General features: G+C 43.0%; 75 protein-coding genes and 1 tRNA gene (2 of these 76 running past the window's edge). 27 read left to right on the top strand and 49 right to left on the bottom strand.

From position 1 onward, the window contains the following. The 5 genes from tsf to DBR43_RS26270 all read right to left on the bottom strand — a co-directional run. A protein-coding gene (tsf, locus tag DBR43_RS26290; protein WP_124586281.1) for a translation elongation factor Ts crosses the window boundary here: on the bottom strand, window positions 1-766 show its 5' portion. Its footprint begins 74 nt before the window's first position; only the first 766 of its 840 coding nucleotides appear in the window; it begins with the start codon at window positions 764-766; its stop codon lies off the left edge, out of view. 100 nt (window positions 767-866) lie between these two features. Next, window positions 867-1691 (bottom strand): 30S ribosomal protein S2, encoded by an 825-nt coding sequence (gene rpsB, locus DBR43_RS26285; RefSeq protein ID WP_069378173.1) that lies wholly within the window; start codon window positions 1689-1691, stop codon window positions 867-869. Window positions 1692-1710: 19 nt separating this feature from the next. Then, window positions 1711-2097 (bottom strand): 30S ribosomal protein S9, encoded by a 387-nt coding sequence (rpsI, locus tag DBR43_RS26280; protein WP_069378174.1) that lies wholly within the window; start codon window positions 2095-2097, stop codon window positions 1711-1713. Between the two features lie 16 nt (window positions 2098-2113). Next, the gene (gene rplM / locus DBR43_RS26275) at window positions 2114-2557 is read right to left on the bottom strand and encodes a 50S ribosomal protein L13 (RefSeq protein ID WP_073237599.1); all 444 of its coding nucleotides are present in this window, start codon (window positions 2555-2557) and stop codon (window positions 2114-2116) included. Between the two features lie 579 nt (window positions 2558-3136). Beyond that, window positions 3137-3496: a hypothetical protein gene (locus tag DBR43_RS26270; RefSeq protein WP_124586280.1), complete on the bottom strand. Its 360-nt coding sequence runs from the start codon at window positions 3494-3496 to the stop codon at window positions 3137-3139. Between the two features lie 155 nt (window positions 3497-3651). Here DBR43_RS26270 and DBR43_RS26265 point away from each other — a divergent pair, with 155 nt between their 5' ends. The 3 genes from DBR43_RS26265 to DBR43_RS26255 are packed head-to-tail and all read left to right on the top strand — an operon-like array spanning window position 3652 to window position 5976. Beyond that, window positions 3652-3858 (top strand): YtxH domain-containing protein, encoded by a 207-nt coding sequence (locus DBR43_RS26265; protein ID WP_074611525.1) that lies wholly within the window; start codon window positions 3652-3654, stop codon window positions 3856-3858. Window positions 3859-3866: 8 nt separating this feature from the next. After that, complete coding sequence (locus DBR43_RS26260) at window positions 3867-5264, top strand: MBL fold metallo-hydrolase RNA specificity domain-containing protein (protein ID WP_124586279.1); 1398 nt, start codon at window positions 3867-3869, stop codon at window positions 5262-5264. A 28-nt stretch (window positions 5265-5292) separates the two neighbouring features. Then, a complete protein-coding gene (locus DBR43_RS26255; RefSeq protein WP_124586278.1) occupies window positions 5293-5976 on the top strand; it encodes a class I SAM-dependent methyltransferase in 684 nt (227 codons plus the stop codon). Window positions 5977-6030: 54 nt separating this feature from the next. Here DBR43_RS26255 and pepT read toward each other — a convergent pair whose 3' ends face one another. Beyond that, the gene (gene pepT / locus DBR43_RS26250) at window positions 6031-7284 is read right to left on the bottom strand and encodes a peptidase T (protein WP_124586277.1); all 1254 of its coding nucleotides are present in this window, start codon (window positions 7282-7284) and stop codon (window positions 6031-6033) included. A gap of 28 nt (window positions 7285-7312) precedes the next feature. Between pepT and DBR43_RS26245 the strand changes: the two genes are divergently transcribed. The 3 genes from DBR43_RS26245 to DBR43_RS26235 all read left to right on the top strand — a co-directional run bounded on the left by DBR43_RS26245 (window position 7313) and on the right by DBR43_RS26235 (window position 10420). Beyond that, window positions 7313-8044 (top strand): outer membrane beta-barrel protein, encoded by a 732-nt coding sequence (locus tag DBR43_RS26245; protein ID WP_124586276.1) that lies wholly within the window; start codon window positions 7313-7315, stop codon window positions 8042-8044. 67 nt (window positions 8045-8111) lie between these two features. Then, window positions 8112-9803: a M14 family metallopeptidase gene (locus tag DBR43_RS26240; RefSeq protein WP_233603222.1), complete on the top strand. Its 1692-nt coding sequence runs from the start codon at window positions 8112-8114 to the stop codon at window positions 9801-9803. 2 nt (window positions 9804-9805) lie between these two features. Further along, entirely contained in the window at window positions 9806-10420 is a 615-nt protein-coding gene (locus tag DBR43_RS26235; RefSeq protein WP_124586274.1) for a rhomboid family intramembrane serine protease, read from the top strand. On the opposite strand, the gene DBR43_RS26230 is transcribed toward DBR43_RS26235, so the two are convergent. Next, complete coding sequence (locus tag DBR43_RS26230) at window positions 10403-11371, bottom strand: hypothetical protein (RefSeq protein ID WP_124586273.1); 969 nt, start codon at window positions 11369-11371, stop codon at window positions 10403-10405. The two genes, DBR43_RS26235 and DBR43_RS26230, sit on opposite strands and share 18 nt — an antisense overlap. Window positions 11372-11455: 84 nt before the next feature. Between DBR43_RS26230 and DBR43_RS26225 the strand changes: the two genes are divergently transcribed. After that, window positions 11456-12493: a dipeptide epimerase gene (locus tag DBR43_RS26225; protein WP_124586272.1), complete on the top strand. Its 1038-nt coding sequence runs from the start codon at window positions 11456-11458 to the stop codon at window positions 12491-12493. On the opposite strand, the gene DBR43_RS26220 is transcribed toward DBR43_RS26225, so the two are convergent. Next, window positions 12465-12668, bottom strand: coding sequence for a DUF6358 family protein (locus tag DBR43_RS26220; protein WP_073237567.1), 204 nt, complete (start codon window positions 12666-12668; stop codon window positions 12465-12467). The genes DBR43_RS26225 and DBR43_RS26220 overlap by 29 nt on opposite strands. A 3-nt stretch (window positions 12669-12671) precedes the next feature. Beyond that, window positions 12672-12989, bottom strand: coding sequence for a rhodanese-like domain-containing protein (locus DBR43_RS26215; protein WP_074611548.1), 318 nt, complete (start codon window positions 12987-12989; stop codon window positions 12672-12674). 169 nt (window positions 12990-13158) lie between these two features. On the opposite strand from DBR43_RS26215, the gene DBR43_RS26210 reads away from it, so the two are divergent. The 3 genes from DBR43_RS26210 to DBR43_RS26200 all read left to right on the top strand — a co-directional run bounded on the left by DBR43_RS26210 (window position 13159) and on the right by DBR43_RS26200 (window position 19178). After that, window positions 13159-14259, top strand: coding sequence for a DUF4407 domain-containing protein (locus DBR43_RS26210; RefSeq protein ID WP_124586271.1), 1101 nt, complete (start codon window positions 13159-13161; stop codon window positions 14257-14259). A 277-nt stretch (window positions 14260-14536) separates the two neighbouring features. Continuing rightward, window positions 14537-15844 carry a M20/M25/M40 family metallo-hydrolase gene (locus DBR43_RS26205; protein ID WP_124586270.1) on the top strand — a complete coding sequence of 436 codons (1308 nt, stop codon included), beginning with the start codon at window positions 14537-14539 and terminating at the stop codon, window positions 15842-15844. A 19-nt stretch (window positions 15845-15863) separates the two neighbouring features. Beyond that, window positions 15864-19178, top strand: a complete 3315-nt coding sequence (locus tag DBR43_RS26200) for a S41 family peptidase (RefSeq protein ID WP_124586269.1) — start codon at window positions 15864-15866, stop codon at window positions 19176-19178. 3 nt (window positions 19179-19181) lie between these two features. Here DBR43_RS26200 and DBR43_RS26195 read toward each other — a convergent pair whose 3' ends face one another. Beyond that, window positions 19182-19676 (bottom strand): GNAT family N-acetyltransferase, encoded by a 495-nt coding sequence (locus DBR43_RS26195; RefSeq protein ID WP_124586268.1) that lies wholly within the window; start codon window positions 19674-19676, stop codon window positions 19182-19184. Then, window positions 19673-20236: a thiamine pyrophosphokinase gene (locus DBR43_RS26190; protein ID WP_124586267.1), complete on the bottom strand. Its 564-nt coding sequence runs from the start codon at window positions 20234-20236 to the stop codon at window positions 19673-19675. The genes DBR43_RS26195 and DBR43_RS26190 overlap by 4 nt, the downstream gene beginning before the upstream one ends. A 77-nt stretch (window positions 20237-20313) precedes the next feature. On the opposite strand from DBR43_RS26190, the gene DBR43_RS26185 reads away from it, so the two are divergent. Continuing rightward, complete coding sequence (locus tag DBR43_RS26185; RefSeq protein WP_124586266.1) at window positions 20314-20895, top strand: RNA polymerase sigma factor; 582 nt, start codon at window positions 20314-20316, stop codon at window positions 20893-20895. Here DBR43_RS26185 and DBR43_RS26180 read toward each other — a convergent pair whose 3' ends face one another. The 13 genes from DBR43_RS26180 to DBR43_RS26120 all read right to left on the bottom strand — a co-directional run bounded on the left by DBR43_RS26180 (window position 20896) and on the right by DBR43_RS26120 (window position 39310). Continuing rightward, complete coding sequence (locus DBR43_RS26180; RefSeq protein WP_124586265.1) at window positions 20896-22092, bottom strand: DUF5009 domain-containing protein; 1197 nt, start codon at window positions 22090-22092, stop codon at window positions 20896-20898. It lies immediately after the preceding gene. 2 nt (window positions 22093-22094) lie between these two features. Next, window positions 22095-23438, bottom strand: a complete 1344-nt coding sequence (locus DBR43_RS26175) for a glycosyl hydrolase family 18 protein (RefSeq protein ID WP_158622599.1) — start codon at window positions 23436-23438, stop codon at window positions 22095-22097. A gap of 46 nt (window positions 23439-23484) precedes the next feature. Next, entirely contained in the window at window positions 23485-24480 is a 996-nt protein-coding gene (locus tag DBR43_RS26170) for a glycosyl hydrolase family 18 protein (RefSeq protein ID WP_124586263.1), read from the bottom strand. Between the two features lie 17 nt (window positions 24481-24497). Continuing rightward, window positions 24498-26093 (bottom strand): SusD/RagB family nutrient-binding outer membrane lipoprotein, encoded by a 1596-nt coding sequence (locus DBR43_RS26165; protein WP_158622598.1) that lies wholly within the window; start codon window positions 26091-26093, stop codon window positions 24498-24500. Window positions 26094-26119: 26 nt separating this feature from the next. Next, on the bottom strand, window positions 26120-29620 hold the full coding sequence (locus tag DBR43_RS26160) for a SusC/RagA family TonB-linked outer membrane protein (protein WP_124586261.1): 3501 nt from the start codon (window positions 29618-29620) through the stop codon (window positions 26120-26122). A gap of 30 nt (window positions 29621-29650) precedes the next feature. Beyond that, entirely contained in the window at window positions 29651-30703 is a 1053-nt protein-coding gene (locus DBR43_RS26155; RefSeq protein ID WP_124586260.1) for a FecR family protein, read from the bottom strand. 82 nt (window positions 30704-30785) lie between these two features. After that, window positions 30786-32081 carry a sensor histidine kinase gene (locus DBR43_RS26150; protein WP_124586259.1) on the bottom strand — a complete coding sequence of 432 codons (1296 nt, stop codon included), beginning with the start codon at window positions 32079-32081 and terminating at the stop codon, window positions 30786-30788. Beyond that, window positions 32065-33438, bottom strand: coding sequence for a sigma-54-dependent transcriptional regulator (locus DBR43_RS26145; protein WP_124586258.1), 1374 nt, complete (start codon window positions 33436-33438; stop codon window positions 32065-32067). Before DBR43_RS26145 ends, DBR43_RS26150 begins: the two co-directional genes overlap by 17 nt. A gap of 36 nt (window positions 33439-33474) precedes the next feature. After that, window positions 33475-34650: an ABC transporter permease gene (locus DBR43_RS26140; RefSeq protein WP_124586257.1), complete on the bottom strand. Its 1176-nt coding sequence runs from the start codon at window positions 34648-34650 to the stop codon at window positions 33475-33477. A gap of 13 nt (window positions 34651-34663) precedes the next feature. Continuing rightward, the gene (locus DBR43_RS26135; RefSeq protein ID WP_124586256.1) at window positions 34664-35905 is read right to left on the bottom strand and encodes an ABC transporter permease; all 1242 of its coding nucleotides are present in this window, start codon (window positions 35903-35905) and stop codon (window positions 34664-34666) included. Window positions 35906-35916: 11 nt separating this feature from the next. Further along, window positions 35917-36582 carry an ABC transporter ATP-binding protein gene (locus tag DBR43_RS26130; RefSeq protein ID WP_124586255.1) on the bottom strand — a complete coding sequence of 222 codons (666 nt, stop codon included), beginning with the start codon at window positions 36580-36582 and terminating at the stop codon, window positions 35917-35919. A 12-nt stretch (window positions 36583-36594) separates the two neighbouring features. Next, on the bottom strand, window positions 36595-38055 hold the full coding sequence (locus DBR43_RS26125; RefSeq protein WP_124586254.1) for a TolC family protein: 1461 nt from the start codon (window positions 38053-38055) through the stop codon (window positions 36595-36597). A 7-nt stretch (window positions 38056-38062) separates the two neighbouring features. Further along, the gene (locus DBR43_RS26120) at window positions 38063-39310 is read right to left on the bottom strand and encodes an efflux RND transporter periplasmic adaptor subunit (RefSeq protein WP_124586253.1); all 1248 of its coding nucleotides are present in this window, start codon (window positions 39308-39310) and stop codon (window positions 38063-38065) included. Between the two features lie 205 nt (window positions 39311-39515). On the opposite strand from DBR43_RS26120, the gene DBR43_RS26115 reads away from it, so the two are divergent. From DBR43_RS26115 to DBR43_RS26105, 3 genes are all read left to right on the top strand, one after another. Further along, on the top strand, window positions 39516-40067 hold the full coding sequence (locus DBR43_RS26115) for an RNA polymerase sigma-70 factor (protein ID WP_158622597.1): 552 nt from the start codon (window positions 39516-39518) through the stop codon (window positions 40065-40067). A 64-nt stretch (window positions 40068-40131) separates the two neighbouring features. After that, window positions 40132-40791, top strand: a complete 660-nt coding sequence (locus tag DBR43_RS26110; protein ID WP_124586251.1) for a hypothetical protein — start codon at window positions 40132-40134, stop codon at window positions 40789-40791. Window positions 40792-40981: 190 nt separating this feature from the next. Beyond that, on the top strand, window positions 40982-41311 hold the full coding sequence (locus tag DBR43_RS26105; protein WP_124586250.1) for a transcriptional repressor: 330 nt from the start codon (window positions 40982-40984) through the stop codon (window positions 41309-41311). A 14-nt stretch (window positions 41312-41325) separates the two neighbouring features. Here DBR43_RS26105 and DBR43_RS26100 read toward each other — a convergent pair whose 3' ends face one another. From DBR43_RS26100 to DBR43_RS26080, 5 genes are all read right to left on the bottom strand, one after another. Continuing rightward, entirely contained in the window at window positions 41326-43761 is a 2436-nt protein-coding gene (locus DBR43_RS26100; protein WP_124586249.1) for a TonB-dependent receptor, read from the bottom strand. 660 nt (window positions 43762-44421) lie between these two features. Beyond that, window positions 44422-45885, bottom strand: coding sequence for a gluconokinase (locus tag DBR43_RS26095; protein ID WP_124586248.1), 1464 nt, complete (start codon window positions 45883-45885; stop codon window positions 44422-44424). A gap of 182 nt (window positions 45886-46067) precedes the next feature. Further along, window positions 46068-46556: a hypothetical protein gene (locus DBR43_RS26090; RefSeq protein ID WP_124586247.1), complete on the bottom strand. Its 489-nt coding sequence runs from the start codon at window positions 46554-46556 to the stop codon at window positions 46068-46070. Window positions 46557-46563: 7 nt separating this feature from the next. Then, on the bottom strand, window positions 46564-48030 hold the full coding sequence (locus tag DBR43_RS26085; protein ID WP_124586246.1) for a SusD/RagB family nutrient-binding outer membrane lipoprotein: 1467 nt from the start codon (window positions 48028-48030) through the stop codon (window positions 46564-46566). A gap of 11 nt (window positions 48031-48041) precedes the next feature. Continuing rightward, the gene (locus tag DBR43_RS26080; RefSeq protein ID WP_124586245.1) at window positions 48042-51140 is read right to left on the bottom strand and encodes a SusC/RagA family TonB-linked outer membrane protein; all 3099 of its coding nucleotides are present in this window, start codon (window positions 51138-51140) and stop codon (window positions 48042-48044) included. A 53-nt stretch (window positions 51141-51193) separates the two neighbouring features. Here DBR43_RS26080 and DBR43_RS33055 point away from each other — a divergent pair, with 53 nt between their 5' ends. Then, entirely contained in the window at window positions 51194-51352 is a 159-nt protein-coding gene (locus tag DBR43_RS33055) for a hypothetical protein (RefSeq protein ID WP_158622596.1), read from the top strand. A 450-nt stretch (window positions 51353-51802) separates the two neighbouring features. Here the strand turns inward: DBR43_RS33055 and DBR43_RS26075 are convergent. After that, a tRNA-Arg gene (locus tag DBR43_RS26075) sits at window positions 51803-51874 on the bottom strand. Window positions 51875-51879: 5 nt separating this feature from the next. Then, on the bottom strand, window positions 51880-54030 hold the full coding sequence (gene metG, locus DBR43_RS26070; RefSeq protein WP_124586244.1) for a methionine--tRNA ligase: 2151 nt from the start codon (window positions 54028-54030) through the stop codon (window positions 51880-51882). On the opposite strand from metG, the gene DBR43_RS26065 reads away from it, so the two are divergent. Further along, window positions 54029-54928, top strand: coding sequence for an LD-carboxypeptidase (locus tag DBR43_RS26065; RefSeq protein WP_124586243.1), 900 nt, complete (start codon window positions 54029-54031; stop codon window positions 54926-54928). The genes metG and DBR43_RS26065 overlap by 2 nt on opposite strands. Window positions 54929-55123: 195 nt before the next feature. Here DBR43_RS26065 and DBR43_RS26060 read toward each other — a convergent pair whose 3' ends face one another. The 7 genes from DBR43_RS26060 to DBR43_RS26030 form a co-directional block, all read right to left on the bottom strand. After that, window positions 55124-56590 carry a RagB/SusD family nutrient uptake outer membrane protein gene (locus DBR43_RS26060; RefSeq protein WP_233603220.1) on the bottom strand — a complete coding sequence of 489 codons (1467 nt, stop codon included), beginning with the start codon at window positions 56588-56590 and terminating at the stop codon, window positions 55124-55126. Window positions 56591-56638: 48 nt separating this feature from the next. After that, window positions 56639-59812, bottom strand: a complete 3174-nt coding sequence (locus DBR43_RS26055; RefSeq protein WP_124586241.1) for a SusC/RagA family TonB-linked outer membrane protein — start codon at window positions 59810-59812, stop codon at window positions 56639-56641. Window positions 59813-60074: 262 nt separating this feature from the next. After that, entirely contained in the window at window positions 60075-61613 is a 1539-nt protein-coding gene (locus DBR43_RS26050; protein ID WP_124586240.1) for a SusD/RagB family nutrient-binding outer membrane lipoprotein, read from the bottom strand. A 23-nt stretch (window positions 61614-61636) separates the two neighbouring features. Next, window positions 61637-64795, bottom strand: coding sequence for a SusC/RagA family TonB-linked outer membrane protein (locus DBR43_RS26045; protein ID WP_124586239.1), 3159 nt, complete (start codon window positions 64793-64795; stop codon window positions 61637-61639). Between the two features lie 871 nt (window positions 64796-65666). After that, window positions 65667-67109, bottom strand: a complete 1443-nt coding sequence (locus DBR43_RS26040; RefSeq protein ID WP_124586238.1) for a SusD/RagB family nutrient-binding outer membrane lipoprotein — start codon at window positions 67107-67109, stop codon at window positions 65667-65669. A gap of 21 nt (window positions 67110-67130) precedes the next feature. Next, the gene (locus DBR43_RS26035) at window positions 67131-70244 is read right to left on the bottom strand and encodes a SusC/RagA family TonB-linked outer membrane protein (RefSeq protein WP_124586237.1); all 3114 of its coding nucleotides are present in this window, start codon (window positions 70242-70244) and stop codon (window positions 67131-67133) included. A 194-nt stretch (window positions 70245-70438) separates the two neighbouring features. Further along, window positions 70439-72925 (bottom strand): M14 metallopeptidase family protein, encoded by a 2487-nt coding sequence (locus DBR43_RS26030; protein ID WP_124586236.1) that lies wholly within the window; start codon window positions 72923-72925, stop codon window positions 70439-70441. Window positions 72926-73014: 89 nt separating this feature from the next. On the opposite strand from DBR43_RS26030, the gene DBR43_RS26025 reads away from it, so the two are divergent. Beyond that, a complete protein-coding gene (locus DBR43_RS26025) occupies window positions 73015-74316 on the top strand; it encodes a UDP-N-acetylmuramoyl-tripeptide--D-alanyl-D-alanine ligase (RefSeq protein ID WP_124586235.1) in 1302 nt (433 codons plus the stop codon). Window positions 74317-74457: 141 nt separating this feature from the next. On the opposite strand, the gene DBR43_RS26020 is transcribed toward DBR43_RS26025, so the two are convergent. Genes DBR43_RS26020 through DBR43_RS26010 form a run of 3 tightly spaced genes read right to left on the bottom strand, consistent with a single transcriptional unit; the run spans window position 74458 to window position 77520 of the window. Next, a complete protein-coding gene (locus DBR43_RS26020; RefSeq protein ID WP_124586234.1) occupies window positions 74458-74937 on the bottom strand; it encodes a gliding motility lipoprotein GldH in 480 nt (159 codons plus the stop codon). Then, the gene (locus DBR43_RS26015; protein ID WP_124586233.1) at window positions 74930-76369 is read right to left on the bottom strand and encodes a stage 0 sporulation family protein; all 1440 of its coding nucleotides are present in this window, start codon (window positions 76367-76369) and stop codon (window positions 74930-74932) included. The genes DBR43_RS26020 and DBR43_RS26015 overlap by 8 nt, the downstream gene beginning before the upstream one ends. A gap of 2 nt (window positions 76370-76371) precedes the next feature. Then, a complete protein-coding gene (locus DBR43_RS26010; protein WP_124586232.1) occupies window positions 76372-77520 on the bottom strand; it encodes an ATP-binding protein in 1149 nt (382 codons plus the stop codon). Window positions 77521-77570: 50 nt separating this feature from the next. On the opposite strand from DBR43_RS26010, the gene ruvX reads away from it, so the two are divergent. From ruvX to DBR43_RS25965, 9 genes are all read left to right on the top strand, one after another. Next, window positions 77571-77987 (top strand): Holliday junction resolvase RuvX, encoded by a 417-nt coding sequence (gene ruvX, locus DBR43_RS26005; RefSeq protein ID WP_069378247.1) that lies wholly within the window; start codon window positions 77571-77573, stop codon window positions 77985-77987. Window positions 77988-78017: 30 nt separating this feature from the next. Then, on the top strand, window positions 78018-78653 hold the full coding sequence (locus DBR43_RS26000; protein ID WP_124586231.1) for an O-methyltransferase: 636 nt from the start codon (window positions 78018-78020) through the stop codon (window positions 78651-78653). Between the two features lie 3 nt (window positions 78654-78656). Continuing rightward, the gene (locus tag DBR43_RS25995; protein WP_124586230.1) at window positions 78657-79343 is read left to right on the top strand and encodes a glucosaminidase domain-containing protein; all 687 of its coding nucleotides are present in this window, start codon (window positions 78657-78659) and stop codon (window positions 79341-79343) included. Next, on the top strand, window positions 79343-80242 hold the full coding sequence (locus DBR43_RS25990) for a glucosaminidase domain-containing protein (protein ID WP_124586229.1): 900 nt from the start codon (window positions 79343-79345) through the stop codon (window positions 80240-80242). The genes DBR43_RS25995 and DBR43_RS25990 overlap by 1 nt, the downstream gene beginning before the upstream one ends. A gap of 49 nt (window positions 80243-80291) precedes the next feature. Next, complete coding sequence (locus tag DBR43_RS25985; protein WP_124586228.1) at window positions 80292-81044, top strand: hypothetical protein; 753 nt, start codon at window positions 80292-80294, stop codon at window positions 81042-81044. Beyond that, on the top strand, window positions 81041-81376 hold the full coding sequence (locus DBR43_RS25980) for a hypothetical protein (RefSeq protein ID WP_199757132.1): 336 nt from the start codon (window positions 81041-81043) through the stop codon (window positions 81374-81376). Before DBR43_RS25985 ends, DBR43_RS25980 begins: the two co-directional genes overlap by 4 nt. Window positions 81377-81447: 71 nt before the next feature. Continuing rightward, on the top strand, window positions 81448-82443 hold the full coding sequence (locus tag DBR43_RS25975) for a DUF3078 domain-containing protein (RefSeq protein ID WP_124586227.1): 996 nt from the start codon (window positions 81448-81450) through the stop codon (window positions 82441-82443). 84 nt (window positions 82444-82527) lie between these two features. Next, complete coding sequence (gene ffh, locus DBR43_RS25970) at window positions 82528-83868, top strand: signal recognition particle protein (protein WP_124586226.1); 1341 nt, start codon at window positions 82528-82530, stop codon at window positions 83866-83868. A 113-nt stretch (window positions 83869-83981) separates the two neighbouring features. Next, on the top strand, window positions 83982-85520 hold the full coding sequence (locus DBR43_RS25965) for a YifB family Mg chelatase-like AAA ATPase (RefSeq protein WP_124586225.1): 1539 nt from the start codon (window positions 83982-83984) through the stop codon (window positions 85518-85520). A gap of 3 nt (window positions 85521-85523) precedes the next feature. Here DBR43_RS25965 and DBR43_RS25960 read toward each other — a convergent pair whose 3' ends face one another. The 5 genes from DBR43_RS25960 to DBR43_RS25940 form a co-directional block, all read right to left on the bottom strand. Next, the gene (locus DBR43_RS25960) at window positions 85524-85790 is read right to left on the bottom strand and encodes a hypothetical protein (RefSeq protein ID WP_199757131.1); all 267 of its coding nucleotides are present in this window, start codon (window positions 85788-85790) and stop codon (window positions 85524-85526) included. 38 nt (window positions 85791-85828) lie between these two features. After that, entirely contained in the window at window positions 85829-87178 is a 1350-nt protein-coding gene (locus DBR43_RS25955; RefSeq protein ID WP_233603219.1) for a COG3014 family protein, read from the bottom strand. A 112-nt stretch (window positions 87179-87290) separates the two neighbouring features. Next, window positions 87291-87887 carry a penicillin-binding protein activator LpoB gene (locus DBR43_RS25950; RefSeq protein ID WP_074611477.1) on the bottom strand — a complete coding sequence of 199 codons (597 nt, stop codon included), beginning with the start codon at window positions 87885-87887 and terminating at the stop codon, window positions 87291-87293. A gap of 31 nt (window positions 87888-87918) precedes the next feature. Beyond that, the gene (locus DBR43_RS25945) at window positions 87919-88317 is read right to left on the bottom strand and encodes a hypothetical protein (protein WP_124586222.1); all 399 of its coding nucleotides are present in this window, start codon (window positions 88315-88317) and stop codon (window positions 87919-87921) included. 179 nt (window positions 88318-88496) lie between these two features. Next, on the bottom strand, window positions 88497-89081 hold the full coding sequence (locus DBR43_RS25940; protein ID WP_124586221.1) for a TlpA family protein disulfide reductase: 585 nt from the start codon (window positions 89079-89081) through the stop codon (window positions 88497-88499). Between the two features lie 87 nt (window positions 89082-89168). On the opposite strand from DBR43_RS25940, the gene DBR43_RS25935 reads away from it, so the two are divergent. Next, complete coding sequence (locus DBR43_RS25935) at window positions 89169-91319, top strand: S9 family peptidase (RefSeq protein WP_124586220.1); 2151 nt, start codon at window positions 89169-89171, stop codon at window positions 91317-91319. A gap of 54 nt (window positions 91320-91373) precedes the next feature. Here the strand turns inward: DBR43_RS25935 and DBR43_RS25930 are convergent, their stop codons facing one another. The 3 genes in view from DBR43_RS25930 to DBR43_RS25920 are tightly spaced (at most 11 nt apart) and all read right to left on the bottom strand, a layout consistent with a single transcriptional unit that may run on beyond the window. Continuing rightward, complete coding sequence (locus DBR43_RS25930; protein WP_124586219.1) at window positions 91374-92321, bottom strand: tail fiber domain-containing protein; 948 nt, start codon at window positions 92319-92321, stop codon at window positions 91374-91376. Between the two features lie 11 nt (window positions 92322-92332). Then, window positions 92333-93742: a hypothetical protein gene (locus tag DBR43_RS25925; RefSeq protein WP_124586218.1), complete on the bottom strand. Its 1410-nt coding sequence runs from the start codon at window positions 93740-93742 to the stop codon at window positions 92333-92335. 4 nt (window positions 93743-93746) lie between these two features. Next, window positions 93747-115343 carry the 3' portion of a putative Ig domain-containing protein gene (locus tag DBR43_RS25920; RefSeq protein ID WP_124586217.1) on the bottom strand. 2043 nt of this gene lie beyond the right edge of the window, so the window shows 21597 of its 23640 coding nt (coding positions 2044-23640); the start codon falls outside the window, past its right edge — the gene reads right to left on this strand; it ends in the stop codon at window positions 93747-93749.

The following is a 115343-nucleotide window of genomic DNA, read 5'->3' as shown; positions in this document are numbered from 1 at the left end:
CGTCTTTAGAAGAATCTTTAACGAATTCCTGGTTTAATAAAGTACTGTCTTTGTAGAATTTATTCAATTTACCAGCAGCAATTTTTTCTACCATTTCTTCAGGTTTACCTTCAGCGCGGATTTGTTCTTTAGCGATTTCAGTTTCACGCTCGATAGTAGTTGAATCAACGTCAGCTTTATCTAAAGCTACCGGGTTCATTGCAGCGATTTGCATAGCTACATCTTTACCAGCTTCATCAACACCTGCAACATCCTGGTTTAAAGCAACCAATACACCTAAACGGTAGTTACCGTGGATGTAAGGAACAACTTTTTCACCTGAAACAGTTTCGAATTTAGAGATACCGATTTTTTCACCGATTTTACCAGTGTTTTCGATGATGATATCAGAAACTTTCTGACCATCAATTTCTAAAGATAAAAGCTCTTCTAATGAAGCAGGGTTTTTATCGATAGCAAGATCAGTGAATTTGTTAGCTAAAGCTACGAAATCAGCATTTTTAGCAACGAAGTCAGTTTCGCAGTTTAATTCAACAACAACACCACGTTTACCGTCTGCTGTAGCTTTAGCGATAACAACACCTTCGTTAGAATCACGGTCCTGACGTGAAGCTGCTACTTTAGCACCTTTTTTACGTAAGTAATCAACCGCTGCTTCAAAATCACCGTTAGTTTCGATTAGTGCTTTTTTGCAATCCATCATACCTGAACCGGTTTGCTGGCGTAATTTGTTTACATCTGCTGCAGAAATTTGTACTGTAGACATCTTATTTCTTTTTTAAGTTTTTATTAAAAAATTATGGGTTGTATAGTGTTTGTTGTTAGGAAAACCTGCAACGCACAACATACAACCCACATTAAATTATTTAAGCTTCTTCGCTAGTACCTTCTTCAGTATCAGCATTTACTTTTTTTCTTCTTGCACCAGGAGCAGCAGCTTCAGGAGCATCAGCAGCAGCTTTAGCAGCTACAGCTTCTTTTTCAGTTTCTTCGTCTTTCTCACGTTTGCGCTCATCTAAACCTTCTTCGATCGCTTTGATGATAACATCAGTGATTAAAGAGATAGATTTAGTAGCATCATCATTCGCAGGAATTGGGAAATCGATGTTAGAAGGATCAGAGTTAGTATCAACCATTGCAAATGTTGGAATGTTTAATTTCAACGCTTCGCTAACAGCGATGTGCTCTTTTTTAACGTCAATTAAAAAGATAGCAGCTGGTAAACGGTTTAGATCCGCGATACCACCTAGTAAGCTTTCCAATTTAATACGCTCACGTTGGATCATTAAACGCTCTTTCTTAGAAAGGATCGAATAAGTACCATCTTTAGTCATCTTATCGATGTTAGACATCTTTTTGATCGACTTGCGAACAGTAGCAAAGTTTGTTAACATACCACCTAACCAACGCTCAGTTACGAAAGGCATGTTTACTTTTTTTGCTTGATCAGCAACGATTTCTTTAGCTTGTTTCTTAGTCGCTACGAAAAGAATCTTACGACCGGATTTAACGATCTGTTTGATTGCTGAAGCAGCTTCTTCAGTTTTAGTTAAAGTTTTATTTAAATCTATAATGTGGATTCCATTGCGCTCCATGAAAATGTAAGGCGCCATTTTTGGGTTCCATTTACGGGTAAGGTGACCGAAGTGTACACCTGCATCCAATAAGTCTTGATATGTAGTTCTTGCCATTGTGTTTGTCTCCTTAAGATTAACGTTTACTGAATTGGAATTTCTTACGTGCTTTCTTACGTCCTGGTTTCTTACGTTCAACCATACGCATATCACGGGTCATTAACCCTTTAGCGCGTAATGCTGGTTTTTTCTCAGCATCCAATTCCACAATAGCTTTAGCGATAGCTAAACGAACTGCTTCTGCCTGACCTTTGATACCACCACCAGCTACATTTACGTTTACATCATACTGACCTGTCAATTCAGAAACTTCGAATGACTGGTTTACAATGTATTGTAAAGGCAATGTTGGGAAATATACTTTATGGTCTTTACCGTTTACGGTAATTGTGCCGTTGCCTTCTTTTAAATAGATGCGTGCAACAGCAGTTTTTCTTCTTCCTGAAGTGTTAGTAACTGACATTTCTTTCTTCCTTTAATTAAAGTGTAATGGTTGTTGGTGATTGTGCTGCATGAGGATGTTCTGTACCTGCATAAACATATAAGTTGGTGTATAATTTTGCACCAAGTTTAGTTTTAGGTAACATACCACGCACCGCTTTCTCGATAACACGCTTAGGATGTTTCGCCATTAACTCTTTAGGAGAAATGAAACGCTGACCACCTGGGTAACCAGTGTAAGAAATATAGCGTTTATCGCTGAATTTATTTCCTGTCAATTTAACCTTGTCTGCATTAATAACGATAACGTTATCACCGCAGTCTACGTGTGGGGTATACTCAGGCTTGTTTTTACCACGGATGATCATAGCGATCTTCGATGACAAGCGCCCCAAAATCTCGCCTTGTGCATCAACAACAACCCACTGTTTGTTAACAGTTTTTGCATTGGCAGAGACAGTTTTGTAACTTAACGTATTCACTTGCTTGTATTTAATTTGTTAAACAATTATTTATTCACCCTTAAATTTAGGGACTGCAAAGATAGACAGAAATATTTAAATCTCAAACAGTTGACGTGATATTATTTGTTTATTTAACATAAGCATAAAATACAAGCCGAATTCAGGCCACAGAGAATCCCCCCTTTATCGCAGGTTAAATCCAGAGCAAACGACATCCGCCAATGGGCAAATGATACAGAAACCTCCTCTTTCTCTATTTTTTTCATCCTGCCCGGTCCGAAAAAACCATGCTATAAATCAAGACTGGAGCAAAGCCGGAACTGCTTCGGATAAATCCCGGATAGAACAGGGACAAATTCCGGGTTTGGTTCCTGTTCTATTCCTCCCTCATACCGCCTTTATCGGACCTTGTTCCGAGCCTGTTCCGAGCCCATCTCCAGCCTAAATGAAAAATTCACAGTACTCATCAGCACAGCAATTCCGGGAATCGTTTTAAGATCGGAGAATCAGGCATTCCGGATCCGCATACAGAACGACCCTAACTGACACCCGGTTCAAACTACCATGCAGATCAGCTCATGGAAAATGACAAAAAAGTTATGCTCTCTTCCGATAAAGACACAGGAACACAAAGTGAATGATGATACTGAGTATAAATGCGATTGTCAGCAGGATATAGGTCAGCGTATTGGAGAAGTAATGATAAGCTATGGAAGAACGGACAATATGAATCAGTCCGACCAAAAGAAATGCGGCAAAACCCAGACAGCCCAGACCCAGCGCATAATGGATCAGTCCCGGCTTTTCCCGGCCCTCCTGTATATTTTTAACCACAAGAACGTTGAAAATCACGACGACCAAAAGCCCAAAGATCACCACATTGCTTCCATTTAAAAGAAACATCAGCAGGTAAGCGATGGCCAGTAAAATATTGGCATAAGAAAGGATCCTGAACATTTTACCTAAATTACAACATCTCCCTGCAATTTACGGAGAACCACAAACTATTCGGCATCGTCTTTGTTAACTAATTGATAAAAAAAAAGAATTATATGAAAAGATCGGGAGTATATTGTTCCTGATCTATCATTCAACCCAAAAAACACATCAATATGAAAAAGGAAACCAAAATCATTGCAGGTTTATTGGCAGGAGCTGCCCTGGGAGCTGCCATCGCATTAATTTTAGCATCTGATAAAGATGGAGAAATGAAAGATAAAGTATCAGACTGGTTTTGCGATTTATTAGATTCTTCCAAAGAAAAGCTGGTAGATGCTGCAGGTCATGTTAAAGATACCATTGCTAAAGTTAGAGCCTAAGAGAATTAATGAAGATCGCATTTCATGGGGCGGCACGGGCCGTTACAGGTAGTAAACACCTGATCACGTTAAAAAATAATACTCAAGTCTTATTAGACTGCGGACTATTTCAGGGAATGGGCGACCTGACTGATGACCTCAACGAATCGTTTGGATTCGATCCTTCCCTGGTCAGTTACCTCGTCCTGTCCCATGCACACATCGATCATTGTGGCTTACTACCCAGATTGGTAGCTGAAGGTTTTAAAGGAAACATCTATTGCACACCGGCTACCATGGATCTGGCAAGAATCCTGATGATGGATTCTGCGAAGATTCAAACTCAGGATGCAGAATATGCGAATAGAAAAAAGCGACAGGATGAAAGCCCGGAATTCCCTCTCTATACCGAAAAGGATGTGATCCAAACACTCAGTCAGTTTAAAGTAGTCAATTATAACGAGGACTTTCAGATAGATGCCAATGTGACCTTAAACCTGACTGACGCAGGCCATATCGTCGGCAGTGCGGCTGTTCATTTAAAGATCAGCGAAGAAGGAAAAACCACCAACCTGACCTTTAGCGGAGATGTGGGAAGGTATGGAGACTTATTGTTAAAAAGTCCTCAGTCCTTTCCCCAGGCAGATTATGTCGTTATGGAATCCACCTATGGAGATTCCCTTCATCAGGACCTGGAGCCCATTGAAAAGACCCTGAATGAGATCATTCATCAAACCTGCATCCTGAAAAAAGGAAAAGTCATCATCCCTGCTTTTAGCGTGGGCCGTACGCAGGAATTGCTTTATGCACTGAACGCGATGGAACTGAAAAACATACTGCCTGATGTACAGTATTATGTAGACAGCCCGCTATCGCTCCAGGCAACAGAGGTGTTAAGGAATCATCCTGAAGTCTATAATAACGGCGTAAAAGAGGTGATGAAAGTGGATAAGGACATCTTTGGTTTTAAAGGTCTAAAGTTTATTGAAAGCGTAGAAGAATCTAAAGCTTTAAATAGCGACCCCCGCCCATGTGTCATCATTTCCTCTTCAGGAATGGCAGAAGGAGGCAGGGTAAAACACCACATCCGCAACAACATCAGCGATCAGAAAAATACCATTTTAATGGTTGGTTATGCAGAGCCCAGGTCTTTGGCCGGCAGGTTACTTGCAGGACAGCCTAAAGTATGGCTTTTTGGACAGGAATATGAAGTTGTTGCCGATGTCCGTTCGATCAGGTCAATGAGTGCACATGGTGATTATGAAGATCTACTCCAGTTTCTTTCCGGACAAGATCCAAACCAGGTAAAGCGCATTTTCCTTGTGCATGGAGAATACAAGGTACAGCAGATATTTGCAGGACATCTTGCCGAAAAAGGCTTCCATAAAGTAGCTATTCCGGAATATCATCAGGAATTTGAACTCTAACCATTAAAGGTTTTTTTATCTTTGCCCGATGGACGTTTTTGGTGAAGCATTAAAAGATCAATATACTAAACCACCCGCAGAAACCCTGTGGGTGCATAATTCTTACGATGACCCGGAGGAAATGCCGGTCGACATTTATTTCAGAAATGAATCCGAAATGCCGGAACTGGAGCTGAAAGCGCTGGATCTTTGCAAAGGCAAAGTACTGGATGTAGGTGCCGGTGTAGGTAGTCATGCACTCATACTTCAGCAGCGGGGCTTTAACGTTACAGGAATGGACATCTCTGCTCCTGCAGTTCAGATCATGAAACAACGTGGACTGAAACAGGCGATTGAAGGAGATATCCTTAAATATAAGGACCAAAAATATGACACCCTGCTTTTTATGATGAACGGAATCGGCCTGACAGGCTCCATCCCGGGCTTAAAAGCTTTCCTTAAACATGTAAAAAGCATGCTCAATCCAGGCGGACAACTGGTGTTCGACAGCTCAGACCTTTCTTATCTATACCAGGAAATCCCTTTTCCTTCCAACGGATATTTTGGAGAAGTGAGCTTCAGGTATGAATACAAAAGCATTAAAGGAAACTGGTTCAAATGGATTTATGTAGATCAGAAAACTTTGGCCGATCTCGCAAAAGAAAGCGGATGGACAACCGAGATCATTTTCGAAGATGACCAGGACCAGTACCTCGCAAGGTTAACCTTTTAAAATATAAAAAGGCCTGGTTTTCTACCAGGCCTTTTTCATTTAGTTGTTGATAAATTATGCTTTCTCTTCCCAGATGGCAGAGATATTAATAATCGTTTCGACCGCTTTTTCCATATCCTGAACGGAAGCCCATTCCTGTTTACCATGGAAAGCATGTTCCCCGGCAAAGATATTAGGACAAGGCAAGCCCATAAAGGAAAGGCGTGAACCATCTGTCCCTCCGCGGATGCTTTGTCTCTTTGGCGTAATTCCAGCTCTCTTTATCGCTTCAACACCATACTCAATCACCTGTGGATATTCGTCAAGCACCTTTTTCATGTTGCGGTACTGTTCTGTAATCTTCAATTCGTAAGTAGAGTTCGGAAAATCTTCAATGATGTTTCTCACCGTAGCATCCAGCAGCTCGCCATTGGCTTCCAACTGTTCATCGTCAAAAGCACGCAGGATAAAACGGGCCTGCGCCTGTTCCACACTTCCAGAAATGGTTACCGGATGAATGAAACCTTCCTTCAACTCTGTTGATTCAGGAGAAAGGCAATCTGAAGGTAAAGCACTGATCACATCAGACAAGATCTTAATTGCACTTTCCATTTTTCCTTTTGCAAATCCAGGATGGGTACTCACACCGTTTATGGTCAGTACTGCGCCATCTGCCGAAAAAGTTTCGTCTTCAATAGAGCCTAAAGTTTCCCCATCAATCGTATAAGCAAAATCAGCACCCAGCTTTTTAAGGTCTGCTTTATCTACTCCTCTGCCGATTTCTTCGTCCGGGGTAAATAATATTTTAATTGTTCCGTGTTTGAAACCCGGGTTTTGCATCAAAAATGCAGCAGCTTCCATAATCTCTGCCAATCCGGCTTTATTATCTGCGCCAAGAAGTGTGGTTCCACTCGCGGTGATGATGTCGTTTCCAATCTGATCCTTTAAATCAGGATGTTCAGACATTTTTAAAACGATACTGTTATCATCAGGAAGCACCAGGTCCTCGCCCTGATAATTGGCATGAATGATCGGTTTTACGTTTGTTCCACTACAATCCGGAGAAGTGTCCATGTGCGAGCAAAAGCAAATCACAGGAACATTTTTTTCTGTATTGGAAGGAATAGTGGCATACACATATCCAAATTCGTCAAGATGGGCATCTGAAACGCCCATTTCTAATAATTCCGCGACAAGAACTTTTCCCAGGTTCTTTTGCTTCTCTGTAGAAGGGGTTGTTTCAGAGCTTGGATCTGACTGTGTATCAATCTGCACATACTTTGCAAATCTGTTTTGAAGGGAATTGTTTTTATTTTGATAATTTAGCATAGTCTTAAAAAAAACAAAGCTAAATAATTTGAAAACAATTTTCACCGCCTGCCTGTCACTTCTATTCTTTATTAATGCCGCTGCTCAATCTAACTTCTATAAAATAAGCATTGGAGGCGGTTTTGGACTCACCCAATCTTTCGCCGACTTGAGAAAACATTCCTTTGGAATGGCAGGCTATGGTCTTGCAGATTATTATTTTACGCCCTTTATCAGCGCGGGAATAGAAGGGCAAATGGGTCAGATTAATGGAGGAGATAAGAAAAACGATCCCTACCACCGTGAGTTTATCAATTCCTACAAAGCTTTTACATTCAACGGTAAACTCGCGCTGGGCGCATTAATCGACTATCGGAAAGGGGAATTTACCGATGCCATAAAAGGACTCTATGTTGGAACAGGCTTTGGTGTGATTATGAACGATGTGAACAGGGTCCGGGAAGAACCCATTGATCCTGATCTTCCGGTAACAGACCCTCCGGCGCCAAAAAAAATATGGCCGGGAAAAGAAAAATCCACAAATTTACTCTTCCCGCTGAATGTGGGCATTAACTTTTATTTTCCCGATCGCTCGGGGTATACCCGCTATATTTTAAATTTCAATTACCAAAGTAACCTGACTATTGGAGAAGGTCTGGATGGTTATGATGAATCTTCGAGGACTTTTAAAAACAGCAAGCCTGACGTTTATAATTATTTCTCTGTCGGACTGAGGTATCAATTTGGCAGCGTCGGACTTTTCCACAAAACTATTTTCTAACCTTATCACCAGGAAATCAATGGGCCGTTTAATTTTTATCTTATTTTTTTTAACCGCGACCGGGACTTTGGCACAACAAACACCATTCGAGCGCAGCAATAAAAAAGAAACGGCCACTTATACAGAAGTGATTCATTACTATCGGTCATTGGCAAAAACTTATCCCCAGGCCAAATTGATTACCTATGGCCCTACAGATTTTGGGCCTTCCCTGCAGCTGCTGGTATTGTCCAAAGACAAAATGTTCGATCCGGTGGCCATCAGAAAAAGCAATAAAAGAATTTTGCTGATTAATAACGGGATTCATCCGGGAGAGCCGGAAGGAATTGATGCGAGCATGATGCTTGCACGCGATCTGCTCAAAGAAAATAAATTGCCGAAAAATGTGGTGATCTGCATTATTCCTGTATATAATATAGATGGCAGCTTTAACCGCAGCAGTACCTCAAGGGCAAATCAGAACGGCCCGATCGCTTATGGATTCAGGGGGAATAGTAAAAATTACGACCTCAACAGGGACTTCATTAAAACGGATTCTAAAAATTCTCAGTCCTTCCAGGAAATTTTTAACACCTGGCAACCGGAAATATTTGTAGATACACATACCAGTAATGGTGCAGATTATCAATATACCATGACCTTGATTCCTACGCATAAAGATAAACTTCAGCCACTTCTTTCCACTTACCTCACAGAAACCTTAGTTCCTTCCCTTTATCAGGAAATGGAAAAAAAAGGATATGAAATGATTCCTTATGTGAACTCCATTGGAGAAACCCCCGATCAGGGAATCACGGGCTTTCTGGAATCCCCACGCTATTCTACGGGATATGCCACATTACACAATACCATCGGTTTTATGCCGGAAACCCATATGCTCAAAGCTTTTGATAAAAGAGTAGATGCCACTTATAAGCTCCTGCAAACCTATATAGATGTGGTGGCAAGAGATGCAAAGCTGATTGGAGAGAACAGGAAAAAAGCAGATGAAGCAGTCGCAATGCAGCAGAATTTTGCCATAGACTGGAAGCTCAACAAAGATGAATACAGCAACCTGATGTTTAAAGGTTATGCTGCCAAACAAAAACCAAGTGAGGTAAGCGGTCTCGACAGGCTATATTACGACAGAAATGAACCCTATACCAGGGAAATTAAATATTGGAATACTTTTGAACCTTCGTTAACCATCGGCAAGCCCATCGCCTATCTCATTCCCCAGGCCTGGACCAAAGTAGTAGAACTTTTAAAACTCAATCGGGTGAAAGTACAACAACTGGGCAGAGATGCCGTTATTCCGGTAGAAATGTATTACATCAATAATTATAAAACCGCAACACGTCCTTTTGAAGGTCATTACCTCCATACTGCGGTAAAAGTAAATCCAACGGTTCAGGAGCTTCCCTTTTATGCCGGCGATTATATTGTTTATGTAAATCAGCCTGCAAACCGTTATATTGTGGAGACGCTGGAACCACAGGCCATCGACTCTTTCTTTAACTGGAACTTCTTTGATGCCATACTGGGAATGAAAGAACATTTCTCGGCCTATGTATTTGAAGATACAGCGGCAGAACTCCTGAAAAAAGATCCGGCCTTAAGGGAAAAACTGGAAAAAGAAAAAGCAGCAAAGCCGGAAATGGCAAAAGATGCGGAAGCGCAGCTGGACTTCATTTATAAAAATTCCGGCTACTACGAAAAAACACATACCCGTTACCCTATTGGAAGATTGCTAAAAGACCAACACTTAACCTTAAAATAACAATGGATTACCTTAATAATACCCCTGTAGCCTCCCTGATTTTTGTTTTTACGATTATTACCAGCATTTACGCTTTCAACGACCATGGGTTATTTGGAAAATTCATGCTGCATCCTTATAGTGTATCCAGAAAGCATAAAGTATATACATTAATCACCAGTGGTCTGATTCATGCGGATTGGATGCATCTCATATTTAACATGATGACTTTCTTCTTCTTCGCCTTCAGGCTGGAAGCATTGATCGGTTCATGGCAATTTGGGCTTCTTTACTTCCTGGGTTTGATTCTAAGTGATATCCCTTCGGTCATCAAGCATAAAGACGACATGTGGTACAACAGCCTTGGTGCTTCAGGTGCGATCAGTGCCGTGTTGTTCAGCTTTATTCTGTTCGACCCGATGTCTAAGATGATCATCTTTCCTCTGCCAATTCCGATCTGGGCCTGGTTGTTTGGATTGCTATACCTGGCCTATTGCTGGCAAATGTCGAAAAGATCTCAGGATAACATCAACCATGACGCCCATTTTTTTGGTGCATTAACCGGAATGATCATCACCGTCATCCTTGTTCCCAATATTATTCCAAACTTTATTACAAGGTTATTGGGTAACGGGTAAAGACGCCGGTACAAAATAACTGATCGGATTGGTCGGATCTTTAATGATCTCAAATAACGTATGCCCCCATGGTTTCCAGAAATCCTGTAATACCTGGGCATATGTTTTATGTTGCCAGTGGTCAAACAGCGCTTTGTTCAATGTTCCCCTCAGCGGCATCGCATCTATATATATAGAGCCCTCAACCGGCATAATTGCATATTCAGGCAGCCTGTTGAACAAATATGCAGAATAGTAGAATCTGGCACAAATTTCTTCGAATTGCTGAGGAGAAAGGGCTGTTTTCCCGATCTGATCCAGGATTTCCTGATGAAATTTTTTGTTCGTACCATTGTCCTGAAGACAGGCGATGATGCCAAAATTCTTCAGTTTCAAAGAAAATGTCAGGGTATTGATCTCATCACGGAAGCTAAAAGCAGTATCCTGTTCTTCCAAAGGAACCACAACAATAGACCATGGTTTAAAATCTTCATATACCACATCCAGGTAAATGCTCTGGATCATGGTGTTCAGGTTACCGAATTTATGCATCAGCCCCTGCGACATATTTACGCCATCTGAACTGATTTGCTGCAAACGTACCGCAGCATTCATCTCTACATAAATCAGGCTATACATGAATTTACCGATCCATTTAAACAGGTCTTCTTCTTCCAGTTGAGAAACGGCACCATAACCTTTAGAAAAAGCATCGGCAATCTTCTCTTCCAGGGGCTGGATAAAATGAGTAAAGACCTCCGTATTACATGGGACTTTTAAGGTATTGTACGACCGCACACTTTCATCCAGCAATTTAATCTGTTCCTCACCGCTAAAGTTGGCCACTTCCAAAAGCCAGGCAGGTAAGATATTGATTTCCTCCACCGGAGATTTAAAGGTATCCCCGCTCAGGAAGCAATTTTTATATTTGAAATCGAAGTTTTTAAAAGGCTGGTATATTGTGCTATTCATACAGGGCACAATATTAAGTATATTATTTTTACATTCGCTGAAGCACCGATTTTTTAACTTTGATATTACTATTTGTACATTCATATGCAGGCAACCTACACCTCTTATAATCTGGAATTAAAACACCCTTTTGCGATCGCTAAGTTTTCAAGAACCAGCACACCGATCATGTTGCTGAAACTGAGTTACGAGGGTAAGGATGGATATGGTGAGGCCTCTATGGTTCCCTATATGGGGGAGAGTCTGGCCAGCGCCCAGTCCTTTTTAAAGAAGGTGGATTGGAAAAGGTTTGTGTACCCCTTTAATTTCGAAGAGATCATTGCCTATCTGGATGACATTGAAAAAGGACAACCCGCCATAAAAGCAGCGATAGATATTGCATTAAACGACCTGAACGGAAAGATATTGGAAAAGCCCTGCTACGAAATCTATGGCGCAAATCCTTTAAAGATGCCGGTTACCTCTTACACCATCGGGATCGATAGCCTGGAGGTGATTAAAGAAAAGGTAGCCGATGCCAAAGACTTTAAAGTACTGAAGGTAAAGCTGGGAAGAGATAATGATAAAGAACTGATCAATACCATCCGGACCATCAGCAATGTGCCGCTATATGTAGATGCCAATCAGGGCTGGACAGACAGGAAGCAGGCCATAGACATGATTTACTGGTTGCATGATCAGGGAGTAGTGTTGATTGAACAACCCATGGATAAAGCCAATCTGGAAGGAAATGCATGGCTTACAGGTCGCAGTCCGATTCCAATCCTTGCAGATGAAGCCGTACAGCGGCTGAGTGATATGGATGCCCTTAAAGGGGCTTACCATGGTGTAAATATTAAACTGATGAAGAGTACAGGCATGTATGAAGGACATCAGATGATCAAAAAAGCACGCTCTTTCGGGATGAAAGTACTGATTGGATGCATGAGTGAAACTTCCTGTGCCACACAGGCCGGAATGGCCCTCGCCCCGCTTTGCGACTGGGCGGATCTGGATGGTCCCTGGCTTACCAAAAACAATCCTTTTGATGCCCCGCAAATCATTGCGGGGAAATATCAATTGAAGGACCTGCCTGGTCTGGGCCTCGAAGGGATTAACCCAAATCTTTTTGCTTCTTCTTAAGCGCGTTGCGCATCTCTTTGATGAGTTGCAGCTTCAGGTAAAGAAAAAATGCAGCTGTAGCCACAAAAAGAACGATTACCAGATACTTTGTATTGTTAAAAGCCCATACTGCTCCGAAAATGGATACAATCAGCCCAAGGTTATAAAAAACGTTTAATGCAATTTTCTTTCCCATGTCTTAGTAAACAGGCATATTAGGATCAAACGCTTCCTGCCATGCAAGGATTCCGCCTTTAAGGTTATACAAGTTGGTAAATCCAAGCATTTGCTCCAGCTGCATGATTGCTGCTGCACTTCTTTTGCCACTTCTGCATTGTACAATCACAGGTTTATCCTGAGAAATCTGATCTGCTTCAATCAGGATTCCACCTAAAGGGATGTTCAGACCATCAAGATTCGATGTTTCATATTCGAAAGTTTCTCTCACATCAATCAGTTGGAAATCTTCCTTATTATCGATTTTTGCTTTTAATTCCTGAACGGTTATTTCCTTTATCATATGTTTTGCTTTTTTCAAAGATAAGCAATGCCGAAATTATTAAAGGTAAAAAAACCACAAAATCACATTAAGATGAAGATAATAGAATCATTTCAAGTAGATTACTGTAACAACTGGCAGGGTCGGGCGTTTAATAGTATTCTATATTTAAATTGATTTCTGCATCATGAACACGATATCCCGCTTCTTTTGGTTTTGCTCCGGGGCACATATTTCTACACTTGAAAAACACCCGACTGAGCACAATAAGTATATTGGAATCGGTGCTACCATTTTCTTTACCGGATTATTTGCAGCACTGTCAGGTGGTTACGCCATGTATTTCGTTTTCAAAGGAGATACGGCAGCCGTTCTTTTTGCCGTATTCTTTGGCCTGATCTGGGGGCTCGCGATCTTTAATATGGACCGCTATATCGTATCCAGCATCAACAAAAGCTCCAGTACCAACAAGCAAATCCTCCAGGCTACGCCCAGAATTTTACTCGCCATTATGATCGGGATCGTCATATCCCGTCCATTGGAATTGAAAATCTTTGACAAAGAGATCAAAGAGCGTCTTAAAGTGAGCTACCTGAATAACCAACGGTCAAAAATTGATACCCTGAATGCCGCTTTCGGGAATAAATACAAGATCGAGATGGACAAGCTCAATGGGGTAAAAGCAGAAAGAGACTCCCTGGCAAGTGCCATAAAGGCCGATCGCCAGAAGCTAAACTTCGAGATCTTCGGGAATAAAACCACCGAAACATCCGGTGTAATGGGCTATGGTCCTTATGCGAAACGAAAGGAAGCAGAACTGAAACAAAGAGAACAGAATCTGGATACTTTAACCGCAGATGTCAGAGCTCTTGAGAAATTTGTAGACGGAAGAAAACAGTTTGACGGACTCATGACGGAAAAACTGTATACCGGAAAACAACTCGACAGCCTGACCAGCATTGCCGGCTTTGCCGACCGCAACTGGGCCCTCGGACAACTGAGCTTCAATACCGACGGAACAAGAGATCTGAATACCTCTCTGGCAGTTACCTTTATTGGCCTCCTGTTCATCTTCTTTGAATGCCTTCCCGTTTTTGTAAAACTGATGAGCAGCAGTGGTCCTTATGACCATTCCGTTCAAAATCAGGAAAGCAGCCAGGTTCATGAGTCGGACAAGGATAAAGACTATGAAATTGCAGTCGTCGATGGAGTTCATGATACCCGTGTCGCAACAGAAATCACGAAAAGAAAGAGGCAACTGACCCATCCTCCTTCGGAAGAAGAATAACTAAAATACCGCACAGACCTGCGATAAGTTAAAAAAGAGACTCGGAACTTAGCCTCATGATGGTTACCTTTATAGCTAATTTACTGCCCTTTAAAATAAAATAACCAATCTTTAAACGCAATAAGGCTCTATAGATGAAATCATCAGGATCTTACAAATCACACCACGAAATGTATATCAAGATCCTGATCACTTCATAACTGCTAAACCGAGTTTACAAGTTCTGGAGAACCATTGAAAATCAATAAAAAGATCGAAAAACAACAAATATATTCTGATGAAAAAAACAATTTACACCCTACTCGCATTGTTCCTTGCCCAGCAGACATGGGCACAGGATATTGATAAAATCATTACCAAACCCTATGTAGACCGCCTGATCAAAACGCTGAGCAGTGACGAAATGCAAGGCCGGGCAACCTTCTCTCCCGGAATCGACAAAGCCGCCAGTTTCATCGAGGCAGAGTTTAAAAGCATTGGCTTAAAACCACTGGAGGGAAAAACTTTCAGACAATCGTTCTTTCAGCAAAAACTAAAACCAATCAGCACTAAGGTAACGATTGATGGAAAAGAAATTGCGGCCTCAAATGTACTCGTTTACGGGAATACAGTGGAGAGCCTCGTTTTTGATAAGGCCAGCAGTGCCGAATGGGCAAAACTGGATCCTGAGAAACCTTTTATGGGTCAGATCAGAACCCTAAGTAAAGAGAACAAAAACCAATTGGTATTGGTAGACCCCAAATTTGCCGAGGCCTTTAAAAGGGTCAGGGATTACCTGGCTGGTGGCACAGACCTGGATGAAAAGAAAATAAACGAACCTTCCGCAGCATTGGTATTGGTTCTGGGAGAAGCAACGGTTGCCAACGACTTTAAAGTTGAAGTAAAGAGCAAACTGGAAAAGCTTTCCCTATTTAACGTTGCAGGTGTTATTCCCGGGAAATCAAAAGCCAAAGAGCTTGTTGTATTTTCAGGTCATTATGACCATTTAGGAATCATCAAAGGCGATGGTCAGGACAGTATCGCCAATGGCGCCGATGACGATGCATCCGGAACAACCGCAATGATCGCACTGGCAAAATATTACAAAAAGTTAAACAATAACGAGCGCACTTTAATTTTTGTGGCCTTTACCGCAGAAGAAATCGGCGGCTTCGGTGCGAAACATTTTTCACAAAAGCTGAACCCTGATGAAGTGGTTGCGATGTTCAATATTGAAATGATTGGCAAAGACAGCAAGTTTGGAAAGAATACCGCTTTTATCACTGGATTTGATAAATCTGACTTCGGTAAGATTCTTCAGAAAAATCTGGAAGGCACGGAATTCACTTTCCATCCGGATCCCTATCCACAGCAAAACCTTTTCTATAGAAGCGACAATGCAACTTTAGCTGCACTAGGCGTTCCTGCACATACGATCAGCACTGATCAGATCGATAGCGATAAATTTTATCATACGGTAAAAGACGAATACGAAACCCTCGATTCGGACAATATCCTCTCTACCATCAAAGGAATCGCCAAGAGTGCCATCAGCATTATAAAAGGAATTGATACCCCTACCAGAATCCCAAAATTGAGTAATTAATTATCATATACCCCCCTTTATGACTTTTATTAAACCTAACAAACTAACCTTTCTTGCAGCCACCGCCCTATCGGTCTGCATGACCATGGGTGTCGCTTTTACCGCCGCGGCACAACAGGAAACATTATTGATCCGCAGTCCTGCTGTAAGTGCCAATAACCTGGCCTTTGTATACGGTGGTGATATCTGGATCTCCGGAAAAGATGGAAGCAATCCAAGAAGACTTACTGTAAATCCCGCAATAGAGCAAAACCCTCTTTTTTCTCCTGATGGGAAACAAATCGCCTTCACTGGAAATTACGACGGAAATACGGATGTCTATGTGATTTCAATTGAAGGTGGAGCGCCTAAAAGGGTGACCTATCATCCAAATGCGGATTTATTGAGAGGATGGATCGGCAATGATCAGTTGTACTTCACCTCTACACGCGATTTTCGTTTCGCCTTAAGTCCGAGAATGCACAAGATTAAAATCGATGGCACCGGCGAACAGGCTTTACCAATGCCGGAAGCCGTTCAGGGAACTCCTTCGGCAGATCAGCGCTATTGGGCATACATCAAGAATACAGATCCTACAGAACGTTCAAACGTGGCATTTAAACGCTATCGCGGTGGTGGAATGCCTCAAATCTGGATTTTTGATACCAAAACAAACGACATACAGATTATTCCTGGTCCAGGCTCTAACAATGTGAAACCACAATGGGTAGGCAATAAAATCTATTTCCTGTCGGACAGGGACCTGACGATGAACCTTTTCAGTTATGACGTAAGCAGTAAAAAAACAGAGAAGCTGACCAACTTTAAGGATTATGACATCAAGACCTTAAGTGCCGGTCAGGGCACCCTGGCTTTTGAACAGGCTGGAAAAGCCCATCTATTGGAAACTGCCGGCAATACGGTAAAAACAATTTCCATCAATATACAGGCAGATGCGCCTTATAAGCGTCCTCATTATATTGATATGGCCTCATCGATTCGCAATGTAGAAATTTCGCCAAAAGGTGTAAGGGCACTTTTCGAGAGCCGTGGGGAGATCTTTTCTGTACCTAAAGAGAAAGGTGACGCAAGAAATATCTCCAATTCTCCGGGGAGTTTCGAAAAAGCCCCTTCCTGGTCTCCTGATGGGAAATACATCTCCTACCTATCTGATAAAAATGGCAGTTACCAACTGGTCCTGCAAAATCAGGTAACAAAAGAAGCACCGATCTATATCTCTTTGGGAAATACGCCTTTTTACTATCAACCGATCTGGTCTCCTGACAGCAAGAAAATTGCTTTCGGTGATACGCACCTGAATCTTTTTTACATAGACATCAATGCAAAAAAACCAGTGTTGGTTAAGGCCGATAAACTGGGCTTAAGTCCTAACAGGAGCTTTAGCGCATTGCAACCTGCCTGGTCTCCGGATTCTAAGTGGCTTTCTTATGTGGCTACCCTGCAGAATGGCGTAAGTGCGGCATTCCTGTATAATTTAGGAACAGAGAACCATACACAGATTACTGATGGAATGAGTGACGTGAACTCACCAACCTTTAGCCGCGACGGCAAATACCTCTTCTTTACAGCGAGTACAGATGTAGGACTTACCAATAGCGGATTGCACATGTCGGCTTATCAGCGTCCGGTAAACTATAGTGCCTATGCCTTGATCCTTTCCAAAAAGACGCCTTCTTTATACAAAACAGAGAGTGACGAAGAAAGCGTAACACCTGAAGAACAGACAGAGAAAAAGAAAGAAGAACCTAAAAAAGATAAAAAAGGAAAAGACGAAAAAACCAAAGCAGCTCCTGCAGCTCCGGTAAATAAATCAATTGAGATAGATCTTGCTGATTTAAGCAACCGGATCATCGCTTTACCAATTCCTACCGGTGGTATTCAAGGTTTGGAAGGTAGTGTAGAAGGCCAGCTTCTTTATTTCAGAAATGGCGACCTGGGTTCTCTTGACCTGAAAAAGATGGAAGTTTCGACCTTAGTCAACGGTGTTAACCAACTAAGTGTTAGTGCTGATGGAAAATCTATGATATATAGTTCAAGAGGTAACTATTACATTGTAGATGCGGGTAAAAAACCTGCTACTTCAGAAAGTGGTAAGATAAAACTGGATGACATTAAAGTACTGGTTGATCCTGCAGCTGAGTGGAAGCAGATGTTTGACGAAGTCTGGAAAATGGAAAAGGACTTCTTCTATGCAGAAAACATGCACGGTGCAGACTGGCCGGCAATGAAGGTAAAATATGAGAAATTCCTTCCTTACGTAAATCACCGTTCGGACCTTTCCTACATCTTCAATGAAATGATGGGTGAAATGGTGGTAGGGCACAATTATATCTCTCCGGGAGATGAGCCTGGTGCTCCTGCCGTTGGCGTGGGAATGTTAGGTGCAGATTATGAGGTCGAGAATGGCTTTTATAAGATCGGTAAAATCTTTACACGTCTGGACTGGAACCCAACATTTAAAGCACCACTTGCGGAGCCGGGATTAAACATTAAGGAGGGTGATTATATTGTTGCGATCGAAGGCGTTCCTTTAACCGCAAAAACATCAATCTACAGCCTTTTTGATTTTAAAGCAGGTAAGCAGGTTGCCATAAAGATCAACAGCAAACCAAGCCTTGAAGGTGCAAGAGAAGTGGTGGTTGTACCAGTCAATGTAGCTCAGGAGATGGAATTGAGAAAAATGGATTGGGTGGAGAACAACCGCAAAAGAGTGGATAAGCTGAGTAACGGCCAAATTGCCTATGTATACATGCCCAATACAGGTCCAGACGGTTATACCTATTTTAACCGCTATTACTTCTCTCAGATGGATAAAAAAGCCTTGCTAATGGATGAGAGAAACAACGGAGGTGGTTGGGTTGCTGATTATGTGATCGACCTGTTGAGCCGCGAGTTAATCAGTTACTGGGCCATCAGAGACGGAAAGAGCTTTACCACTCCGGGTAATGGAATTTTCGGTCCAAAAGCAATGCTGATCAATGAGAATGCGGGTTCAGGAGGTGATATGATGCCTTATATGTTTAAAAACAAAGGACTAGGTAAACTTGTTGGCCGAACTACGATGGGTATTCTCGTGGGCATCAGCGGTTATCCGAGTCTGATCGATGGAGGAAGCATCACTTCTCCAAACTTTGGAATTTATGATACCAATGGAAAATGGATCATAGAGAACGAAGGTGTTGCTCCGGATATCTTTATAGAACAAACACCAAAGGACCTGCTGGAAGGAAAAGATCCTCAGTTGGAGCGTACTGTTCAACAGCTACAGGAGGAAATGAAAACTTATAAATATCCAAATGTGGCTAAACCAAAAGATCCGATCAGAGGGCATTAAACCTTAGATGATCTTTTGCATTACATAATCATTCATAAAGAAACCGTTGCCGATATCAAGGTTAACGGTTTCTTTTATGATAAAGCCGGCGCTTTCATAAAAGTCTTTAGCTTTATTTTCCCGGTTCACATTCAGCTCCAGTCGTAAGCCACCTTCTGCTTTTACTTTATCCAGAACTTCGTTGATCAGGAATTTCCCCACGCCCTTACCATGGCATTCGGGCAAAACATAAAGTTTGTGTAGTTTATAGATTTTATTGATGGTATCTGTGACAGAGTAAGATGCAAAACCGACGTCTTTGGTATTGATTTCTGCGATCAGGAATACATAGCCTTCTAAAAGCTGCTCCAGTAAAACCCCTTTATTATACATCTTTTCCAACATGTAATTGATCTGCTCCTGGCTGATAATTGCACCATAAGCAGGCCCCCAGGTTAAACGGGCAATCTCCTGAATGACCGGAAGGTCTTTCTCTTTTCCCTTTCTAAGCAGGATCATAGCTTTTCACTGATAAACAAATAAGGTGTTGTAAAGTTAAACGTCACAAAGCCATCATTAATTACACTAAAATCACCATTTTCATCTTGTTTCAGGTTACCCGTTTCAAAATAAGACACCACTTCAATATGAAAGATACTGCCTTTTGGTTTCCAGATGCTAAATCCGGACTTAATGGCATAGGCTTTTTCTGTTTCAGTAAATACAACGATATTAATTTCCGAGATATAACTTCCCAGTTCTCTCAGGTTACTCTTTTCATCAATGACATTAACAGCAGGATATTTCTCTGCAATCAGGTAGTCAAGGACTGCATCGAGTTCATTTGTTGAAGCCTGAATTACTTTGGTATTCTCCTGAAAGAAATCCTGACCACTGGCATTGACCACAATGTCTACTTTTAGACCAAGACTGATCAATTTCTCATAAAGAGAGGAATTGACAATTAAGGTCGGGCTCCATTCCAGCAGCTGTCCCAGATATTCTTCATTGAAAGCGCCCAAATGATGGATATACAGCGCTGGCTCCTGTTTTTCTCTAACGATATGATGTGATGACATAAGGCAAATATATCTTATTTTTTTTCTTATTTTCGTCTAATTCAAACCAGCCTTTCCAGATAAAGCATTACTCATGTATGGATGATCATCGCCGTAGTATCATAAAGAACTGGAAGCTGTTAGTGGAAGGGGAAAAGCAGGGACTGTATACTTGCTTCAACCTTTTTTACGATGATTTATACCGCTTTGGCCTGTCCTTGTACCGGGATCCGGAATTGATTAAAGAAAGCATTCAAAATCTGTTTATAGAACTTTGGGCCATCCGGGATAAGCTGGCCAATGTAGGGAACATCCAGCAGTATGTTTTTACGATCTATAAGCGGATCATTTATAAGACTCATCAAAAATCATTCAGCAACGATCCTGACCGTAAATTACCTCTGGAAGAAGTCGAAGAAGAGATGCTCAGCGTGAAATCATATGAATCCATCCTGATCGCCAGTCAGGAGGATGAGTACCTTAAAAAGAGGTTAAAGTATGCGCTTGCGAAGTTAACCCCAAGACAAAAGGAGATTATTCTGATGCGTTATTTTGAATGCCTGTCCTTTAAAGATATTGCACACAAAACGCTGTTGACGGAAAGAACGGTTTACAATACCCTCCATAGTGCCATCAGCGCTTTGCGTGAAAATCTTCTTTTTATCTGGCCTTTCTTTTAATTAAATTTTTAGCCTGATCTTTCTCTTTTCCAATAGTCCGGTAATCATCACAATAATTAACGCATACAGCAGCGACTTGACCAGACCAACTCCTCCTGTCCGGAAGAAAACCGGCAGCTGAGGAATGCTGAGTAGCGTTAATACTGCATAGTGAATGTAAGGCAAAAGATAACAGGTCAATGTGCTTGTTCCCGCAGCCTTAATTGGCAAATACCAATTCCTTTGGTTTAAGATCTCAGTCAGGTAAACGATCAGTGCAAAAGTAAGTGCCGTGATTCCGGCACAGATACTCGTCCATGATGGGGTAGCCCTTATTTTTGAGATTCCCCAGACCGGGTTGGTCAGATAGCCAAACAGGAGCAACAACGCACTAAATGAGATAATACTGATCCAGAACCTGGAGCTTTTACTTCCAAATTGCCGATAAAGTAATGCCGTGATAATTCCCGCAAGCGGCAGTGCAGGCATGGATCCATCTCCGGCAATCCAAATGTATCGCCGTATTCCGGAGAGCAATTCCAGCCAGCCCAAATTATTGGCAGCACTAAAAAGCAGGAAAAACACAAATGCCGCAACCTGCAGGATCAGCTTTCCGCCGGAAAAGAGAAACACACAGCTGGAAATAAAATAGGCCCAGCCAATCAGGCCCAGGATCCCCCACCATTGGACTTTCATCGCCATGATTCCGGAAGATTCATTGCTTTTAAACAAAATGGCCATCCCAATTAACAAGAGGACACCTATTGCTTTTAAAACTTTGCTCAAACCCGGTTTATAGGAAGTATAATCCAGCCAGACGAGGAAGAAGCCGATAGTTACCAAAATCTGCCAGACAGGTTTGCTCAGACTTGCGGTCTCACTATAGCTGTCCATGTTTACATGGAAGAACCCCATAACCAGCAAAGCAAGCGTTCGGGAAGAGATGTGAAAAAACAGCTGCAGGTTACTGTCTCCTTTTTTTCGCCGGCTTTGAATTGCATAAGGTACAGACAAGCCAACGATGAATAGAAACGCAGGAAATACCACATCGGCAAGCCCCATATAATTTGCATCTCCCGGTGCATGCTCCAGCCAGGAGGGAATCCCCGTTAATGTCCAGAGGTCGTTGACAAAGATCATGAGTAGCATTACTCCCGCTCTCAGGGCATCAATCGCAACCAGCCGTGGTCCTGAATCTTTTAATGGTATGGTGGTCATCCTTAATTTAGTGTTTTATAAATAGCCCCCATTAAGGAATTTGCGCCCTTTACATCATAATCGCCGGCATAGAGGTAGGCACCTTTAAAACCATTCGCTTTAATGTAAGCCGTTTTTTTATCCACCAGTGGAATGCCATTGTAATATACACCAAATTTAATATCTGCTTTTTCTTTGCTGTAAGCATTGGGATCTGCTGCCAGAATATCTTTATAAGGCATATAATCATAAGAGCCCCAACCCAGGTTATTTCCTGTTGCATTGATCTCATTGAAGCGCAGTCCAAATGCCGGAATCCCGATGACTATTTTTTCTTTAGGCATTTTATTTTTCCAGATATCTGCTCCTGCAACCATAAAATCAAAACCAGAAGGCTGGCCCAGCGGTGCATTCGGACCAACATGGACTCCATCTTCATAGGCATGCACATTTACCCAGTTTGCTTTGCTGAAATCTGCTACCGGATAATCCCAATGCAAATAGTTGGTCGTCACAGAAACCGTTAATATCTGCGTAGGCAGGGCTGCGCGAAGCAGTGTTAAAAAAGGACCTATAGACTGCATGCTTTTTGTGGTCACTGCCCCATCGTCATTTCCCAGATCTGTCATGAGGATATCTACGCCATCTATTTTATGGTCCGTTACATATTGAGCTACCGTTGTTGCCAGTGCGGCTCTTTTCGCCGGATCACTGATCACAGAACCAAAATCGGCATTGTTATAAAGCGACCAGCCATCTACGCCCGACAGGGTTCCGGTTACCCCTAATAATAACGGCACCTTATTAATGTGCGCCCGGGCCACCTGCTCGTCCAGATTCTGAGCCTGGTTCCCTTTCGAAAAATCAACAGCTCCGGTAGGCGTTACCCTTGCCCCTGTATAGACGATATGCGTTACCGTTGCGTAGTCTACACTTGCAGCCGTCGCATTTTCTGTCAGGTAAGCCACTGCTACATTTGTAAAAGTTTTTGGGGTATAGGTTGAGGGACTAACCAACACCTTTGAAATCCGCGTGGAGGTCTGGCCGTTGTAGGTTGCCTCGACTTTAATTTCATACTCCCCTCCCGCTTCAGGAGTAAAAGTAAAGGCCGTATCCGTAGATACTTCCTTATTGTTCAGCTTCCAGGAAATTTTGGTTTTCTCGATTGGTTTTGGAGAAAAGGCCAAACCTGAATATATCGCCGATTGCCCCTGGAATATGATTCTGTTTGGGCTGGTAAAAACCCCGCTGTTGTCTATAATCCTGGGATGAAAATTATCATCATAATCGGCTTCCTTTCCTTTTTTACACCCCGCTATGCAGGCCAGTAAAAAGAGGGACAGCACTAAGTATTTTATATTTCCCATGTGGTATATCTTTAATGATGAGTTCATCATATGTATTTAAATCTTATTAATTTTTAATGTCCCCATGAATTGCCTTAAGCAAAGAGTAGTCTCCGCCGGCATCTCCTAAAAGCTGCCAGATCATCACGCCTCCGGCTTTCTTCTGTAAGGCATAGGAAAGTTTTTTCTTTATTGTGGGCCAGCCGTTATAGTAAAATGTTCCTTTACCAGGCAATTCCCAAAGGTCAACCTTTTCAGCTCCCGGATACCGCTGTACGATATCTCCATAAGTCAGGCTTTCGGGAATATCAGGTCCAAAGCCATAGGCGTAAAAAGGAAGTCCCAGAACGAGTCTTTCTGCGGGAATACCTCTTAACACGTTCCAGTGATTAAAATCCGCTTCTGCAGCCTCATAAGTGGAATGAGGACCAGGTTTATCTTTTCTCCATGGGCCGGTCTGGTCGTAAGACATGATATTGATCAGGTCTAATAAAGCCAGTGCTTTATCAGAGTAGGCGGCAGAGTTCCAGGTCGCCACCGCAGCGGTCATCAGTTTACCATCCTTTTTAAGTGCAGCAGACAAATCGGTCACAAAAGCTTCGTAATTTTCATTTACAAAATCACCTTCCAGGTCTACATCTATTCCGTCCAGATTATAGGTTCGTATTAATTGCATTAACCCATCCACCAGTATTTTTCTTTTGCCCGGTTTTAACAGGTCTTTAAGGTGCTGAGGAGGGTCACCACCGGCCACAGCAGCAGTCACCTTCACCTGCTGCAGGTGTGCTTTCTTTACCAATTCTGCCAATCCTGTTACAGGGGCAAAAACACCCGAGGCATCCGGATTAATAAATGCGATGTTTAAATGCGTAATTTTACTCAGGTCGATTTTTGCCGACTCCGCCAGCAGATCACCTCCGGCGAACATATAACCCACCACTTTAAAGCGACCAGGTTCTTCTTTTTTAGATTCCGGTTCAGCAGCCTTTACCGGAGTCTTAGCACAACCGGTAAACATCAGCGAAAGGCAGATCAGCTGACAAAACAATTTTATATGCTTCATAATTCTCTTTTTATAGGTTATTCCTTGTCCCACCAAACTCTTTTGGTCCAGCTATCTACCCCGCCTAATGCCGGTAAGACTTTCTCAAAGTTTGCTTTATTTTGTTCTTCTTCCGTGAAAGGATATTCAAATCTCCTTGGAATGGTCAGGCTCTCCCCGGTTTCAGAGTCCCCTACTGCAGGGATTAAAGTGGGAAAACCAGATCTTCTCCAGTTGGCATAGGCCTCAGGTCCGTTTAAGAACAGGGTAATCCAAAGTTGTTTATTGATCGTCTCTATCTCTCTGCCCGGAACCAATTGATTTCCCTGAATAAAAGTATTGATTTCGTTCGCCGGTACCGTTGGCCCTCCCGGGAAAAAGCTCAATTGCTGAAAAGCAGCAGTCACTCCTTTTTCATAATGGCTGGCAGCGGTTCCTCCAAATGATGGCCCGAACCGAACAGTCGCTTCTGCAAGCAACAACTCTACCTCCGAATAGGTGAGGTGTAAAAAGGGCGCATTGAAGCGAAGCAGGAAGTTTGCAGGTTGGGCTTTCTGATCATTATTCACTGCCGTATAAGGCCCCTTTCCGGGAATATCAACAATAACATTCGATAAAAATCCATCCCAGATATAACGTCCGGGAATCACGCCAACATATCCTACTTTTTCGACCAGAGGTTCTGTCAGGTCAATCCGGCTTAATGGATTTCCACCTGGAATATCCACATAGTACTTCACCATGTATTTCATTCTGGGATCGTTGGTTACCCGCAGCTGATCAAGAAAGGGGGTCGTGAAACGCCCGGGAACACCTCCACCATTAAAGAAGGAAGCCGAAACAGCATTTCCACGGATATTACCTTTCCCATCCTCATAAGGATTTTGAATGTCTTCATGGTCTAACTTACAAACATCTCCATTGCTGGTAAATACCCCTTCATTATAGGCTTGCTGAGCTTCCGCCTGTGCTTTTGCAGGATCGCGCTTCACCAGACGCATGGCCAGACGTAAATGCAGAGAGCTGGCAAATTTCTTCCAGGCATTGATGTCTCCGCCATAAAACAAATCACCTTTCACAATATCTTTCGACCCATCAAGTTGTGCCCTTGCTGCTTTCAGCTCCTGGAAAAAATTAGTATATATTTCCTCCTGGGTATCAAATTTCGCTTTGGTTCCGAGCCCCGCTTCACTGTAAGGAAGATCGCCATATAGATCTGTCATCCTGGCAAAGTTGTATACCTTCATGATCCGGCAAACAGCATTCAGGTTTGTTTTATCCGGAACATTCGTGGTTCTTTTTACAGCGTCTACTACATTCACAAGATCCGTTCCGTAGGAATCCTCCCAAAGCACGCCCATGATATTGGGGTCCCGGAAATAAATCCCGCCCCAGCGGTTGCTATATGGTCCTGCAATGTGCTGAACCAATGGCATGGTCATCATAAAAGTCGTTCTCTCGTTCACGTTCAGATCACCGGAAAACCGGAGCTGAATTAAAGAGAGTTGTACCGAAGGGTCCAGGTTAGAGGACCTTGTCGGATCAATATTTGTATCCCCAAATTTTTTACAGCCGCTAAATGCCACTGCAATGGTTAATAAACTGAGGAGGTATGTCTTTAAAATCTTTTTCATTGTCATCTTATTTAAATACTTACCTGTTAAAATCTAAAATTTAAATTAAGGCCAAAGCTTCGTCTACCCGGCAGAGATCCATATTCGATACCCTGTCCATTTCCATTATTGTAGTTGGAATCGGGGTCAACATTGGGCACATTCTTGTAAAGAATAAACGGGTTTCTGCTCACCAATCCCACCTGAACATCTTTCACTCCCCATCTGGAGGTCAGCGTTGAAGGAAGGCGGTAATTCAAAGTGATCTCCCTGATTTTGACATAAGAAGCATCATAAATAAAAGGTCTGGCTACTGAATTGGAAACATCGAGAATTCTGCCCCAATAAACTGAAGGGTCTATTGCCTTGGTATTTTGGCTGTATACAGGACTTCCATCGGCATTGGTTCCCGTTTGCACGACACCAACCGGCACAAGCCCCCTTACCATCCCTGATGCGGTCCATTCCTGGATGGTTTTTCCTGCCGCCTGACGGTCCTCTTCAGATTTGATCCATTCGGCTCTTCCTCCCAGGGTTGTTTTCAAACTTCCTGCCCCTGCGGCAGAATAATTGGTCAGAGAGAGCAAATCAGCCCCAAACTTCAAGTCGAAAATTGTTCCCAGACTGAAGTTCTTGTACCTGAATGTACTGCTCAACCCTCCCGTCCAGTCAAAGATCCCTTTTCCTACGATCTGTCTGGTAGGACTTAACACCGGCTGAAGATCGATTGGGTTAAGGATAATATTGCCCTGAGGATCCTTTTGATAGTCAAAGGCCAGAATTGCACCATAGGAAGCGCCCGGCTGTGCGACCACAGATACACCCATCCAACGTGCATCAGACAGACTCAGGAAAGGTGTGCCCGGTGCCAAAGACTCAACTTTATTGACATTTCTGGCAAAGCTGAAATTTAAGTCCCAGGTAAAGTCTTTGGTGCTGACAGGGGTGCCGCTCAAGGCAATTTCTATTCCTTCATTTGAAATCACCCCTGCATTTTTGATCTCATTTCTATATCCCGAAGAAGGAGGAACAGGCACGATATTCAGCTGATCTTTTGATTTAGAATTGTAATAGGTAAGGTCAAGTCCCAAACGCTGACCAAAGAATTTAAGCTCTGTTCCGAACTCGTAAGAACGTGTTGTAGTCGGCTTCAGGTCTTTATTTGGTTTTATATTCGTAGAAATCCCTCCGATGGTCTGGCCTTTAAAAGGCAAAGGGCTTGTTGCATAATAAGCATCCGTCAGGTAAGGATCTGTATCTGATGCCACCTGTGCAATGGATGCCCTGATTTTACCGAATGATAAAATCCTTTTATCCATTTTGAGCGCTTCCGTGAAGACGAAACTTCCGCTTAGTGAAGGATAGAGTTTACTGTTTTTCCCTAAAGCAAGGGTAGAATAAGCGTCCTGCCGAAGTGTTGCATCCACATACAGATAGCCTTTATAACCAGCAGCGATGATTCCGTATACGGAATTAAAAGATTTTCTATAGGCTGTAGGTTGTACCGACTGAGAAGTATAACTGGTAGGACTAACAACATCCAATACCGTTTGGTTGGTGAACTGAAGGATACTTCCATCTGCCCTGCTTCTGGTGATGCTGCTCCCCAGACGTGCAGATAAGTTTAAGGAAGGGGTAACCTGTCTTTCAGCAGAAAGCAATAAGTCGGCCTCTATGGTTTTCAGCTTTCTTTTGGTTTGATCCAATGTTCCAGTAAGTGCGCCTGGTGTAGATCTTGGGCTAAACTTTTCAAAGTCAAGGTCCGTCTGATCTGCTGATGCCCTTCCCTGAAGATTTAACCAGCTTAAAATACTATAGTTGAGCTGCAATGTTCCCATTAAACGATCTTTGGTCGTTTTATTTTTCATTTCATTGATCACCCAGTAAGGGTTCAGGCGGTATTGGTTTCCATTATTCCAATCTAAATAACTTCCATCGGCGTTTCTATATTCATTTTTAAACCTCGCCTGGTCAACAGTGTTAGCCAGGGAGAGAAAGCTATTTCCAATATTTGCGGGATCATCGGCCAGCGAAGGTCTGTTGTCGACCTTTTCATTCATATAAAAAGCTCTTGCTTCCATGGTAATCTTAGACCCGAATTTGGAGCTGCCATTGAAGGTAAAGGAGTTTCTGTGCATTCCACTGGCAGGAATGATGTCCTTATTCGTCAGATTGGATGCAGAGAAACGGAAGGAAGAAACGTCAGAAGCATTTGTAAACGAAAGCGTATTGGTAAACGTTGAACCTGTTCTGAAAAATCCATCGATATTATTCTTCACGTAAGCATAAGGCTTGCGTTCTCCGGTTCCGGTAATTACCATTAAGTCCGGGTCAATTCTGGCACCAAAATTCTTCGTTAAAGTATTATAATCCTGTATGGCAAGTGTATTTAACTGTTGTTTGGTTCCCTGACCATACAGCGACTGATAGCCGTCGTAGCTGGTCAGCTGACTTTCAACAGAGGAGGTATTGTTAAATTCTATTCCCAGGTCTTTTGATCCGACTCCTTTTTTAGTGGTGATCAGAATCACCCCGTTAGCCGCTCTGGCACCGTATAGCGCCGAAGCTGAAGCTCCTTTAAGGACACTGATTTTATCCACATCATCCGGATTGATGGCAGATATGGCATCCCCCAAATCCAGACCCGCAGCATATTGCCCCGAGCCGGTCCCTCCGTAATTGGAATTGTCTATCGGAACCCCGTCTACTACATACAATGGCTGATTGTTTCCCGTCACAGTGGTGCTTCCACGAATAATGACCCGGGAAGAACCCGCTGGTCCTCCTGCAGTTCCGGTAATGATCAATCCCGGGACTTTCCCTGCCAAAGAGTTGATCACATTGATCTCTCTTGCCTTTTTAAGGCCCTTTCCGTCTACTTCAGATACCGCATATCCTAAAGATTTTTGTTCTCTTTTGATTCCTAAGGCAGTGACCACGGCCTCTTGCAGTTCTGTAGTGGCTTCTTTTAGCACAACCGTTACGTTTTTCTGCTGTTCGTTCGCTACAATTGCTGTTTCCTGAAAGCCCAGCATCCTGAAACGAATCACATCCCCCTGATCTGCAGGGATAGAAAACACCCCCTCAGCATTGGTTGCCACCGTTTTGTTGTTCTTCGTATTGACAACAACAACGCCGGGAATACTGACTTTTTTTTCATCAGTCACTCTCCCCGTTAAGGTAAAAACAGCACTGGGCCCTGGAACCGGCTGGTAAGACTGGATCATAATGGTCTGCCCGTTGATCTGATATTTTATGCTTACTTTTTTAGAGATGGCATTCAGAATTTCATCAATCTTTTGTTTTTCAACCTTAAGATCAATGCGTGTATTGACATTTAAATCCAAAGGATTGTAAGAAAAGTGAACCCCTGCTTCGCCTTCAATTTGCTTAAAAGCACTGAGAACCGTTGTATTCTTCCAATTAAAGGAATATCGTTTATCCTTTGACTGCGCATATCCTGATAAGGAAATAATCAGGATAAAGGACAAACAGGCTTTCAACAGAAGCCCATAAAAAAAATAATAGGGGGGTAAGTTTTTTTTCATACTGGTTTGGTTGGTTAGTTTGGTTGGTTGTTACTTTTTGTCGAAATCGAGCGTTACGATATCATCTTTTATGGTGTAAGTGAAATGGTTAGAAAATCCTATGGCTTTAAGCACTTCGCTAAGCCCTTCATTGACAAACGTTCCGGTAAAAGCAATTGGTTTCTTAGGTTGGTTTCTACTACGCACTTCAATACCGTAGATCTCTTTTAAAACTGATTTGATCTCTTTTAGAGAAGCCATTGAGAATACCAGTTTACGGTTTTTCCAATTGTCGATTTCTTCCAGGTCAAAGGTTGATTTGGCAAATTTGTCAGAAGTAACCTCAACCTGTTCGCCGGGAATAAGTTGCAGATGGTCTACGACTTTCTCATTAACCAGGGAGCCAACACTCACTTTTCCTGAATTGAGCATAATTAACGTATGTGCCCGGTTGTTATAATTATTGATTTTGAAGGATGTTCCTAAAGCGGTTGTTGCTGTTGTACCGGAAATGACAATAAAAGGCTTTTCTTTATTTTTAGCAACCTCAAAATAAGCTTCCCCATTTAACCACAGAACTCTCTTTTCCTGATTATAATGGCCATCCAGTTTAAGTTCTGTTGATCCATTGATTGTTACTTTAGTTCCATCACTGAGGGTTAGGGTCTTCCTTTCATTATAAGCCGTTTTTAGGAGCATACTTTTACCCCCGGCAACGTATGGCTGGATTTGATTTCCATATTCCTTTTTATTGAATAAGGCATAGACCCCGATGCATAGCAGAATTGCAGCAGCAACAGATATCCAGGAACTACGACTCATCAGGCGCCTTACCGGCACTTCGTCCATGAGCCCTACCTGCTGTTCCTCAGCTTCTATGACCAGCTTAAGTTTCTGTAGTTCCGCCTGTTTTTCCCGGGGATCAATCTTTACAGCGAGTAAAAAGAAAAGCGTTTTGGCTTTGTGAATTCTTTCTTCCAGCTCAGGTTGTTCCTTCAGGACACTTTTCCAGAACAAAACATCTTCCTGAGGAGCTCCCAGGCAATAATTAACAAAGCTCTCTTCAGTTAAGAAGTCTTCAACGGCATAAGCATCGTATTTCATTCCAGCGGTTATATAGTTTTATTACTACAAGTGCAGGAAGAATTGATTTTTTACCAAAGAATTTTAAAATATATTTTTTATGTTAAACAACAATGGAAAATTCAGTCTCTCCTTTCTGATTTGCACTGAGCGCAAATGAGAATCCATGCTTGATCAGGATATCTTTAATCAATGTCAATCCAATTCCCTGACCATCAGCCTTGGTACTAAAAAAGGGACTGAACAACTGCGCTTCTGCCTCCGCAGAGATTCCCTTCCCATTGTCTCTCACGATCAGCTTTTGTGGCAGGTTTTCCGTCACAAAGGTGATGATTCCCTGTTTTCCCACATCAATGGCCTCAATGGCATTTTTCACGACGTTAATCAGCACCTGCTCCATCTGTAACTGATCGGCAAAAATGACCAGAGGGATTTTATGGAATGCAAACTCAAAACTCGTATTCTTTTCCCTTGCCATCTCCGACAGTAAGGTAGTGACTGCATAAATTAAATCGTGCAGATCAACATATTGCTTGCTGGGCTCAGGTAGCCGAACAACATCTGCCAGATTCCTCATAAATATATTGAGGTTATTATTTCTGTCTATAGCCACCTGTAGTGCATCTGCCAGACGACTGTTTGGCGAGCGCTCCGACTCAATAACCATCGCGGAGTCCATAATAGAATTCACTGGTCCGATCGTGTTGTTTACCTCATGTGCCATCATCCTGATCACCTTACCATAGGCTTGCTTCTCTGCTTCCAGCAGTTCAGTCGTCAGCTCCTGAATGATGACAAAATTCCGGGGAAAGCCCTGGTCCAAAAATTCAGAAACCTGAACCTTATAAGTCTCCGCACCACTGTTAAGGGTAACCGCCTTAGACTTCTCCTTCATCAGCAAACGAACCTCATCGATGATCGGATGATCAATATCTTTTAATAACCAGCCTTCAAAGGGAATGGTATGCAAAATTTTCTTCGCTGCAGGGTTCACCTGCTGAACGCGCTGGTCATGGTCAAGGATGACAATTCCTACCGGAGAACTGAAAATCAACTTATCCAGAAAAAAATGCTGCTCTTGCTGTAATGTCCTTTCCTTTCTCAATTCTTCAATCATCTGATTATAGACACCAACCAGTTCGTCCATTTCAAAAGTGCCGCTTTCAACAAATTTAACGGTAAAGTCTCTGTCCCTGATCGCTTCTGCCCCTTGCACCAAAAGCCTCAATGGACGGATCATCTGATTGTACAATTGCCAGGAAATCAAAATCGAGCCCAGAATAAAGACCTCCGACAAAAGAAAAAAAAGTTTGTTCTTTTCAAAAACAAGGAAGCTCAAAAACAGAGCAATGGCATGTAAGATACATACGAATAAAAGGTATTTAGTCCGAAGTTTCATCGTAAGGAATGTTATATTTATCTAACCGCCTGTATAAGGCACTCCTCGTGATTCCCAAAGCCAACGCTGCTTTGGAAATCCGGTTATGATGGAACTGAAGTGCCCGTTTAATCATTAAAATTTCTGTTTCTTCCAACGTCATGGAGCCCACATCAGGTAATTTTGGGTGGCTAATGACAGTAGGTTGTTTTTCTATATGGGTAGTAAAATCGGCAACATCCAGTAAATCGTTCCTGCTGACCAATACTGATCGTTCCACCATATTTTTCAACTGACGTATATTTCCAGGCAATGGCAACTGTTTCAGCCATTTCATTGCCTCCTGTGTCACCTGCAATTTTGGACGGTTATACAGCTGCCTGAGGTTGCTGATCATAAAATCTATCAGCAAAGGAATGTCCTTATTCCGCTCTCTTAAAGCCGGCAGTTTAAGCGTAATCAAATTGACCCGATACAGCAAATCCTCCCTAAATGTTCCTTTAGCTACCATTTCCGCAAGGTTTTTATTCGTCGCGCAAATCACCCTTACATCGACTGTTTTTGTCCGGCTATTTCCCAATACCTCATAACTTCGGTCTTGCAGCACCCGCAGCAGCTTGACCTGGCTGCCGGCATCAAGATCGCCAATCTCATCTAGAAAGATCGTGCCCTTATTGGCCATCTCAAAACGCCCCGTACGATCTGTCCTTGCATCCGTAAAAGCACCTCTCACATGTCCAAACATCTCACTTTCAAACAAAGAAGTAGAAATTCCTCCCAGGTTTACTTTGATGAAAGGACGGTTTCTACGCAGACTATTCTGATGAATGGCCTCTGCAATGAGCTCCTTTCCCGTTCCACTTTCCCCGGTAATCAATACGGAAGCATCTGTTTTAGATACCCGCCCCGCGATCTCCAGTAACCCGAGCATATCCTTATCCTCAGTAATGATCGATTGAAAATCATACTCCTTATCCAATTGCCTCCTGCCGGTCTGACCAGGCTTCTGATCTTTTAAGGTAATCAGCGTCTTCACCGATTGCAGCAGGTGCTCATTTCCCCAGGGTTTATTGATAAAATCATTTGCTCCCAGCTTCATCCCTTGTACCGCAAGGTCTATACTCGCCCAACCGGTAATCAGGATCACCGGTACCTGTGCGTCCATTTCCCTGATCTGCCGCAATAGCTGCATTCCTTCCTTCCCGGAAGTATCAATTGAAAAATTAAGATCAAGGATGATCAAGGCAACATTCTCTTTCCTCAGTAAATCAAGGCCTTCCGCAGCACTGGCCACCGCAGAAACATCATAGTTTTTCTGCTCCAGTAAAAGCATCAGTGAAGTGCGAACGGCTATATCATCATCAATTATAAGGATCATCGGCTATGGCTTTTAAAAGGCTTTTCAAAAGTATCTTTATTCTTCATGCAATGCAACAGCAGGATAGATCGCAGCAGCTTGTTTCCCCGGATACAAGGCACACAAAATCACCAGCAAATAGATGAATACTATCGCCAGGAATTGTGCCGTCAGATAAACAGATGCCGGTAGATCAAAAACATTCAACAACGGAAACTGAATGGCAAAAAAGGATCCGATGATCAGAGAAAAAGTTGCCAGAACTACGGCTTCACCAACCAATTGTCCCGATACCGATGAGGCTGTTGCTCCAATTGCCCTTCTGAGCCCAATCTCTCCCCTTCTTTTATTGATATTATACCACAATACCCCAAATATTCCGAGCGCAACGTTAAAAATCAGAAAGCCCGCGACAATGAAAAAGATAATCATGGGAATCGTGGTCTCCTTGTTCTTACTGCTCCGGAGATCCGATAAATGTTTAATTTCCAAATTCGAACTTTTCATCGTAGAAGCGATCAGTTTATACACTTTACCTTCAAATGTCGCATCTGCTCCTGCCGTAACACGGATTAAAATATTGGCAATATTTTTTATATTACCGGTATCAATCCGGGTAAAGATAGCCGGCTCAGGCGCTTTAAAATCACTCTTATCCTTAAAGCTTTCCACCACACCGATCACTTTTTGCTCTTCTCCGTCGAGGGAAATCATTTTTCCTATGGCCTCTCCTGATCCAAATAGCTGCTCCTTACCACATTTGTCAATAATTAATGATTTTTTTGCCGAAGCATTGTCCTCCGCAGAAAACCATCTTCCTGAAACCAGCTGCATTTGAAGTACCTCCTTATACGACATTTCTGTACGGTAGATATCCGTATTCAGTTCTTTTCCTTTATAGCTAACCCTTGTCCGGTACATGCTGCTTGAAAACGGCACATTGGACGAAGTAAAGCTCAACTCTTTGATCTGAGGAAGGCTTTTTAATGCGTTTCTTAGATTCTCGTGCATCAGTCCCACAGAATCTTTATCCTTGCTTTCCCCCAAGTCTCCCAAACTCACAGACCACACCTGCTCATAGTCAAACCCTCTCGGCAGTTTGTAATTCCGGTAATTGTGAACCAACAGTGTAAATACGGCGAAGATGACCATAAAGGAAATCAGGACCTCTGAAATCAACAGGAAATTCTCCTTCTTTTTATTCCAGATCAATTTGAATAAATGCTTAAGCATATCTTTTAGATTTTTAATTATTGGCTTTTAATGCCGTAACGACATTTAGTTTAGACATTCTCCAGGCTGGATAAACCCCGGACATCAGACCGAATACCAGACAAGCCAGCAGGCTATAACCCAATACCGTCAGGTTGATAGTTAAATTCATATGACTAATCAGGTTACTGGAATTCAGCACGAAAATGACAAGAAGAGATAAAAGAACACCCAAAATTCCACCCAGTATCGTCAGGATCATATTTTCTACGATAAATTGTCCAACCAGGGTACTGCTTGAAGCACCAAATGCTTTTCTAACGCCGATTTCCGAAGACCTTTCCATGATTCTGCTGACATTAATGTTTACCAGATTGATCGTCGGCAACAACATAAAGAGAAAGACAAAAATACCAATCATCAGAAAAAAGCGGTCCTTACCAGAACCCTCCCCTTTACCGAAGATCTCTCTGGTAAAGCTTTCCAGGTAGCTGTCCGGATAACTCAAAAGAATCTCCTGATTTTTCTCGGGGTGCGGTACCTTTTTCAGTAACTGGCTATATTCCTCTTTGATTAAAGGCAGGTCTGCCGTTGACCTCGCAAGCAGGGTGACCATATATTCTCCCATCAATGATGTTCCTTTAAGTCCTGACTTCGCCAATGTATAAGGAAGATAAATGTCCGAATTAGCGTAGATCATAGTCGCAGGTGCACTTTTAACCACGCCAATTACCCTGTATTTAATATTATTTGCTTCCACATATTTTCCGAGAGCAAGCGCCCCTTCACCAAAATATTTGCTTCGGGTATCTGCAGAAATTACCGCCACCTGAGCCGCATTTTCTAAATCCTGGGCATTAAAGGCTTTTCCTTCTACAAATTCAAATTGGTAAACTTCCCAGAAAGAAACATTGGTATGCATGAGCTCTACCTCCATTTTTTTATTATTCTGATAGGCATTGGTTGTATTCCGTCCGGTATGAATGGCAATTTTTTCCGGAGTCTTCATCTTAGACACAAAATTGTTCACGAAATAAAAGCTGGCCGGGCTTTGAGAAGTGTAGTTTTCCTTATTAGACTTCAATACAATTCTGTTAATGAACAGTTCCTTTGAGCGGTTCACATCGGGATAGGCAGGGCTCGTCAAAACGTCCAGAAAAGCAGTTAGCACAATCAGGATAGTCAGTGTTAGGCTGATCCCAAATAAGCTGATGAAGGTGAAGAACTTTCTTCTCTTCAACACGGCTATAGCGATTTTAAAATAATTTTTTAACATATCTATTCTCCCTATTGAACTTGTGATCCATCAAATAGACGCAGTAGGCGATGCGTACGTTGAGCCATATTGGGGTCGTGGGTAACCATGACTATTGTAGTGCCATCTATCCTGTTTAATTCCAGCAGAATGTTCATGATTTCATTTCCCATCGCACTGTCCAGATTTCCTGTAGGCTCATCCGCAAGAATAATCTCCGGTTTGCCTACGATGGCACGGGCAATTGCCACTCTTTGTTTCTGTCCACCAGAAAGTTGTGTTGGAAAATGTTTAACCCTATTGCTTAATCCCACCTTTTCCAGGGCCTCCAGCGCCAGCGTCCTTCGCTCTTTCGCACTTGAATTCCGGTATAGCAGGGGCAGTTCTACATTATCCACCACCTGAAGGTCATTGATCAGGTGATAACTCTGAAAAATAAAACCGATCTTGCTATTTCTGAAATGGGCAAGCTTCCGGTCATTCAACTGAAGCGTCTGCTGACTATCAATGATCACATCTCCTTTGGAAGGCGCATCTAACAATCCCATCAGATTTAGCAACGTACTTTTTCCACAACCTGAAGGTCCCATGATAGAAAGAAACTCTCCCTTCTCTACCTGAAGACTAATGTTATTTAATGCCTGCGTTTCTACCGTATCTGTACGGTAAACCTTCTCAATGTTTTTTAATTGTATCATATCTTGTGTATGTTATATTTTTATTCTCTCATTTTTTTCGAAGTCAAACAGGGATAAATAGCGGAGCTGATAGTAGGCACCCCAAAAATCACGTAAAGAATTGATATAATCCCGTTTTGCCTGATCGTTTTCCTGGAAGGCAATGCTCAGATCTGTGATGCTCAAATTTCCAAGCACATATCGCTCCTTTGCAATCTGGTACTTCTCCGAGGCGATCTGCTCTGCTTTAGCGTTCAAGGCAATCTGATCTTTCATCATCTCAAATAGATTTACCTCGGTGATGATCTTTTGCGTAAAGTTCTGCTTGTCCTGCTCAACAGAATACTGGGTAAACTGCTGATTAGCCAGCGCTGTTTTCTTTCTTGATTGCTGACGTCCCCAATCCAGAATTGGAATTTCCAGCGTCAGCTCCAGCAATTGCTGGTCTTTTGGGCTCTGGTAAACACTGCTGATGCTCCTTCCGCTTTTTGAAAAGCCCAGTTTAGCGTTTAGAGTCGCATTCAGCCCATTATCTCCTTTGGCCTTTGCCACATCCCTTCTTGCTTCTTCCAAACGCCTGCCAAAGGCTATGGCATCTGAGCGGTTTTGAAAAGCTTCTTTTAGTGCCTGCTCTACCACAACCTTCATCGCTACAGTTGCCTGAGGTAAAGAAAGCTTAATCTTATCCGTACTTTGCAAACCGGTATAAGTTTTAAGGTTATAGGTAGCCACCTCCATATCGCGCTTTGCAATTCCCACAGCCTTCTCTGCCTTCAATGCTTCCAGCTGTAATTGAAGGATCTCATTTTTAGAGACCTTCCCCATCTCAAATTTCGTATTTGCTATTTGCTGAATAGAACCGGTATTCCGCCTATTGGTTTCTGCAATCTGCAGATCTACCTGCGCCAACAACAATTCAAAGAAATAATTGCTGGCATTTATTGAGATCTGTTCCATGGATTCAATGTAAGCCTGTTGACTTTCATGGTACTTTAATGGCTCTATTCTGCGGTCCCATTTTAAGGTATTAAACTGAAACAACGGCTGTGTATAACCAATACCATAAGGAACTCCGTTGTAAATGGTACTATTCCGGTCAAAATCATCAAATCGTTGCAGGGAGGTTGTTCCAAAAATTGTTCCTCCTGTCTGTGCAATGCGCTGACTAAAAGAAAGGTCCAGTGAAGAGTTATTATTCCTCACTTGCCGGAAGTCGATCGTACCGTCTGGCTGTTGAACGGCAATAGAAGACTTGCTATAGCCTGGCAAGGTTCCTTTTAATGATAGCTGAGGCTGATAGTTAGATTTATATGTCATCCATTCCCAATAGCGCGTTTCTTTTAAGGTAGCAGCTTGTTTTGAGGCAATGGATTTCTCTTTTGCCATTGCAACTACTTCTGTCAGATTAAGCCTGAGTGTATCTGTAGATTGTGCTGAGACTTGCTTAAACAGCGCAATGAAAGGGCTCAAAAAGAAAATATAGCGTGTTTTCATCCTTCTCTTATTTTTTAATATTAATCTGACTGCTATTCTTAAATTCTTTCAGATCTGAGGTAATGATCACATCCCCCTCTTTCAACTGGTCTTTCAACTCCACATAATCAAAATTACTTAAGCCGATCTGCACCAATTTCCGACTGGCGACTCCATCCTTCAAAACATAAATATACTGTGACGGTGTTCCTTGAAAAGCAGGGCCATTGTTAACCCTTAATACCTGTTGATGCTGATCAGTTACTAAAAACACGTCTGCTTTCAGGTTTGGACGGAACAACTTGTTATTGCTGCTATCCGGTTTAATATCGAATGATACTGTTGCATTCTGAACCGATGGATAGATGTTCACCACTTTTCCCCTGACCTGAGTTTCTCCGATTCGAATAATTGCAGTCATACCACTCTTCAACAAATCAATATTATTATCGGAAATTGTTCCTTTTACTTTAAAACCTGAAAGGTCCGCAATCCTGGCCAACACTTCCCCCGGCTGAACTGCAGCTCCAATATTTTTATTCACCCAGGTCACCACCCCATTCCGGCTGGCCTGAATATTTGCCTGCTTTAGTTTTCGACTGAGCACGTCCAGGTCATTTTGCTGGATACTCGCCGCCAATTCTACCTCTTTCATCTGCAGGCGCATGCTTTGCTGCTTACTGCTGATCTCATTTTCCAATTGTTGTTTTTCCAACTGCGCAACCTTAAGATTTAACTCAGCCTGCTCTACATCTTCACGTGTACCACCCCCGGCCTTTAACAATCTCTTCGCATTTTCTACTGATGCTTTCAGACTATTGATTCGCAATTGCTTGATGTTATTATTCGATTTGATGTCGTAGAAACTCTTATCCAGGTCCAGTTTTATTTTGCGGATGTCATTTTGTTTCGATTCCAGCTGGAACTTCAATTTCTCATACTCCATTTGAGCAGCAGATTTATCCAGCATGAGGATGGACTGGCCTGCTGCTATCCTGCTCCCGGCATCTAACAAGACTTTTTGAACAGATGCAGCGATAGGACTGCTGATTACTTCTTCAAATTCCGGCAGGACTTCCCCGGAAGCATTGATGGTATTTTCAATATCACCCCGGCTAACAATTGCTGTCGTAATTTCCGACTGACGGAGGGTAGATCCCAAACTATAGCGTATAACAAAAATAACAGCGCCCAGCAGCATCGCTCCCAAAAGTAGATAGCGCATTGTTTTCCTCTTCTTGCCTGATAACACCTGCTGTTCGATATTTTTGTCCATTGCTTATATTTTAGCAAAGGGTATCCAAAGGATGTGCCACACACAAAAACCTAATAATCAAAATGTTATAGATTTAATGAAAATAAAAAACGGTCGATATCGAACAAAATGATCGATATCAGAGCGGCATTACCTTCAATTCTTTTCTGTCTAATTTTTAATCATTCTAAATTATGTTAACTTTGCCGCTTAATCAACTTAAATCGTGTCAGGACAACCTACATCTCCTTCAAAAGGACAGATCAAAATTGATGAAACCTCATTCTTTCATCTTTACCAAACCTATTGGAAGAAATTATATCAATTGGCCTATAAATACATAGGGGATGTTTACCGTGCTGAAGGACTTGTTCAGGAAGTTTTCACCTCTATCTGGCAGCGAAAAGATAAGATTCTATTGGAAGAGGAAACGGTAGAAAACTACCTCGTCCGCGCGGTTCGTTTCCGGATTGCAAGAAGCTATAGTGATGAAATCCGAAAGACTAAGAAAATGGATGAATTACTAAGCAGACAGAACAATTCCGACTCCCATACAGAAGAACAAATATTATATACTTTTTTGAGAGCCGAAATTGACAAGCTGGTTAACCTGCTTCCTCAGCGCTGCAAAGCCGTTTATGAACTCAGCCGTAATGAAGGACTCAACAATCGGGAAATTGCATTAAATCTCTTGATTTCTGAGAAAACAGTGGAAAATCAACTGACTAAAGCCTTAAAATTTATACGAAAGGGACTTGAACAATATCCTATCAGTTAAATGATCTAAATACATAGGGGACAAGCCCTTGTCGTGATAATACTATAATAACAATCCCATAATTATGAACCCGGAAACACTAAAAAAATGCTTATCAGGCGACGCTTCGAAAGAAGAGTGGATAGCTTATCAGCAGTGGCTTGAGGGTGCGGACGAAGATGATGACCTTCCCGAAATTGGTATTGAAGAGGGTTCTGACTCCCGCATTTGGTTACAAATCCAGGGCGAAAATCAAAAACAGGATCGTTTCCGAAAATACAAAATATACACGCTATGGGGTTCTGTTGCGGCGAGCTTAATCCTGATCAGCGCGCTCCTTGTTTTCTCCCAAAAGCAAACGCTTCAATCCAGTCAGCAAATGGTCTTTCAATCCGACAGTTCCCAACCTTTCTTAGAAAAAGAATTCGAGGGCCTGTTGATGAAACTCGGATCAAACAGCAAAGTAAGAATGCAAAGTCAAATAGATAACGACATCAATATCCAGCTTTCAGGTAACATGATGCTCAGCAACACTTCTGCTCAGGATAAATATACCGAAGTACAATATACCACATCCGACGGGCAGCAAATCAGCAAAAAGATCTGCCTGAAAAAAGGACAGAAATACCTTCTTGCCTATTATCCCCTCAAAAAGGACAAACTTCTGGTCATAGAAAACCATGTACTTATGGACATGCCTCCGGCCCTGGTCATGAACCTCAAAAACGATTTCGACCTGCTTTAAGCAACTTATTAAACCTAAGCATATTATTTCCTGAAACGATCTGACAAGAGTGCCATTCTGCCTGCTCATGATACACAACGGTATACATTTGAGCATTCGTTTTCATTATGGTCAATTATTTAAATTTATTCTAAATAACATAGGGGAAAAACACCGCTCATGATAATAGTATATAAGAGCTGGATTGAATATGAAGAATGAACAATTAAATTTACCGGAAGAAGAGATAACTGTTGATCAGAATGACTGCAATACCGATAAATTAGCAGAGGTACTTTTAAGAGCGGAAAATGCGAAAGGATCCTATCTGACTCCATTTGATCGCTTATTACTTGAGTTTCTGTATACTGAACAGGTGGTTATCAATACCGAAGAACTTTGGATGACCCTTAAAAGAGAGGGTGTAAAAATCAGTATCGCTACAGTACAACTTTGTTTGAACAGATTTCATCGTTGTGGCCTCCTGGAGAAGCAAAGACTGGAGGGCGAGAAGAAACACTGTTACTCTTTCATCAACTAGCCCCCCCTGCCATTTTATTTTATTCTGTTCTTAAGTTCCTGGCTTCCCGTACTGCGTGCTTTGCCGGCAGCAGGACCTGATCCAAAACGATAAGAGAAGGAAAGAATTACCGATCGGCTATCGGGACGTTCATAGCTGTAAGTCTTAATTCCTCCGTAATTGGCAGATTGCTTATATTGAGCGCTCTTAAAAATATCATTAACCATTAGATTGAGACTTGCCTTCCCCTGCATCAATTCCTTTTTCGCCCCTGCAGAAACCATATAATAACCCCTGGTACTGAAAACACCGGATAGCTCTTTAGAACGATACAAACCATTAAGTTCGGCTTTCCAACCCTGCCCTATTTTAAAAGAGTTTTGTGAATCAAAGGTGAGCGTGTTTCCTTTCAAAGCCGTTTCTGACCCCTTATCATTTACTGTAAATTCATTGCGAAACAGATTGGCAAACTGCGTTCCTGTCCACCAGGCGGTAAAATCGGTTGAACCGGTAATGCTCAATCCATAGTTAACAAAAGTGGCCAGATTTTCGGGTTTCAAAAAGGTCATATTCTGTGCTCCCGAACCACCTACAATATTACTGATCACATCATTACTCCGACTATAAGTCAGGTTTGCATGGTATTTCGACTTAAAGCTATATCCCAGCTCAAAGGAGTTCACAATCGCCGGCTGCAGATAAGGATTTCCTTCCTGATAGCTGAAAGGGTCAACATATATCCGGAAAGGATTCAGGTCCCAATAACTTGGACGTTCAATCCTCTTACTGTAACCGATTTGTAATTTATGGTTTTCACCAAGTTCCTGATTCAGGAAGACGCTGGGAAACATTTTAAAATATTCCCGCGTGACTAAAGAATCCGTGGTCATCTGATGTCCACGGGTGAAAGTATACTCACCTCTCAGGCCTACCTGAAAGCTGAATTTTCCAAAAGCATATTTCAGGTTAACATAGCCTGCCTGGATTTGCTCTTTGTACTTAAAATGGTTGCTGGTACCCGCATCCGGCAGATAAATTTCATTCTTCAAGGTATCATATTTCAGGTTATTCTCCGTGTGCACGGAACTAGCTTTCCAGCCACTTTCCAGCTTTCCCGAGCTTCCCAGTGGCAAAGTGTAATCCAGTTTAGCTACATAAATGTCATTGTTGGAAGGAAGATCTCCACGACGGGAACCTGGTGTCCGTAGTGTTACTCCTGACGGATCCATGTACCGTGTATCCAATTGCTGATCCATTTTAGAGAAATGGCTCACGTAATCCATATCCAGCGTAAGTTCGTGTCCCTTATCATCAAAACGATGCAGATAATTCACATTGTAAAGCATGTCTTCCCATCTTTCTTTTCCTTCGGTCAGTGTCCTGGTATCCCATAACTGTTCATTCCCGATCCCATTGTATAAAATGTTTTTTGTCTTTTGAAGAGAAGGATATTTTCCTACCCCACCATTGATCAGAAAGCCCAGGGTATTTTTCTCATTGAGAAACACATCCAGGCCAGCGCGAAAATTCTGGGACCGTAATTTTGCCGTTTCGATCGTTTCCTGCCGGGAAATTCGCGAAGGCGTCTGTATGGCAGACTGCTCCGCAAAAAACGTGCGGTCGGTATTGGTATTTCCTTTTAAATTCTGGAAAAAGTAATTGTAATTACCAAAGATATTGATTTTCTCTGTTCGGTAATTGAGATCTGTCCCTCCACCAAGGCGGGCCCCTCTTCCGGCTCCGCCGTTAACCGAAACATTTCCATTCAATCCTGTTTTTACATTTTTCTTAAGCAGGATATTAATAATTCCTCCCTTACCTGCTGCATCATAGCGCGCTGAAGGATTTGCCATAATTTCTATTCTGGACACGGTATTGGATGCTGTTCCACGAAGCAGATTTGCCAACTGGCTGCCTGATAAATAAGTCAGCTTTCCATTGATCATAACCGTAGTTCCCGCTCTGCCCTTCAAACTAATTTCCCCATTGTCATCAATCGTTACACCAGGTGCCTTTGATAACAATTCCAAAGCCGTACTTCCCTGGCTAAGGACACTGTTTTCGACGTTCATCACCATTCTGTCCAGTCGCTGCTCGAGCAATGGCCTGGAAGCAGCAATTTCTACCGTATGAAGCAGACGACTGTCTTCCAGCAACTTAATATTCCCTAAGGAAAGAACCTGATGCGGTCCGCTTAGGTCTAATACATGGCTGGTATAACTCAAATATCCAATGTAATTGATCTTAACTTTATAGCTTCCTTTGGGAACTCCGTTCAGGTGAAAATAGCCCATGGAATCAGTCATTGCCGTGGTCACCTTTAGTGAATCCGGAGATTTAAAAAGATAAATGCCGGCATAGCCAACAGGCTTCTCTTTTTCATCTACCAGCCGGCCGGTAATACGGTGAGGCTGAGCATGAACATACAGCGCACAAATAAACAAACATAAAAAGGACAGTACTGCTTTCATATATTGAGGATCATTTAAAATTAGGGTTGCGATATTATTTTTACTTTTCTTTTTGCGGTGTTACCCTTCGGGCTTTCCGGCAGCAAGAGACAAAAACCCAATACGCTGTGCAAATCGCAATTGAGAAGCTTCAGGCATACAGTTATCTTTTTAAACGACATGGACGAAATATATAGGCACAGAGGATTCCAGTAACAAAAAGTGATTTAATTTTCATTGCTTTTAAGTGATAATCTATTTAGAAATAAACCTCATTTAGTTGAGGTAAACCTGACAGATACAAACTGCCAGGTTCTATTTTATAGTATTAAGGGGGGAGTATAATTATACCATTTGCTTTTATTCCTTTCTCTTAGTTTAAGCCATTTAATGTGCTCTTACTCTATAGAATTATCATAACTCAGGATTTCCCCCTATTCCTATTTAGAACTATTTTAAATAAAACAACATCTAATGCGATTTTACCATTCTGAATAGCTTGGTATCATAATGAAACGGATTTCGTAAATCTTGACTATTTCCAGCCACATACCGTAGTACGATGATGCCTGCCTCTGTAAGGGGATCAAAAAGCCTATAGAAGCGCAACCAGAATTGGCCTCGCAAAACTAATAAGTGGTTCTTGTCGTCAGGAAAAAAAGTATATAGAAAAATGAATTTTTAATCACCAATATTCAGGCCATCGAGTTCATGCATGCTGCCTTTAAGATTTGGATACAATTGCTGATAGATCATGAATATCTTTTTATACAGCGCATGATTCTCTGGGTTTGGGGTAATTCTTTGTTTCTCTCTTACAGAGAATGGGTACACTTGAGATAATCCAATTGCCCTTATGGCCAGGTATGCAGCGCCAAGAGCGGAGGCGTCTTCTGTTTGCAACAGTACAATTTCTTTTCCTGTGATATCTGCCAATATTTCCATCCAGATCCTGGAATGAACAAATCCACCACTCACATTGATTTGTTTAATCTCTTCTGAATATTGCTCTACTGCCAGGAGAACTTCATTAAGGGCATAACAAATCCCCTCCAAAACAGCCCTTGAAAATTGCTCCTGCCGATGATGAAGCCGAAGACCAAAAAAGGTCCCACAACTTTCGGAATCCCATATTGGGGCACGCTCTCCGGTCAGATAAGGCAGAAAGATCAGGCCCTTACTCCCTGCTGTTGCAGCCTTTACTTTTTCAAAAAACAAAGTATAGTCGGCAGTAGATAATTCGTCCTTACCCAACGTACTTTTAAGGAACCATTGAAGCGCTATTCCGCCATTGTTCACCGGGCCTCCGCAAATATAGGTATCTTCATCTAAGAGATAGCTGAAGGTCATAGCCCTCTCGTTAAAGATTGGTTTTGTGCTCGCGATCCGAACCGCACCACTCGTTCCTATTGTAAGTGCTGAAACACCTGGTTCTATCGCCTCAGTTCCAAGGTTTGCCAAACACCCGTCACTTGCACCGATAACAAATATTACTCCCGAGGCATCCTTCATATTATAGCTCGTACTGACCGGCGCAGACAAACGATCCGTCGTAATCTTTGCCATCAGCAAGGCATCTTCGTTCCAGCTTAAATATTCCACATCGAATAAACCGGTACAGGAGGCAATCGAATGGTCAATTTTAAATTCTTTAAATAAGCGATACCAGATGTACTCCTTAATGGAAATAAATTTGTAAGTCCGATCAAACAGTTCCCGCTGATGTTCATACAGCCAGATGATCTTGCAGAGTGGCGACATGGCATGGATTGGCGTTCCCGTTTTCTTATAAATGATCATTCCTTGTTCAGAGGTTCTGATCCTGGTCGCTATTTCGGAGCTCCGCGAGTCCGCCCAGGTCATCATCGGTGCGAGAGCAATGCCATCTTCATCTACACTGATTAAACTGTGCATTGCACTGCTCAATCCGATTGCAACCGGTATTCCTCCGCATCTATTGGTCATCTCTGTAATGCAGGCTTTAAAAGCAGTCCAAATGTCTTCTGGATCCTGTTCACTATACCCTGGGAGGGACGAATAAGTCGAATAATACTCCTGGAAAGAATCTAAAGGTTCATAATTCAGATTAAGTACAACTGCCTTCGTACTGCCTGTCCCAATATCTATTCCCAGGATATATTCCATGACTTCGTTTTATTTGCAAGTTAGACTTTTAACCATCACTCAACAATAGTGCAATCAAAAGACCATTAAGGTTAAAAAAACGGTATCCGGCTTAAAGCAAAACACCAAACTATCGATCAAAAAAAATGGGATTTGAGTTAAAACTCAAATCCCATTGATCTTATCTAAAGCGCTAAAGAAACCTAGTAGGTTACTCTTGCCCTCACCTGTACCGGAATAATGGTTTCGCCATTATCTAAGGTTACTAAAAATATAAAAGCAATCTCCGGAGTTTTCGTGTTAATCAAGGCAGCGTTAGCTGCTGAAGAAGCCTTGAAAGCAGTTAGCGTTGTTTGAAAAACTGCAGTCTTTCCATTACCAGCAATAGGCGCTGCAATGTAAGTAGCTGTAGTAACCGAACCCGGCTGAATAGCTGTACCTCCTGCTAATACTTTTGTAATTTCTTTTATAGTTCTTGGTGAACTATCTGGAATTGCTAAAGTAAATTTAATTGGTGCATTCAAATCGGCAGCGGTTATAGAAATATAAGGATTAAACCCAAAGGTAGTCGTTCCTGGAAAGGTGACAGGTGTTTCAGGTAAATTGTCCTTATAAAACTCTCCGTATTTTTTTTTGCAGCTTGTCACTCCAATAGTCAGCAACAAAGCCAGTATTATATATATATTTTTCATATGTTAATTAGTTTACATCCCACCAAACTTTCACGTTTGGTAAAATACCTGTTTTGAAATTAGGATTACGTTGTATTTCCTGAGTGATATATTGCAATCTCACCGGACGGGTTCCGTCGATACCAACCGCATTCTGGTGTGCCGGTAGGTCAGGATAACCAGTTCTTCTCCAGTCAGTCCATTGTTCAAAACCATTTCCAACTAAAGATATATACTTTTGATCTATAATCTGTTTGATTTTCGCTTCATTAGTCCCGCTTAAAGTCGCAATGGTAGGATTTGCAGTCAAGAAAGCTGTAATATCCGTGCCACTTACTCCTGCTGATTGCATTGATGCAGTGATACCTTCAGTATACAATGCCTGAGCATCACCAGCAGTACCTAATCTCAATACTGCTTCTGCAAGAATAAATGCCCTTTGCCAGTTAGAAACTAATCTTACAGGACCTTCGCCATTTATTCCGGTTACATAATTACCGAACTGCGAACGGGTATCAAATCCAGGAACAGTTCCAGCGAAACCATTATCAACAGTTACATAATTGGCTCCCGGTTTAGTAATGAAAGCAGTTAGCCTTGGATCATTTGTCGATTGTAATTTAGTTAAGAAACGTGTACTGATCAATTGATCTGTTCTAAATGAACTGATTCTTGTATACTCATACACTGGACTTCTGCTTCCAACTGAGGCACCAAATTTAACTTCTAAATTTTCGCTATTACTCTTGATGTAAGAATCAGCAGAAGCTAAAACTTCATCGATAATCGCTTTTGCTTTTGCCGGTTCCACTAAACTGATCTGAAGAGCCAGTTTAAGTAAGAGGGTATTTCCCGCCTTTTTCCACTTCACAATATCTCCTCCATAAACCACATCGTCAGTTTTAGGGATAAGCAATCCTTTCTTATCCAAATCTTTCATTCCATCTTTTACCAGATCAAATAAACTCTGAATACCTGCCGCACCCAAATAAATGTCTTTTTGAGTATCCAGCTTTGGCTGAGTAGCTCCATTTCCTTTCAATGCATCAGAATATGGAATATCTCCCCAACAATCGGTAGTCATACCAAAAGTATAAGCCATCATTATTTTCGAGATCCCTGAATAAACCGGAGACTGGTATTTGCCTTCGCTTTCGATGATTTTTTTATAGTTAACCAATGCACCATCATAAATCTCAAAGCGCCATTGATTTCCAAAATCATCTCCATCAGTATTATATCTATCCCATCTTAAAGGGCTACCAGCTGCGCCTGAAGTCACATCGATCAGTACAGAACCAAATCTGTTCAATTCATTGTTATTCGCAAATGCGGAACCAACGATCGCTCCCGGCAAAGCCACATTAGGAGGAATAGCCAGAGGGTTATTTGGGGTGTCATTAACATCCAGAAACTTTTTGCAGGATGATGTGCTCAAAGCTAAAGCTGCAATGGCACAAAATGATAAAATTTTATTAACTCTTATATATTTCATAATCGTTTTTTCTAGAAGGTTACTTTAAGATTAAATCCGTAATTTTTGGTTGAAGGCATACCATTAAAGTCCACACCTTGGATATTACCTGCACCAGAGCTATTAGTCTCAGGATCCTGAGGGAATCCAGGAGCAAATAACCAAAGATTTCTTGCGCTAAATCCTAAGCTTACCTGACCAAAAGGAGTTTTGGTTAACAATTTAGCCGGTAAAGAATAAGCAAGACCAACTTCTCTCAATCTGTATGAAGTTGCATCAAATACCGCTCCTTCGGAAGCCAAACCGCCTAATCCTGCCCAGTAAGTCTGAGCTGATACCTGGATATTATTTTTTCTGTAGGTACCATCTCCATTTGCAATTACACCTGGAAGAATTCTTGGTTGATCTCTGTCTTTAGCAGTCATTTCTATCTGACCTCCTCCACGCATATCTGTTTGACCAAATGAATAGATCTGACCTCCTTTATTGATGTCAAATAAAGCAGACAATGTTAATCCTTTATAAGTAAACCTGTTGCTGATTCCAAGTGTATAATCTTTCTGAGGACTCATAACCACGCTATTTGGAACTCCTGGAGCAAAAGCACCAGTTAATCCGTTAACCAACAGCTCTCCATTTGGAGTTCTGGCGTTTGCAGTAGAAATAATCACACCATAAGGATATCCAACTTTTATTGAAGGGTTGATACCAACGAATGCATTACCTGCAATCGGGGCATTATCTACACCTTCATCAATAGATAAAACTTTATTTCTGATTCTTGTGAAGTTCATGCTCACATCCCAGCTAAAATCAGATGATCTTACAGGGGTTGCATTTAATTGCAACTCAATTCCCCTATTTCTCATTTCTCCGATATTAGTTGTTCTGGTATCATATCCTGATGAGTTAGACACTGCAACGTTAAAGATCTGATTTGTACTACGTGTATCAAAATAAGTAAAATCAACACTTACTCTGCTTTTCAATAATCCAATATTAAATCCACCTTCATATGAAGTAACGAACTCAGGTCCTAAATCAGGAGAACCGATTCTGGTGCTCGCACCAAATCCAGGAATACTGTTTCCGCCGATTGACATAGGGAAGTTAATTGATGCGGTGTTGTTACCATAACTAGATTTAACATACACAGAATTCAATAAATAAGGATCAGCATCCCTACCTACCCTTGCCACGTTACCTCTGATTTTCAAGTAAGAAAGCACATCTGATTTGATGTTGAATACTTCAGTAGGCACAAAACTTACGGCAACTGATGGATAGAAGTAAGTATTTTTATTTGTTGGCAATGTAGAAGACATATCTGCTCTTCCTGAAAGCTCCATGAACAAATAAGATTTATAGTCCAAAGACAACTGTGCATAATGCCCAACTAATCTTCTCATTTCTCTTGTAGCACTTGAATTTGTGAATACGGTACCGTTACTCACGTTATCAAAACCAGGGATAACCAAGCCTTCAGCAACTACTTCAGAAGCTCTTAGTGTTCTTTGGTTGATGTTCTGTCCTAACAAGAGGCTTGCATTTAATCCGTCAGTGAATACGTTGTTCTTTTTCATATTGATCAACAAATCACCATTATATTCACCTCTTAGTATACCTGATTCGCCTAGAAGTCCACCTGGATTTCTTGCTGCACCCAGTCTGTTGATTGCATTTTTATCATCCTGGTATACATCCGCTGTAATTCTATAGCCAACGTTAATCCAATCAGCAATGTCATAACTGATCGAAGTATTACCGAATACACGGTCAATTCTGTTATCCAGGTATTCGTTTTCAAGCGACCATTTCGGGTGATTTTGTCCTGGTAAGAAATAGATACTATTTCCAAGGTCATTTTTGTACGGAGCTCCGCTTAAATCATAACTACGAGGAATTCTGCTGATCTGACCAAAGGCACTTCCACCGTTACCTGCAATTGTGTTCTTTGTAAAACTTTTTACATAAGTAATTGTTCCACCCAATTTGATACCGTTTCTTAGTTTGGTATTTCCACCAACCTGAACGTTATGTCTTTGGTATTTAGAATGGTCAATAATTCCACTCTGTAAGGTACTACCCAAATTCACAACAAAATTTTTATCCTTATCACCACCGGCGATATTCAAACTGTTCTGTAAGATCGAACCTTGTTTATAAAAATCTTTTATATTGTTAGGATATGCCTGGTAAGGTACTACTCCTGCATAACTGGTCGTAACCGTTGGCATAGTACCGAATTTTGGTCCCCATGAATTGGTGCTGTTTTCCACAAAATTATTCTGCGTTCCCTGACCGTACTCATTTTGAAATTTAGGAAGGTAACTTGCATTTTGTAAATTTAGTGAAGAGCTGAATGTTACTTCAGTTTTACCTTTCATTCCTGAACCGTCTTTAGTTGTAATTACAATTACACCAGCAGAAGCTCTTGAACCATATAAAACAGATGCAGCAGGACCTTTCAACACGTTGATGGTAGCAATACTTTCCGGATCAACATCAGAAAGACGACCAGAAGGCTGAGAACCAAACAATGTATTTTGTGTATTATCTACACCATTGTTAAAGATAATTCCATCCACAACAATTAGGGGCTGGTTATTTCCGTTGAACGAAGTTACCCCTCTAATGTTAATGTTGGTAGACGATCCTGGCGCGCCAGAAGAACTTGTAATGTTCACACCAGTCACTTTTCCTTGTAAAGTATTCAAAAGGTTGGGATCTGATTTTTGAGCAACCTCGTCACCTTTAACAATTTGAGTTGCGTAACCAAGTGAGCTCGCCTGTCTTTTAATACCAAGGGCTGTTACAACAACTTCGGTTAAGACTTTTGAATCCGGGGATAAAACAACATCTACTGTTGAGCCACCAATTGCTTTACTTAGTCTCTCGAAACCTAGATAGGTGAATTCCAGTTCTGTTGCGCCTGCAGGAACCTGAACAGAGTATTTTCCGTTCGATCCTGTTACAGTACCACTTTTTGTACCTTTTACCTTTACACTTACTCCCGGGATTGGTAATTTATCCTCTTTTGAAGTAACCGTACCTGTAATTGTCCGCTCTTGGGCCATTGCTGAGGTAGCAACGAACAACAAGATGAACAAACTTTGTAGAAGTTTTTTCATAATTTAAAAATAGGTTAGTTAAATTTTCACCAATAATACTGCAACTTAATAACATGGCCAAATTTATTTTGCTATTCTTTGCAAAAAAATCAACTTTATGGAATATTTTTATTATTAAACGTCATATTCCGGAATGGAAATACAAAGATATGTTTGCCCCATTTACCATCACAAAAAAGAAAAAAGATAACACAAGAGGATATCAGCGTTAATTTCAAAAAAATTAACTGCTAAATTCAGTGGACAATAGAAGCATATAGCAATTGCCGCAAAAAAAGCCTTTAAAATCTTTTGATAATTTTTTTTGTTAGTGCGTACAATAGGTCAGGCAATTTTCATTGGGATGTTAAGACCCACTCTGGCAGTTAAGCTACATAATCTTAACCAATAGGAAATTTACAGTTCAAATGAAAAAAAAACAAGAGCTGAGTCTCCTGATTATCAGATAGCGTATTTTAATTCGTCAGATATAAAATGAGGAGAAAGCAAAAATTACAAAACAATTACATTACTGGGAATCAATCCAGATGATGTTGCGACCAGCATCTTTAAAACATGGCATTTAAGGCAACAGGGAGATTTAAAAGATGTCTCTACATAAATCACAAAAAACAAAAATGGCCTTCCTTATAAAGGAAAGCCATCTCAAGTCATTTAAAAAGTGGTCCCGACGAGAATCGAACTCATATCTAAAGTTTAGGAAACTTCTATTCTATCCGTTGAACTACGGGACCAGTACCTATTTTATTACGCTGCCATTACTATGGTTTTGTATAGGAGCCACAAAAGTAAGTTTTCCTTCTGAATTTTCAGACATTAATATCATTCCTTGTGATAAAATTCCCTTAATTTCCCTGGGAGCCAGGTTCACAACCACGCTTACCTGTTGACCTACAATATCTTCCGGTTTAAAATATTCGGCAATACCAGATACAACAGTCCGTTCATCTATTCCCGTATCCAGGGTTAATTTCAACAATTTCTTTGTCTTTTCTACCTTTTCAGCAGCAATAATGGTAGCCACACGAATATCGATCGCACCAAATTGTTCAAATTGAATGTTTTCCTTGGCAGGAGCAACAACAGCATTATTTACTGTATTATCTGCCTTACTTTGGTTCAACTTATCAATTTGCGCCTGCACTTCTTCATCCTCGATCTTTTCGAACAGCAATTGTGGCTCATTCAGCTGATGGCCGCGGTGAAGTAAATCTACTCTGCCTGCATCAGCCCATTGATGACCGCCATAATTCAGCATTTTCATTAGCTTATCGGCTGTAAAAGGCAAAAACGGCTCAATCAGTATTTCTATGTTTGCTGCAATTTGCAGGCTGATATTTAAAATCGTACGAACCCTGTCTTCATCCGTTTTAATCACTTTCCAGGGCTCCGTTTCCGCCAGGTATTTATTTCCCAGACGGGCAACGTTCATCACCTCAGATAAAGCTTCTCTGAAACGGTAATTTTCTATTGACGCACTGATTCTGGCCGGGAAAGCAGCAAGTTCATCAATCACCTCCTGATCAACCGGAGTAACCTCCATGCGCATTGGCACTTTACCGCCAAAATATTTATGCGTTAATACCGTCACCCTGTTGATGAAATTACCTAAGATGGCAACCAGTTCATTGTTGTTTCTCGCCTGAAAATCTTTCCAGGTAAAATCATTATCCTTAGTTTCAGGGGCAGTAGCAGTTAGCACATAACGTAATACATCTTGTTTACCCTTGAATTCCAGCAAATACTCATTTAACCAGACTGCCCAGTTTTTAGAAGTCGATATTTTCTGACCTTCCAGATTCAGGAACTCATTTGCAGGCACATTATCCGCTAAGGTATAATCACCATGAGCCATTAACATTGCCGGAAAAATCACACAATGGAAAACGATATTGTCTTTGCCGATGAAATGAACCAATTTTGTTTCTTCATCTTTCCAATAATCTTCCCAGTTTCCCTTTATTAATCCTGTTTTATTGATATAATATTCTTCAGCCTTAGGATTCCAGACATCCAGACGGGCATACTCAAACAATTCTTTTGTTGCGGAAATATAACCGATCGGCGCATCGAACCAAACATATAACACTTTACCTTCAGCATCTTTAACGGGAACTTTTACTCCCCAATCCAGATCCCTGGTCATTGCACGGGGCTGCAATCCTGCATTTAACCATGACTGACATTGTCCATAAACATTCGGACGCCATTCTTTATGGCTTTCTATATATGCTCTAAGCTGGCCTTCATATTTATCCAGCGGTAAAAACCAATTTTTAGTTTCTTTCCTTACCGGCTTTTCTCCTGAAAGAGTAGACTTAGGATTGATCAGATCGGTCGCATTTAAGGTACTTCCGCAATTCTCACATTGATCGCCATAAGCATTTTCATTTCCACACTTCGGACAGGTTCCGGTAATGTACCTGTCGGCAAGGAATGTTTGTGCTTTTTCATCGTAGTATTGTTCTGTCACTTCTTCCGTAAACACCCCTTTATCATAAAGGTTTTCAAAGAAGTCTGAAGCCGTCTGATGGTGCATTAAAGAGGAAGTCCGGTGATAAATATCAAAGGAAACGCCGAATTCCTTAAAAGAATCACCGATGATTTTATGGTATTTATCAACAATAACCTGAGGAGTTACCCCCTCCCTTTTAGCTTTAAGGGTAATGGGCACACCATTTTCATCAGATCCGCAGATAAATTTCACATCTCTTTTATTCGAACGCAGATACCTTACATAAGTATCCGCAGGTAGATAAACACCTGCTAAGTGTCCAATATGCACTGGTCCGTTGGTATAAGGCAAAGCGGCCGTAACCGTATATCTCTTTATTTTACTATTATCCAAAACTATTTTTATTATTTTGTCAAATATAAGTGTTTTACCCATGATTAAACAGCCAGCTCATTTAAAAAAAGGAGACAAAATTGCAATCGTTTCCCCAGCAAAGAAATTACCAGGAGACATTAATAGTGCCATCGCGATTTTGGAGCAGTGGGGACTGGAAGTTGTTCCCGGAGAAAACATTTATGCCGGATACCATCAGTTTGCCGGAACTGACGCACAGCGCACAAGAGACCTTCAAAGCTTTTTGGACGATCCTGACATCCGCGCCATTATTGCTTCCAGAGGAGGGTACGGAACCATTAGAATCATTGACGAACTTGATTTTACCGGTTTTAAAGAAGATCCCAAATGGCTCATCGGTTTCAGCGACCTCACGATTTTGCTTTCTCATCTTTTAGCTGTACTGAATACGCAAAGCATCCATGGACAAATGCCTAAAACTTTTGAGGATGCTTCTCCTGAATCACTGGAGTCCTTAAGGAAAGTACTATTCGGAGAACCGCTTTCCTACGAATATAACAGCGGGTTTAAAAATTTGGAAGGGATTGCAGAAGGCATTGTCATAGGAGGAAACCTAACCCTGTTGGTGGCAACCGAAGGCTCCGCTTCAGCAGTAGATTACACAGATAAGATTTTGTTCCTGGAAGATGTTGGCGAACAGGAATATGCCATAGACCGAATGATGTGGATGCTAAAGCGCAGTGGCAAATTATCCCGGTTAAAGGGCCTGATTGTAGGTGCTTTTACTGGCATTAAACCTGAAGACATTCCATTCGGATCAAGTCCCGAACAGTTGATTCTGGATCTGGTAAAGGAATATGGATACCCTGTATGTTTCAATTTTCCGGTTGGTCATATCGATGACAACAGGGCCTTAATTGTCGGAAAAAAGGCAAGACTCTCTGTCGAACAGAAAAAGGTATCATTAAAGTATTTATAAAAAACCCGCAAAGAACATCAGCAACTAAGCTTTTGCAAAAAAAGACAGATCAGTTTTTAGATAAAGCCTGATTAGCAAGGGAGAAAACCCGTTAATTACGACAAGCATATTTAAGGATATACGCTGGATAAGCAAGCAACAAAAAAGGCCGGTTTTTATAAAAACCGGCCTTTTTTGTTAAAAATCATTTAATCCCTACATGTTATTTACTTCAGGATTTGTATTTGTTTCCTGAAGCGGAATCGGGAATGTATAACGTGGATCTGTTACCGGAATAGAAACCGAACCAGCACCAAATGATGGGATGGGCGCTACTCTTCTCGCCAGGTCATTATAGCGCATACCTTCCGTCAGGAACTCGATTCTTCTTTCTTTCAGGATTGCAGCCAGCAGATCTGCAGAAGTAGCCAGCACACCAAAATCGTAAGTTGGATCTGAACGTTTACGAACTGCATCCAATAACGCTCTGGAACGAACCAGGTTTCCACCAGGATTCAGCGCTTCTGCTTCGGCAAGATTCAATAATACCTCTGCATACCTGATCACCGGAGCCGAATCCAGGAAAGGATTGATCCCCTTAAATTTAGTCGGATAAGTATAAGTTCTGCCTGCAAAAGAAGAAGTGGCAGTCAACCCTGTTTTTCTGGCATCAGTGGCCCTCCAGGAAGGATCAGCATAAATTCCCGCTCCCGTAATATTCAAAGAATACTCCAGGTTACCATTCCCTACATTGAAATAATACCCAAGTTGATTTTGAGTATTTGGAACGTTTGTCTCTGCAAAAGGAAAGGAAAGGATAGATTCAGAAGTGGTGTAAGGTGCCGCAAAAACGTTTACAACATTTGCCTGTAGAGCATGACCTACCCTTGCCGCATCAACCGTAATAAAAGGAGCCGTTTGTGAGACCAGTTTATTTCCTTCTTCAATAACCTTATCATATTTACCCATAGCTAAATAAACCCTGGTTTTCAAGGCAATAGCCGTATTTTTATGTGCTCTTGTGGTATTTCCAAGGGCATCTCCCTGCGTATTCGGCAAGCCTGTTTCCGCCTCATTCAGGTCTTTTAAGACCTGGGCATAGATGGCTGCCACAGAACTGCTTTTTAAACGGTTATTCTGCAGGTTTGTTTCCGGAAGCAAGCGTAAAGGCATGCCTCTGGACGCACCATTGTCCAGCAAATATGGCTTGGCAAAGATTTGTATTAAAGAGAAGTAAGACAATGCTCTTAAAAACTTCGCCTCTGCCACATAGTTATCACTGACAGCCTGAGTCAATACCCCCGGATGGTCAGTCATCCCTTTAAGAAACAAGTTTACCCGGTTAATGGTAATGTACCCCTGCGACCATAATCTTGCGATATACGTATCGGAAGCAACATTTGTACCTTGATAAACGGTCAGTCCTGTTACCCCGTTACTGGTCCGGTTACTGAATTCTTCGGCCCTGATGTCATTATAAATGAGGTATCGTCCTCCTAAAAATGCACCTGATTTGATCGAAAAATAGAGTCCGTTTACCTGCGCCAGAATCCTGGTCGGATTAGCAAAAGCTTCCGCTTCAGGCAAAGTCAGCTCAGGCTCTGCCGTCAAAAAATCCTTTTTGCAGGAAGAAATACTCCCAATTAAAGGAATTGCAAGAATAGCCACTGTGGCGATCTTCAATTTATATGTTTTTATATGAAAAATTTTCATGAATATTCTCTTTAAATATTATAATCCAATACTAAGACCAAAAGTAAATGCCCTTCCCTGAGGGATGGTATTACGCTCCACACCACTTGAAAGTGTAGAATTACCATTGGTAGAGATCTCAGGATCTACCCCCGAATAATTGGTAATTAAAAAAGCATTATTTACAGAAGCGTAAAGTCTAAGGCTATTGATCCCTGCACGGCTTATCAATGTTTTTGGAAGTCTGTATCCTATTGTTGCAGTCTGCAAACGTAAGAAATCACCCTTTTCCACATTATCGCTGATTGCAAAAGAAGATCCGTTGGAAACGTTATCTGAATACACTGTTCTCGGGATATTGGTGTTCTGTCCCGGAGCGGTCCATGCTTTCAGAATCTCGGTGGAATTGTTCCAGAAACGTTGATCCAATAGTCCTGCACGTGATCCATTATAGATATAGTTACCTCCGGAGAAAGTAAACATCAGGTTCAGGTCAAAATTCCCGTAAGTAAAGGTATTGTTAAACCCTCCGTACCACTTTGGTAAGGTCCCGCCAATCACCTGTGCATCTCCTGCCGCACTTGGTGCTACAGTCCCGTCAAGATAAGTCCAGGCATTAACACCTCCCTGATGAAGGTATTGTACCTCGCGACCGGCGGCGTTGATGAATATTCTTCTTCCGTTTTCAGGGTTTACACCTTTGGTTCTTACGGCATAAATACTACCAATTGGCTCCCCAACTTTAGTAATACTTGCAGACTCCAATCCACCGGTAGTTCCGATCAATTGTTTCACTGTAGGGTCAAGTTCGGTAACTTTATTTTTAAGGAAGGTAACGTTCAGGTTTACTTTCCAGCTGAATTTATCCGTTTTAACCGGAAGACCCCCGATTCCAAGCTCAAAGCCCTTGTTATACATCGAACCAACGTTCGCCAAAATACTTCCTCCTGCAATCAAATCTTCAGGGATTCCTTTAGACGGAGCCTGAGGAACATCAAGGATCAGGTTGTTGATATTTTTATAGAAATAATCGGCTTCAAGTGTCAGTCTGTCGTTCCATAAGCCGAGGTTGATCCCAATGTCGGTCTGAGTACTGGTTTCCCAGGTCAGGTCTTTATTTCCTGCTTTATTATAGTACCAGGCGAAAGGTGTGCCCCCATATATTGCCGGACTATAGGTCGTATATTCATTGTAAGCCCCAACATTTCCGTTTCCAACTTTACCAAAGCTTGCACGCAGACGGAGGTTGTTTACGGTATTGGCCAGGCCTGAGTTCTTAAAGAAATCCTCCTGCGAAATAGACCAGCCAACGGATCCACCTCCAAAGTTACCCCATTTCCTTCCTGCAGCCAGTCCCGAATTTCCATCTCTTCTAAAGTTACCACTGATAAAGTACTTTCCATTGTAGTTATAGCTTACACTCGCAAGATAGGCTTCAAAAGAAATCTGATCGATCGAATTTCCGGAAGGGACATTGGTTACATAAGTTCCCTGAAACTGATCAAAAAAGGTTGGGTCGCCCAATTTATCACGTGTAGAGCCCCAGTTTTCAGTTCTTGTCTTTTGAACGTCGGAACCTACAGTCACGTTCAGGTTATGAACGCCATCAAAAGATTTATTGTATTGCAGGGTATTGATCCAGTTCCAGTTATTTCTTCTGGTGTTCTGATTGGTCGCGCGACCTCCCGGTGTAACACCGTCTCCCTGAAAAGGATTCAGGAACCTTATATTCTCCACATTACTTCTGTCCCAGGAATAATTAGTTCTGAAATTTAGGCCTTCAGCAAGTTTAAAATCAGCACCCAGGTTCGCTAAGAAGCGGTTTGTTTCAGAGCTGTTTTTATCCTTTTCGATTAAAACAGTTGGATGTGCCCAGTTGCTTGGAACTAAATTGGCACCATTTCCTACCGAGTTAACGGTCATGTTATAAGATCCATCCGGATTTCTTGGCGCAACATTCGGTGCAATGGCAACCACAATACGGCCTAAACCGGAAGAGTTAAACGCAGCACCCGGAGAAGATCCGCTGTTAGGCGACTCATTTAAGCTGTTGTTATAATTCATGTTCAAATTCAACTTCAACCAGTCCGTAGCCTGATGCGTTAAATTCACCCTTCCTGAATACCTTTTAAAGGTGTTTTTCTTCAAAAAGCCATTCTGATCAGAAAGCCCGCCAGACATGTAATACGTTGTTTTGTCTGTACCCCCGCTAACGGTTACACTATGGTTCTGAGAATATGCGGTTCTATATACCTCATCATACCATCTTGTATCTACTAAGGATCCGTCTGCGTTATACGAAGGAAGAAAGCCATTTCCATTTGCATCTCTTTGAGAGACTGGAACCACGTTTGGATTTAATGCAACCGCATTTTTAAGTGCTGCATTCTTAACGTCCATGTACTGCTGCGCATTCAGGAGCTCTGGTAAGCGAACAGCATTGTTCACTCCAAACCAGCCATCATAGCCTACACGGGCATCTCCTTTTTTTCCCTTTTTTGTCGTAATCACCAATACCCCTGCTGCTGCTCTCGAACCATACAAGGCTGTTGAGGCCGCATCTTTAAGGATATCGATAGATTCAATATCATTTGGGTTAATATCACCCAATGGATTATTGGTGGTGGAGTTTGCAGATGCATCTGTAGTAGGGAAAGGAATTCCATCTACAATCACCAATGGAAACGAGCTCAATGAAATTGAACTCACGCCCCTCACCCGGATCACTGGAGGATTGTTTAGTAAACCATTCGGCTGAATGATGCTCACACCGGCAGCTTGTCCTGTCATCCCCTGTACAAAACTCTGAACAGGCCTGTCTTTCAGGTCATCTCCTTTAATTGTAGCGGCCGAACCTGTAAAGTCCTTTTTCTTGGTCGTGCCATAACCGGTTACCACCACTTCTGTCAATGCCTTGGAATCTGATTCCAGTGCAATATTTACGACATTTGAGGTACCAATGTTCTTAGATTGGGAAACATAACCCAGATAAGAAAACTCCAATGCATGTGCTCCGGAGGGAGCTTTTAAAGTAAATCGGCCGTCCGAGCCTGACTGGGTACCACCCTTGGCCCCTTTTAATCGAATTGTTACTCCCGGAAGCGGTTTGCCATCGCTGTCGTCGGTAACTGTCCCGGTAATTGTTCTCTCCTGAGCTATCGCGCTGGTCGCGACAAACAACAGAATGAACAAACTCTGTACAAGTTTTTTCATAAAAACGTAAAATTTAGGTTAGTTAATAGTTAACCCAATATATGTAACATTTCCATTATTTAGCAAAAAAATTAACGATTTGTGGCTTTTATCAAAAAGTGTAATAAAACCACCATTCTCAGAGCTTTACAAGCCTTTTATTGTAAAAAATATAAACAAACAGAATCAGCCCCAGCACCTTACAAAAATGCCTTTAACGAAAAAAGAGCCTGTGTCAATTCTTGACACAGGCTCTTTAGTATTTTAAAACTGAAAGGTTAACTTATTTTTGCCAGAAAATTTTAGAGGTAAAAATGTTAATGTTAGGCACATTAGCCGCATTGGCAGCAATCTCACCCTGAGTATACGGAACACGCAATGGCAGTTTTCCACCACTGATATTCAGTAATCCAACCGGAAGATTAGTAGGGAAACCAGTTCTACGGTATTCAGCCCAGCACTCACCACCATTAAAGCCATTATTTGAAACCCATTTCTGGGTAATGATCGCTTCCAGTTGTCTGTTCGCTGTTGTAGCGGCAGCCCAGTTCACCAATGGCGAGGTAGAAGTTGTATAATACGTTGCTGCTGCTGTTGCGGTAGAACCAAGAAGTTTGAAGGACTCTTCAATTCCTTTGTTATAAGCAATAGCTGCATTCGCCGGACCCGGATTCAGGAACCCGGCCAGAGAAGCTTCTGCCTGAAGGAAAAAACTTTCAGCAGCAGTAATCAGGTAAGCAGGCTTAGAGAAACCATTACTTGCAAGCGGAGGTATAACTCCTGGACCAATTGCCGAATAGTTATCCTTTTTTGTAGTTGGTGTAGCCGTAGTTCCCGGATATACACCTACGAAAGTAGTTCCCGGAACCGCAGGTGTTACTGCTGGTTTATAAATCAATGGAAGTCTTGGATCAGCGGCGCCAAGCAAATAGTTGACCGCGTAAACATTCGCCCTGGTTCCCTGATAGTTTGAACTTTCAGCACCCGAAACGTTAAAGCCCAATTGTCCGTATATTGGATTGAACTTTCCTGTTTGATTCAGATATCCGGGATTAGTTCCCGCATTTTCACCCGCAGCAAGAAAGGACTGGCCTGCCAATGAAGCAAAACCTGCAGTTACTTTTGCAAGACGGGAAGGAATCAGCGACTGACGCAGTAAAACACGAAGTTTTAAAGTGTTGGCAAAACGTTTCCATTTATCCATCTCCGCGGTAATCGTACCACCCGGGAACACAATATCACTGGTTCCTGGCTTATCCGATGTTGCAGAAACATCAATACTGGCGATCCCTGCATCAATAAGCGTAAGAATGCCATCATAAACATCTTCTGCTTTATCATATTTAGGGTTCAGGATGGCAGTACCGGTCAAGGCTTCAGAAAAAGGAACATCACCCCAGGTATCTACCAATATCTGATAATTATAAGCCTGCATGATTTTCGAAATCGCAACAGCATTCTTTTTACCTGCAGCTGCTGCTTCCTTCTCTACATATTTATAGTCGTTTAGTCCACCTGCATAAATAAGGATCCAAAGCGCATCATAGCTGGACGGTGTAAATGCATAAGTTTCCTGTGGCTGATAAAAGGCAAAATCAGGTGCTTGTGCCCAGTTACCTGTCAGAAGGTTTCCTAAAACATTCATGTTGTTATTGACCACGATTCCGGTATTGGCCAATGCCACCGGCAAAACCAGTTCAGGAGTTGTTGTTTCGGGAAGATTTGGATTCTTATTGATATCCAAAAAATTCTTTTCGCAGCCTGTAGCCCCAAAAACAAGGGTGACTAAAGCTAATCCTTTTATTATATTTCTAATTTTCATGTTGTTAAATTTAGCTCTAGTGCTTAAAAAGTTGCACTAAGTGAAAGACCAAAACTTCTTGACGATGGGATACCCATAATCTCACGACCTTGCGAGTTGTTTGTTCCAAAAATGTTAGCTTCCGGATCAACGTATTTGTTTTCTTTTGGCGTCCATAATAAGATATTAGATCCTGAAACCGCAAGACTAGCTCTTCCAAACGGTGTTTTGTTCAGCAGTTTGGTAGGCAATTGATAAGAGAAAGAGATGTCTCTTAATTTAAAGAATGCTGCATCAAGGATATTGGACTCCGCAAAACTGTTATAATTGGTATGCCAGAAATCGTAGCTGCCACTTTTTGTTTTAACAGTCGTATTTTCAACAAATACACCTGGAGAGGTTTCGATTACCGAGTTTGGATAGATAAATGGCTGACGGCCATATTCTGTAGTTTGTTTCGTAGAACCGGTAAAAGTTAACGTTGATTTCGTTCCTGAGAAAATTACGTTTCCTGACCTGTAATCAAGCGTTGCTGACAAGGAGAACCCTTTATAGGAAACCGTATTATTGAAACCGAAGATGTGTTTAGGACTAATCTGACCAAAAGTATGCAGGTTTGGATCATTTCTCAGCAATCCGGTTGTTGCATCAACAACAGGTCTGCCCTGAGGATCTCTTAAATAACCAGTACCTTTCAGAACCACTGCAGGCATCCCTACAATAGCAGTACCTACCGGATCACCACTACCAATCGGCAGTTCTTTAGAATCCTTTAATAAGGATACCACTTCACTTTGGTTGTTGGTATAATTCAGGTTAAAGCTCCAGGTTACTCCGGTTGGATCTGAGAAAGGTCTTCCTCTCAATGAAATCTCCACCCCTTTATTCGTCACTTTACCAACGTTAAAAGTTGCAGTGGTATAACCTGTAGAAGCTGGTACACCTAGATTAAGAATCTGACCATCTGTTGAAGTATAATAGTAAGTGAAATCAAGACCCAGTTTATCTTTTAAGAACGACAATTCCGTTCCCGCTTCATAAGAAGTCGTAAACTCCGGCTTTAAATCAGGGTTTGGCGTATTATTGGCCAGGGTAAAACCTGCCAGTGAACCAAAAGGAAAACCTGTTCCGGCACCAAAGGTTGGTACTAAGCGGTATGGATTGGTATCACTACCTACTTTAGCAAAACCTGCCCTGATCTTTGCATAAGAAAGGACTTCATTTTCTTTCAATGCATTGATTGCTTCAGTAAGCACAATACTGGTATTCACAGAAGGATAAAAATAAGACCTGTTCTTTTTCGGAAGCGTAGAAGAAATATCATTTCTAACCGATCCATTTAAAAACAGGTAATTTTTATACGACAAGGTCAAATCCGCAGCAAAGCCGATTGTTCTCTTTTTGAAGGAAGTTTCAGGCTGTGTTCCATCACTGTTTAACTCACCAACACGGTTTGATAAATTAAAAAATCCCGGAGTGGAGATCGCTGATGCTTTAGCGGTAAGGTTTCTGCTGTCATTCTGGCGAATATTGTTCAGCAAAATTAAACTCGCATTAAAGTCTTTAGTGATGTCTCTCTTCAGACTCACGATCAGGTCTGAGTTTATAATTCTATTGGTAAATGCATCTTCAGTAATTGCACCTGGAGTTGCCGTTGGGCGCTGTCCTGTACCAAAAGTTGTTTTTTCAAAAGTTTGTTTTCTACTGTCGGAAGTAAAATCTGTACCTAAACGGTAAGTCACATTCATCCATTTATACGGGTCAAACCCAATTTGAACATTTCCAAACACGCGATCCAGGTTACTGTTGAATCTGTTGTTGTCAATCGCATAGTAAGGATTTGGCTGATATCCGTTAAAGAATCCCTGAGTTGTAGCAAACTCGTAGTTTCTCCAATCTTTAAAATTCTTAAGGTCAATCTGACGACTCACGTTAATGACATCGTTGATTACCCCGTTATTTCCAGCACCCACAAAAGAGGTGTTGGTCAGATTTTTATTATAACTTAAATTTCCGCTCACCGTAAACAGGTTGGACAATTTCGAGGTTCCGGATAGTTTCACCGTATTCCTTCTGAATTTATCCGAGGGAATAATGCCCTTTACTTCATTATCAGAAAAAGACATATAGAATGAGCTTTTATCATTTCCGCCCTGGAATGCAATAGAGTTTTGCCAGTTTGTTCCGGTATTGAAAAAGTCCCTTACATTGTCTTTTACAGCACTAAAAGGAATCATCAACTTGTTACCGTTGGCCAGTGTTGGTCCCGACTGAACAATCGAACCATCAAGTTTTGGTCCCCAGTTCGTATTCTCAATAGGATCATAAGTTTCAGGCAGACCAGGTCCCGATTCATAACCAGAACCGTATTCATTTTGCAATTCAGGCAATTTTTGAACCTTATCAATTGAATAGGTAGAGTTCACCGTAACTTCAAACTTCTTATTTGTCCTGTTGCTACCATTTTTTGTGGTAATGATGATGGCTCCGTTCGAAGCAAGTGAACCATATAAGGCCGCCGCATTGGCTCCCTTTAACACGGTCACTGATTCAACGTCATCCGGGTTAATATCTCCGATACGGTTACCAACATCGACCTGATTGGTAGAAGTGGCAGAAGGCTGGGTACTGGTATTGTCTACAGGAATACCATCCACGATAAAAATAGGCTGGGCTTCACCTGTCAGGGAGCGTTGTCCCCTCATTGTGATTCTCGTTGCCGTATTTACACCACCGCTTGATCTTCCAATCTGCAAACCTGGTGCTTTTCCCGTCAATCCGTTAATTAAATTGGTTTGTTTACCATTGGTAAGGTCTTTTGACGTTACCACATCTGCTGAATAGCCAAGGGACGCTTTGTCTCTCGCAATGCCAATCGCCGTAATCACGATCTCAGACAGACTCTTCGAATCTGAGACAAGCGCTACATTGAGCACATTTGATCCGGTTAATGTCTTGGTCACAGACACATATCCCAGGTAATTAAATTCAAGGCTACTTCCCGAAGAAGGAACGCTAATCGAATAACGGCCGTCCCCACCTGTTTGAGTGCCAGCGTTGGCACCTTTGATTCTTACAGTTACTCCAGGCAATGGCTTTCCATCTTCCTGGTCAGTAACTGTACCAGTAATTGTCCGATTTTGTGCCATAGCAGATCCTGCCACGCACATCAAAATGAACAAACTTTGTAAAAGTTTTTTCATAAAAATAAAATTTAGGTTAGTTAATAGTAACCGAATATAGCCGATTTAGTATGCGTGCATAAACAAATATGTTACAACACCGAATAAATGACAATAATATGACACAATAAATTGTAACAATTAGTCGTTTTCTGCGGCGCTCATAAAGCATTGTGCCACAGCGAGCTAGGAACTCATTTATTCTTCTAATAGAAAATATCTAACACTATTAAGATAAGCAATAGCTAAAAATTGACATATGTCAGACAAATAAATTTGCTATTTATAACAATAAATAAAACAAAAAGAAGTTGTCAGAAAAAAACAGCGGAACACCTGAAGAAATTATAGAAAAATTTGTCAGCTTGATTTACAATATATTTTTTGACCAATTTTCTGGTCCAAAATCCAGATCACAACAGATCTTAACCTTTTTCTAAGCAAAAGCGATCCGGGTGGTAAACCAGCCAAAGGAATTATTTAAGAAAAATGAAATAAAAACCCGCTCTCGACCAGCGCTCTTCCCCAGCCTATTTGGCATTTAACCTACTGAAAATCAAACTAATCACATAAAAAACAGCCGTATTCAGCAGAGAAAATCAGGCCTGAGCCAAAGAATCAAAGGTTTAAGATTCAAAAGATCATAACTGAAGGACCAGAGATTAACCGCCGGCTTCCTTCAGATTCCTTCTCGCGAAGCCTCCCCTTGCCTTAAGTTAACACTTCCCACCCTCCAGGTGCGTTCGGGACTTTCATCCTGGAGTCTGCGCCCATGCCGGGCGCAAACAAAAAAAAGCAGTCAGAATAAACTGACTGCTATTTAGAATGGTAATTTTATTTTATTATTAATCCTCTACCAACTTTACAGGATTAGCCATAAACCTTTTCAGGCTTATAAGTCAAACCACATTTTATCAGAGTAAACTGCTGTTGGCTGTGGGATATTAATATTTGCCCCTAGCTCTTCCTGAGGCAGCACAAAGCGTCTGAAAAGCGGACCAGGAGTCGCATCTTTAGGGAGGGTCAATTTAGGCACTTCAGTACCGTCCGGACCAGATCTCCTCCATTGCACAAATGCCTCTGCAGGTCTGTCGATCAGGTCAATCCATTGTTCAATATGAATTTCCTTAACCGGATCAGCCGCAGTAGTAAGGTTAACCAGATTATCAGCTACATAAGTATCAATACTTGCCTGAGGCACTTCATAAAATGTCATTGCAGCAATAACTGCATCTTTATATAAGCCTTGAGCTGTAGCCAGGTTCTTCGTTACGCCCAGACCTCTTGCATAAGCCTCAGCCTGTAAAAACAACATCTCCTGAGCTGAAATAATTAAAGAAGGAGCTGCTTTTCTCAGCAGATAACTACCAAGAGTAGAGGTATGCTTATCTGCGTCTACGTTCGCTTCAACACCAATAAACTCCGTCTCACCTGCAGGCTTATCAAAATAACGGGATAACCTTGGGTCTTTTTTAGGAATCATGATGTCAGTACTCACCTTACCGGCATAAGTCAAGGGGTCATCCCCTAAAAACAACCGGTATTTAGGGTTTTCATTGTTTGGCGTTTCTGAATAAAGAATTCTGCAATTATCCGCGGCAGTTGAAATCAACCCGGCTGGATTTGAGACCAAAGTACCAATAGCAGCAGCTTTACTTGGATCTTTATCTACCATTAACATCAGTATTTTCAACTTCAGGGAATTGGCATATTTTTTCCATTGATCAAGATTTCCTTTGTAAAAGATATCATAATCGCTGATCTTTAACGGATTTGCGGAATTCATCTGGGCAGTTGCCTCATCAAGCATCGCAATAAGCCCTTCCAATACATCTTTTTGAGAATCATATTTAGGATAAGGAAACTCATCGATTTTGAAAGCCTGAGAGAAGGGAATATCCCCGTATAAAGTTGTGGTTTCATACATCACCTGGGCAAGTATAATTTTGCACTGAGCAGCTGTATTTGGATCTTTATTCTCTTCAGCCAACTTGATTGCAGTTTTCAGGTTCAAGCCTGTATTGGCATAATAACCTCTCCAGTTATTGGTAAGAACATTTGAACTCATATTATATAAATTAGAAGAGCCCCAGTTGCCCGAAAAATCTCCGCCGGAAGAAAAAGTCTGTCCAACAAATCCAACAGCAAGATAATTGTCGCCACTGTTCTTACTTACATCCCATGCTGTAACCGCATATCCAAAAAGCAATTTTGGTTCTACCTTTAACGAAGATAAAGGATTTGCGTTCACATCAAGATATTTTTTACATGACACTCCGCCTATTGCAACCAGCAAAAGTAAGGAGCTGGCAAAAATTTTATTTTTAAATTTCATAATCATCGTCTTTTTAATTTTTTACAAAGTCAATCTCAAATTCATACCAAATGACCTTGCAGATGGGATGCTGTTAAATTCAACTCCTTCTCCAACACCAGTTCCATTAAAGAAGTTAAGCTCAGGATCTACGTGAGGGACGTGGCTTTTGATCAACCATAAATTACGGCCTTCCACACCAAACTCAATACCTTTGATGAAAGAAGACTTAAATACTGAAGCTGGAATCGCATAAGAGAACCTAACCTCTCTCAACTTCACAAAACCTGCATCAAAAACACTTCCTTCTGAATTTTTAGTATCGGCTTCCCAAGCCCAGTAATTTTGGCTTTTTACTTCTGTTTTATTAGGAACATATTGTCCGTTTTCTAAAACAACCCCAGGAGTAACAAAATTTGATCTGCTACCACCGGTTTCTTCAGCTAAACCAGCAACTCTTAAATTGGCAACCGTTCCGGAAAAGAATACCCCACCTTTACGAATGTCTAACAGCGCACTAAGATTGAACCCTTTATAGCTGAAACTATTGTTGATCCCTAATGTCCAGTCCGCATACAGATTTCCTAAACGTTTATTGTTAACAACCTTCTTTAATCCACTTACAGGCTCAATTACAAAATTACCATTCGGATCTCTTTCCCATACATTACCATAAAGACCAAAAGATTCTCCTGGTTGTGCTTTAATAGACAATCCGCTGTAACCACTCGCAAGCGCATATTCTTTAAGACCGCCAAGTTCTTTTACTTTCTGTACGTTTTTAGCAAATTGGAAATCTACATTCCAGCTAAAGTCTTTCGTTTTTAACGGCACAACGTTCAGTGCAACCTCAATACCTTTATTCTGAATCTCACCAACGTTCACATATTTTGCAAAATATCCGGTTGAAGGCGCTACATCAATAGAAACCAATTGATTTTTGGTCACCGTATTATAGTATCCAAAATCAAGGCCAATGCGGTTATTTAAAAATCTCAATTCAGTACCGATTTCATAAGAACCTTGCTTCTGAGGTTTCAATGCACTATTAGGTTTAACCCTTGGCGCGCTAAAAGCGGTTGTAATTGGCCCTGCAGGGAAAACAATAGCATTCGCATCTACGTATTGCAAAAACACAGTAGACACCGGAGTATAAGTATAATCAAGGTTATAAGGCAATGCATCACTACCTACCTGAGCCCAGCTCGCCCGTATTTTACCAAAGCTCAACCAATCCATATTTTTCTCCTTCAACAATTCACTGAAGACAAATGAACCACTAACCGATGGGTAGAAATAAGATCTTGCATTCACTGGAAGCGTCGAACTCCAGTCGTTTCTTCCAGTTACACTCAAATACAAATAATCTTTGTAGCTCAAGCTTAAATCAGCATAAGCACCCAGAATCCGTCTTTTGCTATAAATTAATGTTGGGTTTTTAGCGGCAGCGTTCGTGTAGTTATAAAGTTGATCGATGGTTAAACCAGAAGCTTCCACCTGTGAAGTTTGAACCAGACGCTGATTGATGTTACCACCAACAATTAACTTCATCTTAACATTCTCGATCAGGTTATTCTGCTCAAAAGTCGCCATCAAATCATCGTTGATCTGTTTGCTTAAACCGTCGAAATTAGTAAACTTACCTTGCATGAAGCCGGCAGTACCTTTACGAACCAATAAAGATCTTTTCTCAGTGGTTACATCCAATCCAAAATTGTTGCTGATAGTAATCCAGTCCAAAGGCTTGTAGGTTAATGAATAGGTACCGATAAACCGGTCAACAGCATTACTGTTTCTGTTGTAGTTCATCACCCAGAATGGGTTATTTCCATTACGTGAGGGCGTTAAAAATGTCTGCGCTCCTGTAATCGGGTCCTCAAAGTTATCTCTTAACCTGTCAATGTCAACCGTTCTTGGCAACCCAAAAATCGTTGAAACAATTGAATTGGTATTATTCGAACTCTGAGCAGGTCTTCCATCCGACTTGATATTGGTATATGATCCGGTAAATCTTGAGGAAAGCTTGGTGCTGAAATCCCTGCCTGCATTTATCGACAAGGTGTACCTGTCTAATTTTGATTGAGGAATAATCCCTTTATCATTAGCACTTGAAAAACTCACTCTATAATCTGAACCTTCACCACCACCAGAAAAGGCGATGTTGTTCATTGCTGAAAATCCAGTTTGAAAGTAATTCTTAACGTTGTTAGGGTAAGCTTGTAAAGTCACCTCTTCCCCTAGGAAATTGGGAAACTTTTGATTCTGAACATCAGAAATTCTTGGTCCCCAACCATTTGTTGCAGTCAATGCATAAGTGCCCTGGTTACCCTGAGCATAGTCATTCTGAAGTTCAGGCAACACCAAAGGGTTATCAAAACGAATAGAAGAGTTTACACTAATGTTACTTTTTGTACCTTTGCTACCTCTTTTCGTGGTAATAATAATGGCACCATCTTTTGCTCTTGAACCATACAATGCAGTCGCAGCAGCTCCTTTAAGAATCGTCATTGACTCAATATCGTCAGAACTCAAATCCCCCATACGGTTACCAAAATCGACATTATTCGCAACTGTTCCTCCGGTAGAGTTAGTCTCACTGATGGACAGTCCATCAATTACATAAAGAGGACTACCACCTTCCAGTGAGTTCACGCCACGAATAACAACCTTTGTTGATCCCCCCACAGTTCCAGACTGAGAGTTTACCCTTACACCTGCAGCTTTACCAGCCAGTCCGTTGAGGACGTTGGTTTCCCTGGCTTTTGTCAAATCGTCGGATTTAAGCGTAGCAGCACTATACCCAAGAGATTTTTTCTCTCTCGAGATCCCCATCGCGGTTACAACGACCTCGCCCAATAACTTTGAATCAGTTACCAGTACCACATTAATTACATTTGCTGTCCCAACAGCCCGGGATTGAGCGGCGTATCCAATAGAAGTAAATTCAAGTGTTCCACCATTAGCAACACTAATTGAGTATTTACCATCACCACCTGTTAAAGCACCAGTCGATGTACCTTTAACTTTTACACTTACACCTGGCAAAGGTAAACCATCGTCTTTGCCGGTAACTGTACCAGTAATCGTTCGTTGTTGTGCTATTGCTGAAGATGCAAAAAGCAAAAACACGAACAAACTTTGTAGAAGTTTTTTCATGAAATTTTAATATTTAGTTGAATAATAATCGCTAAATATATCACTTATTATTATTTTTCTCCAAAAAATACTAGAATTTCTAAATAGTGTATTCAACAGAGTAACAGTAGTATTAAACACAAAAAAGCCCCTCCATTATATAACGGAGAGGCCAAAAGTTCCTATTGTAACAGTTTTACTTCATTTAAAATTAATCACAGATTTGTCAAAAAAACAGCGTTTAAGAAAAGCTGTTTGCCACTTTCCCAAAAAGAGCGGAATAAGATATCGCTACCCAGATAGATTGCCGTACCTTTTCCTACATTCTGGGCACCAAACAGCATTCCTGAGCTGAGTTTTTTAACTACATTTTTTCCAGCCACACCAGACACGTAACTCCCTGTTTTTAAAACACCTACATTCCAATATTTAACCAGGGGTTCATAAATTTTATCATCCGTTTTCAAGGCATAATAATACTTTCCCAAACCAGCAGCAAGCGGATGACTATGGTCTAAATGAACTTTAAAGATGGCACCTGGAATGGCTTCTGATAAATCGCCCTGTTTTCTTTTTGCATACTCACTGGAATTGGTTCCGCCGGGTACTTCTTTCGGAAATTCTTTTCTTTTAATCTCGAAAGGCTTTACATCGCTCACATTCAGAATGGCATCTTCAAAAAGAATCACTTTCCCGCCAACCTTTAACCAATCTTCCAGTTTACCAGCAACCTCATCTCCATATGAACCATCCGGAATGATTAAAACATTCACCTTATTGATGTCAAGATTGCCCATATTTTTGGCGTCAATTAAACTGACCGGATAATTAAGCTCCTGCTCAAAGAAGTGCCAGATCTGCCCCACACTCTGGGAAGAGCTTTCCGGACCTGCAATCACAGCTACCTTTGGCATACTTAAGACCCGGTAAGCGGAAGAACCGAAATCTTTTCCTTTATCTACAAAACCGCCCGAAGCCGGATAGAAAGACATCTTCAGTTTTTTCTCTATCCCGCTAATTTTAGCCTGCAGATCTGGAACCCCACGTTCATTCTCTGTTCTGTAAACCAATAAAGAACCTACCGCAAAGTTCCGGCTGCCCAGGCTAAATGCTTCCTCAGCAATCCTCACTTTTACATTTTCCTTTTGCAGCGCAATCAGCACCTGTGCATCCTCTATAGAGTTCCATGGAAAAATCCAGGCATAAGGCTTGGCAACCACCGGAAAAACTTCCTTCACCTCTTCCATCGCAGGATATCTTCCCTTTACAGATTCCGTGGTAGCATAAGCTGGAAGGCCATAAGCGTAAGGCAATGCCCATGCTGTAATGTCATAGGTGTTCGAATCGCTCACCGAAGTCTGCGGCTCCAGTAATACATTGGCCAGCACTGCTTTCGCCTGCTGAAGGTTCACCACTAAATCATTCCGCTCTACCCGGAAGCTTTCCGTTTTTTGCGTTTCAAAGCTATAACCGTTTAAAGTTTTATCAAGGCCAAAGGCAAATTCAATTTCATTCTTTTTCAAGAGTGCAACCAACCGTTTCAACCGGCTTTTATTCTGAGCCTTGATCACATATGTTTTATAAAGGCCCGGAGGGGAGCTGATTCCGTTTTCAAAATACTTCTTAAACTCCTCAACAAGCTTGTCTGCATGGAGCGAAACTGTTTCCACGGTTGCCATTCCACTGGTAAAATGGTGGTCAATGCGGTCTTTTAAGGTCAGCGTATCTCCATCAAGGGTAACCACAGACAAGCCCGCACTAATCCCTCCCTGCTCATAAGTCATTCCTATCGCCCCATTATACAAAGGATAGGTGTCTCCATAAGAAGGATATAGTAAGTCGAATTGTTCTTTTGTAAAATATTGCCACCCGTTCTGATCAAAATACTTTGCATTGTTCTTTCCTACCGTAATTTGAAAATTCCTTTGCCATGGGGTGATGTCCTGATGAATCGGCTCTGCCGCCGGGGCAAAATAATAAGGCTCATTATAACTTTGCTCATGAAAATCAACATGCACCTGAGGCATCCATTCATGGTATAATGTCAGACGCTGCTGTGTTTCTACCTGAGACTGCCAGGCCCAGTCCCTGTTCAGGTCAAAATAATAATGATTTGAACGTCCGCCCGGCCATGGTTCAGCATGCTCCCTGGACATTGGATTTGAATTTGGCTGAAAACCCGTCGCAGCCGAAAAGAAATTCACATAACGCTCTCTTCCATCCGGGTTTAAACATGGATCAATGATGACCACCGTATTTTTTAACCAGTTCTGGATGTTTACAGTTTTGCCCTCGGTTAGTGTGTATAGCATTTTTAAAGCAGTTTCTGTAGAACTCGCTTCATTTCCATGCACATTATAGCTCAACCACAACACTGCAGGCTGTTTGGACTTAGGAAATACCTTTTCAGCATTGCTCATGCTGAGATTGTTCTTCCTGATTGTTTCCAGGTTATCCAGGTTTTCCTTAGCAGAAATGATCGCTACCAACAGCTCTCTGCCTTCGTAAGTCTTACCATATTTCTGAATTTTGACATTTTTATTTGCCCCTCCGATATATTTAAAATATTCCAGCACTTTATAATGAGGCGTAAAACGGCTTCCTAAACTATAGCCTAAAAACTCATCAGGCGACTTTACCTGCGCTTCAACGGACTTTCCAACAAAAAACAAGCATAAAAAAGAGAGCAAAAAGTATTTCATAATCAGTAATTAAGACTCCAAAATACTAAAGAATATTTTTTGTTTCTCTTTCATAGTGTAATTTTACCGTATCATTTAGATTTATGTATATGTCAGCCATCGATTCCCTGTATCAACATTTCTTAAATTACCGTACGATATGCACCGATACAAGGAGCATTACCAAAGACTGTCTCTTCTTTGCGCTCAAAGGAGAGAATTTTGATGCAAACTCCTTTGCTGCACAGGCTTTAAGCAATGGCGCTGCTTATGCGGTCATTGACAATCCTGATTATTTAAATGATGCACGTTGTATCCTCGTACCGGATGTATTGACAGCCCTGCAGGACCTTGCAAGGCATCACCGTTCCCTGATGAACATCCCCGTAATCGGGCTAACAGGCAGTAACGGAAAAACAACAACCAAAGAACTGGTCAATGCGGTGCTTTCCGAAAAATACAAAACCTTTGCCACTAAAGGCAACCTGAACAATCATATCGGTGTTCCGCTTTCCTTGCTTTCGATTGACAGCGGGATCGAAATTGCCGTCATTGAAATGGGCGCGAACCATCAGAAAGAAATTGAATTCCTCTGCGGCATCGCACAGCCAACCCATGGATTGATCACCAATATCGGCATGGCGCACCTAGACGGTTTTGGCGGCTTTGAAGGGGTAAAAAAAGGAAAAGCAGAGCTGTATGCTTACCTCAAAGGCCATCATGGTACCGCATTCATCAACCAGGACAATCCGCACCTCCTGGAAATGACTGCTGTTGCCGGATTGGAAACCGTGATTTATTACGGCACAGGAGCCGGAAATACAGTATCCGGAGCACTGCTAAAAACCGACCCTTTTCTGGAACTCAGCTGGAGAGACAAAGACGGCAGTCACCAGACCAGCACAAATCTTACCGGATCTTATAATTTCGAAAACATCCTTGCCGCAATATGCCTGGCTGAATTTTTTGGCCTTAACCCGGAACAAATCAACACCGGCTTATCTGGCTATCAACCAAAAAACAACCGCTCACAACTGACAAAAACAGATAGAAACACTGTTATTTGTGATTTTTACAACGCAAATCCAAGCAGCATGACGGCCGCACTGGCCAATATAAACAGCCTCAGCGCCAGCCATAAAGTGGTCATTATCGGCGACATGTTTGAACTGGGAATAGAATCGCCCGAACAACATCGCCTGGTGATTACTGAAGCGGAAAAAACAAATGTAGAAACGCTTATTTTCATCGGAAAAGATTTCTACGAAGAAAAAGGACAACACAGGGGTCATTTCTTCCGCAGCCCGGACGAAGCCCAGGCCTTCCTTGAAAAGGAAGCATTAAGCGACCGCCTGATCCTGCTGAAGGGCTCCAGAGGCATGGCTCTGGAACGTTTGCTTCCTTACCTATAATCAAGTATTTTCTTAAAGTTCCTTGCGGAAGCCGGAATAAAGTCGAAACTCGTTCGGATGAATACACTTCCAGCATCTCAAGCAATGAAGACATGAGTCCTGGCATTACAACATAGCAGTGAAAATTGTGGTTTGAGCGAATTATGGAACTATTGCAGAAACTTTAATTCCGGCGTCGCTGATTTCTTTAAGCGGGTTATCGCGCATATTCTGCTCGATTTCCAACTCGTATTTTCCTGCTTTAGGGAATTTATAATTCGTTAAAAGCGGCAAAGTATAGGTGTACAGGTTTCCGGAACCGGCACCATTCCATTGTCCGTCGGGCTGTGCCAGGCGGTACTCGTAACGTCTGCTTGCCCGTTTTTGGCCAGGTTCCCTTAAATGAAACAGGACGAAGATATTGGAGTATCCGTAATCAGCGGTATGGCGCAGTTTAAAGTAAATATTATAGGCCTTAGCAGGCTCTGTAATCTCTACAACAGCCTTTACCTTATTCACATAACTCCAGTTTCTGGAGGGCATAGAAATGTTATTGTCAATGATATTATTGGTATCACAACCACTAAAAAACGTGATTGTGATACCAGCTGCAAGCAATAGAAATGCTTTTAAATTATTCATTTTTAGGCTTATCCGTTGGTTTTTTTCTACGGTTATTATTTCTGTTCCTGTTGTTTCTGCTCGGCTTTGCAACAGTACCGTCTGCCGGAGCTGCTGCTGCAGGATTCGCTGCTTTAGGCTGAACATCTGTAGCTACAGGTTGTGCTTTAGGCTGTGCCTTCGCTGCAGGTGCTCCGCCGGCCGGGTTTCTATTGCCCTCTGTACGTGCCCTGCCCTGTTGTCCCGGTTTAGCCGGTCTTTCAGGTCTGTTCGCATTGTTATTGTTCCTTTGCTCTCCGTTACGGTTGCCGCCGGGTTTATTGTTATTGTTGCGGTTTCCTTTATTTTTAGGCTTATCGTCCAGACGTGTTAAGCTGTCCTGTCCAACCACATTTTCATAATCCGGAGTTTTCTCAATCACCGTAGTACTTACCAGTTCTACAGCCTCTTCCTTCAGGTTATTTGGTTTTAAGCCCTTTTTATTCATGGCCATGATTTCTTTTACACGGTCCACTTTTAAAGGAATCCAGTCTTCCATATTTGGATAACTGAACCACATTAGCTTCTTAAAGATGTCTGTTTTCTGATGACGGGCAACGCCGATTTCTGTCTGCAGGTTCTCTACACGGTCCGGGATGTCCTTTAAGGCATCCAGATAAGTATCCAGCTCATAGTTTAAGCAGCATTTCAGCTTTCCACACTGCCCCGCAAGCTTCAGGGTATTCAGCGATAGGTTCTGATACCTTGCTGCTGCAGTAGAGACCGTTTTGAAGTTCGTTAACCAGGTTGAACAGCAAAGTTCACGGCCACAAGAACCGATTCCTCCAAGTCTTCCCGCTTCCTGCCTCATTCCAATCTGACGCATTTCAATCCTGATCCGGAAAGTTTCTGCCATCTTCTTGATGAGTTCACGGAAATCCACACGGCCCTCAGCAGTGTAAAAGAAAGTGGCTTTGGTTTTATCGCCCTGATAATCCACATCACTGATTTTCATCGACAAGCGCAGGTCTAAGGCCAGCGTTCTGGCTTTATGCATGGTTTCCCATTCCAGTCCTTTAGCGATCTTCCACTTCTCGACATCAGCTTCTGTAGCCTTTCTGTAAATCTTCCGGGTGACCTGATCGATAGGGGTTTTCCGGCGTTTCATCTGCATACGGACCAATTCTCCCGTCAGGGAAATATGACCTACATCGTAACCTCCGGTAGGCCCTTCTACAGCCACCAGCTCTCCAATTTCAAGATAAATATTCTCATTGTTCAGGAAAAATTCCTTCCTGGCACCTTTAAATTTAACTTCTACTACTTGAAAAGGTATATAATTTGAGGGCATGTCTAAATTCGACAGCCAATCGTAAACTTCTAATTTCTGACAACCTCCGGTAAGGCATGAGCCATTACTTTTGCAGCCCGAGGGGGCGCAACCGCCACCTGTAGAACAACTTCCACATCCCATAGTTAATTGTATATATATTGAGTCCCTTTCGGGAACGTTTTAAACTTAATTATTTTTACCAATTGTAAAGATACATCTAAAAACAGAATTTTAGGGTTTGCGTTTCTTTCGATATGGTAATGAGCCCGTTCCAATTCCTGAATAATGGCCTCTGCCATCCCCAGATCAAGAACGTGGTTACTCAGCTTTTTTGCGGTGTCTAATGTTCTTGCGGGCAGTTTCACCAGTTCTTCAGCACCACTCAGTAAGAGGCTGCATTCTCTTAAAAAGTTAATTCCGTATTTTAAAAAATTCTTTTGATTTTCTCTTCCCCAGCCTGCCGCCTGATCTACAAAAGCAGTCAGATCCAGGACGCGGTTGCCATAACCCATCCTTAACCACTCCGCAAACTTGTCTGCGTTTTCGTTTTGGGTATTGGCCACCAATAGCTTTGCCTCAATCAGGTTTCCATCCGCCAGAAAGCTATATTCAGTAGCCTGTTCTTCAGACATGGTATGTTTTTCCATCAGATAGTTTTCAATTGTAGCATGAGAAAGCTTCGGGATCTTAACAATCTGGGTGCGGGAAAGCAGTGTGGATAAAATTTGTTCCTGATTGTTCGCCACCAATAAAAACAAAGTATTTTTAGGTGGTTCTTCAATGATTTTTAACAAAGCGTTTCCTTCTTTATCCAGGTATTCAGGCAGCCACATGATGAGGACTTTCGTCTCTGCTTCAAACGCTTTATAACTTAATTTTTTTATAATATCATGACATTCGGCAATGTTGATATTCGCCTGTTTGTTGTCGGCACTCAACTTAGACCGCCAGATGTCCATGTCAAAATAAGCATCTTCCAGCAGCATGCTCCGCCATTCGTCTAAGACATCAACGGCGATCCGGGCATCCTTGGAAGCGAAGAAAGGATAGGAAAAATGCAGGTCGGGGTGGATATACCGCTCGTACTTCCGGCAGGAAGAACAAACACCACAACTATCATCGCCCTGCCTGTCAAGACAGTTGATGTATTGCGCATAGGCGATCGCCATAGGCAAAGCGCCACTCCCCTCGCTCGATAAAAACAACTGAGCATGACTCACCCTGTTTTCGGCAACTGTTTGTACCAGTTGCGCTTTAATCTGTTCCTGCCCGATGATGTCTTTAAATTGCATTTGGTGCAAAATAACAATTTTTTAGATTATTGATTTGCATATTTGCATTTATGCCTAGAATTCTAGCTTTTGATTATGGAACCAAGCGGATCGGAATTGCCGTTACAGACCCTTTGCAAATTATTGCCACAGGACTGGATACCATACACCCCAAAGACATCATTGAATACCTGAAGAAATACTTTTTAACCGAGCAGGTGGAAGCCTTCGTGATCGGAGATCCAAAACAAATGGATGGCTCTCCTTCCGATTCCGCACAGCATGTGAAAGGGTTTTCGAAAATTTTAAGAAGAAACTTCCCCGACATCCCTCAGTTTTGGATCGATGAGCGTTTTACCTCTAAACTGGCCCATCAGGCCATCATGCAGAGCGGCCTCAAAAAACAAGACCGACAGAACAAAGACCGGGTAGATACCATTGCAGCAACCATCATTCTGCAATATTTTATGGAACAGCCCCGTTTATAGAACAAGAATAAGGATGCTTAAAAAATAATTATGAGCCTGATTAATGAAGATATGCAGCAGTTGCTGCTCAATTACTGCGAACCTGAAAGCGAATTACTCCAAAAAATAGACCGGGAAACCAATCTGAAAGTATTGATGCCGAGAATGCTTTCCGGCCACTACCAGGGAAGGGTATTGAGCATGCTCAGCAAAATGATCAGCCCGGACAGGATCCTGGAAATCGGCACCTTTACCGGTTATGCAACGATCTGCCTGGCCGAGGGGCTCAAAGAAACAGGTATCATTTATACCCTGGACATCAATGAGGAACTGGAAGAGATGGTCCGCCGTAACTTTGCAACATCTCCGGATGCAGCAAAAATCAGGTATATCCTTGGTGATGCCACAAAAACGGTCCATGAACTTCAGGAAACTTTTGACCTGGTTTTTATTGACGCAGATAAAAAAAACAATGGTACTTATTACGACCTTATTTTCGACAGGGTGAGGCCTGGCGGGCTGATCATCGTTGATAATGTACTCTGGAGCGGCAAGGTCCTCAACGCCAATCCAGATAAAGACACTAAAAATATCACTACATTTAATGATAAAATCGCGGCAGACGACCGTGTGGAAAAAATGATTCTTCCCGTCAGGGACGGCTTGTTTATCATCAGAAAAAAATAGAATATGATTAAAAAACTATTGTGGGTTTGGCTCAGCATCACTTTTCTAAGTCTCGCTGCCCGGGCACAAAGTACGGAAGATTATATTGCTGAACGCCTGACACATGCGCAGGAACTCATGCGGGAGCACCGGATCCCGGCAAGCATTATCCTGGCAGTGGCCATTCATGAATCGGCATCGGGTCAGAGTAAAATCGCCCGCTACATGAACAATCATTTTGGGGTAAAAGGGCCCAATTCAAATACCGAAATCCGCTCCTCCTACCGGGATTATGACACGGTAGACGAATCTTACGATCATTTTATTGAATTCCTCAAGAGCAGGGCCACCTTTAGTCCTTTATTTGAAAAATATGACCAGTACGATTACCGTGGCTGGGCCAGGGGAATCCAGCGTGGTGGTTACGCCAGGAGCCGTTCCTGGGCTTCACAGATTGTTGGACTGGTCAAAAAATATGAATTGTACCAGTATGATGAAAGACCGGACGATTATGTAGAGCCGGCGGTAGTGGTTTCTACCAGAAAGAGAAAAAAATCCAGAAGCAGCGCTTCCGGAAAAAGATATACCGTAAAAGCAGGCGATAATTTAAGTAAAATTGCAAAACGGAACCATACCACGACCAAGGCCATTATGAACAAAAACGGATTGAAGAACGTAAACCTGAAACCCGGACAAAAAATAAAACTCTGATGAACAAAAGAATAATCCTCCTTGCCCTGATCCTCCCGATGTTCTTCGCCTGTAAAACAAAAAAATACAGCCGGAACAATAAGGAAATAGAGAAAGCTGCGAATAAAGCGAATCCAAATATCCCATCCTATACCACTTTGAACTATATTGAGGCCTTCAAAGCAGTGGCCATTGAAGAGATGAATGCCTATGGAATTCCGGCGAGTATTACCCTGGCACAGGGCATTATTGAATCCGGCAGCGGCAACAGCAGCCTGGCTAAATACGCCAATAACCATTTCGGGATCAAATGTACTTCTGAATGGAAAGGAAAAGCTTATTACAAGGATGACGACAATACCAACGACTGCTTCCGGGTTTATAAAGATGCCCGTGAATCTTATAAAGACCATTCCGAATTTCTCAAAAGAAAACGCTACAGCTTTTTATTCGAACTGGACAAGAACGACTATAAAAACTGGGCAAACGGGCTGAAACAGGCCGGTTATGCCACCAACCCAAGATATCCGGCAATGCTGATCAGTATGATTGAAAAATACCAGTTGTATCAGTACGACCAATCAGAATCAGAAAAAGAAAAACTGAAGAGAGAGGATAAGATCTTTACAGAGATCAATGCCAACATCCCCCAGGAAAAGAAAAAATTTACCCCTGTAGCCACTCCACCTTCCAAACAGGTGATCACTACGCCGGCAGATACTTCAGCCCCTGTAAAAACAGCGGTGATCGGATCGGTCATGCCTGCTGCCCCGGCAGAAAAGGTCTATACCGTACAGAAAGGGGATACCTTATATAACCTTTCCAAGCGGTTCAACATCAGTATAGAGGACATAAAGGCCTTGAACAGCCTTACCGAAGAGGGCATCAAAATCGGACAGAAGCTGGTCTTAGTTAAATAATGTTAATCTTTAATCTGCTGATATAGATATCTCTTAATTTTGTGTTCTGATGAAGTATTTAGGTTTACTCTTACTGTTTTCTTTTTTGAGCCTTAAAATTGTCGCACAGAGTTCTGGCGTACAAGGTTTTGTGGTGGATAAGGAATCCAAACTCCGCCTCGCAAAGGTGTATATCTACAATTCTACCAACGATGAAGGGATTTACAACACTCCAAAAGGAGAATTTGCCATCAAAGCCGCTGTTGGAGATACCTTATTTGCCGTTTTACAGGGTTATGCGCTGGACACGATTGTGTACAAAGGTCAGAAAGCAGTATATTTTCAATTGAAGTCACTGGGGATCAACCTGAGGGAGGTGGCCATTATTGGTGATAAATATACCCCGAGAGAACGTCATGAGAAATCCCTGAAAGAATATAAATATGCCCTGGATAAAGGAAAAGCAAAAGACCTGCTGAACCTTGGAATGGGGGGTGTAGGATTGGGAATAGACGCGATTTACAACCTGCTGAGCAGGGATGGCAAAAATGCCAGACATCTGCAGAAAATCCTGGAAAGGGATTATAAGGAAGCCATCATCGACTATAGGTTTAAACCTGATTACGTGAAAAGAACCCTACATATCGGAGATTTCGAGGCAGAAGATTTTATGCAGCAATACCGGCCAACGTATCAGTTTGCTTTAACAGCATCGGATTATGCCTTTGTTGTTTTTGTGAGGAACAGCTATGCCAGCTACAAGCGAAATCCGGCAGCTTTCAGGTTACAGCCACTCCCTAAATTAACCGTTGAACAGTTTTGAGGTTGTTCTTTTTGATATATCCCCGGTTGTCTGCCAATGCCATGGCCATCTTTCCTTTTATCATTTTACAGAACAAACACCAAAAAACAAATCAAACACTGGTCAACCATGAACGCATTCATCTGCGTCAGCAGCTGGAGCTGCTCATCCTTCCTTTTTATTTGCTGTATACGCTGAACTATCTGGTTAACCTGATTCGCTTCAAAAACCATTACCTCGCTTATTTCAACATCCGTTTTGAAAGGGAAGCCTATGCCAATGAGCGTAACCTGAGTTATTTATCGCAGAGAAAGTTCTTCTCCTGGTTCAGTTACGGCTCCCAAAAGGCCTAATTCCCTGTCATTCTGCAATTAGTTTGCTATTAAACTTTTAATAAGCAACATTTTTGTTTTTCTTTGTAGGAATGAAGATTTTTTATGCCAGCTTCTTATTGGTTTTTGTCGTATCCATAAACACCTTATCTGCTCAGGAAGTGGATACCATTCCAATTGATACCAAAGGTTTAGACATCAAACTAAAACGTAGTCCCTTACCATCCAGAACAGGAGTTTTAATTTTTAAACCTGTAACCCTTTCTCCCATTGTTGTAGATGCGAAAGTAAATTACTGGAAAACGAAAACTGCGATAGGGATCAATGTAAACCAGGCCACTTTCTCCAATAACTGGAAAGGTGGTGGGGTAAACTCCCTTGCTGTAGGCGGTTTGGTGAATTATAAAGCAGAATACAGTAAGGAAAACTACAGCTATGTGAGTGAAGTGATCCTCGAATATGGAAAAGTAAAAAATAAAGATCAACTGCAAAAGAAAACCAGAGACAGGATCTTTTGGGATAACAAAGCTGCAATACAGATGTCCAAAAACTGGTACTTCTTCGCCTCAGTAAACTTTGAATCTCAATTTGATAAAGGTTACAAATACACGACCACAGCAGGAGTGGAAAAGGCCGATCTTATTTCCAGGTTTATGGCTCCAGGTTATCTGACTGAATCAATGGGTTTTGAATATAAGCCCAACAAATACTTTTCTACCAGAATTGGTACGGGTACCGCCAGACAGACTTTTGTGCTCGACACCGCCATATACAAGAATAACAATAGTAATTATGGACTTGAGAGAGGAAAGAAATTCAAAAATGAACTTGCATTTCAGGTGGTTGCCAACTTTGAGAAAGAAGTATTCACAAATACGGTCTTAAAATCACGGTATCAGATGTTTATCCCGTACGACAGGCCTCTTGCACACATTGACCACCGTTTGGATCTGGCCATCACCTCTAAGCTAAACAGACTAATGAATGTCTCACTTACCTGCGTAGGTCTCTTTGATAAGGACAATGACACGCAGATTCAGGCAAGTCAGGTACTTGCGCTAGGCGTAATGTTTGTCTTCCCACGCTAATACTTTACAAATATTCCCATTTGATTCGGCCAAAATTAATAACTTTGGCTTTTACAAAAAATTGAACACTAAGCATTAAAGAAAATGTTTGAAAATTTACAGGATAAACTAGACCGTGCATTTAAAGTTTTAAAAGGACAAGGCAGTATTACAGAGATCAACGTGGCTGAGACCATGAAAGAAATCCGTAAGGCTTTATTGGATGCCGACGTAAATTACAAAACAGCGAAAAGCTTCACCGATGAGGTGAAAGAAAAAGCGCTGGGCTTAAATGTACTTACGGCTGTTTCTCCGGGTCAGTTGCTGACCAAAGTAATGAACGATGAGCTGACTGCCTTAATGGGTGGTGAAGTGACAGAGTTAGACCTTAAAACAAACCCAACGATCATACTGATTGCCGGACTGAATGGTGCCGGTAAAACAACTTTCACAGGAAAACTGGCCAATTATCTGAAAAGTAAAGGCAAGAAACCACTATTGGTGGCAGGCGACGTTTACCGCCCGGCAGCGGTAGACCAGTTGCAGATCCTTGGAGAGCAGATCGGGGTTCCTGTTTATGCAAATATCGAATCCAAAGATCCGGTAGCGATTGCAATGGAGGGTATTGCTGAAGGGAAGAAACAGCACAACAATGTAATTATTATAGATACGGCCGGTCGTTTAGCGATAGACGAGGAGATGATGAACGAGATCGCCGCCGTAAAAGAACATACTAAACCGCACGAAATCCTGTTTGTTGTTGATGCCATGACCGGACAGGATGCGGTTAATACAGCAAAAGCATTTAACGACAGGTTAGACTTTACCGGGGTGGTTTTAACCAAACTGGATGGTGATACCCGTGGTGGTGCGGCCTTATCGATCAAATCGGTGGTGAATAAACCGATCAAATTTATCGGTACCGGCGAGAAAATGGAAGCCCTGGATGTATTCTATCCTGAAAGGATGGCTTCAAGGATTCTGGGAATGGGTGATGTGGTTTCCCTCGTTGAACGTGCACAACAGCAGTTTGATGAGAAAGAAGCGGCAGAACTTCAAAAGAAAATCCGTAAGAACAAGTTTGACTTCAACGATTTCTACAGCCAGATTCAGCAGATCAAGAAGATGGGTAACATGAAAGACCTGATGGGCATGATTCCGGGCGTGAGCAAAATGATGAAAAATGTGGAGATAGAAGATGATGCTTTCAAAAATGTGGAAGCCATCATTCAGTCTATGACCAAGTACGAGCGTGAAAACCCGGACAGCATTCAGCAAAGCAGACGCGCAAGGATTGCCAAGGGTTCCGGAAATAAAATTGAGGACGTTACCAAACTGATCAAACAGTTTGAAGACATGCGTAAAGTAATGAAGCAGTTCTCTAATCCTGCAGCAGCAGCAAAAATGATGAAAAATATGCCTAAAATGCCTCAGGGAAGAATGTAAGGTGTTTTTCTAAGATAAACGATCAGCCCGGCCCTTCAAGCCGGGCTTTTTATTTGCCAAAAAACTACCTCCATATTGTATTTGCTGATAGATTAGGCAAAACCCAATCTTATATGCTGGTAAAAACTTATGGAAGCGCTGTTTTTGGCGTTGATGCACTAACAATCACAATTGAAGTCAGTATTGGCGGAGGAAATAAATACCACATCGTTGGCCTTCCGGACAATGCCATTAAAGAAAGCCTCCGGAGAATAGAAAGCGCGATCCAGTCTGCCGGATTGAAAATGCCCAGACAGAAGATCGTGATTAACCTCGCCCCTGCAGACATCAGAAAAGAAGGCTCAGCTTATGACCTTCCAATTGCCCTGGCCATTCTCGCGGCCTCAGGTCAGATTGAGAGCCCGGAAACCGGAGATTATTTCATCATGGGCGAACTTTCCTTAGATGGAGGATTACAGCCCATCAAAGGGGCCTTACCCATTGCCATCCAGGCGAAAGCGGCGGGGTTTAAAGGTTTTATCCTGCCCAAAGACAATTCCAGGGAAGCGGCAATTGTATCGGATCTTCATGTATACGGGATGTCCAGGCTCAGTGAAGTGGTTTCTTTCTTTAATAACAAAGAAAAACCGGAACGGGTATTCGTCAATTCAGCCGATACTTTTCTCCGGCCTCAGGACAGTTATGAGTTTGATTTTTCTGATGTGAAAGGACAGGAAAACATCAAGCGTGCGCTGGAAATTGCCGCTGCGGGAGGACACAACCTGATCCTGATCGGTCCGCCGGGAGCAGGAAAAACAATGCTGGCAAAGAGAGTCCCCACCATACTTCCTCCCTTAAGCTTACAGGAAGCCCTGGAAACCACTAAAATTCATTCGGTGGCAGGAAAGCTCAATGCCATAGATTCACTCATGACAGCGCGTCCTTATCGATGTCCGCACCATACCATTTCCGATATGGCACTCGTGGGGGGCGGTGCCCATCCCCAACCGGGAGAAATCTCACTGGCACATAACGGCGTGCTCTTTCTGGATGAACTGCCTGAGTTTAAAAGAAGTGTGCTTGAGGTGATGCGTCAACCGCTGGAAGACCGGAATATCGTGATTTCCAGAGCGAGGATGAGCGTGGTCTATCCGGCAAGTTTTATGCTCATCGCTTCCATGAACCCCTGTCCCTGTGGTTTCTATAATCATCCGGAAAAAGCATGTATCTGTGGGCCGGGGATGGTTCAGAAATACCTGAGTAAAGTTTCAGGCCCCTTGCTGGACAGGATAGACCTGCATGTAGAGGTCACCCCGGTACACTTCAGCGAGCTCTCTTCTCCTGTTGTGGCAGAAAAAAGCGCATTGATCAGATCGCGGGTAATTGCAGCCCGGGCCATTCAGGGCCTTCGCTTCGAGGGGAAAGCAGATTTATACTGCAATGCCCAGATGAGCCCTAAAATGGTTCGCAAGATTTGTCATATCAATGAAGAGGGACAGGAACTGATCAAAAAAGCCATGGAAAAACTGGGCTTATCAGCAAGGGCTTACGACCGGATCTTAAAGGTGGCCAGAACGATTGCCGATCTGGCAAAATGTGAAGACATTAAACCGGAACATCTGGCAGAAGCCATTCACTACCGCAGCCTGGACCGCGATAGCTGGGCATCCTGAGGCCTATTCTTCTTCTTCCTCCTCTTCGCCTTCCTCTTCCTCTTCTTCAGGCTGGAATGCGATGATCTCGCGGCCAATGTTATTGATCTCTTCGTCTGCTTCAAATAAGGGAAGGCCGGTTTCCTCGTCAAGTTTCAACCATTGAAGTTCCGTGTCTTTTTGGATGTGGACATATTCCTTACCCTCTTTAAAAATCACGTAAGTATCGTTTCCTTCCGGAAAAACAGCATAATTAATATTTCCTATTTGAATGTCAAAAGGCTCTTGCATATCTATTTATTGTGTGGTTTATTGATTTGAGTTGAGGGCTAGCGTAAAGTCGAATAGTTATAAAACTGTAATTTTCCTGTGCCCATAACCTCTATTGTTTTCGTTTCATTACTGCCATTCGCTCCTTTTAGGTTAAGCGTGATGGTATTGTTCCCTTTTTGGAGCGGAATCCGGGTATAGCTGATATTTGCAGGTAAAGACTGCCAGTTTCTGGTATCTGCCTTTTCAGAGATCAGGCTATACAGCTGCATGCCCAAACCAAGTCCTTCCAAAAGGGAGTTGTCTTTTCCATTCTTTCCCGTTCCTTTAGCACTTTCTCTCAGCACATACTCCGCAGCTTTCTTTACTGCCAGACGGGTCAGTACTTTACTCATCTCTTTCAGAAAACGCTGATCAAGCGTCTTAAACGCCAGTTCATTGATGTCTTCTGCTTTCTCAAAATTTATCGTATTTGTCCCGTTGCTCAATGTGGCATTGCTATAGAAAGGAGAACGTGCCACGTATTTTGGATAGGTTGCCCGCAAGCTCTGAACTGAACTTGCATTAAAATCCCTGCTATTGCCATAGCTGTTGTTAAACGGAACGATAATCGTTCCTCCTACATTCGTGAAAAACAAGCCTCCATCCCCCCCTTTAACCAGGGAAAAGAAAAATTCCTCCTGTTGTTTAACAGGTGCCAGTCCGTTTTCCCAGAAAAAGATCAGTTCTCCGCCTTCGGGTGCTTTTTCTCTGGTATATTTCAGGTTAAACAAGCCTTCAAACCGCTGGAGCTCAGAAACAAATCCCATTGCATCCGCTGTTCTCAATACATCCTTCTTTAAGCCTTCCGGCATCACCGTCCCGTAATAAGTATGGTCTTTGCTGTTCAGGTAAACTTCTGCTGCATTCCGGTAAGCGATAAAAGCATTGTTCACATCACCATCATGCTCATAGATTAATCCCTGAAGCATTAATGAGAAGGCATCTTTCGAATAACGGCTCTCCTTATTGTCAAACTTATCACCCTGTTCCTGCGACTGCAGTGTAATCCTTCTTGCTTCTACAATTGCGTCTTCCGTACGGTTCAGGTAAACGTAGTTTAAGGCCTTATAATAATGGATCATGAACTTCTCAAAGTCTTCTCCTTTATAAACCTGGCTCATCGGATTTACGAGGGTTCCTACTACGGCATCCATTGCACCACCCATTCCATTTTCCAGGAGCTGATCGGCCTCATTAAAGTAACGGTTGCTGTTTTCGTAATCTCCTACCAGGTGACTCGTTTTTCCCTTTTCCATGAGGAAAAGCAATTTGTTTCTCGGCTTTTTCAGCAGGCTGTTTTTATCCAGCTCTTTAATTGCTTCCGGATAATTGCCATTGGAAACCTGTTTGTAATATGGCCCAATCATGTCATTATAGCTGGAACAGCTAAAAAGAAAGAGCATCAACCCCAAAAGAAGTGATGCTCTAAAAGTATGCTTACTAATATTAACCATATTACATTTAGTCTGTAAAACCAGACTAATTTTTAACGTATTTAGCAATTTTTTTGTCTCCTATCCAAACCACTTCATTGGTTTGAATATTGGTCAGTTCCAGGTTTACCTGATAATAAACGACCTTTTTCCTTTTGTGTGAATCTACAATAGAGTTGATAGATCCCTGAAGGATATAATCAGCTCCGTTTTCCAATCCGAATTTCTTCATGGTCGATACGGAAGAGTTGTCTTGCTGATCTGCTTTTTCCGCACGTAATTCTTCTCTTTTTTTACCTCCCTGTACCAATCTCACACGGTCACTTTGAATAAAAGATTGCTCTACGTCTTTAACAAAAGTCTCAGCATCGATGTGCTCATGGCTTTTATTGTTTACCGCGCCAACCACTACCACTGGTTTCTTTCCTTGTTTACCTTCCAAATGGTTAGGTAACCATTTCCCGCCCAGAATCGTTTGGGTCATTTCCTGTGCCACCAGTCTTGAATCGGTATTGTTCCAGTTTCCACTGATGTCGATCGATTCATCTGTATTTACACGTGTCACTTGTCTGGAGCATGAGCTGATGACCATCATCCCAGAAACTGCAATAGCTGCAATTGCTATTATCTTTTTAAACTGCATATTTCTAAATATAAATTTCTAATGTTGTTGTTTACCAGCGGTTCCAGCGACCGTGATGTCCCCAATTGCCATAACCGTAGTTATTACCCCAGCCATAATTGCTATAGCCAAAGCCCAGGGAGAGGCCTATCGGAGAATAATAAGAATTACCATAATAGTAAGGGTTGTACCAGCTATTTTCATAATTTCTTTGTCTGCGCAAAGCCCTGCGCTCTTCCCTTGCCGTGTACCAGTCGTACGCTTTATAGGTATTCTGGACAGTACTGCCCTGATTACGGTTCAAAGAATCAGCTAATTCTATATATTTAGCCCTGCTTTCCTGATATCTCGGATTCTGGTCTTCTGCCAGTCCTGGATTTTGTGCATAACCAATCGTCGAGTAAACCAGACCTGCGATGCAACTTGCGACAATAATCAAATTCCGTTTCATCTGTATATATTTTTATTTTATTTGTCAGATGGATCTTACATAATCTATGCCATCTTTAGCGCAGATTAAGCTCGGTACATTTCCAAGTAATTAACTAAAAGCAAAATTACTCAATTTCTAATGCAAAGATATGACGTAGCGGGTTGATCTCTGCCATTTTAAAGTTAAAAAATGTTAAATCAATTCCCCTTTAATTTCCGGATAAATTCGATGAATTTGGTGTTCGCGTAGTTTGCGGCTCCGGATTCATGGTAAGAAACGCGACTCTCCTTATCAAAAACGATGGTTGTGGGCAATGCTCCGGAAAAAAGACTTTCAGGAATGCTGCTTGCCGCGGCGAAAACCGGAAGCTTATACTCCTTCCTGTCCATGTATTTCTGAGCTTTCCCAAAGTCGCCATCAGCATCCACGAGAATGAAAACGACTTCTTTATCATCCTTAAATTGCTGATATAGTTTGTTTACAGAAGGCATTTCGGCCAAACAGGGAGGACACCAGGTTGCCCAGAAATTCAGAAAGACCACTTTACCCTTTAAATCCCCCAGGTCGAGTACTGCTCCGGAAGCATCCTTAAAGCGGATACCAGCCAGGCCATCTGCTGGCAGCGACGCTTTTGGTGCTGCAGTCGTATCCGGTTTAAAAAGTCCGATTTCCATTAAGCCCTGAATCATGATTGCTTTCGCTGAAGGAACAAAAAGAACAACCAGCATCAAAATCACGAACATTGCGTTAACTACATTACTCTTTTTGAACATCTTTCTCATTTCGATAAAATTTTTACACAGGGGTCAATGCAAATTAAAGAATAAATTCTAATTTGCAGAACAACAACTTATTACCTTGACCAGCGTATGATAAAAAAAACTATCCCCGGATTACTGCTACTCGGTGTAGCTTTGTCCTGTACAAACAAAGACAATAAAATGGAAACCTATAAATGGCCGGATGCGGCAGCACCTGTCGCAGAGATAAAACCTTTCGTCAGAACCCTGCATGGGGATACGGTAACAGACAACTACTACTGGATGATTGACTATTTCAAAAAAGGAAAAGACAGTACCAAAGTCGTGGAATACCTGACCGCCGAAAACAAATACCTGGACACCATGATGAGTGGAACAAAGACGCTGCAGGCAGATCTGTTCAAAGAACTCAAAGGCAGGATCAAGGAAAAAGATGAATCTGTTCCGGTCTTCAAAAACGGATATTACTACTATACCCGAAATGAAGAAGGAAAACAATACGCCAAATACTGCCGGAAAAAGGGTACACTGGAGGCCAAAGAAGAAATATTATTAGATATGGACGCGGAAGCGAAAGGCTTACCTTATTATCAGGCCTCTGGATTCTCCGTTAGCCCGGATAATAAGATGATGGCTTTTGGAGTAGATAAAGTATCCAGACGTCAATATGTGATTCACATTAAAAACCTGGAAACCGGAGAAGTGATTAAAGATGCGATTTCCAATACCCAGGGCGATCCTGTTTGGGCAATGGACAATAAAACGATCTTCTATACTTCCAAGAATGAAGTAACGCTATTGAGTGAAAAAATAAAGAAACACCAGCTAAACAGCGATGCAAAACAGGATGTAACGGTATATGAGGAGAAAGACAAGTCCAATTATATCGGTGTCGGGAAATCAAAATCCGGGAAATACATTTTCATTTATTCTCAGGCTACACTTTCCAATGAAATTAAAATGCTGGATGCCAGCACGCCAGATCAGCCATTTAAGTCTTTTCAGCCAAGACAAAAGGACATGTTATATGAAGCAATTCCTTTGGACGACAAGTTCCTGATCCTGACCAACTGGAATGCCAAGAATTTCCGTCTGATGGAATGCCCGCTGGATAAAACCGGCCGAGAAAACTGGAAAGAAGTGATTCCTCACCGTAAAGACGTTTTACTCGAAGGTGTAGAAGAATTTAAAACCCATATTGTAATTACCGAACGTAAAAACGGACTTACTCAGCTTCGTGTTCGTGCAACAGGCGGTACAGAACATAACATCGCTTTTGAAGAACCGACTTACACCGCTATGGTTGGGGCTAATCCCGATTATGACAGCAAGACGCTTCGTTATGTTTATACTTCACTGACCACTCCTTCTTCTACCTACGATTATAACATGGATACGAAGGCAAAAAAGCTGATGAAGCAACAGGAAGTAGTTGGAGGATACAATAAGGATGATTATACCTCAGAAAGGCTGTATGCGACCGCAAAAGACGGGACTAAGGTTCCGATCTCACTGGTTTATAAAAAAGGTCTTAAAAAGGATGGAAAGGCGCCTCTGTTGCTTTATGCATATGGCTCTTATGGTTCCAGTACTGATCCGGCTTTCAACAGCAGCAGATTAAGTCTGTTAGACCGTGGTTTTGTTTATGCGATTGCGCATATCCGCGGCGGACAGGAAATGGGTCGTCAATGGTATGAAGACGGAAAGCTCATGAAAAAGATGAATACTTTTACTGACTTTATTGATTGCGGGAAATACCTGATCGATGAGAAATTCACAGGAAAAGAACATTTATATGCGCAGGGCGGAAGTGCAGGCGGACTTTTGATGGGTGCAATTATCAATCTTGCTCCCGACATGTGGCATGGTGTGATTGCACAGGTTCCATTTGTGGATGTGATCAATACCATGCTGGATGAAAGCATTCCACTGACCACAAATGAGTTTGATGAATGGGGAAATCCTAAACAAAAAGCGGCTTACGATTATATGAAGAGCTATTCTCCGTATGAGAACATAGAAAAGAAAGCTTATCCGAATATGCTGGTTACGACAGGTCTTCACGACAGTCAGGTTCAGTATTTCGAGCCGGCAAAATGGGTGGCCAAACTAAGGGCAACCAAGACGGATAAGAATGTCCTGCTGCTTAAAACAAATATGGACTTTGGTCATGGCGGAGCTTCAGGCCGCTTTGATTACCTGAAAGATGTTGCTTTAAATTACTCCTTCCTTTTTGCACTGGAAGGCATCAACAAATAACAAGGTCATAAAAAATGGGATGCCTGTGCCAGGCATCCCATTTTTTTATTTCCATTACTTCCTGTCCTTTAAAAGGGCTTTCAGTTCAGCTACTGTTTTCTTCAATTCTTCCAGTTCAGTTTTCAGGGTCTTCAGTTCCCTTTGCTGGCTTACAATCTCTTCATCGTGTTCCTGCCAGCCTTTCAGTAAAGGTACCGTCATCGACTGGTAGTTGAGGGAAAGTGTTTTCCGCTGATCATTATCTGTTTTGATCAGAGAAGGAAAAAACTCCTGAACATTCTGGGCTATGAAGCCAATCTGGTGTAATTCCATATCGTTACGGTCGTAAGACACCGCATGCAATCTTCTCAGGCTCTCAGAAACCGGCGGAATGGTGAGAATGTTCTTCTTCAGACGAACATCCGAATTTGCGGTCACATCTCCTGAAGCCTTGATGTCGCCGTTAACGATCACCTGACCTGTTACCGTCAGTTCCGAGTTTACATCCAGCGTGGTAAACTTCCCCTGCGCCGGACTGGAATTTCCGATCAGGGTACCATCAATTGCCCCTTTGGTAATTTCCACTGCATCTTTATTCTGAACCGCTAAAGTACCCAAGCCCAGGTTGGTTCTCGCCGATTCGGCCGTGATTGCTCCTGTACCGCCTTTTTCTATCGCCAGCGTTCCGGTACTGCCACCGCCCCCCATTTGGGTTTCCACCCAGTTGGTATTGAGCAGGCCAGCTTTTAACTGATAGAATTTCTCTTCCAGAATGGAGTAAACCAACATCCCCACACTTCTTCTGGCAGGGGTAATGTTATCTCTTTCGGCATTGCTGGCCACAGATCTGAATCCTCCTTTTCCATAAATCTCATTGTGGGTAGGATATTTATCGCTAAGGTCATTTGGCTCTACCGCACCGATTACTTTCACTTGTGCGCTGGCCGAAAAGGAAGCCATACAAAGGATCAGACAAAATGTATAAATCGTTTTCATTGGAATATAATTTTCTAAAGTCTTCATTTATTTCCCGGTTATTGAACAGCAAAGGTTAAGCCTGCTGCAGTATTGTCTCTCTGAACATAGATCACATAATCCGTAACCCCTCCGCTGGCATTTCGGAAGGACCTTGTGGTTCTTTCAAATGCCCCGGTAGAATCGTTCACCCCTACAATTATTTTCGTTCCGCCCCAGCTTGAAGGGTAGGCGATCACCAGTTTTTGTCTGCCTGAAGGGCTGGCCGATTTATTCGTTACCGCCGCCGAAGTTCCCAGCTCTGCGCCCGAAAGGCTTAGGATCTCCGCGTCCGTAGGCGCGAAGCTTTGTCCGTCTTCGCCTCCGTTGGCAAATCCCCAATACCTTTTCCACTGGAAACTGATGGAAGCAGAAGCCTGCTGTGTCTTATTGTCTTTGGTCTTTACGGTCATGCTGAAAGTTGTTGGCTGGTTGTTGTTTGCATTTGCGCTGAGCGTTCCTCCAACTGTTGCACCTGCAGCAGGACTCGCAGTAAACACCTCCTGCCCATGAACAATGATGCTCGTAATCTCCGCCGTTTCCGCAGCCCTTCCTGCAAGCCAGTTCAGGGTAATCGCCGTACTTCCCGCAGGCCCCATTTCTTTAACACCGGAAGGTGTTGCCGTTAAGGAAGCAGATGGCCCCAATGAAGGATAAAAAACAGCCTCGATCCATTTGGCCAGGTCATTCGTTCCCGGGTTTACGTTTTTATAATAGTCGCCGGTAATTGGCCTGCTTCCGTTAAAAGCGCCAATTGTTCCTCCGCCAGTACCTAAAGTCGATTTATCCACCCAGGAAACAAGTCCCTCCGCATTGGTCACCATCACCTGATCTGCTGTTCCTCCTTTAATGTGTGCCGGGGTCACGGCCTTTTCTGCGATCAGGGGATTAGGGTATGTTCCCGTTAAATCCCCGCCCGCAGGCCCTGAAGGAATCCCCTGTAACAACAATGCAGGCCAGGTATCGTCATCTTTTTTAGGACCAAAGAGTGTTTGATCAGTAGTATTCACATAGAAATCACCTTTTTTTCCTGTTGCGGCAACCGGAATTCCCTGACCATAAATCAGGTTATTTCCAGCAGCAGCGGCTGGCGAAAACAAAAGCCAGTTGGCATTATTGTCCAGCTCTGCCGGAACATCTGCACAAACCAGCTGGAAGGTTTTTGTTTTCCCGGTACCATCGTCCATCACGGTACAGAGCATTCCCGGCTGACGTCTCGGGGAGCTGATGTTATTCCTGTCCGCAATTGTGGCCACCTGGTGATGCCCGCCTTTGGCATCGTTGCTATAAATGATCACCTTTCCCGGTTGTGGGATCAGGGGATTTCCTACGAATTGAGCATCCGCCACTGCGGGAGCAAAAAACATGGAACCCAGTGTCACCAGGGCAAATTTGATCAAATAGCTGATCTTGTTTTGTTTGATTTGCATATCCTTATTTCTTTACAATTTCTATTAAACCATCTTCTTTTATCATAAAAACCAGCTCGTTTCCGTAGGCGGTACCAAGTCGGTTTGTCGCATAAGCTTTTAAATAATATAGCACTCCTGTGCTCAGGCCGTCCGGACTCAGCGCTGATGAACCTCTTCCGTTGGTCAGCTTCTGATCCACAATTGCAGGGCCCGGGCTTGTGCTCCAGCAGACACCGGATTCCAGAATCACCGATCCCCCATCTTCCAGCAGGTCAATGCCTGTGGATACCGATGTTGTGCTCTTTTGTGTTACCGCCACTGTTTTCAGCAAAGGTTTTTTCTGTTCTCCATAGCCGTACCATTCCGTTAGTTTGAATGGTGCCGTTTTGTCGTCCAGGTGACTCTTCTGATTCAGGAATGGGATTCCGAAAGGTGCATTTCGTTCTTCCGTTTTGATCTCTCCTATCGCCAGCATATAATCCGCTACCATCTTCATGCTGATCGGTCCTGAGGCCGGCAAAGGACTTTTCTTCCAATCGGCATACAGCGTTATACTTTCTGTAACCGGGAGGCCAAAATTAAAAACTGTTTCCATACTTTGATCACTATACCAGGTATAAAAATCAGCTCCTTCTTTGGTACTCAGAGGAGGTGTTACGATCGCCTGATCTTCTACTTCCATTGGAGCAATCGGCGTTCCTCCGCGTGTATCCCAGGTCAGGGTATGGAACTGGCGGACGATCCTGAGCAATCCAGGTTCAAAGCTAAAGTCATAATTGTCTGCCTGCAGCTCAGCGAGGCTTAACAACACCGGATATGTTCCCGGCAAGCTGCTGATGGTTGCTGTGGTGTTATAGGCCGGCATTCCCTGAATTTTTGCAACTGCCCTTAAGCCTGTTTCTGTCTCGCCATATTTAAACCCTTTCATTTCATGACTAAAGACTGGATTCTCCTGTCCATAAAAACGTTTCAGGCTATCACCATACACCGTAAGTAAGGCTTTGCTAATTTTGAAGCTTTGTTCTGCTTCCGCCTTTTCAAAGTAAGCATTCCCTGGTTGAACCGCCTTAATCAACACCACTCCTGTTCCTTCAATATGGACCATATCCCCATTGATGTCCACGTGTCCGTCGATCAGCTCAAAAGTAATGGGCAGTCCTGAAGGTACAGTGGCCAGCAGCTTAAACGGATCATCACCATATGCTTTATCCGCGATTGGGCTAAAGCTGATCAGCTGTGGTGCTTTCCGGATATTGATAGTTGCTACCGCCACCTGTAAGGTCGTATTGAATGTATTTGGAGCCAGAGTTAAATCTCCGGTCATGACCAGTTCCCCAACCGGAGCAGCGGTATACCCTGCCGGATTCCAGGTTACACTCAGGTATTCTTTGCTTCCATCATTATAAGTAGCCTCAATTGATAATGGCAGAGCCAATCCGGAGAATGGCGTCCCGTAATTTACCGTTACCGGTGCAATGGATGCCAGGGAAACAATATCCTTCATCAGGGTTACTTTAATGGAAGCCCTGAAATCTGAAGTATTGCTCGCCTCGTCCGTCAGCTGGATCTCTCCTTTGATCAGTTGCGGTTGAAGCACATTGCTCTGATAACCCGTTTCATCCCAAAGTACCGGAAGCTCTTCCTTCGTTCCATCATCATAGATCACTTTCACTATCGATGGTAAATCCAGGGCAGAAAACAGTTTTCCATATACATCGGTTAAGGCCGCAGGTTCTTCTACGGAAACGATGTTTTTCTTATCGATGACCACCACAACTTTTGCCGTAACGTTGTTCGGATTTGATGCTTTTTCTTCCGGATCCAAAAGTCCGGTAAAATTAAAGCTGCCCACCTGGTTGTCTACAAAATCAACAGATTCCCAGTTGACACCCGCCAGTCCCGAAGATCCGTTGGTATAAGCCACAGGCAGTTCGAGTCCCAATTTTGTGATGACCTGACCGATTGTAGTCCCCAAAGGAAAATGAACAGGCGTATTTACCGTAACTGCATTGATGACAAGCAGGGCCGGCTGTACCGTTACTTTTATCGCGGCCGTCTTATTGTCCTTGTTCTCTTCCGGTGCATCAGGCATCAATGTTCCGGTAAGCAGGTAATCTCCCGCTGTTGTTCCATCAAAAGTTCCTTCCTCCCAAATCAGGGATAGCGGTTCTGTCTGGTTGTTATTATAAGTTACGTTTACAGTTGCCGGCAATTCGAGATTTACATACAATGTACCATTAGGCACCAGTAAGCCTGGTAAAGGGGCTACCGAAACGATATATCTCCTTGCCACCTTCACTTTAAATACTGCGCTGAGGTTGTCCGGGTTCTGGGTATTTAAAGGCATTTCCGGCAGGCCATTAAAAATGTAATCCTCAGATTCTAATGGGTTATACGCTGCATTATCCCATGTTTTAACGACCAGTGCTGCGGTAGAACCATCATCAAAAGTACCCCTTACAGTGGCAGGAAACCCGACTGCTGCCAGTGCTGTACCATTGGGAACAGATACGGAATCCATGGCCATCGCAATCAGCATCCGGATTTTTTCTGCCAGGACTACGGTCATCACTGGCTGAAGGGCTTTCGGGTTGTCAATGTCGTCAGGAACAACCAATGTTCCCTGCAGGATATAATTTCCCGGAAGCTGACCATTGTAATTTCCCTTGGCCCAGCTTACCGCCAGTAAGTCTTCAGAATTGTCGTTATACCTCACTTTTACCGCTTCCGGTAAGGTTAACGCGTCAAATTCAGTTCCGTAACTTACATTCAGGTTTTCTATTGCGGCGATCGATTCTATTGCTTTCTTTCCAACCACCACGCAGACTTTAGCAGGGAGGTTATCCGGATTCTGAATTCCCTGAGGAAGGACTAAATCTCCTTCAAAAAGATAAGTTCCTGCCTGCTGATCATTGTAATCTGCAGATTCAAAGGAGTTACTCAGCACAGGAATATCCAGATCAGCACCTTCGTCTAACTTCGCATGACTAAAAGCAGGGAAAGGGATTTCTGCCAGCTTCGTCCCATAAGCAACAAATACGGTATCCGTTCTCAATTCCAGAATTGCTTTTGCTTTCGCCAGTACAGTTAATGCGATCTGTGGAACAATTCCTTTTGGATTTTCGATATCGTCCGGCAGGGTAAAGTTTCCGTTGATCAGGTATTTACCCGCCAGGTTTCCATTGTAACCCGAAAGGTCCCAGCTTAGTCCAAGCTCTGCAAAACCACCATCTTCCAGTTGTGTCATTAAAGCATCCGGCAAGATCAGTTCGGAAGCCTCTGTTCCAAAAAACACGGCTAATGCTTCCGGAGCCTGGTACGTTTTAATGAGGCGCTTTCCTACTTTAACTTTCAGATCCGCTTTTATGCTATCCGGATTAATGATCCCGCCGGGAATCTCAATTTCGCCTGTCAGCTCATAGGAACCTGGTTCATCAGCGGCATAATCTTCCATGGTCCAGCGCACATTCAGACTGCCGGAGCTTCCGTTGTCGTAGTTTACATTGACCTTTTTCGGGAATAACAATACGGCTTCATTAAAAGGTTTTCCAAAAGGAACATTAACCGAATCCGGTAATGCAGCAATTATTTTCAATGGCTTTGGTCCAACCTTTACCTGAATCTCTGCATAACGGTTGTCCGGATTTTCGATCTCGTCGTTGATGACCAGCTCTCCCCTAAAATTATAGATCCCTTCCAGTAATGGGTTATAGGTTTCTGAGCTCCACAGGACACCTTCAGTTCCGGAGGACAGGTCGTTATAAGTCACTTTTACCGTTTCGGGCAAGTCGATATCCGTACGCTCAGTTCCGTACTTAACATTCACTAAGGTTGGATTTGTAATGGTTTTGATTTCTTTTTTACCAAGTGTAACCATAATGGAAGTACTGCGCAGCTCTTTATTCACGACTCCTTCGATCAGGATTGGATCTCCGCTAAAGGTGTAGATTCCCGGAATGAGCGGGTCATAATCCTCCGTATCCCAGGTCATATTTAAGCTTCCTGTACTTCCATCATCATAAGTCACCGCAACTGCTGTTTTTAGTGCTTCAATTGCGGTCAGCTTTGTACCGTAAGCAACCCTTATGCTATCCGGTTGGGCGATGGATACGATGTTTTTTGGTTTGGGTAAAACGGTTAAAATTAAACTGGCTTCGAGGTTACTGTTGTTGTCAATGCTTTCATCGTGCAGCAGTTTACCAGACAGGGTATAATCTCCGGCCAGCATGCGGTTATAAGATCCGGCTTTCCATTCCACCCCAACGGTATCAGTGGTTCCATCATCGAACTTCACTTTTATCGTTTGTGGCAGGTCTACATCGTCGAAAAGTGTGGCGTATGGGGTAGTCAACCGGGCTAATGGCAGGATTGAGATGATGTTTTTCCGGATGATCACCTTCTGCTCTGCAAACAGACGTTTGCTGTTTACAATTAACGGTTTCAGCTGTAAAGCTCCTTTCAGGTCGTATTCCGCTCCTTTATCCGATTTATAGACAGACTTGTCCCAGATCACCGTCAGGAATCCTGTGGTCTGATCATGGTAGGTTACCCTTATTGACGATTGCAGCGGCAGGTTTGCCGCCGGTGTATTTAAAGGCACAGTAATTTCGGCTAAAGGTTCTACGGCAATGACATCGTGCTGTGCGTAAATGTCAACACTGGCCTCAAAACCTGCCGGGTTAGCATGTTCTTCTTTCAGAACCAGATCTGCATACACCCGGTATACGCCAGACTTGAGGTCGTAAATCCCCGGGCTCCACACTAAGTTTAACATGTCTGTTGTGACCCGGTCATCATACGTTACCCTGACCTGTTTAGGCAGCATCGGAAGCACTTCAGAGAAAGGTGTGCCCGATAAGACGTACACCGGACTCAGTTCTTCCATAGCGATGATATAAGGATAAACAGGATCTATTACCGCCACCTTTGCAATTGCAGTGAGGTTGTTTCTGTTCATTTCAGGTTGTGGAACGCTCAGTGTTCCGGTAAGGGTGTAAATGCCTTCGGTATTGCCATCGTAATTTCCCGGAAGCCAGGTTACCGGAAATTTGGCATGGCTCTGGTCGCTCAGTACGACTTCCACCTGAGTCACCAGGTTCAGCTGTTCAAATGGTGTTCCTGTATCTTTCTTCACCGGCACCGGGTAAGGTTTCAGGACTTCGATGATGTAAGGCTCGCGTGGGTTTACTTTGAGTTTAATCTTCAGGGAACCGCAAACGTTCGTTCCGCTTACAGATAAAGTAAATTCGAAATCTCCGGCTACTGCTGACTCTCCTGAAATCAACCCCTGCGGGCTCAGGCTCATCCCATCGGGAAGTAAGCCCTGAGAAATCGCATATGTATAGGTTCCGGTTTCCGCCAGTACGATCTGATGACTGTAAGGGCTCCATTGGTTTGCCGCAGGGAGTTGTTGCTCTGCATTCTCCAGATAAAGGCCCTGAAATTCATAAGCACCAATGTCTACTGTTCCGTGTTTAATCCGCGCTGCTCCCGCCAGATCTGTACTTATTCCGGCGCTCTTTGTATTGTCGCCCATATTTATAGATGGCGAACAGGAAGCCAGCGAGAGTTCATCTCCGGAAGGATTGTTAAACTGCGGATCTTTAGTCAGGATTTGAACGCCTGTTTTATATCCGTTTTCTATAGTACTGTTGGCTACGGTAATTCCTGTACTGAGCTGATCGGGAACATTATTTCCGCGTTTATTCCCCCAGATGATGGTATTGTAAACGTTAACTGTTCCGGTATAACGGTACAATGCCCCGCCCAACTGTGTCGTGGCAGAAGTATTTGAATATGCAATCGAATTATTGGCCATGCTTACATTCACCAGATTGGTGATGCCGTTATAATGATAAATCGCTCCTCCATAATAACCTGCCGTACCGGTTACCTTGTTTCTGCTGAAAATGCTGTTGCTGATGTCAAGCGTTCCCGACTGCTGATAGATTGCGCCACCCTGTTGCTGGGCAGTATTTCCTATAAACCGGGCATCTTTGATCACTGGCTTTCCATTGGTATAATTATAAAAGGCACCTCCGTTTATCGTTGCTCCATTGTCTTTGAAGGCCACTTTGCTCATGGTAATGGCAGCAGAGGCATTGAACATTCCTCCCCCTTGTCTTGCTTTGTTATTGATGAATTTAAGGTTGTCGAATGTTGCGGCGGCGGAGTTATAAATCCCTCCTCCATAGCCGTAGCTTCCGGCACTGACATTGTTATTCTCAAGGATGATATTGGTAAATACAGCCTGTCCGCTGTTAAAAACCCCACCTCCATAATTGTAGGCTGCATTGTTCTTGATCCAGAGATTTTTGAAAACTACTTTTCCTGTAGCGTTATAAATTCCGGCACCGTAGTAAATGTCTGCACTGGAATTGGAACCGGTGGCAGTACGTCCGCCGGAGATGCTGAACCCGTCCAGAACCGTTGCTGCTGTTAAAGGCAGGCGGTTATAAATGACATGGTAGCTTCTGTTTTCCCCGCTTAATACGGTTTCATTTGTTGTTGCAATGGCTTCTTCATCGCGCTCTGCAAGCTCCTGCTCTGTTCCGGCAAAACCACCGAACATTTTGACATTTTCTTTCAACGTGAAATAGGAATTTACTTTAAGACCGGGGATATATTTTCCTTTGGCCACCCAGATGGTATCACCAGCCAATGCGGAGCTGAGTCCTTTCTGGAGATCCAGGAACCCGTTTGCCCAGTCCGCACCGTTGTCCATTCCTGTTGCGGCCTGGTTTACATAAATCCGGACTCCTCCTCCTCCAAGCTTCACCTCTACTGTATAGAGTCTGTTTCCACATAAAGTACCGTCGTTTGCACTGACATTAAAAGTATAAATTCCGGCATTGATTGGTCTTCCTGTGATTCTTCCTGAGGTACTGAGTAGCAGTCCGTCGGGAAGCTTGCCGTAACTGATGGAGTAGGTGTAGTTTCCGCTTCCTCCGGTAGCAGTCAGCTGCTGATCGTAACGCTGCCCTCTGATGCCTTCCGGTATGGCTGCCGGACCAACGATGGTTCTGTTTTGCTGATTTTCATAAGCACCGAGGTCAACGGTCTCTGCTTTAATTCTGGGCTTCGCCAGGACATCCTGATTCAGTCCGGAAGCGAAAACGTTATCTCCCATATTGATTGCCGCTGAGCAGTCTGACAGGGAAAGATCATCTGGTGTCGTCAGGTTAAACACCGGATTGGCATCAATCACAATTTTTCCTGCCGGGTAACCTCCCTGAATCAAAGCATTGCTGACCTTAACATTCAGGTTCAGTTCGTCAGAAACGTTGTTTCCTCTTTTATTTCCCCAGAGGATGCTGTTCTGTAAATTCATGACACCGGCATTGCGGTAGATTCCACCCCCATATTTATTTGCCGAAGCATTGACATAACTGATGCTGTTATTGCTTACCGTAATGTTGTTGAGCGTAGAGGTTCCGGTATACTGATAAAGCGCCCCTCCAAAATAGCCCCCGGTATTGCTCACTTTATTCCGGCTAAACACGGCATTGTTTAAGGTCAGTGTTGAGGCCCACTGGAACAATCCGGCGCCATGCTGCACCGAAGTATTTGCAATAAAGGAAGCTCCGTTTAAGGTAATTTTTCCCGAATAGGCATAAAAACCACCACCCTGAACAGTCGCCTTATTTTCTTTAAAAACAGCGCCATTGATGGTTACTGTTGCCGTAGCCTGGTACATCCCTGCTCCATAAGCCGCGGTATTATTGAGGAACTCCAGGTTGCTCATCTGTGCCGCTCCGGCATTGTACAAACCTCCTCCGTATTGATATGAACCGGCAGCAACAGTATTGTTTTCAAATGTAATTTTATTCAGCACTGCGGCAGCGGCATTGTACATTCCTCCCCCATGGCTGTTGGCATTGTTATTCTTAATCCATAAATCGTTGAAGATGACCGCACCCCTGCTATTGTAAACCCCTGCACCAATATAAGGTTCGCTCGTACTTCCCGAAGCTGTTTTTCCTCCGGTAATCGTAAAACCATCGAGGACCGTGGCTGTGGTAAGGACTGCCGAGTTAAAGACCACATGCCTGTTGAGATTTTTACCATCCAGAACAGTCTGGTTGACCGTTCTTATTTGCAGGGTATCCCTTTCTGAGAGCTGGCTTTCCGTAGCGGCAAAACCGCCATAAACTTTTACTCCTTCTTTAAGCTGAAAGGTCGAAGTGACCAATGGCCCCGGGCTGTATGTTCCTTTTGCCACCCAGATCTGATCGCCAGGCAAAGCAACCTTCAATGCGCTCTGAAGATCCAGATACGCGTTACCCCAGGTGCTTCCGTTATTTTGTCCGGATGCCGCAGCCTGGTTGACCAGGATCCGTACAACACCTGTTCCCGCAATAATTTCCATGTTGTAAACCCGATGTCCGCATAAGGTTCCGTCAGTAGATTTTACCACGAAAGTATATTTACCAATTACAATAGGATTTCCGCTGATCAAGCCTCCGGCGGTCATCGAAAGCCCATCAGGGAATTTTCCGGAGACCAGCTCATAGCTATAATTTCCTGCTCCGCCGAGTCCCTGCAACTGCAGGCTGAAAGCATCTCCGCGTGTTGCCTGTGGCATACTTGCAGGGCTAAGGGTAATCACCGGTTCCTGGTGTTCAAAGGCTCCAAGGTCAACGGTTCCGGATGATGTTCTTGCCTGAGCATCCAGATCTTTGTTTCCTGCCAGCACAAGGCTGTTGTCTCCGGTATTTACCGCAGGCGAGCAGCCTGTAAGGCGAAGGTCATCGGCTGCAGTGTTCTTAAACAAAGGATCATGATCTATAATATTCAGACCTGTTGCAAGCCCTCCCTGAATCAGGGAATTGTTCACCTTGATATTTAAGTTCAGTTGATCTGCAAGACCTGTGCCTCTGGTATTGCCCCATAAAATGCTGTTGTTGATCGTCACTGTACCTGCGTTGCGGTAAACAGCCCCACCATAGTTAAGTGCTCCGGCCTTGGAATAGTTAATGTTGTTGTTGCTGAAGGTATTATTTGTGAGCACAGCGGTTCCGGAATAGAGGTATACCGCACCGCCAAAATAGCCTGCAGTTGAAGTTACACTGTTTCTGCTGAAGGTACTATTGTCCAGTTTAAACACGCTGTTGGACCAGATCGCGCCACCATGTTGTACTGCTGTATTTCCACTGAAAGCAGTTCTGTTCAGGCTAAGGGTTCCACTTGCGTAGATTGCCCCACCCATTCCGGTGGCTGCATTGTCTTTAAATACCACATCGGTAAAAACCGGTGTTCCGTTGGCGATGAATACCGCGCCCCCTGTGGTTGATTTGTTTCCTGTAAAACTGGCATTTGTAATGGTTAAAGAAGCTCCGGAGTTGCTGTAAACTGCGCCTCCCTGCCCGTTGGTAATGGTATTGTTGTTAAACTTTACATTGTCCAGCTCTGCAAGCCCTGCATTGAACAGGGCAGCACCATATCCGGGATAACTCGCCGATTCGATGATTTTGTTGTTTTCAAATACCCCATTGCTGAGCTTAAACCCTCCGGCATTGTATACAGCGGAACCACGGGAATACTGCCCCATAGTCCTGTTGTTACTGAAAATGATATCGGTATAGCTCGCATTGCCACTGTGGTAAAGCCCGGCTCCATAACTCGCAACATTGTTTTTAATCCATAGATGATTGAAAACAGCTGCTCCTGCCGTGTTGTAAATTCCAGCACCGTTATAGTTTGCGTTGTTATAATATCCGCCATAACCGGCCAGTGCATTTCCTCCCCGAATGGTAAATCCATCGAGCACAGTTGCATTGCTCAGGGCAGCGGTATTGTACACCACATGGTAGCTCGGTTTACCCTGACTCCCGTCAAGGATCGTTTCGTTCCTTCCACGGATTGCAAGGCTATCTCTTTCCGAAAGCAAGGTTTCCGTTCCGGCAAAACCACCGTAAACTTTTACACCTTCTTTTAAAGTAAAAAAGGAACTGATGAGCAGGCCAGGACTGTAAGTCCCTTTAGCCACCCAGACTTCATCCCCTCCACTGCTTTGTCCAAAAGCAGTTTGCAGATCGGTGAAAGCGTTGGCCCAGTTGCTTCCGTTATTGTCTCCCGTTGCAGACTGATGAACATAAAGTCTGCCGGATCCCGTTGAAATGTCTATTGTATATTGTTTGTTTCCTGCCATGGCGCCATCGGTAGCCCCGATTACAAAGGTATAGTTCCCTATCATCGTTGGCGTTCCCCGCAGCTTTCCATCGGGACCGAAGACGAGTCCTACAGGAAGCTTTCCACCTTGCAAGGCCCATGTTAAGGGTAAACTGCTTCCGGTGGCAGTAAGCTGCAGGTCAAGATATAAACCTCTCTTTAAAGGTCCTATTGTTGCCGGACTGATGATCAGGCTTTGTCCGCTTTCATTTTCAAAGGCACCAAGATCGATCAGGCCATTCTTTATCCTTGGATTCCCGGCAAGATCTTTATCGAATGCCTGCCAGCTGTTTTTTCCGGCATCGATGGCGAGCGATCCGCCTTTCAGATGGAGCTCATCTGCAGCGGCATTTTCAAACATCGGATCGCCAATCTTAACGTCTTCACCTGTAGCGTAGCCGTTCTGCACCACGGTACTCCCCACTACAATTCCTGCATTGAGCTGATCGCTCACATTATTACCTCTCTTGTTTCCCCAAAGGATGCTGTTGTGGACCGTTACTGTTCCTGAATTGCGGTACAATGCGCCACCATAATTTAATGTTGTACTGGCATTGATATAGCCAATGCTGTTATTACTGAAAGTCACGTTGTTGATCAGCGCATCTCCTGAGCTGACATACCATGCCCCACCAAAGTACCCCGCCGTTGCGTTTATTTTGTTGCGGCTGAAGATGCTGTTATCCACCCTGATATTTCCACTGGACCAGATGGCTGCACCATGCTGACCAGAAGTATTCTCCAGGAAGGAAACCCGGTTCAGCAGCGGCGTTCCCGCAGCATAAACCGCTCCCCCCATCCCGGAAGAAATGTTGCCACGGAAGGTCACATCACTTAAATCAGGTGCACCGTTGGCGATGAATATTGCCCCACCTGTGCTTGCTTTATTCCCTGTAAATTCCGATCTGCTTAGTTTTAATACAGCAGAAGAAGTGGTATAAATCGCTCCCCCCTGTCCGTTGGAGATCGCATTATTGGCAAATTTTACGCCATCCAGCTCCATCAGTCCGGTACTGAATATTCCTGCACCATATCCGGTATAACTTGCGGATTCCGTAATTTTATTGCTTTCCAGCAAACCTGAAGTCAGGGCGAAACCTTTCACATTGTACACTGCCGCTCCGCGTGCGTAAGATCCTGCAGCCTGATTATTGCTAAACCTGACATTGCTATAGGTTGCATCACCGCTGTGGTATAAACCCGCACCATAAGTAGCGGTATTGTTTTTTATCCATAAGTTTCTGAATAACGCAACTCCCGCGGTATTGTAAATTCCCGCTCCATAATAGTTGGCATTAGATCCAGAACTGTACGTTGTCAGTGCCTTTCCTCCCTGGATGCTGAACCCATCCAATATTGTCGCATTCGTTAAAGCGGTAACATTGTAAACAACATGATAACTCGGTTGTCCCTGGCTTCCATCCAAAATCGTTTCATTTACTCCGCTGATCGTTTCTTTATTGCGGTCTGTAAGTGCGGTTTCGGTACCGGAAAAACCACCGTAGAGCTTTACTCCTTCTTTTAGGGTGAAAAAAGAACCAGAGGTTGGTCCGGGACTATAGGTCCCTTTTGCCACCCAGATTTCATCCCCGGCTTTCACCTGTGCCATAGCCGGCTGTAAATCATTAAAAGCATGGGTCCAGCTGCTGCCATTGTTGTCTCCTGCTGCAGCCTGATGAACAAATAAACGAACTGCTCCTTCCTTCACTTCGACTGTATATTGTCTGTTTCCAGCGATGGTTCCATCCCCGGCACCAATCACGAAGGTATAGCTGCCTGCCAGTGTTGGTGTTCCACGCAGCTTGCCATCCGGGAGAAATACCAGCCCTGTAGGGAGCTTTCCTCCCTGGAAGCTCCAGGTTACCGGAGAAGATGTTCCGGTATAAGTCATTTGCAGATCCAGATAAGTTCCTCTTGTAATCGCAGCAATTACTCCGGGGCTAATCGTGAGCTGTCCGGCTCCATCATTTTCGTAAGCGCCCAGATCGACCACTTCATTTACGATCCTTGGATTTCCCGCCAGGTCTTTATCGAAAGTCTGCCAGCTGTTATCCCCAACATTAATGGCCAGGGACCCTCCCTTTAGGCGTAAATCATCTGCCAAAGGATTCTCAAACATCGGATCACCGATCTTGATGTCTGTTCCTGAAGCATAGTTGTTCTGGACAATGGAACTTCCAATCACGATTCCTGCATTGAGTTGATCAGCGATATTATTGCCCCGCTTATTGCCCCAAAAAATGCTGTTGTGAACCGTTACTGTTCCTGAGTTCCTGGATATGGCTGCTCCATAGCTTAACGTGGTACTGGCATTGGTATAACCGATATTATTTCCGCTGAAACTGGCATTATTGACCGTTGCCGTACCTGAACTGACATATATTCCGGCTCCGAAGTACCCCGAAAGGGAGCTGACGCGGTTTCGGCTAAAAATGGTATTGTCTGCTTTAAAAATTCCGTTTGTCCAGACTGCGCCGCCTTGCTGAACGGCTGTATTATTGACAAATGAAGTCTGGTTGAGGAAGGTACTGCCACTGGAATAAATGGCGCCTCCTGTCCCCGTTGCCGCATTGTCTTTAAAGGTTCCGTCGCTTAAGTTCAGGCTTCCATTGTAAAGGAACAATGCCCCTCCTGTAGTGGCTTTATTCCCCGAAAATTCTACATCCGTTATTTTTACAGTGGCTCCGGAAGTCGAATAAATCGCTCCGCCCTGTCCGCTATTGATTGTGTTATTTACAAATTTTACGTCCTTAAGTTCTGAAGCAGCGGCATTAAAGATGGCTCCTCCATATCCGGTATAACTGGCGGATTCTGCAATTTTATTTTGTTCAAAAAGTCCTTTGGTTAAATTGAACCCTTTGGCATTGTAAACTCCTGAACCTCTAGCATACGACCCTTTCGTTTCGTTATTGCTAAAAATGAGATCTGTATATTCTGCTTCGCCACTATGGTATAATCCGGCACCATAAGTGGCGATATTGTTTTTAATCCAGAGCTGGTGAAATACTGCTGCTCCTGCGGTATTGTAGATTCCTCCACCATAATAATTGGCATTAGATCCGGTGCTGTAAGTCGTCATGGCTCTTCCCCCCTGGATACTGAACCCATCCAGAACAGTTGCTGCAGTTAAAGCCGCGGTGTTATAAACAACGTGGTAACTGGCAATTCCTTTAGCGCCATCGAGAATCGTTTCGTTCGCTCCGCGAATGCCTTCCTTGTTTCGGTCTGTTAACAGTGTTTCCGTCCCGGCAAAACCACCATAGATCTTTACCCCTTCTTTGAGCGTAAAAAAAGAGCTGGCCGTTGCGCCGGGGCTATAGTTCCCTTTTGCTACCCAGATTTCATCTCCCGCAGAAGTTTGTGATAAGGCGGGCTGTAAATCGGTCAGTGCATTGGTCCAGTTGCTTCCGTTGTTCCCTCCTGTTGCGGATTGACTAACATATAAGCGTGTTGGTCCGCTCATTACGGTGACTGTATATTGTCTGCTTCCGCTTAACTGACCATCTGTTGCCGCAGCAACAAAGGTATAACTCCCCGCAATAACAGGCATTCCGGTGATGAGTCCTTCCGGGCTTAAGATCAGTCCTGTGGGCAAACTTCCTGATTGTAGGGTCCAGGTATAGGTTCCGGTTCCACCGCTTGCAGTCATCTGAATTGCCGGATTAATGCCTCTTGGGAAGGGATTGAATGTCCCCGGCTGAATCTTCAGTCCTGCTCCGCCCTGACTTTCATAAGCGCCGAGATCAATCAGGTCATTCATTACCCTGGCATTTCCTAAAAGATCGGTTGAACTGCTGTTTTTAGTGTTATCTCCGGCATCGATTGCAGGAGATCCCGCTTTTAGCTGAAGGTCATCTCCTGCGGGGTTATTAAATAAAGGATCTCCGATTAAGACATTTGTACCCGCAGCATAACCGCCCTGCACGAGTGATTGTGTCAGGACCATTCCTGCATTTAGCTGGTCAGGGATTTCATTACCTCGTTTATTGCCCCAGAAGATGCTGTTGTTAACGTTTACAACTCCCGTAGAACGATACAAGCCTGCACCTCCCATGGTAGTTGCTTGTGTAAAGGCGATGCGGTTGGCACTGAAAGTAACATTGTTCAGGGTTGCCGCTGCAGCAACAAACATTCCTCCACCATAATAAGCACCTGCAGTGCTGACACTGTTTCGGCTGAACATTACATTTTCCAGATTGGCGGTTCCGGCAAGATGATACATCCCGCCTGCCTGTTGCCCCGCAGAATTCCCGGTAAAGGAACTGTTGTTTATCGTGATCAGACTGCCGTTATGTGCCAGACCACCGGCATAAAGCCGCGCAATATTATCCTTAAACACGACATTGGTTAAAGCAATTGCTGCGGTCAGGTTATACATTCCACCTCCATAAGCAAAAGCTTCATTCTTTTCGAAAAGGATATTGCTAAAGGTAGCCGGTCCGGCATTGTATATCCCCGCGCCGCGGTCGGCCTTGTTGTTAACGATTTGCAAGTTGTTAAATACGGCCTTAACGCCCGCATAGTTATAAATTCCACCACCACGGTTGTTATCTGTATCTCCACCTGCCAGTGCTTGTCCGCCGCTAATGGTAAAACCATCCAGTAAGGTTGTATTGTTTAAATTGAGGTTGTTAAATACAACGTGTCTGCTTGCTACTCCCTGACTACCATCCAGAACAGTCTTATGATCGGTATGAATGAGTTTTGAATCCCGTTCTTCCGGGGTTTTCTCTGTTCCGCCAAAGCCACCAAATACTTTTACTCCTTCTTTAAGCGTAAACCAATCTGTTGCTAAAAGTCCGGGGCTGTAGTTTCCTTTTGCTACCCAGACCTGATCACCCGGAATGGCTTTGTTCAATGCGTTTTTTAGATCTGTGAATCCATTTTCCCAATTGCTTCCATCGGTCTTTCCGCCGGATGCAGCTATGTTTGTATATAAAACAGCATTCGCCGGATTAACCTGTAAGGTGTACTGACGGCTTCCAACCAGTTCTCCGTCCGTTACGGCAATGACGAAAGTGTAAAGCCCCGCCACCATCGGTCTGCCGGAAAGCAGGCCCTCAGGTTTAAGGATCAGTCCTACCGGAACATTCCCGGAACCGAAGCTCCATATTAATGGATTTTGGGCTCCGGCAACAGATAAAGGAACCCTGATTTCATCTCCACGATTGTAAGCCGCTAAGCTCAATGGAGAAATGGCCAAACTGGCTGCTCCCTGGTTCTCATAAGCCCCCATATCTACAATTTCATTGATCAGACGGGGATTGCCATCGAGATCTGTTGCAGTAGAGATTTTTGCATTATTACCCATATCTATGGCTGGAGAACCTCCTTTTAAGCGGAGGTTATCTGCATCCGCATTTACAAAAAGAGGATTTCCAATGCTGATGTTCGTTCCAGCGGCATATCCTCCCTGAACAATACTTTTGTCAATGGTTACCACTCCTGAAATTTGATCAGGAAGATTTGCGCCATAGGTATTTCCCCAGAAAATGCTGTTGTTGATGGTCACCGTACCCCCCGCCCGAAATAACCCGCCGCCTCCGGCTGCTGCCCTGGCGATGCTGTTGTTACTAAAAGTGACATTGATCAGGCTGGCATTGGTTGCGGCATACATTGCCCCGCCATAATTTGCTGCTGTTGAAGTAACCTTGTTTCTGCTAAAGATGACGTTGTCCAGTTTGGGGACCCCACCAGAGTACAGCGCACCTCCATGAAGTACCGATTCATTGGCAATGAAAGAAACCCTGTCAAATACCGGAGCACCAATACTGTTGACCGCCCCTCCGCTTCCCGCGGCTTTGTTCTCTTTAAAAATAACGTCTTTAAATTCGCTGGCCCCTCCGGCAAGATAGATTGCCCCTCCGGTCATTGCAGTATTTCCGGTAAAAGTGGTGTTGGCTACCTTCAATGCGGCACTGGTGTTGTTGTAAATTGCTCCACCTTGTGCGTAAGCTGTACCTCCTACATTGTTGTTTTTGAAGCTGCTGTTGGTAATCGTCAGCGTTCCATAATTCATCAGCGCTCCACCATAGGTATTGCTTCCGATAGTAACGATATTACTATCAAAAATTGCCTTATCCAGGATCGTAGTCGCCCCCGGATTGTTAAATAATCCCGCACCACGGCCATAACTTCCTATGGTTGTATTACCAATAAACTGCGTATTGGTAAATGTTGGTGCCCCTCCGCCAACAAAAACACCTCCTCCATATAATGCACTGTTGCCGGTAACGATCAGGTTATTGAATATTGGGTTTCCAAGCGCGGTATAAATTCCCCCTCCATAATAATTTGTGGTATACCCACTGCTGCTGTTTGTGGTTAACGTTTTCCCTCCACTGATGACAAAGCCATCCAATACTGTGGCATTGGTCAATGCCAGCGCATTCGAAACAACATGGTAACTGGCTACCCCCTGACTACCATCGAGCAGACTTTTGTTTATGTTATTTACCGATTCCAGGTTTCTAGCGGCAAGGCTCTCTTCTGTCCCTGAAAAGCCACCATAAATCCGCAATCCTTCTTTTAAAGTAAAAGAAGAGGCTGCAAGTGGTCCGGGGCTATAATTTCCTTTTGCTACCCAGATTTCGTCGCCTGCTGTTGCCAGCGCTATAGCAGATTGCAAATCAGTAAAGGCATTCGCCCAATCGCTCCCGTCTTTTTTCCCTGTAGCAGTTTCACTGGTAAAGAAGTGTGTTGCTGCCGGATTGATGACAAAAGCATATTGTTTACTTCCAATAAAGGCACCATCGGTAACAGAAAGGACAAAGGTGAAACTCCCTGCCGTGGTAGGCCTGCCCGCTAATAATCCCGAAGGACTTAAGGTCAGACCAGTAGGCAAACTGCCCGAAGAAACAGACCAACTGAGCTGTTCTGTTCCACCGGTGGCTGTAAACTGCTGACTGAAAGGGTTTCCTCTGAGCGAAGCAGGAAGTGTTGCCGGAAGAATGGAAAGGCTGCTACCTCCCTGATTTTCATAGGCTCCCAGATCGACTTTATCATTCACTATACGTTCATTGACATCGAGATCCCTGGAGGTACCGGTTGCAGCATTATCACCGGCATCAATTGCCGGTGATCCCCCTTTGATCCGCAGGTTGTCGTTTGCGGCATCCGTGAACAATGGGTTTCCAATAGAAATATTTGTTCCTGCGGCATAACCGGCTTCTACAATGCTATTGGCAACCGTCAGGCCTACGCCACTTAACTGGTCGGGAACATTTCCACCTCTTTTGTTTCCCCAGAAGATGCTGTTGTAAATTGCCGCGGTTCCTGCAGCCCTGTAGAAAAATCCGGCGCCAGAGGTGGTGCTGGCATGAACATAAGCGGTCGTATTATTGCTGAAAGAAACGTTCGACAAGACCGATGATCCGGAATAATGATACATTCCTGCACCATAGCCACTCGCAGCGTTGGTCGTTATGGCATTCCGGCTAAAGATGATATTGTCCAGTCTGGCGATCCCGGTATTGTAAATTCCGGCACCATGCTGTAAGGAACTGTTCGCGATAAAAGATCCCCTGTTCAGGGTAAATGTTCCGGAACTGTAAACCCCGGCACCAGAGGTAGCAGTGGTATTCCCTTTAAATGTAAAGTCTTCTCCATCCAGAACGCCGTTATTTAGAATTCCTCCTCCTGTACCAGTAGAAATATTCCCTTCAAAAAATGCCTTTTTTATCGTGAGTAAGCCGGTCCTGTGGTATAGACCTGCCCCTCCGCTTGTACCCGTCTTGTTGCGTAAAAAGCTGAGCTCTTCCATCCTTACCTCCCCAATGCTATTGTACATTCCTCCCCCAATAACGGCTTCATTCTCTACGAAAACCAGTTTTTTAAAGGAAGCCAATGCATTGAGGTTATAGAGACCTCCACCATAACCAGCTCCACCCAGCACGGTGTTCTTCTCCATGCGGATATTTTCAAAGGTTGCCGGACCGTTGTTATAAATCCCCCCTGCAAAATAATAGGCAGCGTTATTTTTTACCCAGAGGTTTCTGAATATTGCAGCACCTGCATTGTTATAAATTCCCGCAGCACTAAAGGTAATCGATGAATTCCCTACCGCCGTTCTTCCGCCTGTGATGCTGAAACCGTCAATAATTGTCGCATTACTCAATGCAGCAACATTGCTGAGGACATGATAGCTCTTTCCGTTTCCGTTCAGAATGGACTCGTTTACCGCATACAATTGATTGGCATCAGCAACCCTTGCGGATAGTACATCCTCTGTTCCTGCGAAACCACCATATAATTTAACCCCTTCTCTTAGGGTGAAAGTGGCGTTAACATCCGTTCCAGGCAGGTAATTCCCTTTGGCTACCCAAACTTCATCACCGGCATTTGTTTGGGCCAGGGCCTGTTGTAAATCGGTAAATGCATCATTCCAGCTGTTCCCGTTCTTAGCTCCTGCTGTTGCTCCTTCACGTACGTAAATCCGCGCCGGAGCCTGGAGTACATCTAAGGTATATTGCTTTGTTCCAAGCAGTGTTCCATCGGCAACAGAAACGGCAAAAGTGTAACCTCCGATCAGGGAAATCATGGCACGTCCATAGATCCTTCCATCAGCAGACAACTGAAGGCCCGCAGGAAGATCTCCGGACAAAAGCGTCCAGACATAAGGAGCTGTTCCTCCGGTAGCATGGAGCTGAATATTTACGTCAAGTCCCCGCGTTAATGCGCTTAAAGTAGCAGGACTGATTTTTAAAGATGCTCCACCCTGATTCTCATATGCGCCCTGATCAACGGTGGTATTGTAAAAACGTGGATTTCCTTCAATGTCTTTTGAGCTTTCCGTATAGGCGTTGTTACCTTTATCTATAGCTAATGAGCCGCTTTTCAGGGCTAAGTTATCGGCATCAGCATCTATAAACAAAGGATCCCCGACTACAATTGCCGTTCCGCTGGCATAGTCGTCCTGTACGGTACTGTGGGCTAAAGTATTAATTCCGGTATTGACCTGATCTGGAATGCCTCCAGCCCTGGTATTGCCCCAAAAAATGCTGTTAAAGATATTGGCCGTTCCAGAATTTTTGTACAGTCCGGCACCACTGTTTACCGCAACCCTTGCGACTGTATTATTGCTGAACGTAGCATTACTCATGCTTAAGGTTCCGCTTTGAAGGAATAATCCTCCCCCAAAATAACTGGCATTGGTCACTTTGTTCCGGCTAAAAACCACATTTGAGAGCGTGTTGGTTACCGTTCCATAGAAACCGGCACCATTCTGCACAGCCGTATTGCCCAGGAATGCAACCCTGTCCAGGTTGATCACACTGGAATTCGAAAGGCCGGCACCGTAAGTTAAGGCAGCATTATTTTTAAAGACCAGGTCTGTACCTGTTGCTGTCCCCGAATTGACCATTCCTCCTCCATAACCATCTGTACGGTTACTGATGAATTCCGTTCCGCTAATGGAGAATCCCAATGCCGTATTTACTAATCCTCCTCCATAGCTGCTTGCAACATTGGCCTCAAAAAGGGAGTTTGTAACCGATACATTGGCCGAAGCATTATATAAACCAGCTCCTAATACAGCCTGATTGGCTTTAAAGGTGATCTTATTCAGAATCGCATTTGCTCCTGCATTATAGATACCCGCCCCGTATCTGTTTCCTCCGATCAGCGTATTCCCTTCGAAAAGGATATTGTCCATTTTCAAGGCAGTAGCGACATTATAAATTCCGGCGCCATAATGATACGCCTTATTGTTTTTTATGACCAGATTTCTGAATGTACCATTTACCGCAGCTGCCAGGTGATAAATTGCCCCTCCGTAGTTATTTGAATTTCCGCCCGAAATGGTAAATCCATCCATCAGCGTTTCTACAGATAACACGGTAGGATTATTGACCACATGACGGTTCAGGTCATTTCCACTCAACTCCGTTTCATGAACTGTAAACCTTCCGGAAGCATCCGCAATACGTTCTCCCGGCTGATTTTCTGTACCTGCAAATCCTCCGTACATTTTGACTCCCGATACCATATAAAATGAAGAATCGACATGAGCAAAAGGGAGGTATCTTCCTTTTGCAACCCAGATTTCATCCCCATCTTTCGCGAGGGTTAACGCTGTTTGTAATTTGGGATAGGCATTTGTCCAATCTATTCCATTGTTAACTCCGGCGGCGGCTCCGCGAACATATAATCTGGTTGCTCCCGGATTGACTACCAATGTATACTGGCGGCTCCCCACCATACCTCCCTGTGTGGCACGGATTACAAAAACATAGGTTCCGGTAATTACCGGGATTCCGGTTAAAACCCCCGTTTGGGCATTAAAAGTGAGTCCAAGGGGTAAGGCTCCGTAGGACAATTCCCAGGCTATTGGACCTGAACCTCCGGTTACCGTAAACTGCTGCTGATAAGCTGTTCCTCTGGGCTGCGGGGCAATGGATTCGGGCATCATCCCAAGAGATCCCGGAGCTCCAAGAGGATGCTCCAATGCACCCAAATCAACAGTTCCGTTGATCACCCGGGCATTTCCCGCTAAATCGGTAGTCGTATTTACTTTTAAATTGCTTCCCGCATCGATCGCTATTGATCCGTTTTTTAATCTCAGATCATGGTTAGAAGCATCCTGAAATTCCGGATTTCCGATGATGTTATTTACACCTGAAGTATAGTTGTTCTGAACAATGTTGTTTCCCATCTGTGCGATGGCTGCCCCTCCGATCTGATCTTCAATACTGTTTCCTCTTTTATTTCCCCAAAAAATACTGTTATGAATATTTACGGTGCCCGGAGTATTAAACAAGCCTGCGCCAAAATAACTCCCTTGCGGGCCGACTGCAGCTATGGTATTATTGCTGAATGTACTGTTCTGAATGTGTGCGGTACCACTCTCGATAAACATCCCACCACCATTGTATCCGGCTACAGCCCCGGTTACGCTGTTCTTGCTAAGCACTGTATTGCGAAGGGTAATTAAGTTTAAGGCATAAATCCCCCCGCCTTTCTGATCGGCAATATTCTCCAGAAAGGAGGCGCCGTCAAGGGTGATATCCCCGGAACTGTAAAGCCCTGCTCCATTGGTTTTAGAAGTATTGCTCTTAAAGACAGCATCCGTCAGGACAGCAGTTCCGGAATTGCCCATCCCCCCTCCGGTTGTTGTAGCCGTGTTGCCTTCAAATGTGACCTTATTCATCGCTACAGCTGTTCCACTGTTAAACATCCCGCCTCCCTGCACCGCATCGTTATTCCTGAAGGTCACGCTGTTCAAAGCGGCATTTGCACCCGAATTAAATAATCCCCCACCATATCTGGTGGTGGTGATCACCTGATTGTCTTCAAAAAGGACATTATTCAGCTTTGTTGCCGTTGAACCATTGAACATCCCACCACCATAGATACTTGCCTTATTGTTTTTAATGACCAGATTATTATATGTTCCATTTACAACCGCAATTCCAATATAGATTCCAGCGCCATGACCGTTCTGTCCTGAACC

The sequence above is a fragment of the Pedobacter sp. KBW06 genome (assembly GCF_003852525.1).
In the GTDB taxonomy this organism is placed as follows: Bacteria; Bacteroidota; Bacteroidia; order Sphingobacteriales; family Sphingobacteriaceae; genus Pedobacter.
The sequence above is the reverse complement of the archived record's forward strand: the minus strand, read 5'-3'. Positions and strand labels throughout refer to the sequence as shown.

What these genes read in the sequence shown, in the direction of transcription:
- DBR43_RS25975 (WP_124586227.1), top strand. Translation starts at nt 81,448, where the DNA reads ATGAAGATTTTTTATGCCAGCTTCTTATTGGTTTTTGTCGTATCCATA.
- DBR43_RS26175 (WP_158622599.1), bottom strand. Translation starts at nt 23,438, where the DNA reads ATGGGAAATATAAAATACTTAGTGCTGTCCCTCTTTTTACTGGCCTGC.
- DBR43_RS25950 (WP_074611477.1), bottom strand. Translation starts at nt 87,887, where the DNA reads ATGCAGTTTAAAAAGATAATAGCAATTGCAGCTATTGCAGTTTCTGGG.
- DBR43_RS33055 (WP_158622596.1), top strand. Translation starts at nt 51,194, where the DNA reads ATGGCCAAATTTATTTTGCTATTCTTTGCAAAAAAATCAACTTTATGG.
- DBR43_RS25955 (WP_233603219.1), bottom strand. Translation starts at nt 87,178, where the DNA reads ATGATTGGGCCATATTACAAACAGGTTTCCAATGGCAATTATCCGGAA.
- DBR43_RS26000 (WP_124586231.1), top strand. Translation starts at nt 78,018, where the DNA reads ATGAGCCTGATTAATGAAGATATGCAGCAGTTGCTGCTCAATTACTGC.
- DBR43_RS25945 (WP_124586222.1), bottom strand. Translation starts at nt 88,317, where the DNA reads ATGAAACGGAATTTGATTATTGTCGCAAGTTGCATCGCAGGTCTGGTT.
- DBR43_RS25930 (WP_124586219.1), bottom strand. Translation starts at nt 92,321, where the DNA reads ATGAAGACTTTAGAAAATTATATTCCAATGAAAACGATTTATACATTT.
- DBR43_RS25935 (WP_124586220.1), top strand. Translation starts at nt 89,169, where the DNA reads ATGATAAAAAAAACTATCCCCGGATTACTGCTACTCGGTGTAGCTTTG.
- DBR43_RS26020 (WP_124586234.1), bottom strand. Translation starts at nt 74,937, where the DNA reads ATGAATAATTTAAAAGCATTTCTATTGCTTGCAGCTGGTATCACAATC.
- DBR43_RS26065 (WP_124586243.1), top strand. Translation starts at nt 54,029, where the DNA reads ATGATTAAACAGCCAGCTCATTTAAAAAAAGGAGACAAAATTGCAATC.
- DBR43_RS26225 (WP_124586272.1), top strand. Translation starts at nt 11,456, where the DNA reads ATGCAGGCAACCTACACCTCTTATAATCTGGAATTAAAACACCCTTTT.
- ruvX (WP_069378247.1), top strand. Translation starts at nt 77,571, where the DNA reads ATGCCTAGAATTCTAGCTTTTGATTATGGAACCAAGCGGATCGGAATT.
- DBR43_RS26160 (WP_124586261.1), bottom strand. Translation starts at nt 29,620, where the DNA reads ATGAAAAAAAACTTACCCCCCTATTATTTTTTTTATGGGCTTCTGTTG.
- DBR43_RS26040 (WP_124586238.1), bottom strand. Translation starts at nt 67,109, where the DNA reads ATGAAATTTAAAAATAAAATTTTTGCCAGCTCCTTACTTTTGCTGGTT.
- DBR43_RS26140 (WP_124586257.1), bottom strand. Translation starts at nt 34,650, where the DNA reads ATGCTTAAGCATTTATTCAAATTGATCTGGAATAAAAAGAAGGAGAAT.
- DBR43_RS26200 (WP_124586269.1), top strand. Translation starts at nt 15,864, where the DNA reads ATGACTTTTATTAAACCTAACAAACTAACCTTTCTTGCAGCCACCGCC.
- DBR43_RS26180 (WP_124586265.1), bottom strand. Translation starts at nt 22,092, where the DNA reads ATGACCACCATACCATTAAAAGATTCAGGACCACGGCTGGTTGCGATT.
- DBR43_RS26210 (WP_124586271.1), top strand. Translation starts at nt 13,159, where the DNA reads ATGAACACGATATCCCGCTTCTTTTGGTTTTGCTCCGGGGCACATATT.
- DBR43_RS25965 (WP_124586225.1), top strand. Translation starts at nt 83,982, where the DNA reads ATGCTGGTAAAAACTTATGGAAGCGCTGTTTTTGGCGTTGATGCACTA.
- DBR43_RS26030 (WP_124586236.1), bottom strand. Translation starts at nt 72,925, where the DNA reads ATGAAATACTTTTTGCTCTCTTTTTTATGCTTGTTTTTTGTTGGAAAG.
- DBR43_RS26260 (WP_124586279.1), top strand. Translation starts at nt 3,867, where the DNA reads ATGAAGATCGCATTTCATGGGGCGGCACGGGCCGTTACAGGTAGTAAA.
- metG (WP_124586244.1), bottom strand. Translation starts at nt 54,030, where the DNA reads ATGGGTAAAACACTTATATTTGACAAAATAATAAAAATAGTTTTGGAT.
- DBR43_RS26230 (WP_124586273.1), bottom strand. Translation starts at nt 11,371, where the DNA reads ATGAATAGCACAATATACCAGCCTTTTAAAAACTTCGATTTCAAATAT.
- DBR43_RS26145 (WP_124586258.1), bottom strand. Translation starts at nt 33,438, where the DNA reads ATGATCCTTATAATTGATGATGATATAGCCGTTCGCACTTCACTGATG.
- rpsB (WP_069378173.1), bottom strand. Translation starts at nt 1,691, where the DNA reads ATGGCAAGAACTACATATCAAGACTTATTGGATGCAGGTGTACACTTC.
- DBR43_RS26120 (WP_124586253.1), bottom strand. Translation starts at nt 39,310, where the DNA reads ATGGACAAAAATATCGAACAGCAGGTGTTATCAGGCAAGAAGAGGAAA.
- DBR43_RS26055 (WP_124586241.1), bottom strand. Translation starts at nt 59,812, where the DNA reads ATGAAAAAACTTGTACAGAGTTTGTTCATTCTGTTGTTTGTCGCGACC.
- DBR43_RS25925 (WP_124586218.1), bottom strand. Translation starts at nt 93,742, where the DNA reads ATGCAAATCAAACAAAACAAGATCAGCTATTTGATCAAATTTGCCCTG.
- DBR43_RS26170 (WP_124586263.1), bottom strand. Translation starts at nt 24,480, where the DNA reads ATGAAGCATATAAAATTGTTTTGTCAGCTGATCTGCCTTTCGCTGATG.
- DBR43_RS26110 (WP_124586251.1), top strand. Translation starts at nt 40,132, where the DNA reads ATGAACCCGGAAACACTAAAAAAATGCTTATCAGGCGACGCTTCGAAA.
- DBR43_RS26050 (WP_124586240.1), bottom strand. Translation starts at nt 61,613, where the DNA reads ATGAAAATTAGAAATATAATAAAAGGATTAGCTTTAGTCACCCTTGTT.
- DBR43_RS26155 (WP_124586260.1), bottom strand. Translation starts at nt 30,703, where the DNA reads ATGAAATACGATGCTTATGCCGTTGAAGACTTCTTAACTGAAGAGAGC.
- DBR43_RS25985 (WP_124586228.1), top strand. Translation starts at nt 80,292, where the DNA reads ATGAAGTATTTAGGTTTACTCTTACTGTTTTCTTTTTTGAGCCTTAAA.
- DBR43_RS26235 (WP_124586274.1), top strand. Translation starts at nt 9,806, where the DNA reads ATGGATTACCTTAATAATACCCCTGTAGCCTCCCTGATTTTTGTTTTT.
- DBR43_RS26025 (WP_124586235.1), top strand. Translation starts at nt 73,015, where the DNA reads ATGTCAGCCATCGATTCCCTGTATCAACATTTCTTAAATTACCGTACG.
- DBR43_RS26195 (WP_124586268.1), bottom strand. Translation starts at nt 19,676, where the DNA reads ATGATCCTGCTTAGAAAGGGAAAAGAGAAAGACCTTCCGGTCATTCAG.
- DBR43_RS25940 (WP_124586221.1), bottom strand. Translation starts at nt 89,081, where the DNA reads ATGAGAAAGATGTTCAAAAAGAGTAATGTAGTTAACGCAATGTTCGTG.
- DBR43_RS26125 (WP_124586254.1), bottom strand. Translation starts at nt 38,055, where the DNA reads ATGAAAACACGCTATATTTTCTTTTTGAGCCCTTTCATTGCGCTGTTT.
- DBR43_RS26095 (WP_124586248.1), bottom strand. Translation starts at nt 45,885, where the DNA reads ATGGAATATATCCTGGGAATAGATATTGGGACAGGCAGTACGAAGGCA.
- DBR43_RS26205 (WP_124586270.1), top strand. Translation starts at nt 14,537, where the DNA reads ATGAAAAAAACAATTTACACCCTACTCGCATTGTTCCTTGCCCAGCAG.
- DBR43_RS26045 (WP_124586239.1), bottom strand. Translation starts at nt 64,795, where the DNA reads ATGAAAAAACTTTTACAAAGTTTGTTCATTTTGATGTGCGTGGCAGGA.
- DBR43_RS26255 (WP_124586278.1), top strand. Translation starts at nt 5,293, where the DNA reads ATGGACGTTTTTGGTGAAGCATTAAAAGATCAATATACTAAACCACCC.
- DBR43_RS25990 (WP_124586229.1), top strand. Translation starts at nt 79,343, where the DNA reads ATGAACAAAAGAATAATCCTCCTTGCCCTGATCCTCCCGATGTTCTTC.
- DBR43_RS26105 (WP_124586250.1), top strand. Translation starts at nt 40,982, where the DNA reads ATGAAGAATGAACAATTAAATTTACCGGAAGAAGAGATAACTGTTGAT.
- DBR43_RS26220 (WP_073237567.1), bottom strand. Translation starts at nt 12,668, where the DNA reads ATGGGAAAGAAAATTGCATTAAACGTTTTTTATAACCTTGGGCTGATT.
- DBR43_RS26090 (WP_124586247.1), bottom strand. Translation starts at nt 46,556, where the DNA reads ATGAAAAATATATATATAATACTGGCTTTGTTGCTGACTATTGGAGTG.
- DBR43_RS26190 (WP_124586267.1), bottom strand. Translation starts at nt 20,236, where the DNA reads ATGTCATCACATCATATCGTTAGAGAAAAACAGGAGCCAGCGCTGTAT.
- DBR43_RS26085 (WP_124586246.1), bottom strand. Translation starts at nt 48,030, where the DNA reads ATGAAATATATAAGAGTTAATAAAATTTTATCATTTTGTGCCATTGCA.
- pepT (WP_124586277.1), bottom strand. Translation starts at nt 7,284, where the DNA reads ATGCTAAATTATCAAAATAAAAACAATTCCCTTCAAAACAGATTTGCA.
- DBR43_RS26165 (WP_158622598.1), bottom strand. Translation starts at nt 26,093, where the DNA reads ATGAAAAAGATTTTAAAGACATACCTCCTCAGTTTATTAACCATTGCA.
- DBR43_RS25960 (WP_199757131.1), bottom strand. Translation starts at nt 85,790, where the DNA reads ATGCAAGAGCCTTTTGACATTCAAATAGGAAATATTAATTATGCTGTT.
- DBR43_RS25995 (WP_124586230.1), top strand. Translation starts at nt 78,657, where the DNA reads ATGATTAAAAAACTATTGTGGGTTTGGCTCAGCATCACTTTTCTAAGT.
- DBR43_RS26015 (WP_124586233.1), bottom strand. Translation starts at nt 76,369, where the DNA reads ATGGGATGTGGAAGTTGTTCTACAGGTGGCGGTTGCGCCCCCTCGGGC.
- DBR43_RS26135 (WP_124586256.1), bottom strand. Translation starts at nt 35,905, where the DNA reads ATGTTAAAAAATTATTTTAAAATCGCTATAGCCGTGTTGAAGAGAAGA.
- DBR43_RS26010 (WP_124586232.1), bottom strand. Translation starts at nt 77,520, where the DNA reads ATGCAATTTAAAGACATCATCGGGCAGGAACAGATTAAAGCGCAACTG.
- DBR43_RS26130 (WP_124586255.1), bottom strand. Translation starts at nt 36,582, where the DNA reads ATGATACAATTAAAAAACATTGAGAAGGTTTACCGTACAGATACGGTA.
- DBR43_RS26150 (WP_124586259.1), bottom strand. Translation starts at nt 32,081, where the DNA reads ATGAAACTTCGGACTAAATACCTTTTATTCGTATGTATCTTACATGCC.
- DBR43_RS26270 (WP_124586280.1), bottom strand. Translation starts at nt 3,496, where the DNA reads ATGTTCAGGATCCTTTCTTATGCCAATATTTTACTGGCCATCGCTTAC.
- DBR43_RS26080 (WP_124586245.1), bottom strand. Translation starts at nt 51,140, where the DNA reads ATGAAAAAACTTCTACAAAGTTTGTTCATCTTGTTGTTCGTTGCTACC.
- DBR43_RS26185 (WP_124586266.1), top strand. Translation starts at nt 20,314, where the DNA reads ATGGATGATCATCGCCGTAGTATCATAAAGAACTGGAAGCTGTTAGTG.
- DBR43_RS26265 (WP_074611525.1), top strand. Translation starts at nt 3,652, where the DNA reads ATGAAAAAGGAAACCAAAATCATTGCAGGTTTATTGGCAGGAGCTGCC.
- DBR43_RS26035 (WP_124586237.1), bottom strand. Translation starts at nt 70,244, where the DNA reads ATGAAAAAACTTCTACAAAGTTTGTTCGTGTTTTTGCTTTTTGCATCT.
- ffh (WP_124586226.1), top strand. Translation starts at nt 82,528, where the DNA reads ATGTTTGAAAATTTACAGGATAAACTAGACCGTGCATTTAAAGTTTTA.
- rpsI (WP_069378174.1), bottom strand. Translation starts at nt 2,097, where the DNA reads ATGTCAGTTACTAACACTTCAGGAAGAAGAAAAACTGCTGTTGCACGC.
- DBR43_RS26100 (WP_124586249.1), bottom strand. Translation starts at nt 43,761, where the DNA reads ATGAAAGCAGTACTGTCCTTTTTATGTTTGTTTATTTGTGCGCTGTAT.